Source organism: Rhizobium sp. CFBP 13644, assembly GCF_014842165.1.
GTDB classification, from domain to species: Bacteria; Pseudomonadota; Alphaproteobacteria; order Rhizobiales; family Rhizobiaceae; genus Agrobacterium; species Agrobacterium tumefaciens_C.
Genome location: NZ_JACYVF010000001.1, coordinates 571,925 through 687,267 on the forward strand (window position 1 = coordinate 571,925; position 115,343 = coordinate 687,267).

At 57.0% G+C, this 115,343-nt stretch carries 101 protein-coding genes and 2 tRNA genes (2 of these 103 running past the window's edge); 35 read left to right on the forward strand and 68 right to left on the reverse strand.

Annotated elements, in window-relative coordinates; all coding sequences use genetic code 11:
- The 8 genes from IFT53_RS02725 to IFT53_RS02760 form a co-directional block, all read right to left on the reverse strand.
- Positions 1 to 424: the 5' portion of a Maf-like protein gene (locus IFT53_RS02725; protein WP_042618034.1), read on the reverse strand. 200 nt of this gene lie to the left of the window's left edge; only the first 424 of its 624 coding nucleotides appear in the window; the start codon lies at positions 422 to 424; the stop codon falls past the left edge of the window.
- 30 nt (positions 425 to 454) lie between these two features.
- On the reverse strand, positions 455 to 673 hold the full coding sequence (infA, locus tag IFT53_RS02730) for a translation initiation factor IF-1 (protein ID WP_027673809.1): 219 nt from the start codon (positions 671 to 673) through the stop codon (positions 455 to 457).
- Between the two features lie 105 nt (positions 674 to 778).
- Positions 779 to 1,201, reverse strand: a complete 423-nt coding sequence (locus tag IFT53_RS02735) for an arsenate-mycothiol transferase ArsC (protein ID WP_192063843.1) — start codon at positions 1,199 to 1,201, stop codon at positions 779 to 781.
- 59 nt (positions 1,202 to 1,260) lie between these two features.
- A complete protein-coding gene (locus IFT53_RS02740) occupies positions 1,261 to 1,734 on the reverse strand; it encodes a UPF0262 family protein (protein ID WP_042618033.1) in 474 nt (157 codons plus the stop codon).
- Positions 1,735 to 1,737: 3 nt separating this feature from the next.
- Complete coding sequence (hisD, locus tag IFT53_RS02745) at positions 1,738 to 3,036, reverse strand: histidinol dehydrogenase (RefSeq protein ID WP_192063422.1); 1,299 nt, start codon at positions 3,034 to 3,036, stop codon at positions 1,738 to 1,740.
- 186 nt (positions 3,037 to 3,222) lie between these two features.
- The gene (locus IFT53_RS02750) at positions 3,223 to 3,660 is read right to left on the reverse strand and encodes a DUF2948 family protein (RefSeq protein ID WP_042618086.1); all 438 of its coding nucleotides are present in this window, start codon (positions 3,658 to 3,660) and stop codon (positions 3,223 to 3,225) included.
- A gap of 110 nt (positions 3,661 to 3,770) precedes the next feature.
- Positions 3,771 to 5,063 carry a UDP-N-acetylglucosamine 1-carboxyvinyltransferase gene (gene murA, locus IFT53_RS02755; RefSeq protein ID WP_192063421.1) on the reverse strand — a complete coding sequence of 431 codons (1,293 nt, stop codon included), beginning with the start codon at positions 5,061 to 5,063 and terminating at the stop codon, positions 3,771 to 3,773.
- 180 nt (positions 5,064 to 5,243) lie between these two features.
- Positions 5,244 to 5,468 carry a hypothetical protein gene (locus IFT53_RS02760; RefSeq protein WP_244656197.1) on the reverse strand — a complete coding sequence of 75 codons (225 nt, stop codon included), beginning with the start codon at positions 5,466 to 5,468 and terminating at the stop codon, positions 5,244 to 5,246.
- Positions 5,469 to 5,621: 153 nt separating this feature from the next.
- On the opposite strand from IFT53_RS02760, the gene IFT53_RS02765 reads away from it, so the two are divergent.
- Positions 5,622 to 5,696 (forward strand) — tRNA-Thr (locus IFT53_RS02765).
- A 258-nt stretch (positions 5,697 to 5,954) separates the two neighbouring features.
- Here IFT53_RS02765 and fliQ read toward each other — a convergent pair.
- From fliQ to IFT53_RS02850, 17 genes are all read right to left on the reverse strand, one after another.
- The gene (fliQ, locus tag IFT53_RS02770) at positions 5,955 to 6,221 is read right to left on the reverse strand and encodes a flagellar biosynthesis protein FliQ (RefSeq protein ID WP_042618030.1); all 267 of its coding nucleotides are present in this window, start codon (positions 6,219 to 6,221) and stop codon (positions 5,955 to 5,957) included.
- A 104-nt stretch (positions 6,222 to 6,325) separates the two neighbouring features.
- A complete protein-coding gene (gene flgD / locus IFT53_RS02775) occupies positions 6,326 to 6,748 on the reverse strand; it encodes a flagellar hook assembly protein FlgD (protein ID WP_042618029.1) in 423 nt (140 codons plus the stop codon).
- Entirely contained in the window at positions 6,742 to 7,188 is a 447-nt protein-coding gene (flbT, locus tag IFT53_RS02780; protein ID WP_042618028.1) for a flagellar biosynthesis repressor FlbT, read from the reverse strand. Before flbT ends, flgD begins: the two co-directional genes overlap by 7 nt.
- Entirely contained in the window at positions 7,185 to 7,532 is a 348-nt protein-coding gene (gene flaF, locus IFT53_RS02785) for a flagellar biosynthesis regulator FlaF (RefSeq protein WP_042618027.1), read from the reverse strand. The genes flbT and flaF overlap by 4 nt, the downstream gene beginning before the upstream one ends.
- Before the next feature lie 55 nt (positions 7,533 to 7,587).
- The gene (locus tag IFT53_RS02790; protein WP_042618026.1) at positions 7,588 to 8,601 is read right to left on the reverse strand and encodes a flagellar hook-associated family protein; all 1,014 of its coding nucleotides are present in this window, start codon (positions 8,599 to 8,601) and stop codon (positions 7,588 to 7,590) included.
- 1 nt (position 8,602) lies between these two features.
- Positions 8,603 to 10,045 (reverse strand): flagellar hook-associated protein FlgK, encoded by a 1,443-nt coding sequence (gene flgK, locus IFT53_RS02795; RefSeq protein ID WP_192063420.1) that lies wholly within the window; start codon positions 10,043 to 10,045, stop codon positions 8,603 to 8,605.
- A gap of 19 nt (positions 10,046 to 10,064) precedes the next feature.
- Positions 10,065 to 11,333, reverse strand: a complete 1,269-nt coding sequence (locus IFT53_RS02800; protein WP_042618024.1) for a flagellar hook protein FlgE — start codon at positions 11,331 to 11,333, stop codon at positions 10,065 to 10,067.
- A 286-nt stretch (positions 11,334 to 11,619) separates the two neighbouring features.
- Complete coding sequence (gene rem / locus IFT53_RS02805; RefSeq protein ID WP_042618023.1) at positions 11,620 to 12,291, reverse strand: transcriptional activator Rem; 672 nt, start codon at positions 12,289 to 12,291, stop codon at positions 11,620 to 11,622.
- Between the two features lie 279 nt (positions 12,292 to 12,570).
- The gene (locus tag IFT53_RS02810) at positions 12,571 to 13,134 is read right to left on the reverse strand and encodes a transglycosylase SLT domain-containing protein (protein ID WP_446737652.1); all 564 of its coding nucleotides are present in this window, start codon (positions 13,132 to 13,134) and stop codon (positions 12,571 to 12,573) included.
- Positions 13,082 to 14,548: a flagellar hook-length control protein FliK gene (locus IFT53_RS02815; protein WP_192063418.1), complete on the reverse strand. Its 1,467-nt coding sequence runs from the start codon at positions 14,546 to 14,548 to the stop codon at positions 13,082 to 13,084. Before IFT53_RS02815 ends, IFT53_RS02810 begins: the two co-directional genes overlap by 53 nt.
- A gap of 1 nt (position 14,549) precedes the next feature.
- Positions 14,550 to 15,791, reverse strand: a complete 1,242-nt coding sequence (locus tag IFT53_RS02820) for a chemotaxis protein (protein ID WP_192063417.1) — start codon at positions 15,789 to 15,791, stop codon at positions 14,550 to 14,552.
- 8 nt (positions 15,792 to 15,799) lie between these two features.
- Positions 15,800 to 17,125 carry a MotB family protein gene (locus IFT53_RS02825; protein WP_192063416.1) on the reverse strand — a complete coding sequence of 442 codons (1,326 nt, stop codon included), beginning with the start codon at positions 17,123 to 17,125 and terminating at the stop codon, positions 15,800 to 15,802.
- On the reverse strand, positions 17,118 to 17,774 hold the full coding sequence (locus IFT53_RS02830) for a hypothetical protein (protein ID WP_192063415.1): 657 nt from the start codon (positions 17,772 to 17,774) through the stop codon (positions 17,118 to 17,120). Before IFT53_RS02830 ends, IFT53_RS02825 begins: the two co-directional genes overlap by 8 nt.
- Positions 17,775 to 17,961: 187 nt before the next feature.
- Entirely contained in the window at positions 17,962 to 18,927 is a 966-nt protein-coding gene (locus tag IFT53_RS02835; protein WP_192063414.1) for a flagellin N-terminal helical domain-containing protein, read from the reverse strand.
- A gap of 290 nt (positions 18,928 to 19,217) precedes the next feature.
- Positions 19,218 to 20,099, reverse strand: a complete 882-nt coding sequence (locus tag IFT53_RS02840) for a flagellin N-terminal helical domain-containing protein (RefSeq protein ID WP_042618019.1) — start codon at positions 20,097 to 20,099, stop codon at positions 19,218 to 19,220.
- Between the two features lie 320 nt (positions 20,100 to 20,419).
- Positions 20,420 to 21,295: a flagellin N-terminal helical domain-containing protein gene (locus IFT53_RS02845; RefSeq protein ID WP_192063413.1), complete on the reverse strand. Its 876-nt coding sequence runs from the start codon at positions 21,293 to 21,295 to the stop codon at positions 20,420 to 20,422.
- Positions 21,296 to 21,565: 270 nt separating this feature from the next.
- Entirely contained in the window at positions 21,566 to 22,444 is an 879-nt protein-coding gene (locus IFT53_RS02850) for a flagellin N-terminal helical domain-containing protein (protein ID WP_042618081.1), read from the reverse strand.
- 373 nt (positions 22,445 to 22,817) lie between these two features.
- Between IFT53_RS02850 and IFT53_RS02855 the strand changes: the two genes are divergently transcribed.
- Positions 22,818 to 24,740 carry an O-linked N-acetylglucosamine transferase, SPINDLY family protein gene (locus IFT53_RS02855; protein WP_192063412.1) on the forward strand — a complete coding sequence of 641 codons (1,923 nt, stop codon included), beginning with the start codon at positions 22,818 to 22,820 and terminating at the stop codon, positions 24,738 to 24,740.
- 123 nt (positions 24,741 to 24,863) lie between these two features.
- Here IFT53_RS02855 and visR read toward each other — a convergent pair whose 3' ends face one another.
- The 15 genes from visR to IFT53_RS02930 form a co-directional block, all read right to left on the reverse strand.
- A complete protein-coding gene (gene visR / locus IFT53_RS02860; protein WP_042618016.1) occupies positions 24,864 to 25,607 on the reverse strand; it encodes a transcriptional regulator VisR in 744 nt (247 codons plus the stop codon).
- A gap of 11 nt (positions 25,608 to 25,618) precedes the next feature.
- A complete protein-coding gene (gene visN, locus IFT53_RS02865; RefSeq protein ID WP_042618015.1) occupies positions 25,619 to 26,350 on the reverse strand; it encodes a transcriptional regulator VisN in 732 nt (243 codons plus the stop codon).
- Positions 26,351 to 26,707: 357 nt separating this feature from the next.
- Positions 26,708 to 28,393: a flagellar basal-body MS-ring/collar protein FliF gene (fliF, locus tag IFT53_RS02870; protein WP_042618014.1), complete on the reverse strand. Its 1,686-nt coding sequence runs from the start codon at positions 28,391 to 28,393 to the stop codon at positions 26,708 to 26,710.
- A 120-nt stretch (positions 28,394 to 28,513) separates the two neighbouring features.
- Positions 28,514 to 35,683 (reverse strand): hypothetical protein, encoded by a 7,170-nt coding sequence (locus IFT53_RS02875; protein WP_192063411.1) that lies wholly within the window; start codon positions 35,681 to 35,683, stop codon positions 28,514 to 28,516.
- Between the two features lie 241 nt (positions 35,684 to 35,924).
- A complete protein-coding gene (gene glf / locus IFT53_RS02880) occupies positions 35,925 to 37,082 on the reverse strand; it encodes a UDP-galactopyranose mutase (RefSeq protein ID WP_342365785.1) in 1,158 nt (385 codons plus the stop codon).
- 118 nt (positions 37,083 to 37,200) lie between these two features.
- Positions 37,201 to 39,252: an O-linked N-acetylglucosamine transferase, SPINDLY family protein gene (locus tag IFT53_RS02885; RefSeq protein WP_192063409.1), complete on the reverse strand. Its 2,052-nt coding sequence runs from the start codon at positions 39,250 to 39,252 to the stop codon at positions 37,201 to 37,203.
- 257 nt (positions 39,253 to 39,509) lie between these two features.
- Positions 39,510 to 39,893 (reverse strand): hypothetical protein, encoded by a 384-nt coding sequence (locus tag IFT53_RS02890; protein ID WP_042618011.1) that lies wholly within the window; start codon positions 39,891 to 39,893, stop codon positions 39,510 to 39,512.
- Between the two features lie 102 nt (positions 39,894 to 39,995).
- A complete protein-coding gene (cheD, locus tag IFT53_RS02895; RefSeq protein ID WP_042618010.1) occupies positions 39,996 to 40,541 on the reverse strand; it encodes a chemoreceptor glutamine deamidase CheD in 546 nt (181 codons plus the stop codon).
- Entirely contained in the window at positions 40,538 to 40,927 is a 390-nt protein-coding gene (gene cheY2, locus IFT53_RS02900) for a chemotaxis response regulator CheY2 (RefSeq protein WP_042618009.1), read from the reverse strand. Before cheY2 ends, cheD begins: the two co-directional genes overlap by 4 nt.
- Positions 40,927 to 41,982 (reverse strand): protein-glutamate O-methylesterase CheB, encoded by a 1,056-nt coding sequence (cheB, locus tag IFT53_RS02905; RefSeq protein ID WP_042618008.1) that lies wholly within the window; start codon positions 41,980 to 41,982, stop codon positions 40,927 to 40,929. The genes cheY2 and cheB overlap by 1 nt, the downstream gene beginning before the upstream one ends.
- Positions 41,979 to 42,887, reverse strand: a complete 909-nt coding sequence (gene cheR, locus IFT53_RS02910; RefSeq protein WP_042618007.1) for a protein-glutamate O-methyltransferase CheR — start codon at positions 42,885 to 42,887, stop codon at positions 41,979 to 41,981. The genes cheB and cheR overlap by 4 nt, the downstream gene beginning before the upstream one ends.
- 12 nt (positions 42,888 to 42,899) lie before the next feature.
- The gene (locus IFT53_RS02915; protein ID WP_042618006.1) at positions 42,900 to 45,176 is read right to left on the reverse strand and encodes a chemotaxis protein CheA; all 2,277 of its coding nucleotides are present in this window, start codon (positions 45,174 to 45,176) and stop codon (positions 42,900 to 42,902) included.
- A gap of 16 nt (positions 45,177 to 45,192) precedes the next feature.
- Positions 45,193 to 45,558, reverse strand: coding sequence for a chemotaxis response regulator CheY1 (gene cheY1 / locus IFT53_RS02920; RefSeq protein WP_042618005.1), 366 nt, complete (start codon positions 45,556 to 45,558; stop codon positions 45,193 to 45,195).
- Positions 45,555 to 45,854 carry an STAS domain-containing protein gene (locus tag IFT53_RS02925; RefSeq protein WP_042618004.1) on the reverse strand — a complete coding sequence of 100 codons (300 nt, stop codon included), beginning with the start codon at positions 45,852 to 45,854 and terminating at the stop codon, positions 45,555 to 45,557. The genes cheY1 and IFT53_RS02925 overlap by 4 nt, the downstream gene beginning before the upstream one ends.
- The gene (locus tag IFT53_RS02930) at positions 45,854 to 47,449 is read right to left on the reverse strand and encodes a methyl-accepting chemotaxis protein (RefSeq protein WP_244656196.1); all 1,596 of its coding nucleotides are present in this window, start codon (positions 47,447 to 47,449) and stop codon (positions 45,854 to 45,856) included. Before IFT53_RS02930 ends, IFT53_RS02925 begins: the two co-directional genes overlap by 1 nt.
- Positions 47,450 to 47,964: 515 nt before the next feature.
- Between IFT53_RS02930 and IFT53_RS02935 the strand changes: the two genes are divergently transcribed.
- From IFT53_RS02935 to IFT53_RS02970, 8 genes are all read left to right on the forward strand, one after another.
- Positions 47,965 to 48,354, forward strand: coding sequence for a hypothetical protein (locus IFT53_RS02935; protein WP_192063407.1), 390 nt, complete (start codon positions 47,965 to 47,967; stop codon positions 48,352 to 48,354).
- A 93-nt stretch (positions 48,355 to 48,447) separates the two neighbouring features.
- On the forward strand, positions 48,448 to 51,366 hold the full coding sequence (locus IFT53_RS02940; RefSeq protein ID WP_192063406.1) for a monovalent cation/H+ antiporter subunit A: 2,919 nt from the start codon (positions 48,448 to 48,450) through the stop codon (positions 51,364 to 51,366).
- A complete protein-coding gene (locus IFT53_RS02945; RefSeq protein WP_042618000.1) occupies positions 51,367 to 51,702 on the forward strand; it encodes a Na+/H+ antiporter subunit C in 336 nt (111 codons plus the stop codon).
- A complete protein-coding gene (locus IFT53_RS02950) occupies positions 51,699 to 53,345 on the forward strand; it encodes a monovalent cation/H+ antiporter subunit D (protein WP_192063405.1) in 1,647 nt (548 codons plus the stop codon). The genes IFT53_RS02945 and IFT53_RS02950 overlap by 4 nt, the downstream gene beginning before the upstream one ends.
- Complete coding sequence (locus IFT53_RS02955; protein WP_042617998.1) at positions 53,342 to 53,830, forward strand: Na+/H+ antiporter subunit E; 489 nt, start codon at positions 53,342 to 53,344, stop codon at positions 53,828 to 53,830. The genes IFT53_RS02950 and IFT53_RS02955 overlap by 4 nt, the downstream gene beginning before the upstream one ends.
- Entirely contained in the window at positions 53,827 to 54,108 is a 282-nt protein-coding gene (locus IFT53_RS02960) for a K+/H+ antiporter subunit F (protein ID WP_042617997.1), read from the forward strand. The genes IFT53_RS02955 and IFT53_RS02960 overlap by 4 nt, the downstream gene beginning before the upstream one ends.
- The gene (mnhG, locus tag IFT53_RS02965; RefSeq protein ID WP_042617996.1) at positions 54,105 to 54,449 is read left to right on the forward strand and encodes a monovalent cation/H(+) antiporter subunit G; all 345 of its coding nucleotides are present in this window, start codon (positions 54,105 to 54,107) and stop codon (positions 54,447 to 54,449) included. Before IFT53_RS02960 ends, mnhG begins: the two co-directional genes overlap by 4 nt.
- A 234-nt stretch (positions 54,450 to 54,683) precedes the next feature.
- Entirely contained in the window at positions 54,684 to 56,528 is a 1,845-nt protein-coding gene (locus IFT53_RS02970; RefSeq protein WP_192063404.1) for a methyl-accepting chemotaxis protein, read from the forward strand.
- A 68-nt stretch (positions 56,529 to 56,596) separates the two neighbouring features.
- Here the strand turns inward: IFT53_RS02970 and IFT53_RS02975 are convergent, their stop codons facing one another.
- On the reverse strand, positions 56,597 to 60,106 hold the full coding sequence (locus IFT53_RS02975; protein ID WP_192063403.1) for a PAS-domain containing protein: 3,510 nt from the start codon (positions 60,104 to 60,106) through the stop codon (positions 56,597 to 56,599).
- Between the two features lie 206 nt (positions 60,107 to 60,312).
- On the opposite strand from IFT53_RS02975, the gene mscL reads away from it, so the two are divergent.
- Both mscL and IFT53_RS02985 read left to right on the forward strand, forming a co-directional pair.
- Positions 60,313 to 60,741: a large conductance mechanosensitive channel protein MscL gene (mscL, locus tag IFT53_RS02980; protein WP_192063402.1), complete on the forward strand. Its 429-nt coding sequence runs from the start codon at positions 60,313 to 60,315 to the stop codon at positions 60,739 to 60,741.
- 129 nt (positions 60,742 to 60,870) lie between these two features.
- Positions 60,871 to 62,043, forward strand: a complete 1,173-nt coding sequence (locus IFT53_RS02985; protein WP_192063401.1) for a pyridoxal phosphate-dependent aminotransferase — start codon at positions 60,871 to 60,873, stop codon at positions 62,041 to 62,043.
- Between the two features lie 79 nt (positions 62,044 to 62,122).
- Here the strand turns inward: IFT53_RS02985 and IFT53_RS02990 are convergent, their stop codons facing one another.
- The 6 genes from IFT53_RS02990 to motA form a co-directional block, all read right to left on the reverse strand.
- Complete coding sequence (locus tag IFT53_RS02990) at positions 62,123 to 62,572, reverse strand: hypothetical protein (protein ID WP_042617991.1); 450 nt, start codon at positions 62,570 to 62,572, stop codon at positions 62,123 to 62,125.
- A gap of 5 nt (positions 62,573 to 62,577) precedes the next feature.
- Positions 62,578 to 63,660, reverse strand: coding sequence for a flagellar biosynthesis protein FlhB (gene flhB, locus IFT53_RS02995; protein ID WP_192063400.1), 1,083 nt, complete (start codon positions 63,658 to 63,660; stop codon positions 62,578 to 62,580).
- 125 nt (positions 63,661 to 63,785) lie between these two features.
- Positions 63,786 to 64,829 carry a flagellar motor switch protein FliG gene (fliG, locus tag IFT53_RS03000; RefSeq protein ID WP_192063399.1) on the reverse strand — a complete coding sequence of 348 codons (1,044 nt, stop codon included), beginning with the start codon at positions 64,827 to 64,829 and terminating at the stop codon, positions 63,786 to 63,788.
- Between the two features lie 27 nt (positions 64,830 to 64,856).
- Positions 64,857 to 65,399: a flagellar motor switch protein FliN gene (fliN, locus tag IFT53_RS03005; RefSeq protein ID WP_192063398.1), complete on the reverse strand. Its 543-nt coding sequence runs from the start codon at positions 65,397 to 65,399 to the stop codon at positions 64,857 to 64,859.
- Between the two features lie 68 nt (positions 65,400 to 65,467).
- On the reverse strand, positions 65,468 to 66,424 hold the full coding sequence (locus IFT53_RS03010; RefSeq protein WP_082249883.1) for a FliM/FliN family flagellar motor switch protein: 957 nt from the start codon (positions 66,422 to 66,424) through the stop codon (positions 65,468 to 65,470).
- Positions 66,424 to 67,296, reverse strand: coding sequence for a flagellar motor stator protein MotA (gene motA, locus IFT53_RS03015; protein WP_042617987.1), 873 nt, complete (start codon positions 67,294 to 67,296; stop codon positions 66,424 to 66,426). Before motA ends, IFT53_RS03010 begins: the two co-directional genes overlap by 1 nt.
- Before the next feature lie 252 nt (positions 67,297 to 67,548).
- Here motA and flgF point away from each other — a divergent pair, with 252 nt between their 5' ends.
- The 3 genes from flgF to IFT53_RS03030 are packed head-to-tail and all read left to right on the forward strand — an operon-like array spanning position 67,549 to position 70,320.
- Positions 67,549 to 68,283: a flagellar basal-body rod protein FlgF gene (gene flgF, locus IFT53_RS03020; protein WP_042617986.1), complete on the forward strand. Its 735-nt coding sequence runs from the start codon at positions 67,549 to 67,551 to the stop codon at positions 68,281 to 68,283.
- 16 nt (positions 68,284 to 68,299) lie between these two features.
- Entirely contained in the window at positions 68,300 to 69,760 is a 1,461-nt protein-coding gene (gene fliI, locus IFT53_RS03025) for a flagellar protein export ATPase FliI (RefSeq protein ID WP_192063397.1), read from the forward strand.
- A gap of 11 nt (positions 69,761 to 69,771) precedes the next feature.
- On the forward strand, positions 69,772 to 70,320 hold the full coding sequence (locus tag IFT53_RS03030; protein WP_192063396.1) for a flagellar protein: 549 nt from the start codon (positions 69,772 to 69,774) through the stop codon (positions 70,318 to 70,320).
- A gap of 357 nt (positions 70,321 to 70,677) precedes the next feature.
- Here IFT53_RS03030 and IFT53_RS03035 read toward each other — a convergent pair whose 3' ends face one another.
- The 8 genes from IFT53_RS03035 to IFT53_RS03070 all read right to left on the reverse strand — a co-directional run bounded on the left by IFT53_RS03035 (position 70,678) and on the right by IFT53_RS03070 (position 80,156).
- Positions 70,678 to 71,817, reverse strand: a complete 1,140-nt coding sequence (locus IFT53_RS03035) for a porin (protein ID WP_192063395.1) — start codon at positions 71,815 to 71,817, stop codon at positions 70,678 to 70,680.
- Between the two features lie 508 nt (positions 71,818 to 72,325).
- Positions 72,326 to 72,401, reverse strand: a tRNA-Phe gene (locus tag IFT53_RS03040).
- Positions 72,402 to 73,171: 770 nt separating this feature from the next.
- Complete coding sequence (locus IFT53_RS03045) at positions 73,172 to 73,570, reverse strand: hypothetical protein (protein WP_192063394.1); 399 nt, start codon at positions 73,568 to 73,570, stop codon at positions 73,172 to 73,174.
- Between the two features lie 166 nt (positions 73,571 to 73,736).
- Positions 73,737 to 74,228: a histidine kinase gene (locus tag IFT53_RS03050; RefSeq protein ID WP_192063393.1), complete on the reverse strand. Its 492-nt coding sequence runs from the start codon at positions 74,226 to 74,228 to the stop codon at positions 73,737 to 73,739.
- A gap of 272 nt (positions 74,229 to 74,500) precedes the next feature.
- Complete coding sequence (locus tag IFT53_RS03055; RefSeq protein ID WP_192063392.1) at positions 74,501 to 76,717, reverse strand: FAD-dependent oxidoreductase; 2,217 nt, start codon at positions 76,715 to 76,717, stop codon at positions 74,501 to 74,503.
- A 150-nt stretch (positions 76,718 to 76,867) separates the two neighbouring features.
- Positions 76,868 to 78,076, reverse strand: a complete 1,209-nt coding sequence (locus IFT53_RS03060) for an acetyl-CoA C-acetyltransferase (RefSeq protein WP_042617978.1) — start codon at positions 78,074 to 78,076, stop codon at positions 76,868 to 76,870.
- Between the two features lie 37 nt (positions 78,077 to 78,113).
- Positions 78,114 to 78,359, reverse strand: coding sequence for a hypothetical protein (locus tag IFT53_RS03065; protein ID WP_192063391.1), 246 nt, complete (start codon positions 78,357 to 78,359; stop codon positions 78,114 to 78,116).
- A complete protein-coding gene (locus IFT53_RS03070; RefSeq protein ID WP_192063390.1) occupies positions 78,360 to 80,156 on the reverse strand; it encodes an acyl-CoA dehydrogenase C-terminal domain-containing protein in 1,797 nt (598 codons plus the stop codon). It lies immediately after the preceding gene.
- A 355-nt stretch (positions 80,157 to 80,511) separates the two neighbouring features.
- On the opposite strand from IFT53_RS03070, the gene IFT53_RS03075 reads away from it, so the two are divergent.
- The 3 genes from IFT53_RS03075 (at position 80,512) to IFT53_RS03085 (ending at position 86,229) form a co-directional block, all read left to right on the forward strand.
- A complete protein-coding gene (locus IFT53_RS03075) occupies positions 80,512 to 84,282 on the forward strand; it encodes a peptidoglycan-binding protein (protein WP_192063389.1) in 3,771 nt (1,256 codons plus the stop codon).
- Between the two features lie 202 nt (positions 84,283 to 84,484).
- Entirely contained in the window at positions 84,485 to 85,411 is a 927-nt protein-coding gene (locus tag IFT53_RS03080; RefSeq protein WP_192063388.1) for a TSUP family transporter, read from the forward strand.
- Positions 85,405 to 86,229, forward strand: a complete 825-nt coding sequence (locus IFT53_RS03085; protein WP_192063841.1) for a TIGR02186 family protein — start codon at positions 85,405 to 85,407, stop codon at positions 86,227 to 86,229. Before IFT53_RS03080 ends, IFT53_RS03085 begins: the two co-directional genes overlap by 7 nt.
- A 2-nt stretch (positions 86,230 to 86,231) precedes the next feature.
- Here IFT53_RS03085 and pdeM read toward each other — a convergent pair whose 3' ends face one another.
- The 5 genes from pdeM to IFT53_RS03110 form a co-directional block, all read right to left on the reverse strand.
- A complete protein-coding gene (gene pdeM, locus IFT53_RS03090) occupies positions 86,232 to 86,960 on the reverse strand; it encodes a ligase-associated DNA damage response endonuclease PdeM (protein WP_192063387.1) in 729 nt (242 codons plus the stop codon).
- Positions 86,961 to 86,979: 19 nt separating this feature from the next.
- Positions 86,980 to 89,478 carry a ligase-associated DNA damage response DEXH box helicase gene (locus IFT53_RS03095; protein ID WP_192063386.1) on the reverse strand — a complete coding sequence of 833 codons (2,499 nt, stop codon included), beginning with the start codon at positions 89,476 to 89,478 and terminating at the stop codon, positions 86,980 to 86,982.
- Positions 89,479 to 89,538: 60 nt separating this feature from the next.
- Positions 89,539 to 90,153, reverse strand: a complete 615-nt coding sequence (locus IFT53_RS03100) for a YitT family protein (protein WP_446737646.1) — start codon at positions 90,151 to 90,153, stop codon at positions 89,539 to 89,541.
- An 85-nt stretch (positions 90,154 to 90,238) separates the two neighbouring features.
- Complete coding sequence (locus IFT53_RS03105; protein ID WP_082249887.1) at positions 90,239 to 90,850, reverse strand: YitT family protein; 612 nt, start codon at positions 90,848 to 90,850, stop codon at positions 90,239 to 90,241.
- Positions 90,851 to 91,033: 183 nt separating this feature from the next.
- Positions 91,034 to 91,975 (reverse strand): class I SAM-dependent DNA methyltransferase, encoded by a 942-nt coding sequence (locus IFT53_RS03110; protein ID WP_192063840.1) that lies wholly within the window; start codon positions 91,973 to 91,975, stop codon positions 91,034 to 91,036.
- Positions 91,976 to 92,134: 159 nt separating this feature from the next.
- Here IFT53_RS03110 and IFT53_RS03115 point away from each other — a divergent pair, with 159 nt between their 5' ends.
- Both IFT53_RS03115 and IFT53_RS03120 read left to right on the forward strand, forming a co-directional pair.
- A complete protein-coding gene (locus IFT53_RS03115) occupies positions 92,135 to 92,401 on the forward strand; it encodes a DUF6460 domain-containing protein (RefSeq protein ID WP_192063384.1) in 267 nt (88 codons plus the stop codon).
- A 1-nt stretch (position 92,402) separates the two neighbouring features.
- On the forward strand, positions 92,403 to 92,900 hold the full coding sequence (locus tag IFT53_RS03120) for a CAP domain-containing protein (RefSeq protein WP_192063383.1): 498 nt from the start codon (positions 92,403 to 92,405) through the stop codon (positions 92,898 to 92,900).
- A 22-nt stretch (positions 92,901 to 92,922) separates the two neighbouring features.
- Here the strand turns inward: IFT53_RS03120 and IFT53_RS03125 are convergent, their stop codons facing one another.
- Together IFT53_RS03125 and IFT53_RS03130 are read right to left on the reverse strand one after the other, a co-directional pair.
- Positions 92,923 to 94,011, reverse strand: coding sequence for a quinone-dependent dihydroorotate dehydrogenase (locus IFT53_RS03125; protein WP_192063839.1), 1,089 nt, complete (start codon positions 94,009 to 94,011; stop codon positions 92,923 to 92,925).
- Positions 94,011 to 94,379 (reverse strand): DUF952 domain-containing protein, encoded by a 369-nt coding sequence (locus tag IFT53_RS03130; RefSeq protein ID WP_042617967.1) that lies wholly within the window; start codon positions 94,377 to 94,379, stop codon positions 94,011 to 94,013. The genes IFT53_RS03125 and IFT53_RS03130 overlap by 1 nt, the downstream gene beginning before the upstream one ends.
- Before the next feature lie 222 nt (positions 94,380 to 94,601).
- Here IFT53_RS03130 and IFT53_RS03135 point away from each other — a divergent pair, with 222 nt between their 5' ends.
- Positions 94,602 to 95,252, forward strand: coding sequence for a response regulator transcription factor (locus IFT53_RS03135; RefSeq protein ID WP_192063382.1), 651 nt, complete (start codon positions 94,602 to 94,604; stop codon positions 95,250 to 95,252).
- A gap of 113 nt (positions 95,253 to 95,365) precedes the next feature.
- Positions 95,366 to 96,031 (forward strand): S24 family peptidase, encoded by a 666-nt coding sequence (locus IFT53_RS03140; protein WP_192063381.1) that lies wholly within the window; start codon positions 95,366 to 95,368, stop codon positions 96,029 to 96,031.
- A gap of 9 nt (positions 96,032 to 96,040) precedes the next feature.
- Here IFT53_RS03140 and IFT53_RS03145 read toward each other — a convergent pair whose 3' ends face one another.
- Positions 96,041 to 96,802: a transporter substrate-binding domain-containing protein gene (locus IFT53_RS03145; RefSeq protein ID WP_042618073.1), complete on the reverse strand. Its 762-nt coding sequence runs from the start codon at positions 96,800 to 96,802 to the stop codon at positions 96,041 to 96,043.
- Between the two features lie 215 nt (positions 96,803 to 97,017).
- On the opposite strand from IFT53_RS03145, the gene IFT53_RS03150 reads away from it, so the two are divergent.
- Complete coding sequence (locus IFT53_RS03150; protein WP_192063380.1) at positions 97,018 to 98,913, forward strand: glycosyltransferase family 2 protein; 1,896 nt, start codon at positions 97,018 to 97,020, stop codon at positions 98,911 to 98,913.
- 28 nt (positions 98,914 to 98,941) lie between these two features.
- On the opposite strand, the gene IFT53_RS03155 is transcribed toward IFT53_RS03150, so the two are convergent.
- Positions 98,942 to 99,265 (reverse strand): BA14K family protein, encoded by a 324-nt coding sequence (locus tag IFT53_RS03155; RefSeq protein WP_192063379.1) that lies wholly within the window; start codon positions 99,263 to 99,265, stop codon positions 98,942 to 98,944.
- Between the two features lie 192 nt (positions 99,266 to 99,457).
- Positions 99,458 to 101,728: an autotransporter domain-containing protein gene (locus IFT53_RS03160; RefSeq protein WP_192063378.1), complete on the reverse strand. Its 2,271-nt coding sequence runs from the start codon at positions 101,726 to 101,728 to the stop codon at positions 99,458 to 99,460.
- Between the two features lie 256 nt (positions 101,729 to 101,984).
- On the opposite strand from IFT53_RS03160, the gene IFT53_RS03165 reads away from it, so the two are divergent.
- Positions 101,985 to 102,974 carry a helix-turn-helix domain-containing protein gene (locus tag IFT53_RS03165; protein ID WP_192063377.1) on the forward strand — a complete coding sequence of 330 codons (990 nt, stop codon included), beginning with the start codon at positions 101,985 to 101,987 and terminating at the stop codon, positions 102,972 to 102,974.
- On the opposite strand, the gene IFT53_RS03170 is transcribed toward IFT53_RS03165, so the two are convergent.
- On the reverse strand, positions 102,971 to 104,140 hold the full coding sequence (locus IFT53_RS03170) for an MFS transporter (RefSeq protein WP_192063376.1): 1,170 nt from the start codon (positions 104,138 to 104,140) through the stop codon (positions 102,971 to 102,973). The two genes, IFT53_RS03165 and IFT53_RS03170, sit on opposite strands and share 4 nt — an antisense overlap.
- A gap of 381 nt (positions 104,141 to 104,521) precedes the next feature.
- Between IFT53_RS03170 and IFT53_RS03175 the strand changes: the two genes are divergently transcribed.
- From IFT53_RS03175 to IFT53_RS03205, 7 genes are all read left to right on the forward strand, one after another.
- A complete protein-coding gene (locus IFT53_RS03175; RefSeq protein ID WP_192063375.1) occupies positions 104,522 to 105,454 on the forward strand; it encodes a hypothetical protein in 933 nt (310 codons plus the stop codon).
- Positions 105,455 to 105,530: 76 nt separating this feature from the next.
- A complete protein-coding gene (locus IFT53_RS03180; RefSeq protein WP_192063374.1) occupies positions 105,531 to 105,743 on the forward strand; it encodes a helix-turn-helix transcriptional regulator in 213 nt (70 codons plus the stop codon).
- A 303-nt stretch (positions 105,744 to 106,046) separates the two neighbouring features.
- Positions 106,047 to 106,886: a hypothetical protein gene (locus IFT53_RS03185; protein ID WP_192063373.1), complete on the forward strand. Its 840-nt coding sequence runs from the start codon at positions 106,047 to 106,049 to the stop codon at positions 106,884 to 106,886.
- The gene (locus IFT53_RS03190; RefSeq protein ID WP_192063372.1) at positions 106,883 to 108,718 is read left to right on the forward strand and encodes a DUF927 domain-containing protein; all 1,836 of its coding nucleotides are present in this window, start codon (positions 106,883 to 106,885) and stop codon (positions 108,716 to 108,718) included. The genes IFT53_RS03185 and IFT53_RS03190 overlap by 4 nt, the downstream gene beginning before the upstream one ends.
- 163 nt (positions 108,719 to 108,881) lie before the next feature.
- Positions 108,882 to 109,700, forward strand: a complete 819-nt coding sequence (locus IFT53_RS03195) for an alpha/beta fold hydrolase (protein ID WP_192063371.1) — start codon at positions 108,882 to 108,884, stop codon at positions 109,698 to 109,700.
- 184 nt (positions 109,701 to 109,884) lie between these two features.
- Positions 109,885 to 110,469: a hypothetical protein gene (locus tag IFT53_RS03200; protein ID WP_192063370.1), complete on the forward strand. Its 585-nt coding sequence runs from the start codon at positions 109,885 to 109,887 to the stop codon at positions 110,467 to 110,469.
- Positions 110,470 to 110,475: 6 nt separating this feature from the next.
- A complete protein-coding gene (locus IFT53_RS03205) occupies positions 110,476 to 110,841 on the forward strand; it encodes a DUF3768 domain-containing protein (protein WP_192063369.1) in 366 nt (121 codons plus the stop codon).
- Positions 110,842 to 110,896: 55 nt separating this feature from the next.
- Here the strand turns inward: IFT53_RS03205 and IFT53_RS03210 are convergent, their stop codons facing one another.
- Positions 110,897 to 111,157, reverse strand: coding sequence for a helix-turn-helix transcriptional regulator (locus IFT53_RS03210; RefSeq protein WP_192063368.1), 261 nt, complete (start codon positions 111,155 to 111,157; stop codon positions 110,897 to 110,899).
- Positions 111,158 to 111,291: 134 nt separating this feature from the next.
- Between IFT53_RS03210 and IFT53_RS03215 the strand changes: the two genes are divergently transcribed.
- From IFT53_RS03215 to IFT53_RS03225, 3 genes are read left to right on the forward strand one after another with little or no spacing between them, the layout of a single operon-like run.
- A complete protein-coding gene (locus IFT53_RS03215) occupies positions 111,292 to 111,615 on the forward strand; it encodes a hypothetical protein (protein ID WP_244656194.1) in 324 nt (107 codons plus the stop codon).
- A gap of 49 nt (positions 111,616 to 111,664) precedes the next feature.
- The gene (locus tag IFT53_RS03220) at positions 111,665 to 112,186 is read left to right on the forward strand and encodes a DUF805 domain-containing protein (RefSeq protein ID WP_192063366.1); all 522 of its coding nucleotides are present in this window, start codon (positions 111,665 to 111,667) and stop codon (positions 112,184 to 112,186) included.
- 36 nt (positions 112,187 to 112,222) lie between these two features.
- The gene (locus tag IFT53_RS03225) at positions 112,223 to 113,650 is read left to right on the forward strand and encodes a hypothetical protein (RefSeq protein WP_192063365.1); all 1,428 of its coding nucleotides are present in this window, start codon (positions 112,223 to 112,225) and stop codon (positions 113,648 to 113,650) included.
- A 6-nt stretch (positions 113,651 to 113,656) separates the two neighbouring features.
- Here IFT53_RS03225 and IFT53_RS03230 read toward each other — a convergent pair whose 3' ends face one another.
- A complete protein-coding gene (locus tag IFT53_RS03230; protein ID WP_244656193.1) occupies positions 113,657 to 114,604 on the reverse strand; it encodes a hypothetical protein in 948 nt (315 codons plus the stop codon).
- A gap of 197 nt (positions 114,605 to 114,801) precedes the next feature.
- Between IFT53_RS03230 and tssI the strand changes: the two genes are divergently transcribed.
- On the forward strand, positions 114,802 to 115,343 hold the 5' portion of the coding sequence (tssI, locus tag IFT53_RS03235) for a type VI secretion system tip protein TssI/VgrG (protein WP_192063364.1). The gene runs 1,786 nt beyond the window's last position; 542 of the gene's 2,328 nt are visible here — the first part of the coding sequence; its start codon is at positions 114,802 to 114,804; the stop codon falls past the right edge of the window.

A 115,343-nucleotide genomic window follows, 5' to 3' on the forward strand; every position in this document is an offset into this window, starting at 1 on the left:
GCGACAGGCGCTTGAAACGAACCTTGGTTTCAACCACCTTCTGGCGCACCTTACCGCTGGGTGTCACCAGGCAGACGCCCGTATAGACCCAGTGGCTGCGGCCCGACAGAAGATGAAGTGCCGCCGAAGCCTCTTCGATATACTCAGCCTTGCCGACAATGCGGCGGCCCACGGCCACCACCGTATCGGAGCCCAGCACATAGGCGCCCTTCCAGGCAAGCTCGCCCTTCACCGCCTTGTAAGCAGCCTCAGCCTTCTGCAAGGACAAGCGGCGGCATAGAGTGCGGGGATGTTCGAGCCGGGCTGGCGTCTCGTCGATATCCATCGGCATCAGACGTGCGGGCTCAATGCCCACCTGATGCAACAGCTCAAGACGGCGTGGCGACCCGGAAGCCAGAATCAGCTTTTGTTTTGCGTCTGTCATGCTCTGCCAGTCGTCCGGTCTGCCGGGCGATTACTTGAAACGATAGGTGATGCGACCCTTGGTCAGGTCATATGGTGTCATTTCGACAAGCACCTTGTCGCCCGCCAGAACGCGGATACGGTTCTTGCGCATGCGGCCGGCTGTGTGGGCAATGATTTCGTGTTCGTTTTCCAGCTTCACGCGAAACGTGGCATTCGGCAAAAGTTCGGTTACGACGCCCGGGAATTCGAGGACTTCTTCTTTGGTCATATAGAGTTTTTCTTCCTGTTGATAATGCCGGACCAAGCAGTCCGGGAAAATTGCGCGGAAACTACACAATCGCCGCACATTTGTGAACCTAAATTGTCAATCGTTTTAAAGTGTCTCGGAAAAGAGCCTTGGCCGCTGCGGCAGGCGCTCCGAAATCAGCTTTTTGAGATGCTCGCGCACCTCGCGATAGGCTTCCAGAATCTGTTCCCGCGTGCCTGTCGCCACCGTTGGATCCATGGTTGGCCAGTAGACGACATCAAGGGCGTTCGATCTGGTCAGCTCAAGGGCGGCATGATGCGCTTCTGGCGTCAACGTAATGATAAGATCAAAGAAATCATCCTCGATTTCATCCAGCGTTCGCGGTTTATGTTTTCCAAGCGTCAGGCCCGCCTCATCCAGCACCGCATCCACGAAAGGGTCGCGCTCACCTGCGCGCACGCCTGCCGATTGAATGTAGATGCCGGGAGCAACGATCTGCTTGGCGATGACTTCGGCCATGGGGGAGCGAATGGAATTCATGCCGCACATGAACAATATGGCGCGCGGGGGCTTGTCTTTCAAGTCGATGCCGACAGGGTCCTGCACGCCTACCCCCGCCAATAGAGCACACAGACCAATGTAAACAGACGACGCGCCGTATCGAAATCGACCTTTATCTTGCCTGACAACCGGTCCATCAGCGTTTGCGAACCATCATTGTGGATGCCGCGCCGCCCCATATCGATGGCCTCGATCTGGCTTGGCGTAGAGGACCGTATCGCCTCGTAGTAGCTTTCGCAGATCATGAAATAGTCTTTGATGATCCGCCGAAATGGCGTCAACGAGAGGATGTGGGTGGCAACAGCCTGCTCGTCTTCGGTCCTGATGGTGAAAACCAGCTTGGTATCGACAAGCGAAATATTGAGCTTGTAAGGCCCACCCGCATGGCCATTCGGCTCGAAACTGTTTTCCTCGATCAGATCGAAGATTGCGACGGCGCGTTCATGCTCCACGTCGGGTGTGGACCGGCCGATGCTCTCGTCCAGTACCACATCGCAGAGCCTGAAAGCGCCTGGCTCCATCTTTTAACCCTCTAGATTGAGGCGGATGGCAACGGAGCGCGCATGAGCGTCCAGCCCTTCGGAATGGGCAAGTGTGATGGCTGCCGGTGCCAGTTGCCGCAACTGATCCGGCCCCAGCCGCAGGATGGACGTGCGCTTGACGAAATCCAGCACCGACAGACCCGACGAGAACCGCGCAGACCGCGCCGTCGGCAGCACGTGGTTAGAACCGCCGACATAATCGCCGATAACCTCGGGCGTGTGGCGCCCAACAAAGATCGCACCGGCATTGCGAATTCCAGCCATCAACGCATCAGGATCATCCACCGCAAGTTCCAGATGCTCTGCCGCGATGCGATTGGCCAGCGGAAGCGAGGCCGCGAGGTCGTCGACCAGAATGATCGCGCCGAAATCGCGCCAGCTCGCAGTCGCCGTCTTTTCCCGCGACAAAAGCTTCAACTGGCGCTCGACGGCCTGCTCCACCGCCTTGCCCAAGTCCCGATCATCGGTGATCAGAATGGATTGCGCGCCCTCATCATGTTCGGCCTGCGCCAAGAGATCGGCGGCCAGCCATTCGGGATTGTTGTTTTTGTCGGCAATCACAAGCACTTCGGAGGGTCCGGCGATCATGTCGATGCCGACAGTGCCGAATACATGGCGCTTGGCCGCGGCCACATAGGCATTGCCCGGTCCGACGATCTTGGCCACGGGCGCGATTGTCTGCGTTCCATAGGCGAGTGCCGCCACAGCCTGTGCGCCGCCAATGCGGTAGATTTCCTCAACACCTGCAATGCGCGCTGCCGCCAGCACCGCCGGGTTGATGACACCGCCATTGGCCGGAACGACCATCACGACGCGCTCAACGCCGGCAACCCGTGCCGGAACCGCGTTCATCAGCACCGAACTCGGATAGCTTGCGGTGCCGCCGGGCACATACAGACCCACAGCTTCGATGGCCGTCCAGCGAGAGCCGAGGCCCACACCGATATCGTCCTCGTAAATATCTTCCTTCGGCATTTGCCGGGCATGGTGCTTTTCAATTCGCGCGGCCGCAAGCTTCAGCGCGTCCAGCACGGCAGGATCGACCTGCGCAATTGCTGCATCGATTTCCTCAGCGGTCACGCGCATGGATGTCTTGGTAAAATCCAGGCCATCGAATTTCAGAGAATAATGGGCGAGCGCCTCATCGCCACGGGTGCGGACATCATGAATGATATCGCGCACGACAACATTGACGTCCTCGGAGACTTCTCTCTTCGTCGTCAGGAATGTCGCGAATGCCTGTTCGAAATCTTGAGACGATTGTTCCAGCCAGATTGCCACGTCACTTACCCTCTTGATGCCCCAAAGCTCAAACCCCGGGGCGAATGCTTTGCCTGCACATTTCACTCAACGCAGCGCGCCTTCCGAAAATCACACCGGACTTCCTGAAGGCGAATTGCTCTGGGGTATGTGGCATAAATTAAAACAGGCGAGCAAGGCAATTCACCCTGCCCCGGCTTTATAAGATCAGTCTAACGAATGTTGCGGTTGCGATGCCGTTTCCCAACCACCGCTGACATCGGCCAGTTGCGCCTCGATGCACTCGACATCCAGCGCAATGGCACCGCCACCGGACAGTGTCAGCTCCACCGTTCCATCGGGGCCTTCGCCATTCTGGGTGAACTGCACGGCCAGCAGCGACAGGACCTGATCCTTGTTGTCGCGGTTGAAACCGTAGGACCGCACATTGCCCACGCGCTTCAGCGCCAGGACGCTGCGGCAGCGCTCGGGCGACTGGCCTTTTTTGGTCGTGTGTTCCCAGACAAAGCGGTTGGCAGACAGAACGAACTGGCCGTGCTTTCGATCAAAGGACACATCTTTCAGCTTGAAGACGCTGTCCTGCATGTGTGTCGAGATGATGGAGAGGTCTTCTCCATCCAGCGCCATCAATTTAAGGCCGCTCATCGTATCTATGCCCTCCGTGTGCGGCCAGAGCCGCTCAAATTCCATTGTGACTCGGAGATAGGCAGTCGAGGCCCGATCTGCAACCAGCGGGCCTCGATGACGGGGCGATATTAGTCGCTGACGCGCTCAACCTGCGCGCCGCAGCGGTTGAGCTTTTCTTCCAGACGCTCGAAACCACGGTCGAGATGATAGACGCGGGAAACCATTGTTTCGCCTTCAGCAACCAGACCGGCAATGACGAGCGAGACGGATGCGCGAAGGTCGGTTGCCATGACAGGCGCGCCCTTGAGGCGGGAAACGCCTTCGATACGCGCCATCTGGCCGGAGAGCGAGATCTTCGCGCCCAGACGCGCCAGTTCCTGCACGTGCATGAAGCGGTTTTCGAAGATCGTTTCGGTAATGTGCGAGACGCCCTGCGCACGCGTCATCAGCGCCATGAACTGCGCCTGAAGATCTGTGGGAAAGCCGGGGAAAGGCTCGGTCACGACATCGACGGGGTGAATACCGTTGCCGTTGCGCACAACGCGCAGGCCGGTTTCCGTTTCGGTGATGGTCGCACCGGCAAGCTTCAATGTTTCCAGTGCGTTATCGAGCAACGAAGCCCTGGTGCCTTCCAGCAGAACATCGCCACCCGCCATGGCAACGGCCATAGCATAGGTGCCAGTTTCAATGCGGTCTGGAAGCACGCGGTGGCGCGCGCCGTGCAGCGATGTCACGCCTTCGATTGTGATGGTGGAGGTGCCTGCGCCCTCGATCTTCGCACCCATCGCCTTCAGGCAATCGGCAAGATCGACAACTTCCGGCTCACGCGCTGCATTGTGAATGACTGTCGTGCCACGCGCCAGCGAAGCCGCCATGAGCATGACATGGGTTGCGCCCACAGAAACCTTGGGGAATGTGTATGTCGCGCCGATAAGGCCACCCGCCGGTGCTGTCGCATTGATGTAACCGCTGTCGATTTCCATCTTCGCGCCCAGCGCCTCCAGCCCCTCAATGAACAGGTCAACCGGGCGCGTGCCGATGGCGCAGCCGCCAGGCAAGGACACGCGGGCCTTGCCATCACGCGCAAGAAGCGGGCCGATGACCCAGAAGCTTGCGCGCATCTTGGACACCAATTCGTAGGGTGCCGTCGTATCGACAATCGTGCGGCAGGTGAAATGCACCGTGCGAGAATATCCCTCGCCCTGGCTTTCACGCCGTCCGTTGACGGATACGTCCACACCGTGGTTGCCGAGAATACGGACGAGCTGCTCGACATCGGCCAGATGAGGCACGTTTTCCAGCGTCAGAGTGTCACTCGTCAGCAAGGAAGCGATCATCAAGGGCAAAGCTGCATTCTTTGCGCCGGAAATCGGGATGATGCCGTTAAGTTCGTTGCCGCCGATGATTCTGATGCGATCCATACGTGCCTACGAGCGATGCGCTCGCCTTTCCTGAGTGCTTGCAACGGAAAGGCGCCGCGCCATCCGTTGTGTGATATCCGGTCTGAGATCGGTTTTGAGAGCGGGCCTGCCGCGTAATTCGTCAGGCTACGCAGTAAAGGAAACTCAGCGCCAATTCAATTTTCTGATGAATATTTTATGTCAGCACGATTCGTCCGTTTTTGCGGCGGGCAGACCATTAGTTTCGTCTGCCTCTCCGGCGCGTCGTGCGCGCGCCTGCTGTTTGCGCCGCGCCAGGTTTTCCCGCAGCTTTTTCGCCGCACGCGCCTTGCGCTCGGCCTCCTGCCGCTTGGCCCGGTCGCCGGGTCCATTTTGCCCCGAAGGAGGCTCAGGCTTATCCGCCAGATTTTCGTGATGATCGTCCATGGGCGCACCCATAGCCGAATTCACGGCTTTTCAACAGCCCCCACCGGTTTTTGCACTGTTGAACGACGAAGTCTGTATTTGCGGCTTGCGCTCGTCATAAACCTATGGCAATAGGCCCCAACTTGATGTGAAGCACCTGCTTCGGCGTCAGATGCTGCGGTAGCTCAGTGGTAGAGCACTCCCTTGGTAAGGGAGAGGTCGAGAGTTCAATCCTCTTTCGCAGCACCATTTCCCAAGTTTCCATTATTTTTGAAATAGATTGTCGGCATGGCTGTTTCAGCACGCGCTTAGTCGCGAGCGAACTTGCGCTGCCGCTTTGGGAATGATGTGCTTTTGAAAGTGGTGCAGGGCCGCGTTCGACGCATTGAAGAAACATGTCAGCCCGACAGCGCGCAAAGGCTGCCACCTGCTCGCCTCGCACGCGGGCGCGGCTTTTCAAGGCAGGCGCGGACATACCTGCTAACCATCGCATCGTTTTAGCTGTGCTTAAAACCCGGATTGAACGCGGGAGAAGACCATGTTTGTGAACATGCCGATCTGCGCACCGACAAAGGGTGCTGACACGCCAACCGCCACCATGACCGCAATGATCTTGGGAACGAAGGTCAGCGTTGTTTCCTGAATCTGGGTCAGGGCTTGAATCAACGCAATGACGATCCCGACGATCATCGCTGCACTGACAGCAGGGCCAGATGCAATCAGGACAGTCCAGATCGCATTCTGCATAATATCAAGAGCGTCGGCCTCGTTCATCTCGGCGGCTCGATTCACTCGGCGTCACGAAGCCGAATTGAGACATGAAAATTTGTGACGCCGTTACCGTCAGGCAAGAGCGATAGATGATTCGCGCCCCGCCGTTAAGCCGGGGTCTGCGCTATTTTGATGCCCTGGGTAATGGCAATGCTGGCACCAGAGGTGGTTGTTGCCGTCAGGCCCTCTGCTGTGACCTTGATGGAGGCCACGACACCGCTGGTCTTTTCATCCGCGCTGGTAATTGTCTTGCCGATATAGGAAGACGCATTCGCCAGCGTGGAATTCGACAGCAGGCTCTCAAGATTGGTGTTGGTCTTGATCTGCTGCTCCACCTGGGAGAAGGTCGCAAGCTGCGATACCTGCTCGGTGGCGTCCATCGGGTCCGTCGGATCCTGGTTCTTCATCTGCGTGATGAGGAGCTGCAGGAAGTTGTTGTAGTCGAGCGTAGCCTTAGCGGAGTCCTGTTTGGACGCCGCTGGGGTGCTGGTCTTGGATGTACCTGTGGACGAATTGATTGGGTCTACCACGGTGCAATTTCCCGTCTCAGTTCACTGACCACGGCAGGCGTGATCTCGTGGCTGTTGAGAATGGCCTCTTCCTTGGCGTAGAGGCCGCGGATTGTCTTGAGGGCGTCGAAAGGCCGACCAGACGAAACCGTCGCATCCACCCGCTTCAATTCAGAACGAATTTCTTCGTTCTTGAAGGTTGTCAGAAGCATGGTGATGGACTTGCGGAACAGTGAAAGCGACTGATCCTTGCCTTCGGGGTTGATCAGCATCATCTGAACGATGAAATACAGCTGCCGCAAAGGTGTCGTCGTGTCTTCAAGTTGCAACACGTGGTTTTCCAGAAGGAATGTCACGTCGTTGAGAAATTCCAGAGACACTTTCCGGTCAACGCGCAGAACAGCGCCGTTGATGAAAATCTTTTCCCCAGACTTCAGAGAGATCCGCAGTGTACTTTTCATTTTAATCCATCCTTGATGATGGTTGTAACGTCGATAATGCCCTGATAATTCTTCGAAGTACGCTTGCGTATCAGCTCACACTCTCTCAGAATCCAGATAGCGATGGATATCAGGTTGGCTTTCAGTTCAACGGGAAGCTCATTTTCCGATTGCTTAAGATCGTCGATGAGCCTTGTCCAAACGCGTCTTGTATAAAAAATTGCCTCGATGCCGTCCTTGCCGTAATTGTCCTGGCCTTTGGCCACGGTAAGAAGTTCGATCGATCTCTCTAGGACCTGTCTTTCCCTATCCCGGGCGATATTGGGGTCATCCTCCATTATCTCCGCATATGAAAACTGGAACATTCATCTTTCCTTCATGGTCTCAACCGGCACCCGTCATAGGCGTTTTCTGTTTTCGTCAGAGATAGTTCACCAGGCTCAGGCCCTGGATTTTCGAAGTGATCGAGTAGGAAGTCTCGACCTGGTTCAAAAGGGTTGTGAGGCGCGTGGAAGCTTCGTACGTGTCAACGCCAATGAGGTTGGTGAGCTGCGTATCGATGATGGTCTTCTGGGCGCTCATGTAGGTATTCGCCTTTTCCACACGTTCCTGGGAAAGTCCGATCTTTGAGCGCTGGGTATCGATGCCGGAAATTGCCGATCCGGCCAGGCTGGTTGTGGTGCTGTTGACAACAGCCAGCGCACTCGCGTTCAATCCGGTATTTACCAGTTGTGACGATATCACACTTGCAAGAACAAGGTTTTTAAAACCATCGGAGTTGGCCGTCGTGGATGTAGATACGGTTTCCGAAGTACTAATGCGGCTGCTCATTGTGGCTTCGGATGCGCCTGTCCAGGACGACCAGTCGAGATTGTCCTGATAATCGGTCAGGAAGGTCTTCATATCGTCAGCCGTCACCGCAGACGGGTCGGGAAACTGAAGATCGAAGGCATCCTTGAAGTCCTTAGTGAAATCCGCGACGAACGTATCGCTCAGCGTCTGGACGTCCGTGTTGATGCCGGAGAACAGGAACTCACCATTGACAGCCGTGTTGGAGTAGCTGACGAAATTCTCAAGCGTGGACATGGCCGTCGTCTGGGCAACGCTCAAGCTGCTGGCATCCGTGTTGCCGCTGAGTGCAATCGTCGAGTTCAGAAGGCTCTGTGCGGAAGCAGACATGTTTTCCATGGCGAGCTGAGAGGCGTCCATGCGCTGCTCGGCAATGGAATTGGCATCCATGATGGACTGAAGACGGCTGCTTTCGCGATTGTAATCCACACTCGTCGATGTGCGTGTTCCAAGTTCCAGGCCCACATCGGCATAGGTGCCGGTCACAGCTTCGGTCTGCAACTTCGTGATTTCCGTCTGCGCGGTCGCGACAGTCAGCTGCATGGCATTCGTGATGGAAAGGGATGAGATTGGGGTCGTTTTCATATTAGCCTGCGGCCTCCATCAGCGTCTTCAAAAGGTCATCAATGGTCGACATGAGTTTTGCCGCAGCTTTGTAGGACTGCTCGATATCCAACATCTGGATGAGTTCCTCATCCAGATTGACACCTGTCGAGTTGGAGTAGGCCTCTGTTGACTTGTTCAACATTGCCGATGTGCTTTCCGCAGCCGTCGTCGCATTGCTGCGATACTCTTCCACGAACCCGATCGAGTCCGAGGCGAAGCTGAGCAGCGTCACTTTGGTCGAGATGCCTGCATTCGGGTCGAACTCAACCTGTGTGTTCAACGCTGCTGCATATTTGTACAGCAGATCGGAATAACCGGAGGAGCCGTCCACATTTGGCGTATCCCCGGCAATGTTGCCGTCACGCAGCTTGATCGGCGACGCGGTCGCATCTGCTGACACGGTGATCAAACCAGCCAGGCCAGGCACGAGTTCAGCCGTCTCGAAATCGACGGTGGAGCCATCCTTGGTGGTGAACAGTCCGGCGATGGCATCGCCACCAGCGTCGACTTCAGCAAAGGCTCCGATGACCGTACGTGCGATTTCATCGAGCTGCGCCTGGTAGGTCGGGTAGACCTCATCGCGCAATTGCAAAAGTGCCGGAAGGCTGCCCTTGGCATTGGTGTTGCTGCCAGCGCTGGTCTTGATCGACACGCCATCGATATAGATGCCGGCGCCGGTCGAGCTGGCGTCATAGGCCGCTTGCGGGTCGAACGAGACTTTGCGCGCCGTCGTTTCAAACAGCGTCGTGCCGTCAGAGGTATAGATCACCATGTCGTTGTTGGAACGCGTGGTGGTGGAAATGCCGACAATGCCGGAAATCTGCTTGAGAAGACCTTCGCGCTGGTCGAGCGCATTGTTCGGGTCCCCGCCTGCCGCCGTTGCGGAACTAACCGCATTGTTGGCCTGCTCGAAATCAGCCAGAAGCTGGTTGAGCTTCTGGATCGTCGTGTCGATCTTACTATCGGCGTCCGCTCTCAACTGCTGAACAGCCTCGGTAGAGGTGTTCAGAGAGCTGGCTACGTCGCCTGCGGCACTAATGGCGGCCGATGCCAGCGTCACGTCACCGGGTGACGCGGCGTAGGTCTGCATGGCTTCCTGCAGTGCCGAGAGATAGGTGGAAGGTGCTGCCGTGTATTCTTCGCCACCCAAAAGGACGCTCAGCGAATTCATGCCATCGAGGAATGTCTGCTTGCCGGCATCGTCGGAGGTTGCCGTCAGCGTCTGCTTCAAAAGCGCGGTGTCTTCGGTACGCTCGATCTTGACCGTGATTGCGCCTGTGGAGGCGTTCGTCGTCGTGATCGCCGTACGGCGATTGTAATCCGCAGTGCTGGCGTTCGAAATGTTATTCGAAACGACACCCGTCTGAATAGCAGTGTTACTCAGAGTTGCCTTTGTCGTATTAAGCGCCGATCCCAGAGACATTCACTCGTCCTTTAAAGCGTTACCGTACCAGATTGATGAGAACGTCCATCAGATCGGAACCGGTCTGGAAGACTTTGGAATTGGCCGTGTAGCTGCGCTGTGCCTGGATCATTTCTGTCAGTTCAGTCGCGATGTCGACGTTGGACGATTCCAGCTGCTTGGAATTGATGGAGCCAAACCCGGTCTGACCCGCAAAGCCGAGCGTCACGACGCCGGATTCTGCACTCGGCTGGAATACGTTTCCAGACAGGACAGAGAGGTTGTCAGGGCTTGCTACGTCAGCAAGAGGAACGCGATAGAGCGGCCGAGCTGCTGATTTTGCGTAAGTTGCATAGACAGTACCGTCAGAGTTAACCGAGATGGACTGTACCTGCTCTGCAGTATTGCCGTTGATCCCGCCCTCTTCAATGGTCGAACCGGCTGCTGACAACTGCGTCATACCAGACAGATCAATCACAATATCTGTGCCATTGTTTGGGTCAGAAATATTCAAGCTGGTGACATCAAAGGTCTTGGTTGTAGGATCAAATACCATGGTATCAGACGCAACAGAGGGCTGCGAATAAGGGAACGAACCATCCGCGGAAGCATATGCAGCGTCATAAACGGCCACTTCCCACTGGTTGTCTGCCGACTTGGCGAAATAGAAATCGTATTTGATTGCCTTGCCGAGCGTGTCGTAGCCAGTCACGGACGTTTTAAGCGTACCCTTTTGATCCACGACCACCGTCGCGTTCTGATTGCCTGGGAGGTTGGCAGGATCCACAATTGGCGCGGACGAGCTGAGGTTACCCGTAATGGAACCCAGCGTGGATTCCGTCGCCGTCATGCCGTTGGCTGAAACGTTGACAGGCACAAGACCATCGTAGCTGTTGATCACGGTCGTTGGTGTTGTGCCGGTATACTCGTAACCGAGGAGCGTGAAGCCCGCATCATTGACAAGGTTGCCTTCGTCATTTGCCGTAAACGAGCCGGAGCGCGTCAGGAAGACGTTGCCTGCCGTGTCCTGCACGACGAAAAATCCGTCACCGTTGATGGCAAGGTCCGTCGAAGACTGCGTTCCAACAGCCGCGCCCTGCTGGGAAATCGAATATTTTACTTTGGTATCAACGCCACCGGAATTGTAGTTGCCCCCGGCTGAAGAAAGGACAAGCGAAGAAAAAGCTGTCGAGGCGCTTTTGTAACCGGTGGTGCTGGAATTAGCGATGTTGTCGCCGACTGTGCCGAGCTTGTTTGCCTGGGCACCCATGCCGGATACGGCGGTTTTCATCGTTCCAAAAAGGCTCATCTCGAATCCTCTGCTTTAACTGTCTCGACGTTAGGATGCGGGCCTTGCGTGAAGCTGTCTGTTTTTCCGCTGGTTGAAAAAGTTATTCAAAAAATAAGATATTAGGCGGAACCAATTGGCGCAGCGGCCGTTGTGATATCGATATGTGATGAAAATCGAATATAGCCTTTGAAAAGGCTTAAACGAAAAAACGCCGCGGGCTGGATAGACCCACGGCGTGTCAGGGATAGGCTTGCATGTGTTTTCTCCAAATACCTTTTTCAAGGATCTCCGGGGGTGAACCTGCTTAGCTCCAGTCGATGCAGTAACCGAGAAATCTCTTGGAATCGATCGGGTCGAAACCGAGCTTCTTGCGGAGCTTCTTACGCAACTTGCTGATGTGGCTCTCGACGACGTTCTCTTCGACTTCCTCGTCGAAAATGCCATAGATCGCGTTGAAGATCTGCGACTTGGAAACGCGGCGACCTCGATTTGCGATTAAGTATTCCAGAATACGACGCTCGCGGCGCGGCAATGCGAAGAGCTCGCCATTGACCTCGGGATCGCGTCCATCCGAAAACACTCTGATCGGACCAACATCCGTGAAATTCGTCAGCACCGACAAGCGGCGACGAATTGCAGCTGCACGCGCCAGGATCTCTCTTGGATGAACAGGCTTGCGAACGACATCGTCCACGCCACAGTCAAACAGAGCAAGCGTTGCATCCAGCGAATGATGATCGCTGACTGCGATCACAGGTGCCTGCGAGCGATCTCTGATCGCGCGTGGCAATTCATGCGTCATCTCCGCTTGCCCGATCAGGAAAGCTTCGATTGCAGCGACGTCAGAGTCCGCTGCTGTGGTCACCCACTCACCAAATTCAACCGGGTCAAACCCGGTCGAGGGAATACCCTCTCGCCCAAACAGGGCTGTATAGCCATCCTTAACAAGCTTCCGCTCATCAACTACCACGATCATTCGTCCGCCTCCGAATCAGTGTAGCCAATCTACAAGCTGAGGTGTACGAATCGTGGGAATCTCTCACAACTACAAAAAAGCACAGGCATTAATTAATAATTGATTAACCATATTGTCCCGATTTGATCTATATCTAGTAGGCCTCACGAAAAATTGGGATATTTTTTCGGGGGAAAAGTGCGAGTCAAGCCACTTAGTGCTTGCGTGCCTTTTTTTGGGTTAATCCTGCCACATTTGTTTTTTGGGCCCTTTGCGAGCCTGCTTGCAACTTTTGATTGCTCAACTCAGGCAGAAATTTCTCGCATTAGCGGTCCACTGACCATAGCCGGTAGCGATCAGATTGGAGATGACACGGCACACATATCGCTGTTGGGCGGGGTCATTATTGGGTCCAGCGTGGTACCGCGCGACCGCCATCGTCCATGTCTCGTGTCGGTCGTGAAGCCTTTTCAGGAACTGCGCGGCATAGGCGACGTTCTTCGCGGGGTCGAACATTTCGGCAACGGATGCAAATTCACCTCCGTGGAAATGGACGTTGATCTGCATGCAGCCGATGTCGATCAGCTTTGCACCGCCGCGTCTGGCATCCTCCACCAGCTTGTAAGCATCAGGCATGGTGGCAGGAAAATAGGCCTTGCCTTCAATGTTGATGGCGTAGGGGCTGAGCGACCCCTTGCGGCCTGTCTCCGTCAGACCGACCGAATAGAGGATGCCTTCGGGTATCCCATAATGGCCTGCGGCGGCCTGTATCTGGCGTTCGCAATCTGCTTTAGAGGCTGTCTGGGAGGCCTCACAGATAGACGTGGTCAGGACGAGTGCCGACGCCGCCAACAACGGTTTCAGGCTGCAAAATGCTCTCATTGATAGTGGTCTCCTCACGGCCGCGTTGCCCTGGCTGCCGGTAAAACTGTTCCTGCGATTTGTCGCCATCGCCGCGCTGACCCTGCTGCGCGCCATTCTGGCTTGCATCGTTTGGCTGGCGGTTGCCGGTGGCGCTATCCTGCCGGTCTGCATTGCTGGCCAGTGTCACCGTCACCTGGTCGACGCTGAAACCCTGTGCCTTCAGGGCATCCATGATCTCGGAGCTATCTTTCTGCAGTTCGCTATAGCCCTTGAGCGTATGAGCCGTGAGCTGCACACTGAGCTCGTCGCCCACCAGCTTCATCGCTGCGGTCACGTGCCCAAGCTCAACCGGGCTCATCTGGATCTTCAACACGTGGACAACCTGCCCCGTGCTGGAGATCATAGGAGTGTTGCCGGTCTGCCCAGCCATAGAGGCCGCCCAATCGGGATCAGCGGCCATAGCACTGCTGATGGCAGTCGCATTGGAGGCAGCCGCCATGCCGACAAAACGCCTGCTCTCCACGACCTGTACGATATTGGTGACATCACCTGATGCCTTCGCCACATCCAGGGTGGCGGTACCGTCTTCGCTGGTTTCAATGTGGAAATCGACACCCGGTGCGTCCTGCTTTTGCAGCCTGACCACCGTCGATGTAGTCGCAGCGCTGTCAGAAAGACCCGGATCAGCCGCGGCAGTGCCGGTTATGCCTCCCTGTTGTGCCTGTTGGGCCATGGCATTTTGTGCTTCCGGCGGGGTGTTCTGATTAACCGGCATGGTGGTCGAGGACAGCAGGGACAGGAGATCCATATTGTCGCCAGCGCCTTCAAGGGGCTCTGCCTCCACCTCACCCTCGCCTGCGTCCTCCCCGCCATCGCCCGCTTCATCTGCCTTTCCGGAGAGAGGCGATGTGACAAGATTGGTCAGGGCCGTCACAAGCGCTGCAAGGTCGTTATCTGGAAGAGCCGCGACATTGATATCGTTCAAAGGCTTAATGACATTGGCAACATCAGACTGCTTGCCCGCCTCTGTCGCGGCCAGCGCCGTCTCCAGGCTTAGGTCTTGCTGCACAGGCAACACGGGCTGCTCGATGACGATTGGAGCCGGCGCGACAGGATTGGCGTTGGAAACTTGGGCCTGCGTTCCCGAAACGGGCGCCGCGTCTGGCGCGCGTGCCGCTTCGGATACGACCGGTTGGACCGGGGCCTCGTTTACCGAGGCAGAGCTTGTATCCGCTGATGGAGTTCTTTGATGTGCGGGAGACGAGCTTTGCGGTGGCGATTTGCTTTTTTCAAACGATCCCAGTGTATCGGAAAAACCCGTCCCTCCCCTCTTGGACGCGCTTTCTTTATTCTGCCGGTTAGACTGGCTGACGGAGTCGGCCATACCCGGAATAACAGCCTGTGCAACGTTCATGCTATCTCTCCTCCTGCTCCAGCAACGAGTCGATCTCGGACAGCCGAGCTCTGCTCTTGTTGAAAAATTCGTTCAAAGGCGCTCCCGCTACGTCCTGCGGCGATGGCTCGGCAGGTGCGGTAGCGTCGCCAGCAGCCGGTTCAGCCGCTTTTTCCGGCGCATCCGGTGCGCCACTGGCGCTGGGTGGCGGTGTCGCGACGGCAGGCTGTCTCACAATCTGTTCGGCAATCGTCTTTGCAGCATCGCGCAATGCGATATCGCGAGGCGACAACTCCTCGTTTGGTATGCTGGCCAGCGCTTCACTGGCACTGCGAACATCTTGGCCCGGCACACCCGCCAGGCCAGAATAAAGCTTGGACAGGGGTGCGCGAGAGGTCTCGCCGGTCTGCGATGTCAGCCCCGCGACCTGCTCTGTGGCAAAGCTGGCCAGTTTTGTCTCGCCCCGCAACGAAGCCTGGCGCGCGATCCGAAGGTAGATTTCTTCCGCGCGGTCCGGGTCCATCAACTCCGCAATCTCGGCAATCTTCTCATGGGTAACGGCACCATTGCTCTCGACAATGAAATTGACGAAGAGATCGGCAAATTGTGATGCGTAGGGCGAATGCAGGAACCTAACGGCGTATTTACGGATATATTCGAATGTCTTGTCCGGCTGCTTGGCTTGCATCGTCGCGATGATGGACCGCCGAAGAGCCGCTTCTTCGATAATCGAACCGGGTGCGGTCAACCGCGCATCGTCAAAAAAGACGAGTGAGGCCACGGGGTCCCTGTTGACCGCTATGTTACCGGCAATCAGCATAAGGTACGGTCCGAGGACACCATTGCGATATTCGGGAAGAATATCGGCGATGACCTTTTCAGCCTGCTGGCCACGACCGTTGAAATACTTCTGAAGCACGTTGATGACACGCGAATCGAAGTTACCCTGCACATCTCGCGCCACCAGATATTCCAGCGTCTGCGGGTTGCCGCCGCTCATGATGTAGGCAAGCGCTGCGTCTGCATTGTGCTCATCTTCAAAGACCGACGCATCGGATGTGCGAAGCGTTGTGTCCATGGTCTCGAGAAGATATTTCTGCATCTCACGTGCGGCGTGATCACCCATCACCACCGAGTCCTGAACGAACTGTAGGGAACGCAGGATCTTGGCCGGTGGCAAGTCGCTCTGCGCATGTCCGTAACCGGCACTAGCCAGCCACGGAATGCCAACGAACAGAACAGCTAGGCGGGTCGCTTTCATCATCCGCTGCCTCAACTATCCTCTAGCAAAATTTCGATGCGACGGTTTGCACCATCCAGGGGATCTTGCGTGGTTTGCAAGCGACGGTCGGCAAAGCCGGAAAGCTGCTTGATGCGTGTTTCGTCCAGGCCACCGCGAGACAGCATGAAATAGGCGGCATGGGCGCGGTCCATCGAAAGGCTCCAGTTGTCTTTTCCGCCGCTGTTGTAGGGACGCGCATCCGTATGGCCGCGAATGACGACAGCGCCCTTCTGCTTGCTCAAGACCGAGCCGATCTTTTCCATGGCCAGAACGAGATCCTTTTGCGGAACCGCTGATCCAACGTTGAACATGGCCGTATCGGCTTTTTCGGAGATCGTGATGAGCGTGCCACCTTCGGCTGGCGTCACAACGATGCCTTCGGCAAGCTTGCCCGCAACGCCACCAAGCTGCTTTGCAATCTCATCGCGCAGCTTGTCGGCGGCTTTCGCCTCGGCTGCGGTCGCAGGTTTTGGCGGCGCGGGGGTGGCAGGCTTTGTCTGTGGCTTGGCGTTAGCCTTCGGCGGGCTTGGCTCTGTCGAGACTTCGCCGATTTCATCATCCGCAGCCGGATCAGCCTTTTTGGCGTTCGGATCGACTGGTTTCAAAGGATCGGCAAGACCGGTATCCTCGATGACACTTGCAAGGTCCTGCGAAGCGACAACGGGTTTCGGATCCGTCTTCTTCTGCGCCTTTTCAGGCAAAGCCGTGTCCTGAACCGTCATGCCGCCCTGGTCCGGGCGCACTTCGACCTGCTTGCTCCAGAAATCCGGATCGAAAGGATCGCGGTAAGCCTCACCGCCGGAAGCACCTGTGGATGGACCGGATTCGCCGGCACCGCCCTCACCCTTCACGCTCACATTGGCCTGCTGGCCAACTTCCTGCGCGATCTCGGCCAGAACGGCATAGGGATTTTCAAACAGCGCCGCTTCCGAATAGGCTGTCTTGTCGCCAGACGAGGAGGTCATGTCTTCACCGCTGGCTGCAGCTGCGGCATCCTGCGGCTTTTCCGATTTCGTGTCAGAGGTCTGCTGCGTCTGCTCGCCCTTGGCGGTTTTCGCAGGCTGCTTCATGCCTCTGTCGGCCGGTTTTTCATCCGTCAACTTGATGGGGTTAAAATAGCTGGCAACTGAAGCCTTCGTTTCCTCATTCGAGGCATTAACCAGCCACATAACGAGAAAGAAGGCCATCATGGCGGTCATGAAGTCGGCGAATGCGATTTTCCAGGCGCCACCATGCGCACCATCGTGACCGCCCTTGTGACGCTTGACGATGATGATCTCGTTCTTGCCGTGATGGTGATTTTCGCCTTCACTCATCGGCTAGACCTCTAGTATTCTGGAAAAACTCCGAAAGTCTTGTCATCAAGATTGAATTATCCATTTGAACTTTAATATCGATATCGTCAGACACATCGTAATCGACCTGATTGTCGACTTCGCCCAGCGTCTCGCGAACGCGTGACAGAAGGCGGTCGGGGCCCGTGATCTTGATCGTGCCGGCAAAACCACCCTCGATCTCGCGCGTAATTTCGGCGGAAATTCCCGTGGCTGCCGTCAGCGCGAGGTCTCGCTCCATCACCGCAGAGAACAGGCGCAAACACGCAGACTCGACATTTGCGGCAATGGCCTGCTTCATCGTTGTAACCGATGTGGCGAGATGCGTTGCGATTTCGTCTTCGTATTTGTTCCGCATCGCCTCGAGCTCATCGGCGTGGCTGGCACGCAATGCCTCGATTTCTTCCTCATGGATCTTGCGCTGTTCCTGCCCGGCTGCTTCCTGGCCGTCGGCAAATGCCTTGCGCTTTTCCTCGTCCAGATCAACGACATCTTCGGGTTCAGCCGCCCAATCGCTCTGAAAGTCAGAGACTGGAGCATCGAAGTCGAATGCACTCGTTGACGGGGCTGGAGTTGGGGCAGCCGCAGGCTCGCCGAAATCCTTCAGATATTTTGCCAGTGCTCCGCTCACAGCTTCACCTCGCCCAGTAACGTGCTTGTCGTTTCGATGGAGAAGAAAATCATGAAATCATCCGCAAGGTATTCAGAGAGGGCCAGCAGGATCGGGTCGTTTGCTCAACACCCAAGAAAATCCGGCAGCAATTCAGTTTTCTAAAATAGAGGTTCAAACTTGTGCGAGGATGAACCCCCAGGCGTCATCAGCCAAGAAGGCCTGCGAGGCTTTTTTCATGATTATTGGCCATGGATACGACTTCGACGGCCAGATCGCGTTGGGTCTTATAGGCCGTCAACCGTGTCGACTCCTCTTCCATGTTGGCATCCACCAGTCGGCTGACACTCTTGTCCATGGAATCCTTCAAGGCGCTGATGAAGACTGTCTGCTGATCCATCCGGTTCGACATGCTACCGATCGACCCGCCCAGAACATTGAGCTGCTTCTGGATATTGCCGACCACATAGACCATGTCGTCAAGCTCAGCCTGGGTGGTTGAATCCGAAACCATGATTTCGGTTCCCGCAGCGGCGGTAGCGGAGTTAGCGTTGAGCAGGTAGTATTCACGCGGCGCCGAAGGAACGTCGGGGTTGCGGGCGCTCGCATCCATAGATTTGGTCATCAAGCCGCGTTCCGCATCGTTTGTGTCCACCATTGTCGTCTGGGATGTGCGGACTTCGAGATATTGCAGCGAAATGGCGCCCGTTGTGCTTTTGTTGAACGCAAACGGTACAGATTTGACCGATGGAAGCAGCTCACTGGTGTTAAACAGCCAGTTGTCTCCAGAGAAGGAGGCTGCCTGTGCAACTGAGTAAAGATTGCTCTTGAGGGCATTGATGGCATTGTTGATCTGGCCGCGGTCGGCGCCTGTTTCATGGGCCGTTGTCAGCTGTATCATGATCTGATCGACAACATCGATCATCGACGACACCGCCTCATAGGCAGTGTCGGCCTTGGATGCGCCGAGATCCAGCGCGTCGCTGACACTGGACAGAACGCCGCTATCCGATCTCAAATTGGTGGCTGTGGACCAGTAACCCGAATTATCCGCGGCATTGGCAATCTTCAATCCCGAGGTCACGCGCTGCTGCGTTTGCTGCAGCGTATCATCGCTGAACAGAAGCGTCTGGAGAGCACTTTGCACGGTGTTGGAAGAGAGAATCTTGGTCATGGAACCTACTTCGGGCAGAGAGAAACGGAACATGCCAGAACACACTGGCGCTAAGCCGCACTCTCATCATGAAGAGGCTTGGGTTGGGCAAAACATGCACAACGCACGGCTGGAAGGTTAACGAAAGGATAAACCTGTGACAAGCCATGTATAGGCCCAAGCTATGGCGAAGCTTGCGCAATGTGCGGTGCGCGAGAAAAAATGACGTGTTTTGAAGTGCTTGCCGGCAAACACGAAAAAACCGCGCCTCCTTTTCAGAGGGCGCGGTTTTGATGTGAAAGAGCAGAAACTTACTGCTGGAAGAGCGACATGATGTTTTTCGCGCTGGAGTTCGCAATCGACAGAGACTGGATCGCGAGCTGCTGCTGCGTCTGCAATGCAGAGAGCTTGGCCGATTCTTCTTCCATGTCGGCATCGACCAGACGGCTCACACCGGCTTCCATCGCGTCAGACAATTTCGCGGAATAGGCATCCTGCAGGTCGATACGGGTCTGAAGGGCGCCGATAGCCGCAGCCGAGTCAGTCAGGCCGCTCATTGCAGCTTCGACGGTGGTCATGAAGGCGTCGATTTCACCCTGGGTGGAAACGCTGGTCAGCTGCACGCTCATGACGCTTCCGAGGATACCACCCTCGCCAACGCCGCTGGCATTGATGGTGGAGAACATGGCGTAGGATGCAATGTTGAATTTCGCGGTCGTAACGCTCACACCGCCGCTGGATGTACGGATGAAGCCATCGACGACGCTTGCTTCGGTGGAGTTGCCCAGAACCATCCAGTTTTCGCCGGAGAAGGACGCACCCTGAGCGATTGCCGAGAGCTGTTCCTGAAGCTTGCCGATTTCGAGCTGAATCTGCGCCTTGTCGGTTGACTGCTCGCTTGCTGTTACAAGCTTGGCCTTGATTTCGTCGACCGCGCTGATGGCGCTTTCCATGGCGGCATAGGCTGTATCAACCTTTGCAGCACCAACACCCAGAGCGTCAGACGCTGCGTTCAGCGCCTTGTTGTCGGAGTTCATGGTCGTGGAGATGGACCAGTAAGCGACGTTGTCCTTGGCCTGACCAACGCGGAAACCAGACGAGACGCGATCTTGGGTGTTGGAGAGGTCCATGTTGATCGAGCGCAGCGTCTGGAGAGCAGACATTGCAGAGGTGTTTGTCAGAATACTTGTCATCTTCAGGTCGCCCCTTTGGCAAATTCTTTAAGAAGGGACATTCCGGTCAAGCCGGGAAACGCAGCAGGCAGCTTCATGCTTACCGATTAAGAGTTCGGTGCGCTGTTTCGATGACCACAGAAAACAGGTTTTTGGTTAACAAAGATTTAATCGTAGGGATTCTTTTACCTTATTGAAGAAAGCATTAAGACCGAACGACCCGGTTAATCATCAATAACACATTGTTAATTATGCAGAATTTTAAATTCGAATGGTTAATATTTTTTTATAAAAAAAAGCCGCGCTGAGAGCGCGGCTTTCTGTTTTGAAGAGTGAAACGACTATCTGAAGAGAGTCATGATGTTTTCGGAGCTGGAGTTCGCAATCGAGAGCGACTGAACTGCCAGCTGCTGCTGTGTCTGCAGGGCCGAGAGGCGAGCTGATTCTTCTTCCATGTCAGCGTCGACCAGACGGCTCACGCCAGCTGTGATCGCATCGCTAAGCTTGGCAGAATAGTCGTCCTGCATGTCGATACGGGATGACAGAGCACCGAGTGCTGCGGCACCGTCTGTAAGCGTGTCGAGAGCAGTCTGAACTGTGGTCAGGAACGTGTCGATGTTGCCCTGAGTCGTTACGCTCGTCAGAGAGATCGTCATAACGGCAGCCAAGATGCCGTTGCTGCCGACGCCAGCAGCGATTGTGTCAAACAGGGCGTAGGAGCCAGCGTTGAACGTTGCTGTTGTTACCTTGACAGTGCCGTCGGCGCTGCGGATGAAGCCATCCACAACGGTTGTGGAGGAAGCGGCGCCGCGAACTGCCCAGTTTTCACCGTTGAAGGATGCTGCCTGGCCGATGGCTGTCAGCTGTTCCTGAAGCTTCTTGATTTCGAGCTGAACCTGGTCCTTGTTAACCGAAGTTTCGCTGGCGGTTGTCAGCTTTGCCTTGATTTCGTTGACGACCTCGATCGCGCTGTCCATGGCGGCGTAAGCTGTATCAACTTTCGCAGCACCAACACCCAGAGCGTCGGTCGCAGCGTTGAGCGCTTTGTTGTCCGAGTTCATGGTTGTGGAAATCGACCAGTAGGCAACGTTATCGGCAGCCTTGCCGACCCTTTCACCAGAAGAAACGCGGTCCTGCGTTGTGGAAAGGTCGCTGTTGATTGAGCGAAGGGTCTGCAGTGCAGACATAGCAGAAGTGTTGGTCAGGATGCTGGTCATAGTATTAATTGCCCCTTTGGCAAGTAAATTGAAGGGACATTCCGGCCTTTACCGGTAAACGACGATCAGCTTCATGCCTGCCGAGCAATATAGTTAACATTCGGCCGTCGTTTCGATAGACCGATCTAAACCCATTAAGGTTAAGGACTTCCAAATATTGTATAAATTTTTAGTTAATTTTGAAAATAATTTGGTAATACTTTGTTAACGAACAACGAAAAAGGCCGGACCTCGCGGTCCGACCTTCGAATTTCCGAGCTGAAACTCGTCTTAACGGAAGAGTGTGAGCAGGCTGTCGGAGCTGGAGTTGGCGATCGAGAGCGCCTGTACTGCCAGCTGCTGCTGTGTCTGCAGAGCAGAGAGGCGAGCAGATTCTTCTTCCATGTCGGCGTCGACCAGTTTGCTTACACCGGCTTCCATAGCGTCGCTAAGCTTGCTGGAATATGCGTCCTGAAGATCGATACGCTTGGACAGAGCACCGAGAGCCGCTGCACCATCGGTCAATTCGCTGAGCGCTGTCTCAACAGTCGTCAGGAAGTCGTCGATCTGACCCTGTGTCATGACGCTCGTAAGAGCGATCGTCATAACGCCGGCCAGAACACCGCCGCTGCCGACGCCGCCGTCAATCGTGCTGAACATGGCATAAGAGCCAGAGTCGAACGACGCGTTCGTCACCTTTACGGTGCCGTCGGTGTTACGAATGAAGCCGTCCACAACTGTTGTCTTCGAAGACGTGGAAGACTGAACTGCCCAGTTTTCGCCGTTGAAGGATGCTGCCTGGCCGATAGCTGTCAGCTGTTCCTGAAGCTTCTTAACTTCGAGCTGGACCTGGTCCTTGTTGACAGAGCTTTCGCTGGCGGTTGTCAGCTTTGCCTTGATTTCGTTGACGACGTCAATCGCGCTGTCCATAGCGGCATAAGCCGTGTCGACCTTGGCTGCACCGATGCCGAGTGCATCCGTTGCTGCGCCGAGTGCCTTGTTGTCAGACTTCATCGTCGTCGCGATGGACCAGTAAGCCGCACCGTCAGAAGCGTCGCCAATCTTGAGGCCGGTCGAAACGCGGTCCTGGGTCTTGCCGAGGTTGTTGTTGATGCCACGCAGTGTCTGGAGTGCGTTGCTGGCGGAAGAGTTGAAGTTGATGCTAGACATAAGTTGCCCCTTAAAAACGCGGTACAAGAGAGGGACATGCCGGATTTCGTACCGGCGCGAACGGTTCGGCATCATGCCACTCGGTTCCAATTCCATGGACACCAAACCCGTCACGCAGGATTGAAAATGCGCGGCAAGCATTTCCAAGTCCTTAATTTCGGAGATAGACCTATAGCTGTTGATTCTGATGGTTAATTATGGACAAACGGCCATGGTTAAGGCTGTTCCGTTTGGAATGGCCCACGCCTCGCAAAGTCCTGCTTCAAGCAAGCTTCAGCGCGTATCTTTCATTAGAAATTTTGAAACGGCTACATCTGTGTCCGTCTTGGGCTTATGCCTGCAGCGACGATGGCAAGAGGATCGAACAAGAAAAATGTTGAACGAAATCAGCTACTCCGCGGCATCCAAGCACTTCAAGACAGGGCAATATACGCAGGCACTGGCAACGCTGAACCGGCTGATCGATACCAAGCGCGACGCACGGACCTATGCTCTTCTGGCAAAGACCTGCCTGCAAATCGGCATGCCGGAACAAGCCGCAACGTCCTATGAGCTTGCGTTCGAGCAGGGCGGCATGGAAGCCGAAAGCTATCTCGTTGAGGCCATCAAACTCTATTTCGACGGCGGCCAGAAGGACAAGGCGCTGGCCCTTTCCAACAGGCTTATCCACCGCTTCCACAGGCACCCGGACATCACCTATATCGTTGGCACGATCCTGCTCGAGCGCGGTGAGCAGAAGATTGCCCGCGCGCTGAAAAGCATCCTGATGAAGAGCGACAAGATCGATCACATCAAGCTCGGCGCGCGCATCGCCATCACCACATGGGATCTGTTCGACCCGCGCGATATCGATACCGCCCGCCTGCTTCTTGCAAAGCTGCCGCGCCAGCAGGCCGTGCGTCTGATGTATCTCGTATTCTGCCGCGAACACAGCAAGTACGACGCAATCGAGCTTCATCAGCCCATCATCGATGCAGCCGTGGCAGCCGGAGAGACCGATTTCATTGCGCTTGATGGCACGTTCTTCAATCTCCACTGGAGTGCTGACGAACACATCAACCAGATAGCCCGCAGCAACACACCGGTCTTCAGCCCTGAGATGACCGTCAAGCGGCACCAGATGCCTCACACATGGGGCGAGAAGATCCGCGTCGGCTACCTTTCCTCCGACCTTTTCGACAAGCATGCGACCATGAAGCTCATCCGTCGCGTGCTGGAGCTGCACGATCGTGACCGCTTCGAGGTCACGCTGTTTTGCCACTCCGACCCGGATCTCCTGCAAACGAACGAGGCCGACCGCAGCCTGTGGGGCGACGTCGTGACCATCAGAGAGATGACCAATGAAGAGGCGCTGGCCACCATCAAGGCCCGCAACATCGATATTCTGGTCGACCTCAAGGGTCACACCGCGGGCAACCGCACAGCCATTCTCAATATGGGCGCGGCACCCGTTCATGTTGCGTGGATCGGCTTTCCGGGCTCCACCGTCAATGTCGACCTCGATTACGTCATCGGCGACCACTATGTTCTGCCCGATAGCTCCAAGCCGCATTACTACGAGAAATTCGTGCGGTTGCCGGATACCTATCAGCCAAACGACCCTGTCAACCGTCCGCTGGCAAAGCAGATGAGCCGTGCCGATGTGGGCCTTCCGGAAGACGCCTTCGTTTTCGCATCCTTCAACGCGAACCGCAAAATTACCCCGAAAACCATTCAGGCCTGGGGCAACATCCTGAAGCGCACGCCCAATAGCGTCATCTGGATTCTGCACAACAGCCAGGACAGCAAAAAGAACATTCTCGCCAAGTTCCTGGAGCTGAGCATTCCGGCAAAGCGTGTGTTCTTCATGAACAAGCTGGAGTTCGAGCTTCACCTTAACCGTATCACGGTTGCCGATCTCGGCCTCGACACCTTCCCGGTCAATGGCCACACGACAACGTCGGAGCAGCTCTGGTCAGGCCTGCCCGTGCTGACCATGAAGGGCACGAACTTCGCTTCCCGCGTCAGTGAAAGCCTGCTGCATGCCATCGGAGCGCCGGAACTGATCGCCGAGGATGAAGAGGCCTATGCAGACATGGCCGTTGCCTTCGCGCAGGACCCTGAGGCACTGAAGAACATCAGAGCCCGCATTGATGCGAACCGTTTTGTAAAACCGCTTTTCGATGCGGAACGCTATTGCCGCCATCTGGAAACGGCCTATCAGATGATGGCCGACAGGGCGAAATCAGGCGAAGCACCTGATCATTTCGACGTCCCTGCCCTGCCTCCACGGACTGCGCCGTTCGACGAGAGATGATAAAAAATCGGCCTGATGTCTGCGAGACGTCAGGCCGATGAAACAGAATTTAAGAAAGCGTTAACACAATCCGTGTGTTCGGGGTGATCCCGGCAAGCGGATTTCCGTGTTGAATGGGACGTTCTAGTGAATGTAGCCCATCCGGATCGCCTTCGCGATTGCCTGGATGCGGTTGACGGAATCCAGCTTGATGGTGGCTGATCCGAGGTAGGCGTTGACGGTGTGAACCGACAGGCCGAGCTTGACGGCGATTTCTTCACTGATGCGACCATCACCTGCAAGTTGCAGGCAGGCCACTTCGCGTTCGCTGAGCGATTCCGCCGGTGTCACACGCCGCTCATCGAGGGCGAGCAGATCCACCATGATCTCGGTGCATTTTATGTGTTGCTCGAGAACGATTTCGTTGTCCAGCAGCAGGTTCGTTCCGCAGAACACGACATAGCCGTTGCCAATCGTACCGAGCCGCGCTGGAAGCGCCAATCCGGCATAGGACAGTTCTTCGTTGAGAAGCCGAACCATGAGCGCCGGCACATCGGGAATATCGGCAAAGCCGCCGCCTCTGTCGCTTTTCCAGGTCACAGGCAGCAGGGATCGCTCCAGGTGATCGAGAAGACGATCTCCCATGGCATGAACGAGGCGTGCGCTTTGTTCGTTGGCGCTGATGCCCCAGTTTTCCATCTCGCAAAACAGCTTGCGCTTGTTGGGAAAGCCCGATGCGATCGCCCGAACCACAACGAAGTTCTTCGCGCCTAAAACGCGCTGTATGGCCACCAGCCTGGGAAACAGATCAGAACGGCTGGCAGACGAGCCTGTGCGTGGCGGCGAGACCAGCTCTGTGGCGCCGTCGGAACCCTTGTAATACCCCATCTGATGCGCCCCTATACCAGATTGTTGCGGACCGCATAGGCAATGGCCTCGGAGCGGGTCTTGGTTGCGGTCTTGCGCATGACACTGGTGATGTAGTTGTTGATTGTATTGCGGGAAATTCCCAGGATCGTCGCCATTTCATCGCTGGTCTTGCCCTCGGCAATCCAGAAAAGGCACTCAAGCTCGCGCTCGGTCAGATCGATGTCGCGCTCGACACGCGATTCGGCCACGACACCGGAGCTGGCGAAATATCCTGCCAGCATGCCTGCCTCCCGCAGCCGATCATCCACGGGCACGCTATCCTCAGCAAACAGCAGCAGAAGAGAGAACCTGACGCGACCAACACAGAAGGTGATTGCGCAATATTGCGGGTTCACACCATGGGGAATGACGGCATCTTCGGGAAGGAAAAGCATCCTTGGCTTCAAGAGCGCCAGGCATTTTTCCATTTCGCTGACGCGGTTCTGATTGTTGGTCAGCTCAAGGCTCAGCCTGCGCACCAGATCGAACGGCCAGTCGGACGTGATGATGAAGTTCAGCCCGGCTTCCTGCAACAGGTCTTCGCGGGCCAGCAGATAGTGAGCCGCGCCAGCAAAGGACGCAAGCATCTCGACCGCCGCTGTAACGTTGCTGTCAGCAGCCGCAAGCGCGAGGTTCCTCACTAACTGATCGCGCGGCAATGACTTCACCGACCTGTCAAACGGCACAGCAGAGAGCCTGCGAACATCAAAATCCACCTTCAATAGCCTACGCCCTCTTACTCTCCATTCGGAGATATTTTAACCGGGATGGAAATCATTTCCATTCAGGAACACAACCACAAACTGCGAATTGCGCACCTGGCGACCGAATCACTTTATTTTAGAAGACGCTACGGGAAAAACCATTGCCTGCCGGCGGCATCCCCCGTTTTTATCTCCTGAATCTCTTGCCGAAATCATATTCATGTTCTGCGCCTCGCACAGAGTTGATTTCACTATTCCAAGGTAAAGTATGGAGCTGGTTAACCATTTATAAACGACGTCCCAAAGGAGAACATGTGTGCCGATTTGATGCAAGTGATAAAACGGCAGAAGGCCGGTGTGATACCGGCCTTCCTGTTATGCTGCTTTTTCGATTGCCCACTTGCGCAAGATCTTGGCGGCGCGTTCCTCGCTGATTTCCACCATGCGCGAGAGGCGGCGCTCCGGTCCTTCGCGAACCCGGCGATTGAAGTCGCCATCGCCATTGTCGCCGGAGAGAAGGTCGTCGGCACTGTCGAAGCCGAAGTCCGAACCGAAGCCGTCCATGAGGCCACCGCCGCTGGATTCGCCAATGCCTGGAGAGAAGTCCGGCAGTTCCAGACCACCTGCTTCCTGGGCAAGCTCTGCGGTGGATGTGCTTCCACCGGAGATCGAGCGAACCATCGGGCGGACACCCAGCCAGACTACGAGGAAGGCGACGATGACGAAGGCAACCGAGTTGATGATGCCAGCCGAGTTGCGGCTGAGAACTTCCATGACGCCCGGTCCGGCAATTGCCTGGTCCAGAAGCTGTGTTTCGAGGAAGTCCATGGCGGTGATGGTGACAATGTCGCCACGATCGGTCGAGATACCGGCTGCAGACGCAACGATCTTCTGCATTTCGGCGAGATAGGCATCGACCTTGGCTTGATCGGAGGGTTCGCCAATCATCTTGGCAAGGCGGCCCTTGTTGACTACGACGGCGATGGAAACCTTGTTGACGGTGTAGCCATTGCGAACCGTGGCTGTCGTCTTGGAGTTGATCTCGTAGTTGGTCTGCTCTTCTTTCTTGGCCGATTCGTCGGAAGACTTGGGACCGCCGCCGCCGCCCTGTGGCGCAGCTTGCGGCACGTTCTGCTCAACCGTCGCAGCCGAATCAGGCGTTGTTTCCTGAGACTTCTGGTCTTCCTTGGTCGTGCGCACAGAGCGTTCGACACGTGATTCGGGATCGAAGACCGTTTCCTGGATCTGCTGGCTATCGGTGTTCAGCTCGGCGGTCACCGTAGAGCGGAAATTGTCCATGCCGAGGAATGGCGCAAGCGCCTTGTCGATTTTCGTTTCAAGTTCCTGCTGCACGTTCTGTGCCAGCGTAAGCGAGCGGTTCAGTGCGCCGTTGCCGACATCATCGCCGGAGGCCAGAAGCTGGCCGGTGGAGTCGAGCAGCGTCACATCATCGACTTCAAGGCCGGGAACAGCCGAGGCAACGAGGTGGCGAATGGAGGATGCGGCCTTGCGGCCTGCGGTGGCGCTGGCGCGGATCATGACAGATGCGGTGGGCTTCTGCTCTCCGCGGCGGAAATTGCCGACATCCGGCATGACGATGTGGACGCGTGCAGCGGCAACGCCGTCAATCTGCTGAATGGAGCGGCCGATTTCGCCTTCAAGCGCGCGAACCCGGGTCACTTCCTGCATGAAGGATGTGAGGCCGAGTGAGCCGACGCTATCGAAAAGCTCGTAGCCTGCATTGGCGCTATCAGGCAGACCGCGTTCGGCCAGCAGCAGGCGAGCCTTGCTGGTCATGCCCACGGGAACCTGAAGGCTCGTGCCATCGCTACCAACCTGGAAATCAACGTTCGATTCGGCAAGAGCGATGCTGATCTTGTTCAGATCCATCGTTTCCAGGCCGACATAGAGCGTCTCATAGGCAGGCTTGTTTACGTAGAGCGCAGCCGCAAGGACGATTGCCATGGACAAAACGCCCACACCACCCAGCATCAAAAGCCGCGTCTGCCCGAGGGCCGCGAAATTTTTTAAAACCTGTGGAAATTGATTTAACAGATTCATTCTGTCCGCACCGTCATTCGAAGAACCGAGACCTTCTGGCCTCGATAGCAAACTAGACGGCGAAGCTTGCGCGAGCATTTCCCGGATGGCTGTTAAAGATTGCGCGCAAGCGTTTCTTCATCAGTCAATATAGGAGCCGATGATCGCGGAAACCTGGGTCGGCGTCAGCGCACCCATGTGCGTGTTCAACAGCGTATCGATCTGCTGGCTGGACAGGCTGACCAACGTACCGGTGGAAAGACCTGCCACCCCTGCCGAGCTGAAGGCGGCGATATCTGCGGTTGAGAACTTCGCAATATTGTCCTTCGACAGACTTCCGACCTGGGACGCCGTCAATGCGCCCACCTGTGCCGGTGTCAGGGCCTCGCTCTGCGCCGTGGTCAGCGCTGCAATGACGCTCGTCGTCAGGCCAGCCACCCCGCTGGTGCCAAGAGCTGCGATGTCTTCGGTCGTGAACAGGGCGATATCGTCGGTTCCGAGCGCTGCGGTCTGGATGGCGTTCAGCGCGCCCAGCTGCATTGTGGAAAGAGCATCCACCTGCGCCGTGGTCAATGTCGCGATCTGGTTGTAACCCAGCCCGCCAACCTGCGCAGGCGTCAGCACCTTGATGTCGTCTGTTGTCAGGCCCGCTATGATCGCGGTTTTCAGACCCCGGATGGCAGATGGCCCAATGGCTGCAATATCTGCCGTCGAGAAGGTCGCCATGCCAGCGGTTGTCAATCCGGAAATACCATCGGCGCTCAGCGCCGCGATCTGCGCGGTCGACAGTCCTTCGAGCTGATAGGAACTGAGGGCTGCAACCTGCTGGGCCGTCAGGCCAGCAATGCCACGCGTTCCCATGGCCGAGATTTCTGCGGCGGAAAGTCCTGATATGAAGCCTGTTGCCAGCCCAGCGATGGCCGAGGAGCTGATGGCAGAAATCTGCGCAGCACTCATCGTTTCAAGTTCTTCCGCCGTCAGTCCGGCAATCGCCGTGGAGGTCAAGGCACCGACCTGCGCGGTGGTTAGAATATGAACCTGCTCCAGCGTCATCGCCGCCACCTGCGCGCTGGATAGACCAGCAACACCGGCGGTGCTGAGAGCCGCGATCTGGCCCGTGGAGAGGGCGATGATATCAGCCGTTTCGAGAGCTGCGACCTGCTGTGACGTGAAAGCAGCCACCTGCCCCGTAGACAGGACGCTGATCTGATCCACGTTCAGCGCCGCAATCTGCGAGACGGAGAGGCCGGGGATAGCAGCTGGGCTGAGCGCTTTGATCGTCTCGGTTGGCAGCGCTACCAGTATTGCCGTCGAAATGCCCGCGATCGCACCCGCGCTGATGGCGGCAAGGTCGGTCGGAGAGAAGGTGTTCAGATCATCCAGACCCAATGCGGCAAGTTGGCGGGAGGTGAGAGCTGCCACCTGACTGCTGGTGAATGCTTCCACCTGATCCGGGCTCAGCGCCGAAATCTGGCCGCTAGTCAGCCCTGAGACGCCAGCGGGGCTCAGAATGGCGATGCGGGCGGGTGACATGGCGGCAAGTGCCTCAGTGGACATTCCTTGAATGACATGGGCGGGCAGTGCCGCAAGATCATCTGTGGAAAGCACATCGATATCGTCACTACCGAAGGCCGAGAGTTGCGTGGAAGACAGCGCCGCCACCTGGGCAGGTTTCAGGGCTTCCACCTTGTCGGTTGGCAATACAACGATCTGGTCGGTGGAAAGCCCGGCAATTGCCGCCGTGCTCAGGGCCATGACCTGTGCGACAGACAGGGTCTGCACGCCTGCTGTTCCAAGCGCCGCGATCTGTCTGGAGCCGAGTGCGGCAACCTGTCCTGTGCTCAGGGCTTCAAGCTGCGCCATCGTCAGCGAAGCAATCTGCGCGGTGGAAAGACCGGAGATGCTGGCGGTTCCAAGAACCGCAATCCGCTCCTTGGGAAGACCGGCCAGCGTTTGGGTCGAGATTCCCTGAATGGCGCTCGATGTCAAAGATGCAAGGTCTGCGGTGGAGAGGGCGGCAAAGTCATCGGAACCCAGCGCGCCAATCTGTGCGGAGGTCAAGGCAGCCACCTGCGTCGAAGTCAGCGCCTCGATCTGGACGGTCGACATGGCAGCGATCTGGGCGCTTGAAAGCCCGGTAACACCGGCGGTGCTTAAGGCGGCAATCTGGCTCGTCGTCAGCAATCCGACCGAGGCTGAACTCAGCGCGGCAATCTGCCTTGAGCCGAGCGATGCGACCTGCGCCGTGGTCAGCCCGGGCAGCTGGTCAGACGTCAGCGATGCGATCTGCGCGGTTGAGAGGCCAGATACGCTAGCGGTGCCGAGAACGGAAAGGCGGTCAGCTGAAAGTCCAGCCAGTGTCTCGGAGGAAAGACCAAGAATAGCACTCGAGCTCAACACCGCGAGCTCCGCAGTGGTGAATACGCCCAGATCGGCCGCATCCAGACCCGCCACCTGCGTCGCGGTCAATACCGCCACCTGATCGGACTTGAGAGCTTCGATCTGGACGGCGGACAGCGCGGAGACCTGCGCGGCAGACAGGCCGGGTATTCCGATGGTGCTGAGAGCGGAAATCTGAGAGGTGGTGAGCGCCGAAGCGCCCACCGTACCCAATGCAGCGACCTGCTTGGAGCCCAGGGCTGCAATCTGTGATGTCGTCAATGCGGCAATCTGATTCGAGTTCAGAGCGGCAATCTGGGCCGTCGAAAGACCTGGAATAGCGGTCGGTGCCAGAGCCGCGATAATGCTTGGTTCAAGTGCCGCCAGCGTGGTGATGGATAGTCCCGAAACTGCGCTGCTGGACAAGGCCTGAATTTCCCTTGAGGAAAACACGGCAAAATCCTCACTACCCAGCGCAGCCACCTGCGCAGAGCTGAGCGCAGCCACCTGCGCCGACGTCAAGGCCTCGGTCTGCACCGTGGTCAAGGCAGCAAGCTGGGCGCTAGACAATCCTGCCACGCCATTCGTGCTCAGTGCCGCTATCTGATACGTGCTGAGGAAACCGGTACTGGCGCCAAGGGCCGCAACCTGGCCAGACGTCAATGCGGCAACCTGTCCGGTCAGGAGTGCCGTGAGCTGGGTCGACGTCAGGCTTGCCACCTGCGCAGTCGACAGACCTGCAATCGCGGCACTGCTGAATGATGTTACCGTCTCATTCGGAAGAACGGAAAGGTCTGCTGTCGACAACCCGACAATGGCTGCGGGGCTGATTGCGCCAAGACCGTTTGCCGTCATGGATTGAAGGTCAGAGATGCTGAAAGCACCCAGCTGTTTGGCTGTGAGGGCTGCGACCTGCTTGGTCGAAAGGGCGGCTATATGGCCGGTGCTCAGTGCATCGACCTGCGCGGTCGTCAGGCTTGCAACAGCTGTCGTGCTCAAGGATGCGATCTGGTCAGTCGTGAGACTGGCGATTGTGCTCGTCGGCAAGCTGTCGATAACGGCGGCATTGATCGCACCGATCTCGGCATTCGTGAATGTGGCGATACCCGCCGTTCCGAGCGCGCGAAGCTGAACAGAGTTCAATGCACCGACCTGCACCGCGGTCAGGGCCTCGACCTGATCGGAATCCAGGACTGTTATCTGCGCGGTTGTCAGCCCGGTAATCCCTCCTGCGCTGAACGCGGCCATCTGTGCGGTCGTCAGCGCGGCGATGTCCTGTGTCCGCAGCACTGCCACCTGCTCGCCGGTCAACGCGGCAACCTGTCCTGTCTTTAACGCAGGAATCTGCGTGGACGTCAGTGCTGCCACCTGCCTGGTGGTCAGGCCTGAAACGCCGGCTGCACTCAGTTCTGCAATGGTGTCGGGCCTGAGCGATGACAGAACGGCCGTGGATATGCCTGAGATAGCAGTCGAACGGATGACGGAAAGCTCATTTGCAGAGAATTTTTCGATGTCGTCGGCACCGAAACCTTCCATCTGCTCATTGGTCATTGCCGCGATCTGATTGCTGTTCAGCGCTTCGACCTGATTGGGGGAAAGGGCCCCGATATGCTTGCTCGAAAGCCCTCCGACGCCGGCTGTGCTCAACGCGGAAATCTGGTCGTTGGTCATCGCAGCAATCTGCGCCGTACTCATCGCAGAAACCTGCGTCGAGCTTAAACCGGAGATCTGCTTGGTGGAAAGCACGGATATCTGCGAAGGCGTCAGTGCTTTAAGCTGCGGGTCGGTCAGACTGGTCACCGAAGTGGGGCGCATCGCTGCGAGCTGGTCGGACGTCAGCGCCGCCATCATCGTCGGGCTGAGCATTGCGACCTGGGTCGATGTCAACGCGCCAATCTGTTCATTCGTCATCGCTTGTAGTTGCGCTGTAGCCAGAGCGCCGATCTGATCCGATGTCAGGTTGGCAATGGCCGCCGTTGACAGGGCTTTCGTCCTGTCTGGCGTCAACGCCGCGATGTTGGCGGTACTCAAGCCTGTGACGCCTTTTGCACTCAGTGCCGCCAGTTCCTCCGTCGAGAACGTGGCGAGGTCCTCGGTCGACAGCACAGCGACCTGCGTCGACTTCAGGCCAGCGATCTGGAGCGCCTTCAACGCATCGACCTGTAGGGTCGAAAGTGCCTCGATCTGGGCGGACGTCAACGCGCCGATAGCGCCGACGCTCAGCGCAGCGATCTTGTCGGTGGTAAGCCCGTTGATGACTTCGTTTGACAATCCTGCAACGCCACCGGCGGTCAGCGCTTGAATTCCGGCAACAGATATCGCCGCAATGTCTTCCGGCTTCAGTCCGCCAAGCTGTGAGGAGGTCAAGGCAGAAATTTGCGATGGGGTCAGGGACGCGATTTGCGCGCTGGTGAGATCGGTAATCTGACCGGCTGAAAAGCCAGCAAGCGCCTTGGTGGCAATTGCCGGTATCTGAACCGTTGAAAGTGCCGCAACGGCTCTTGGAGACAAAGCCGCAATTTGGGTGGATGTGAGGAGCTTCACCTGCGCCGTCGTTAATGCGCCGACCTGCTGAGACGTCATGGCCGAGACCTGGTCGCTGGTCAGCGTCGCCATTGCACTCGGGCGTAGGGCCGCGATCATCAAAGGCGTGAGAGCTGCAATGGCGGTGGTCGAAAGACCTGGAATTGCGGCGGTGCTCAAGCCAGCCACCGCTTCTACCTTCAGTGCGGCAACATCTGCAGATCCCAGCGTGCCCAACTGGGCCGAATTCAACATCACGGCCTGAGCGGCGGTGAGGCTGGCAAGTTGCGAGGTGGTCAGCGCATCGAACTGACCTGTTGTCAGCCCGGGAATGGCTGCTGGGCTGAGCGCAGCAATTTTGTCTGACGTCAGCGACGCCAATGTTCCCGACGTAATGCCCGCAATGGCTTTCGCGCTTATGGCGGCCATATCTTCCGACGAAAATGTGGCAAGGTCCTCGGAATTCAACACCGACAACTGCGTGGCAGTCAGCGCTTTCACCTGTGCTGGGGTCAAGGCTGTCAATTGCAGTGTCGTCAGGGAGTTAATCTGTGCCGTTGACATCCCGGCAATGGCCGCCGTTGCCAGAGAGGCGATCTGGGCAGGCAACAGCGAAGAGACATCATCCGTTGACAGCGATTTGATGTGAGCAGCTTTGATCGAGCTCAGTTGCTTGGTCGTCAGAGCCTTCAGCTGATCCCCTGTCAGCGCATTGAACTGTTCGGAGGAAAACACGGCAACTGTTGCGGTGGTGAGTGCCTTGATCTGATCCGATGTCAGTGCGGCAACAGCTTCCGTGCTCAGGCCCGAGATAGCCCTGGTGGAAATGGCGGCAATGTCAGCGGCCGAAAACGTCTTTATACCATCGGCACTCAGAGCGCCGATCTGCAATGAGCTAAAGGCTTTGACCTGCAACGCGGTCAGCGCGCCAACTCGATCTGTCGAGAGCGCCGACAGCTGTTGGGTGGTCAGCCTGGCGACCGCACCTGTTGCCAATGCGGCAATCTGGGTGGATGTCAAGTTTGCAACGACAGCCGCGCTGAAGCCGGAGACTGCTTTGCCCGAGAGTGAACCGAGTGCTGATGTCGAGAGCGCCACAACATCGTCCGACAGAATTGCGGCCGCCTGAACAGATGTCATTACTGAAAGTTGGCTGGCGGTCAGCGCCGCGAGCCGGGTCGTATCCAGCGCCCCGATCTGAGCCGGGGTCAGTCTGGAAAAGGCACTGGTGCTAAACGCTGCGACCTGTGCGGTGGAAAGCGATTGGATGATGGCGGAGCCCAAACCGCCAACAGCCGCTGCCGTGATCGCAGCAATATCGGCCGTCGAGAACCTGGCGATATCTTCCGCCTCCAGCTTCGCAATCTGGTCAGAACTCAACACCTTGATCTGCGCTGACGTCAGGGCTTCCGCCTGCGCGGAGGTCAGGGCCTCGATCTGGTCGCCGGTCAGTGCAGAAATCGTCCTCGTGCTCAAGGCTGCAATCTGTGCAGGAGTAAGAGCCGCAAAGCCGGTAGACGAGAGGGCAGTGATCTGCGTCGATCTAAGAGCGCCGACCTGTTTCGTGGTCAGCGCTGCTATCTGGTCATCCGAAAGGGCGGCAACCTGCGCTGTCGACATGCTGGCGATGGCTGTCGTGCTTAATCCTGCAATACCAGCTGCAGAAAGATTGGCGATATAGCCTGCTCCCAGCGCGCCGATCTGGACGGCCTTCAAGGCCGCCACCTGAGCTGAGGTGAATGCGCCAATCTGCCCGGAGCTTAGGCTGCCGAGCTGGTCTGATGTCAAATTCGAAATTGCCGCCGTGTTGAGGGCAGCTAGCTGTTCGTCGGTCAATGCGGTGAGCGTCCCGGTGCTCAAGCCAGGAATAGCTGCAGCACTGAAAGCCGCGATCTGCGCATTGGATAGGAAGCTCACAGACGTCGTGTTCAGTCCCGCAATGCCCTTGCTGGACATGGCAGCAATGTCAGCGATCGAAAATGTGGTCAAATCCTCATAGTCGAGCGCTGCAATCTGGAGGGAACTCATGGCCGCGATCTGCGACGGTGTCAGGGCCTCGGCCTGATTGGTCGTCAGCCGTGCAACCTGCGCGGTCGTCAGGGCAGCAACCTGGGCGGCGCCAAAGCTGGCAACGGAAATCTTGTCCAGAACTGCAATATGGTCCAGCGACAGCCCAACCACGGCGTTCGCGGAAATCGCGCTCAGCTGTTTGGGCGACATTGCCCCCAGATCTTGCGTTTCCATGGCCGCAATCTGGTCTGACCTTAGAACGTTGATCTGCCTGGAGGACAGCGCCTTGACCTGCTCGGTGGAGAGCGCCCCCATATCCTCGGATGACCAGGCCGCAATCTGGACTGTCGAAACTTTCGCAATCTGGCTTGGGGAAAGTGAGGGTATGATCGACGTCATGTGCAAGCCTTGATCGCGAGTTCAAATATCGAGGACGAAGTGCGCAGCGGGAAACCCCGCACGTGCCGCCATCCTGAAAGGACGCGAAACGGCATTCGACATCGACAACCCTAGCTTTCGTTGCTTGCGCGAGGCTTTCAGTCTTTTGAAAAGAAAATGACGCATTTTCATCGCCAGAAACGCAAAACGCCCCACTCCCGCGTGAGGGAGAGAGGGCGTTTGATGAGGCGAACCGGCTGGATCAGAGCGGCGGATTGAGGAAAGATGGCATCTCGTCTTGCGTCTGGGACAGCGAGAGGAAAAGGCGGGCGGTGTCGAGCGCCTCGCGGATCGTGACATCCATATCCAGATACCGGTAGGTGCCGAGCCTTCCCACGAAGGTCACGGCCTTCTCTTCCTTTGCCAGCGATACATATTGCGCAAGCTGCTCTTTTTCCTCGACAAGCCGGATGGGGTAGTAAGGAACATCATCCGGGCCGCATTCGCGGGAAAACTCGCGGTAGCAGACGGAGCTGTCGTGCTTTTCCCATGGGGAAAAATGCTTGTGCTCGGTAATGCGGGTAAAAGGCACGGAGACCTCTCCGTAATTCATTACCGCGCAGCCCTGATAGTCTCCCGCATAGGTAAAGCGTTCGAAGTCGAGCGTGCGGTAGCCAAGCCTGCCATTGGCGTAATCGAAATAGCCATCCAGCGAGCCGGAATAGAAGGTGTGATCATAACGGCTCGTGTCAGCACGGCCGAAATCGCTGCTCAGATGCATGCGAATGCCGGGCTGATCGAGAATGCGCTCCACCATCGGCGTGTAGCCCGTTTCCGGCATGCCCTGATACTTGTGGAAGAAATAATCGTCATCATAGTTGAACCGCACCGGCAGCCTTTTCAGGATGGAGGCAGGCAAGGCTTTGGGCGAGCAACCCCATTGCTTTTGGGTGTAGCCCTGAAAGAAGGCCTCGTAGAGGTCACGGCCAACGAAGCGCAGCGCCTGCTCTTCGAAGGTCTGCGGGTCCTCGATGGTCTTGTCGGCCTGATCTTCGATGAATGCCTTGGCTTCATCAGGGCGGAAGGTCTTGCCGAAGAACTGGTTGATCGTGTGCAGATTGACCGGCAGGGAAAACACCTGCCCCTTGCTCGTCGTTTTCACCCGGTTCTTGTAGGGCATGAAGGTCTGGAACGTGTTGACGTATTCCCACACCTCTGCATCGTCGGTGTGAAAGATATGCGGGCCGTAAACATGCACCATCACACCGGTTTCGGCGTCGCGTTCCGTGTGGCAGTTGCCAGCAATGTGGTCGCGCCTGTCGAAAATGTCGACCTCATGGCCTGCCTTCGCAAGCTCGCGGCCAATAACCGCACCGGAAAGACCGGCGCCAACAATTGCAATCTTCTTGGGCTGTGCCACTGGGTCTGCCTTTTGTGATGTGACGGAGCGCCGCGCCTGTTGCTTACGCGCCATGGTGCCCCGCATGATACCAATACGAACGGGAACCGGTCGGGAATCGCTCCCGACCGTTCAGGTCTCAAGCCGTAGCCGAGGCTTCAGCCGTCCACAACCGCTTGTCGGTCGGTATGGCGGAATAGTGGTGCCATTCGCGCAGTCTTTCCAGGTAGCGCGCGCGGTAAGCCTGTTCGTCGACATATTCCAGGTTTTCCGTCACCAGATCGGTGCCGATTTCGTAATAGACACCCATATTGGTGAAATCGGGAACCGGCGTTTCTCCGCGCTCGGCTTCCGCCTGCATCTGCCAGAACAACTCCTCCAGACGCCGCGCAAGAGCTGGAATATCGCGCAGTGCGCTCGTCTCGCGGTTGGCCTGAAGCTTGTCCCGGACAAATTTCAGCAATGCAGGTGTGTTGGCATAGGCGATGGCCTTGGCCACATAATCGTTAGGGCCATTGCAGATCAGTTCAGGCACACCGGTTGCAGCAACAACGCTTGCGCAGAAGCGCGCGGCAAAGCTCTTTCCAGGGAATGTCAGGACGGGAAGACCAACCGTCAGCGAGTCCGCTGCCGTTGAATGCGCGCCATAGGGGAACGTGTCGAGGAAGAGGTCAGCCACGGCAATGCGGGCGAGATGCTCGGCATTTCCAGCCTTGGGCGCAAAGATGATGCGCTCGGATTCGATACCGGCTTCCACGAACTTTTCGCGTAGCCGTTGGTCAGCCTTGTCGTTGCCGCTCAACAGCCAAAGGATGCTGCCGGGTGTTGCGGCCAGAATGACCTTCCATCGCTCGAACGTATCGGGTGTGATCTTCTGCATACCGTTGAAGCAGGCAAACACGAAGGCATCTTCCGGCAGACCGGCTGCTTGCCGGGTTGGCTTTTCGGCAATTGTCCGCTTGCGGTCGATCGGCTGGTTGCAGGCAACGCGCAGGACTTTTTCCGAATAGTAGATCTCGCTGGACGGCGGCACGATCTCGTTGTCGGCAATCATATATTGATGGAAGGGGCTGCCGATTGAGCCGGGATAGCCACAGAAGTTGACGATGACAGGCGCCGGACGATAGGCGAAAATCTTCATCCGGGCGTGTTTCGTGTAGCCGTTCACGTCGATCAGAATATCGATTTCGTCGCTGGCAATCTGGCGTGCCGCCTGCTCGTCGGATAGCGCACCGATATCATGCCAGGCATCGACAGCTGCCTTCATGCGCATCTGGGTCGGGTCATTCGAAACCGGATCGCCGCAGTAATAGGCGTGGATTTCCACATTGCTCTTGTCGTGCAGTTCAAGCACTTCACGAAGCGCGAAGCCGACCGCGTGGTCACGAAGATCGGAGGACACGTAACCGACGCGCAGGCGCTGGCCCGTGCCGGACTTGTGCTTGACGCTCGGGCGCGGAAAATTTTTCACGTCCAGACGTCCCACGAGCGACTTGTTGTAGGTATAGGCGCGCGCCAGTTGGAACATCGGGTCGTCGGAGAAGCAGCCCAGCGTCAGGGGCGACAGGGCATCGATCATCTGGCGACGGGTCACGTGGCTGGATGGGGTGATAATGGGCCATTTGCACTGCCTCTGGCGGATAGCGCTCAGGTGCTGGCCGGTCTCTGTCTTTTCAGGCCGCAGTTCCATAGCCTGCCACAACACGGCCTCGGCCTCTTCCAGCAAACCGGCATTTTCCATGACACGTCCGATGTTTTGCAGCGCCATCAGCCGGTAGGTTACGCGGTCAGGGGTTATTTCAGCTGTTGCGTCAACAAAGTTCTGCCATTGGCGGATCGCCAGGGGAACCGTGCCGGAGTCTTCGAAGGCGCGACCCAGGTTGATGTGCGCAGGGCCAAAAAGCGGATCGATCCGCAATGCAGCGTCCATCGCATTGATCGCTCCAGCTGTATCGTTCATGCTGCGCAGCAGAACGGAATAGTTGAAATAGACCATCTGCAGATTGGGCTGCGTCGCGTTAAAGGCTAGCCATGTCTTGTACAGCTCGACCGCTTCGGCTTTGTAGCCTTCGGCGATGAATTTTTCAGCAAAGGCGATCACATCCGGCAAGGCAAGACGTTGAGTTCTCGCCAACTCGAGCAATTGTGTCAAAAGCGAGTTGGAAGCTAAGGCGTCTACGGCACTGTTCATATATCAAAACCCCGGCGTTGGCATGGCGCAGGACGACATGCCACTCTTTGTTATAATCGGGGGTCAGGTTAATACTTATAAGCTTGCGCGACGCTTTACATGGAAAAGCGGTGCAGATGTGCGGATCGTGGAAGGTAATATTAGATAAATATAGAAATGATCCGCCAATTGTCAGGCGGACACACAGGTTTTGACCGGCACGCTGTGCCGGTAGGGTACTGCATCAGACCCTTTCCCGGTTGAATGAACGGGTGGTTCTAGAACAGGTCGCAGTCGCCGGATGCCTTGTCGAGCGGCTGGGAATGCCCATGACGCATGCCCGCACCCAGCGCCTTCTGCATTTCGGCAAGCTTCACCAGGCTGAGCGCGGTAGAAACATCAACCGCCCATTCGAGCGGAATGGAACCTGTGATTGTATCGATAAATTCGGCAAGGCCACGTGTCTTTTGAACCGCAAGGTCAATACCCTGCATAAGCCGCATGCCTTCAATCGTCATCGCGCCATCTGTCGCTTCGAGCAATTCTGGCTCGATGCGCTCGATCAGATAGGCAACATCGTGAAGCTCGGAAACCACCCGCATCAGGACTTCGGGAAGTGCCTCTTCGAACATGGGAAGCTGGGCATAGTCGGCGATCTGCATTAATAGCTCCGTGATCAGGGCGTCGGACCGCAAATATGTTGCCGGTCCAATGCTGAAACAAAATGAAGAAACGACGCGGCGATCTGCCTGTGCTTTGTCGCCTCAGAAAAATTCGATATCGTCTGCCACTGGCTTTGGAGCCACCACTGGTTTTCTTTCCAGAGCAACCGTCGACTGCGCTTCGGCACCGCTGAGCGGTATTTGACGCGCACGACCCGAGACCGGCCAAAACTCGATCTTTCGGCCTGAATCTCCTCCGGTCGACTGACCGAGAAGACGAATGCCTTCATCCCTTAAAAACTGAACCGCAAAGGCAGCGTTTTGCTCACCGACATTTGAGAACGTGGCAATGGTTTTTGCACCGCCAAAAATCTTTGCCTCAAGGCGATCACGGCGCGCTCCTTTTTTGAGCAAGCCGTTGATCAGCAACTCCATGAGATGCACCCCGTAACGGGTTGCATCTCCACCCCCAGCGCCCCCTGTCCCCGGCAACAGGAAATGGTTCATGCCGCCGACGCCCGCAACAGGGTCTCTTAGACATGCAGCCACGCACGAGCCGAGAATGGTCGTCAGGACCACATCGGGATCGCTAGCGATTTTGTATTCGCCCTGGATAATGTGTACGCGCTTGGCTGCAGTTTCAATCATTTTAAGGATCCAAATACGGCTTCGATAGCCGCTTTCATCTTGTCGATGGAAAATGGCTTGGCGAGAACGTTGTTGGCACCCAGCTGGGCAGCCTTCTGCACCAATGCACGGTCACCCTGCGCCGTCAGAATGATGAAGGCTGCTTTCTTGGTGGTTGGGTTCGTGCGAACCGCCTGCAAGAAACCAAGTCCATCCATCTTCGGCATGTTGAAGTCGGAAATGACGAGATGATGGGGCTGCTGCTCCATGATCTTCATTCCCTGCTCGCCATCGCCAGCGGAGGTGATCTGCTTGAAGCCGAGCTGCGTCAGTGCATCACTGAGCAACAGGCGGCTGGTAACCTGATCATCCACGATCAGAACTTTGATTTTTTCTGCAAGAGACATTAGTCGGAACCTTCTTTTCGGGCAGCAGTAAGTTTCAGAATTTCTTCGCCGATTGCGTTCAGCGGAAATTGTTGTTCGACAGCGCCGAGTTCGTAAGCGACCCTCGGCATGCCATAGACCACGCAGGTTTTTTCGTTCTGGCCAATGGTGCGAGCACCGGCATGGCGCATTTTCAAAAGTCCTGCGGCTCCGTCGCGTCCCATCCCTGTCAGGATGACACCAACGGCATTTCGTCCTGCCAGTTCTGCAACGGAATCGAAGAGAACATCCACGGACGGTCGGTGGCCATTAACAGGTTCCTTGTCCAAAAGCCTGCAAGTTGGCGCGGAATGATTAACGACCTGCAAATGTCGTTCACCGCCCGGCGCAAGATATATTTTACCGGTCTGGAGGCGTGCTCCATCCGTTGCTTCTTCCACCGCCGGCGCGCACAGCCGGTTCAGACGCTCTGCGAAACTCTTCGTAAAGGTCGATGGCATGTGTTGTGTAATCACCGTGGGCGGGCAGTTGGCCGGGAATTTCTGCAAGACAGTAATCAGGGCCTCCACACCACCGGTCGATGAACCGATAGCGACGATCTTGCGGCCACCGCGATAATCGCTGACAGCCATGGGTGTTGCAATCACCGGCTTTTCGACGGTCAGATTGCGATAGCTCTGGTGCTGCGAGCGTGCAGCTGCCTTGACCTTTTCGGCCAAATCGCTGAACGGCCTGCTTTCGCCAGGCGCTGGCTTGCTCACACAATCGAAAGCACCGATTTCAAGCGCCGCCAGCGATGCGCCCGCACCGCGCTGGGTCAGCGTCGAGACCATGATGACGGGCATGGGCCGAAGCCGCATGATCTTTTCCAGGAATTCGAGACCGTCCATTTCCGGCATCTCGATATCCAGCGTCAGGACGTCAGGATTGAGTTCCTTGATCGCGGCACGCGCTTCCATGGCGTTGCTGGCCTGGCCGACGACGTGGACGTCGGGGTCAGCTTTCAGCACAGCCGAAATCAGGCCGCGCATCGTCGCGGAATCGTCGACCACAAGAACTCTGGCGGGTACGCTCATGCTTTCCTCCCGCCGGATTTGCCGATGTAGCGGTAGGTCGTGATGCCGGTATTGTCGAACAGCGCCTTCGGATCGCCCGAGACACGCTCGGAGTGGCCGATATACAGATGTCCACCTTCCGGCAGAAGACCGGCAAAGCGCGCCCAGATTTTCACCTGTGTCGGCTCGTCGAAATAGATCACCACGTTGCGGCAGAAGATCACGTCGAAACCGCCCTTGAAGGGCCATTGCGTCATGAGGTTCAGCTCGTTGAAGGTGATCAACTTCTTGACCTTGTCGCTGATCTGGTGCTTGCGACGGCCACCGACGTCGACGTCCTGGAACCATTGCTTGCGCATGGCAGGCGTCACGGTTTCCAGTGCGTTGTCATCATAGATGCCAGCTCTGGCCTGCGCCAGGATCTTCGGGTCAATATCCGTTGCGAGAATACGGAAATCATAGTCTGCGGCGTTGGGAAACAGGCCCAGAACCGTCAGAGCAATCGAGTACGGCTCCTGCCCATCGGAGCAGGCGGCAGACCAGATGCGCACACGGCCGCCCGCTTTTGCCCTGTTGATGAGCCCCGGCAAAACCTCATCCCGAAGATTTTCGAAATGGTGGTTTTCACGGAAGAACCGCGTGAAGTTCGTCGTTAGATGCGACAGCATCTCGCGACGGGCATGGGCGCCCTGTTCGGACGATACGAGCGCGCAGTATTCCGGGAACCCGGAAATACCCAGGTTTCGGATGTGCTTGGACAATCGCGAGTAAACGAGCGACGCCTTGGTGTCGTTCAGATAAATGCCGGCATCGGCATAGATCATCGCGGCTATTTCGGAGAGGTCGCGGCGCGTCAGCGGATATTCTCCGCTGGCGAGCACTTCATCCGGGGATAGGCGTGTATCGTTAAACTTGAGCGCTGTCATTCATCACTACTTTCAACCGGCTACCGCAAGAGACATCTCTTGCTTGAGCGACTGGCCACGAGACGCACCGACGACCGCATCCACATCCAGAATGAGAGCGACGCGGCCATCACCGAGGATGGTTGCGGCAGCAATGCCAGGAACATGGGTGTAGTTGGCTTCGAGCGACTTGATAACGACCTGGCGCTGACCCTGGATGGCGTCGACCATCAAGGCACGCTGGCCGCCACCTTCCGATTCCACCAGAAGGGCTACGCCGTCGACCGGGTTTGCCTGGGTGTTGCGGAAGTTGAGAATGCGACCGACGTCCACCAGCGGGCAGAACGAGTTGCGGATCGAAATCAGGCGCTGGTTGGAGCCGAAGGAGTGAATGTTTACGGCTTCCGGCTGCAGGGTTTCGACAATCGCCGTCAAAGGCACGACGAGCGTCTGACCGGCCACCGTCACCACCATGCCGTCGAGGACGGCCAGCGTAAGCGGCAAGCTCATGGTGAATGTAGAGCCAAGGCCCGGACGCGACGTGATGCTGATACGACCGCCGAGTGCCTGGATCGAACGCTTGACCACGTCCATGCCCACGCCACGACCCGAAATGTCGGAAATCTTGTCGGCGGTGGAGAAGCCCGGTGCGAAGATCAGGTTGTCGATCTCCTCATCCGTCAGGTTGCTGTCGGCAGCGATCAGATCGTTGTCGATGGCCTTCTGCCGAACGCGCTCGCGGTTGATACCCGCGCCATCATCGGACAATTCGATGAGAATGCGGCCCGAACGGTGCTTCGCCGTCAGCTTGACGGTGCCTTCCGGGTTCTTGCCAGCAGCTTCGCGCTTTTCAGGTGTCTCGATGCCGTGGTCGACGGCATTACGGATCATGTGCGTCAAAGGCTCGGCCAGCTTGTCGATGACCGTCTTGTCCACTTCGGTGTTTTCACCCTCGGTGATCAGGCGGATCTGCTTGCCGATCATATCAGCGACTTCACGCACGATACGCGACATGCGCTGGAAGACCGGCTTCACCGGCTGCGCGCGGATAGCCATAACGCTGTCCTGGATTTCGCGTGTCAGCTGCTGAAGTTCGTCCAGGCCCATATTGACGGCAGATGTCCCGGTCGTGTCGTTTTCGATGACGCTCTGCGACAACATTGCCTGGTTGATGACGAGCTCGCCCACCAGGTTGATGAGGCGGTCGACGCGGTCCAAGTCGACGCGGATCGTCTGGCCAGCGCTTGCGTTGGCGGCATTGGCTGCAGCGGCTGCGGCAGCTGGTGCTTCCTTCTTTTCGGCAGCAGCGGAAACGGTGCGTGTCACCTCGGTTGCGGCAACGGCTGTTGAGACCGTTTTTGCAGCCACTGTTTCCTCGGCGTCAGCCGACTGCACGGCAGGCTCGTCCACCGTATCGTCGAGAACCGACAGATCGAAGGGAACCGGGATCATCGGAAGTTCTTCTTCGGGCGGTGTTTCCGAGACGATTTCCGTGATTTCGAGATCGCAATCCCACTCGGCGAATTCAAACACGGTGCGAATGCCAGCGGCACCCTTGTCCGTCTTGATGGTGATCTTCCACTGGAAGTAGGCGGTCTCAGGCTCGATGTTTTCGAGCGCAGGCAGGGCGCCCATGTCGCAGTTGATGCTCATCTCGCCGATGCGGGAGAGGTCGCGCAGCAACAGGGCGGCTTCGTTGCCCTTGGTGTAAAGCGATGTCTGCGGCTTGAACACGACGTTGAACGATGGTGTTTCCATCATCGGCGTCACGTCATCCTCGAACTCGCCGAAGGAGAAGGCCACGGGCTGGAAACCGCTGTCATCGGTTGGCGCAGGCGCTGCGGCGGCTGCCGGTGCCGGTGCTGCTGCCTTGGGTGCTGCCGCTTTTGGCGCTGCCGGTTCCGAGGAGGACCCGCCGGATGGCATTTCGCCATTGGCCAGTGCTTCCAGTTCCTTGACGAGACCGCGCGTTCGGCTGTCTTCCACGCCGCTGCCATCACGGGCGGCGTTGGTCAGATCGGCCAGAACGTCAGCCGATTTCAGCATGACTTTCAGGACGTCCTGGTTCGGTTCGAGCTTGTTCGAGCGAACGCAGTCCAGTGTCGTTTCGAAAACGTGGGCAAATGCCACGAGATCTTCCAGACCGAACGCGCCCGCACCACCCTTGATGGAATGAACGGCACGAAACACAGCATTCACGGTTTCCGGGTCGCGGTCGCCGTCATTTAATTTCAGAAGACCTGATTCCAGCTCTGCGAGTTGCTCCTCGCACTCCTGGAAGAAGATTTCTTTGATTTCGTTCATATCCATCGTATGTGGTCCCGTATCAAGCAGTTACGCGTTCAATGGCATCGATCAGCTTTGCAGGGTCGAACGGCTTGACGATCCAGCCGGTAGCGCCTGCCTGGCGGGCGCGGTTCTTCTTCTCGGCATCACTTTCAGTGGTGAGCACGAGGATGGGAATTGCGCGGTATTTTTCGTTGCGACGAACGCCTTCGATAAAGCCGAAGCCATCGAGACGGGGCATGTTGATATCGGTGACGATAACGTCAGGATGACAACCTTCGAGAACTTCAAGTCCTTCGATACCGTCTTCTGCCTGGATCGTTTCAAAACCGGCATTGTTCAGTGTCAACAGGAGCATATTCCGGATCGTTCTGGAATCGTCGACCGTCAGAACTTTCTTCTTCATTTCTGCTTCTCCTTCGGGAGGATGTGATCGATGTCCACGCCGATCAGTTTAAGGGTTTTCTCAAATGCGTCCGATGCTTTTGAAAATGTGAATGCCTTGCCGTCAGTCTCCCAGGCCTTGACACCGGCCATTAAGACCTGGGCGCATTGTACGCCCACGCGCTCGACCTCGGAGGCATCCACCGCAAGCGGGGCACCCCTCATCTCCATCAGTTTTCCGTGCAAGACGGATGCCTGATTGAGGTCCAGCACCGGTGACAATTTCAATGTCGACTGCGCTGCTTTCCTGCCTGCCATCAAATCACTCCTTGGCGTCTGAATTGTTGATGCTCGTAGCCATAGTCCACGAGCTCTTCGCGCATGGTCGCCACGGTCTGCTGATAGCGTCTCGAAACCGGCTCTGCTGCCGCATCGGCCTGTCGGGCAATGCGGAATTCCCGCACAGTCCGGCCCAGTTCGAGAATAACGGTGTGCAGGTCGTCGGCGTCCTGCGCTGCCCCTGTCAGGCGGTTGGCGGAACGGTCCGTTTCTGCGCCGATGGAACCGAGTTCCACAGCAACGCCCTGCAAGCTGCTGACATTTTCGCCGGTGCGGCGTGCCACATCGCCGATCATATCGCTGACACCGGAAACCTGACGAACGACGCCGCCAATGGCTTCCTGTGTGCGGTTGACCATGCGAACACCCTCGACCACCTGGGTCTTGGTGCCGTTGACGAGGTTCTTGATTTCCCGCGCCGCATCGGCAGAACGCTGTGCAAGCGCACGCACTTCCTGCGCTACCACGGCAAAACCGCGTCCGCTGTCGCCAGCGCGGGCCGCTTCGATACCTGCGTTGAGGGCTAGAAGGTTGGTCTGGAAGGCGATTTCATCGATGGAGCCGATGATTTTACCGATCTGTTCGGCAGAATGCTCGATACCGGCCATGGCGCTGATGGCCTCGCCAACAGCCGTGCCGCTTTCGGTGGCGGCAGTGCGAGCCTGCTTCATCGCAGCTTCTGCGGCCTGAATGCGCTCGCTGCTGGTGCGAACGTCGTCGATGACGGTCCCAAGCGTGTCGGATGCACCGTTAAATCTCTGCGCCTGCTCGGAGGACTGCGAAGCCATTGTCCGGCCCTCGCCTGCCATGCGCTCGGTCGCGGTCTGCGCATCACGCACACCTGCCTGAGCGGCAGCCAGAGAAGCCTCGATCTTTTCCAGAGCGCCGTTAAAGGCGTCTGCCAGTTCGCGATAGGCGTCTGGAATATCGCCGGTAATGCGTGCCGTTAGATCGCCAGCGGCGAATGCGTTCAAGGCATCACCCAGAAGGCGCTTGGCATCGGCCTGATCGGTTTCGCGCTGCTTGGCAAGTTCCTGGGTGTGGCGCAGGCGCAATTCGTTGAAGCGCAGGGAAACCGCGATCTCCGTATCCACCATCACAAGGCGCACAACAGCCTTTACGGCCTCGGCCAATTCACGGTGGCGCTTGCTGTTGCCCGGCAGGATCGAGCGCGGCGCGTGCTGCGAAATCAATCCGCCCAAAAGGTTTTCGAGAACAACGGCATGTCCGGCCACATGCCAGCGCGGGTCAAGACCCATGCGGCTTTCGGTGTCGGACAGAACCTTGACGCGCTCGGCATAGACAGCATCGAACCTTGCATCTGTCAGCACGCTCCAATGCGCCGTCTGAAGATCATGCAGCCTGTCGAGCTGGTTTTCGCTTTCAAAGGATGGGGAACAGTCGGGCATGGACTGGAAGCGAACCATCAGGTCGCGCAGGCCTGCCTTGACATGGGGTTCGAGCATGACGCGGTAGCGGCGCAGCAGATCGCACTGGTCCTGGTCCAGACCGGCAAAACGCAGACGGCCGCCCAGGCTACTGCCCGTGGCCTTTCTCGTTTGATCTGTTGGCAATTCCTGCCCCAAGCGACGTCCCCAAAAAGCTACGCCGGATCACACCGGCCAATGACCGATTGAGAATCCCAGTATCCGGGGGGATAATTATCCAGGACGGATAATTTACGAGTGTGCGCACCATGAATGGGTCGCACCGACGCGCTGAGCCTTCTGCAATCAACTGAATACCGGATCGACCCGGTACGGCAGGGCGGCGTCATGCCTGGAAGAAGATCTGTGTCGATCCTCGTTCCGCCGTAAAATACGTCCAATCTTTATGGTTAATTCGTTGATTGAACGTTAAGAAAACCCAATATGACTCAAAGTTGCTAAAATTAGCTGAATCATTTACCTGTCGTTACGTTAGCACAGCAGTAGTTTGTGCTGGAATCGTTAATATCGGAAAAGATTTCTTATTTTTCCCGTAGCGCGCTGGACAACGGCAACACCGTTCCCCTAAAACGAAAACACACGATATTCGCTTCCATGGTGATGTTTTAACGAAACGCTGACGACGACGGAGGAGATACGATTTGCCATCGATGGGGAACCGCCTTTGCGCCTCTCGTCCCTCAAATCGGCTGATCGATCTTTTTGTTGCGGGCATGCTCGTCTTCATGGGGCTTCAGGCTGCTGCCAACGGTGCGCCTGTTCTCAAACCGAACCGTCTCGAGCGTTCGCAACTTCCCCCGCAGGACATCGCATCGGCCACGGCTGCGGAAACCAAGGGTTGCACGGAGATTGTCGATCATTGCCTGAAATTGGCAGATCACGGCTTTGTCCATCATCATCTGCCGGTGCAGAGAGCGGTCGAGGCGCAAGTCAATATCCCGATCGGCTTTGATAACCCGTACGCGAAAATACCGGGCTTTCATCTTCTAGGAGCGGCTTCGCCTCGCGGGCCACCGGAAACGGTCTCCTAGCCGTCGCTGCCGATTTCCCCCTTCGTTCGGGATTGGCGAAGCTGACGGGCATATGCACCGCCAACCGCAACGCCAGAGAAATTGCCAGCCTGTATGAGCATTGAAATCCTCCTTCCCATTCTGATTGCCCTGCCCTTCATCGGCAGCATCATCACCACGATGATGCCGCGATACGGGGCGGTGCGCGCGCCTGCCGCCGTTGCTGGCAGCATCGCGCTGTTTGGCCTCGTCTCCGCGATTTTTCTATATGCCAGCGTCAAAGGCGGAGCCGTCATCAAATATGATGTGGAATGGCTTCCCCAGCTTGGCCTCAACTTCACGTTGAGGCTGGATGCGTTTGCCTGGATGTTCATCATCCTCATTACCGGCATCGGCTTTCTGGTGGTGCTTTACGCCCGCTATTACATGTCGGCGGAAGACCCTATTCCGCGCTTCTTTGCGTTCTTTCTGTCCTTCATGGGCTCCATGCTGGGCATTGTACTGTCTGGCAATGTCATTCTTCTCTCCATCTTCTGGGAATTGACCAGTATCTTCTCCTTCCTGCTGATCGGCTATTGGCACCAGAACGCCACGGCCCGCGATGGTGCGCGCATGGCGCTGACCGTGACCGGCATTGGCGGCTTCTGCCTTCTCGCGGGCTTTCTGATCCTCGGCCATATGGCGGGCAGCTATGATCTGGATGATATTCTGGCAAAAGGTTCGGAAATCCGCGCCCATGCGCTCTATGTTCCAGCACTCGTTCTCATTCTCATCGGCGCCCTGACCAAGAGCGCCCAGTTCCCGTTCCACTTCTGGCTTCCCAATGCGATGGCCGCGCCCACGCCGGTCTCGGCCTATCTGCATTCCGCCACCATGGTGAAGGCAGGCGTTTTCCTTCTGGTGCGCCTATGGCCAGTTCTCGCCGGCACGCAGGAATGGTTCTGGCTGCTCGGTTTTGCCGGTATTACCACATTGCTGCTCGGCGCTTATTTCGCCATGTTCCAGCAGGATCTGAAAGGGCTGCTGGCCTATTCCACCATCAGCCATCTCGGCCTCATCACCACACTTTTGAGCCTTGGAAGCCCGCTCGCAGCCGTTGCTGCAATTTTCCACATGATGAACCACGCCACCTTCAAGGCGTCGCTGTTCATGGCGGCTGGCATCATCGACCACGAGACCGGCACCCGCGATATGCGGCGCCTCAGCGGCCTTTATCGCTTCATGCCAGCAACCGCCACGCTTGCCATGGCGGCCAGCGCGGCCATGGCCGGTGTTCCCTTGTTCAACGGCTTCCTGTCCAAGGAAATGTTCTTCGCGGAATCGGTTGAAACCCACGCGGATTCCTTGCTGGACAAGGCCCTTCCCTATGTCGCGACGCTGTCGGGTGCCTTTGCGGTGGCCTATTCGCTGCGCTTCATCCACACCGTGTTTTTCGGCCCGGCACCGCACGATATCCCAAATCCCAAGCCGCATGAGCCGCCGCGCTGGATGCGCTTCCCCATCGAGTTGCTGGTCGTTGCCTGCCTGATCGTCGGTATCGTACCAAGCCTGTCCATCGGCCCCTTCCTGCATTCCGCCGTTCTGTCGGTGCTTGGCCCGCAAACGCCTGCCTACAGCCTTTCGATCTGGCACGGCTTCAACCTGCCTTTGATGATGAGCCTTGTCGCGCTCATCGGCGGTGTGGCGATCTATGCAGCGCTCGGCGGCTATTTCGCCCGGTGTGAAGACGGCCCTCCGGTGTTTCGTCACCTGCGCGGGCAGCGCATATTCGAGCGCATCATCGTCACCGTATCCTGGAAATGGGCCCGCTGGCTGGAAAGCACGCTTGGCACCCGGCGTTTGCAGCCGCAATTGCGCATGCTGATACTGGTCGCATTGATTGCGGGCTTCTCGCCCGTGGCCTCGTCGCAGTTTACGCTGACGCTCCCCAGCGTCACGACATTCGACCCTATCTTCGCCATTTTATGGGGCATCGGCATGATTGCGGCCATGGGTGCCGCGTGGCAGGCCAAGTATCACCGGCTTGCCGCACTGGTCATGCTCGGCGTCTCGGGTCTCGTCACCTGCCTCACCTTCGTGTGGCTGTCGGCACCGGATCTGGCCATCACGCAGTTGCTGGTCGAGATCGTCACCATGGTTCTCATTCTCCTTGGCCTGCGCTGGCTTCCCAAGCGCGAAGTCAAGGTGGACAATAACAGCGAACTTCCCGCACAGCTTCGTCGCGGACGGGATTTCATGCTGGCCGTGTTCTGCGGCATCGGCATGAGCGTCATTGCCTTTGCGGTCATGACCTTGCCCGTGCCCAACACCATTGCGAACTACTTCCTCGAAAATGCCTATACACAGGGCGGCGGCACCAATGTCGTCAACGTCATCCTGGTGGATTTCCGCGGCTTCGACACGATGGGAGAAATTGCGGTTCTGGCCATTGTCGGCCTCACCGTGTTTGCGCTTCTTCGCCGTTTCCGCCCTGCCCATGAAAGCATTGGCCTGCCGGAACAGCAGCGCATTCAGAACGCGTTTGATGCGGACAATCCTGACCGCAGCAAGGGCGATACGGTCCGCGATTATCTTCTGGTGCCCTCCATCATCATGCAGTGGATGTTCCCGGTCATCGTCACCTTCTCGTTCTTCCTCTTCATTCGCGGCCATGATCTGCCCGGCGGCGGGTTCTCTGCTGGCATCACCATGGCTATTGCCTTCCTGCTGCAATATCTGGCGGGTGGCACGCGCTGGGCGGAAGACCGCATCCGCATTCTGCCGCTGCGCTGGATGGGCTTTGGCCTGTTGCTGGCAGCCTCAACCGGCATGGGATCGTGGTTCTTCGGGCACCCGTTCCTCACCTCCTATTTCCAGTATACGGACCTGCCCTATATCGGAAAAATGCCAACGGCGACGGCGCTTCTCTTCGACCTTGGCGTCTTTGCCCTCGTTGTCGGCGCCACCGTTCTCATACTCATAGCATTGGCGCACCAATCGCTGCGTAATTACAAGGTACGTATGCCCGACGCCGCAAAAGCGGAGGACGCGTAAATGGAACTCATTCTCGCCATCGGTATCGGTGTCATGACGGGGTCGGGCGTGTGGCTCATCCTGCGCCCGCGCACCTATCAGGTCATTGTCGGCCTGTCGCTTCTGTCCTACGCCGTCAATCTGTTCATCTTCGGCGTCGGCGGCATCAAGACCAACGCACCACCCCTGCTGCTGGACGGCGTCATCACCTCCACGCTGACGGACCCCGTGCCGCAGGCTCTGGTGCTGACGGCCATTGTCATCGGCTTTGCGACGACCGCCCTCTTCCTCGTCGTGCTTCTGGCCGCACGCGGCCTCACCGGCACTGACCATGTCGACGGGAGGGAAACGAAATGAACGCCTTCCCCGTCCATATCGTCATCGCACCCATTCTGGTGCCGTTGATTATTGGTGCCCTGCTGCTGTTCATCGATGAGCGCAAGCGCACCACCAAGGCTATTTTGAGCGTCATCGGCACCCTTGTTTCGCTGGGCGTTGCCGTCGCACTGTTCCTTGAGGTCAACTCCACCATCAACACAGAAGTTGCCGCCGTCATCTCGACCGGCGTTTACCTGCTCGGCAACTGGCCAGCCCCCTTCGGCATCGTTCTGGTGGCAGATCGCCTGTCAGGCCTCATGGTGTTGCTGGTCGCGCTTCTGGCCATACCCTCGCTCGTCTATTCGCTGGCGAAATGGCACCGGGCCGGATCGCATTTCCACTCCCTGTTCCATCTGATGCTGATGGGCGTCAATGGCGCGTTTCTAACCGGCGACCTCTTCAACCTCTTCGTCTTCTTCGAAGTCATGCTGGCCGCGTCCTATGGTCTGCTCTTGCACGGTTCAGGCCAATTGCGCGTCAAGGCCGGGCTGCATTACATCGCCATCAACCTTGTCGCTGCCCTGTTCTTCCTCATCGGCGTCAGCCTGATCTATGGGGTCACGGGCACGCTCAACATGGGTGATCTCGCGCAGCGCATTGCCGGTCTCAACCCAGATCAGCGCATGCTGCTGGAAACTGGCGCGGCCGTGCTTGGCATCGCCTTTCTGGTAAAGGCAGGCATGTGGCCGCTCAACTTCTGGCTTCCCTCCGCCTATACCGCGGCATCGGCACCCGTGGCGGCGCTCTTTGCCATCATGAGCAAGGTCGGCATTTACGTCATCGCCCGCCTGTCCTTTCTGCTCTTCGGAGAAACCGCAGGCGCGTCGGCAGGCTTTGGCCATGATGCGCTTCTCGTCGGCGGCATCGCCACTATTGTCTTCGGCACGATCGGCGTGCTGGCCTCGCAGGCGCTGGGGCGGCTTGCCGGTTTTTCGGTGCTTGTCTCATCCGGCACCCTTCTGGCCGCCATGGGCACCGGCAACCCAACAGTTGCTGCCGGTGCGCTTTTCTACCTTGTCTCCTCGACACTTACCATCAGTGCCTTCTTCCTGTTGATTGAGCTTGTGGAGCGCGGGCAGGATGCCGGAGCGAACGTTCTGGCCGTGACCATGGAAGCCTATGGCGATGGCGAGGACGACGAGCCGGAAGACGAGGTTGGCGTCACCATGCCCGGCACAATGGCCGTGCTCGGCACCTGCTTTGCGGCCTGCGGCATTCTTCTTGCCGGTCTGCCGCCGCTCTCGGGCTTCATCGCCAAGTTCTCGATGCTGTCGGCCATTCTCAACCCGTCGGGGCTTGGCGCGAATGATACGGTCTCGACCCTGTCCTGGTGGCTGGTCTTCCTCATCGTTTTCTCGGGCCTTGCCTCACTGATTTCAATGACGCGTGCGGGCATCCGTACCTTCTGGGGTTCGCTGGAAGGAACGGTGCCACGTGTTCTCGTCATCGAAATCGCGCCGATCCTGCTGCTTTTGGGCATGACCCTTGCCATGACGGTCGCCGCCGGTCCGATCATGCGTTACATGCAGGAGACCGCACGCATCAGCGGGCTTCCGCAAAGCTACATTCAGGGCGTGATGACCGCACCCAGAGCCGCTCCAAGCACGGAGGTCGCACCATGATCTCGCGCTTTTTGCCCTATCCATTGCTCACACTATCGCTGATCGTTTTCTGGATGACGATCAACGCCTTTTCACCCGGCCATCTGCTTTTGGGAACCGGGGTGGCGCTGGTGGCCTCGTGGGCCATGGCGTCGCTGCGCCCACCAAAGCCGCGCATCCGCAACTGGCATCTTCTGGTCAAGCTCGTCGGCATCGTGCTCTATGACATCATCCGCTCCAACATATCCGTCGCGGTCATCATCATCTTGAACCGCAGACGCCGCGCCAATGCAGGCTTCATCACCATACCGCTGGAACTGCGCGATCCCATGGGCCTTGCGGTGCTGGCCGTCGTGCTAACGGCGACGCCGGGAAGTGCATGGCTGGAGTATAATTCATCGCAGGGAACATTGCTCATCCACGTTCTGGATGAGGTCAGCGAGGCCCATTGGCAGAACCTCATCAAAAGCCGATATGAGAAATTACTGATGGAGATATTCGAATGAGTTCGGTTATCCTTTTCTGGTCGTTTTTTATCGCCCAGCTGTTTCTAGCCATCGCCATGGCGATTTCCGTGTATCGCATCGCCATTGGCCCTCGCGCGCAGGACCGGGTTCTGGGTGTGGATACGCTTTACGTCAACGCCATGCTGCTGGTCCTCGTCTTTGGGCTTCGCACCGGCAACGATGTCTATTTCGCAGCCTCTTTGCTGATTGCCATCCTCGGCTTCGTGTCCACGGTGGCGCTTTCCAAATTCATGATGCGCGGAGAGGTGATCGAATGAGCAACGCCGCCGAATTCCCATTATGGGCTGCCATCCTCGTCGCTTTCTTCGTTCTCCTGGGCTCGTCGCTTGCGCTCATCGGCACCATCGGCTTTGCACGGCTGCAAAGCTTCTATGAGCGCCTGCATGCGCCCACGCTCGGCACGAGTTGGGGCACGGGCGGCATCGTCATGGCTTCGATCATCTATTTCTCGGTCTCGGGCCAGCGGCCTGTGTTCCACGAAATCTTCATCGGCCTGTTCATGACCATCACAACGCCGGTCTCGCTGATGCTGCTGGGCCGCGCCGCCCTTTACCGTGACCGTGCCGAACAGAACCCGGTGACCCGGCAAAGCCTCTGATAAATTAAAATCGAGAAACGCGAAGTTTTTTCAAAATTTGAAAAGCTGCCAGACGCATTTTTTCCATCGGCAATTGCTTTATTTCTGAAATAAGGCAATGAATTCCAATATTTGATGTTCATCAACTTTCGGATGATTGTCGAATGTTATCGTGATGTTACACGCGCGGATATTCCCTGAATTTTAACGGTTTTCCCGCATCATGGCGGAATTCAGTTTGTTTCGGGGTATTTTATGGCGCGCTTTCTTCCAAAATCCATAGTGGTGCAGATCGTCTGTATGACGATTGCACTTATCTTCATGGGCATCCTCGCCGTTGGAACCACAACCTATATCAGGTTGAAGGACGACGTGATGCAGAGTGCCCGGATCGATACGCAGCGCGCCATCAGAAACATGGCCATGCTCTATGAGTTGAAGATCGGCGGTGTGCAGCTTGCCATGGAAAATGGCGATTTGAAATCGATCAGCAGACCGAGCATCGGCACAATGCGGGATTTCGATCTCGTGGACCGCACGGGCATGGCAAATGGTGGCGTCGCCACCGTGTTTCAGGCTGAGGGGTCCGATTTCGTGCGCATCTCGACCAACCTGAAAAACGAGAAGGGCGAGCGGGCGATGGGCACAAAGCTGGCACTCACTCACCCCGCCTACGCAAGCATCACGAAGGGCCAGGCCTATTTCGGTGAAGCCACTCTGTTCGGCACGGATTATATGACGGGTTACGTACCGGTTTTGTCGAAGACAGGTGCCGCCGTCGGCATTCTCTTCGTTGGCGTACCGATGACGGTTTATCAGGCCCATATGGATGGTGTTCGCGATATTGTTCTGCTGTGCGGCGGCGGCGTCATGCTGGTCTTCGGCTTTCTGGGATATTTCCTTATCAATCGCACCCTTCGCCCGCTCGGCATCCTCACCAACGCGGTCAAGTCCCTGTCGCAGGGCAAGCTGGATACGACCATTCCCTATGCGCAAAGCGGCAACGAGTTCGGCAATATTGCCCGTGCGCTGGAAGTCTTCCGTGACAACGCCCATGAGAAACTTCTGATCGAAGGACGCAGCGCCGAAGAACGTGCCGAGGCCGAGGCTGAGCGCAGCCGCAACGATGCTGAAAAGCGCGAGACGGACCGCCAGATCGACTACGCCGTCAACCAGCTGGCTGGTGGCCTTGCCCGCCTGTCGCAGGGCGATCTGACCCGGACCATCGATACGCCGTTCTCTGGCCGTCTGGAGCAGCTGCGCACAGACTTCAACAGCTCGCTTGCCAATCTGAAGGATGTTCTGGCACAGATCCGCGATAGAACGCTGGTCATTCAGAACAATGGCATTGAAATGCGCGAGTCCTCCAACGATTTGTCACGCCGCACGGAATCCCAGGCTGCGTCTCTGGAAGAAACCGCCGCCGCCGTTGAAGAGATCACCGTCACCGTGAAGTCTTCGGCAGAACGCGCGCGTGAAGCCAACCAGGCCGTTCGCATCACCCAGAAAAGCGCCGATAGTTCCGGCACGGTGGTCAAGAACGCCATCGACGCGATGGGCCGTATCGAAGATGCTTCCAAGAAGATCGAACAGATCATCGAAGTCATCGATGAAATCGCTTTCCAGACCAACCTTCTGGCCTTGAATGCCGGTATTGAAGCGGCACGTGCCGGTGACGCGGGCAAGGGCTTTGCGGTCGTGGCGCAGGAAGTGCGTGAGCTTGCACAGCGTTCGGCAGATGCTGCACGCGAAATCAAGACACTGATCAACCAGTCCACCAACGAGGTCGGCACCGGCGCGCTTCTGGTGCAGGAAGCCGGACAGGTTCTGTCCGATATCAGCCAGCAGATCGTGGTCGTCAGCAAGCACGTCGAAACCATCGCAACAGCCACCGCCGACCAGTCATCGGCGCTGCATGAGGTCAACGGCTCCGTCAACCAGATGGACCAGATGACCCAGCAGAACGCGGCCATGGCGGAAGAATCGAGCGCCGCAACGCAGATGCTGTCTGAAGAAGTCGAGGCTCTGCTCGGCCTTGTCGAACGCTTCCAGATCGGCGAGCCAGCCCAGCAGCAGGGTCGCTACAACCGCGCTGCCTAAAGCAGGCGCACCCTTTTAGCCAAACCATATGCGGGCCGCCTGACTATCGGGCGGCCCGTTTGCATTTGTCACTCTGCGGCTGCCCGGGTGACGCTGAAAACCTGATTGATATAGGCCCGCAGCGCGGCTGGCCGCACCGGTTTGTGCTGCACGGCAATGCCTTCCTTTTCGGCCTGGGCACGCACCTCCAAGGTTCTGTCGGCGGTAATAAGAAGCGCCGGAATGTCCTTGGCATAGACCTGCCTTAAACGAAGAACCGCATCGATGCCGTTTCCATCATCCAGATGATAATCGGCAATGACGAGATCAGGAGCGCGGGATTCTGTATCGGGCCATTGACCAATCTCGGCAAAGGAGCCCGCCTGGCTGACCTCGCAACCCCAGCCAGACATTAGCAAGCGCATGCCTTCCAGTATCTTCGGCTCATTGTCGATGCACAGCACGCGAAAGCCGTGCAGCTGTTGCCCAATGGACGTTGGTGCATCACGCTCCACCAATCGGGCGGTCCGCCCCTGCGTCATCTCACGCGGCAGATGCACCCGAAAAGACGTGCCCCTGCCCTGGACCGAAGACAGATGGACCGGGTGATGCAGAATGCGCGAGAGCCGGTCAACGATCGAAAGGCCAAGCCCCAGACCAGCCGCTGTCTTCGCGCCCTCGTCCAGCCGTGCAAACTCCTTGAAAATGGTGCGAAACTTGGATGAGGGAATGCCGATGCCGGAATCGACCACCTGAATGACCGCCTCCTTGCCCCGGCGGCGCACACCGACAATGACCTTGCCGGACAGGGTGTATTTGATGGCGTTGGAAACGAGGTTCTGCACCAGACGCCGCAGCAGGTTGATGTCGGATTTCACGGTCAGCGATGTGGGCATGACGATGAGTTCAAGGTTCCTCTCGCGGGCCATGGGCGCGAAATCCGTCTCGATGCGCTTGAACAGATCATTGAGCGGCACAGATGCCATGCGCGGCTTCATGGAGCCTGTGTCGAGGCGGGAAATATCCAGCACGGCACCCAGAATGGTCTCGACCGATTCCAGTGCCGAATCGATGTTGAGCGCGAGCGCACCATTTTCGGTTTCGCCGACACGCTCCACCAGCGCCGAAGAATAGAGCCGTGCCGCATTCAGCGGCTGGAGAATGTCGTGGCCGGCGGCGGCGAAAAAGCGGGTCTTGCCCACATTGGCCTCATCGGCTGCGGCCCGCGCTTCGGCCAATTCGTGGTTCACGCGGGTCAGTTCCCCGGTGCGCTGTTCCACCCGCTGCTCCAGCGTTTCATTGGCCTGCTTCAAGGCCTGGTCGCTTGCCACGCGCTGGGTAATATCCGTGAAGGTTGCGACGATGCCCTTGTCCGGCATGGCGTTGGAGCGAACTTCGATGATGCGCGCCCCACCCGCCAGCACCAGCGAAAACGGCATATCCATTCTCAAAAACAGCTCGATGGTCTGGCTCTGCTGGCCGGGCGCAATATCGCCGCGCTCTTCCAGCATGCCGACAATGTCGGAGAGAGGCAGGCCGACCCGTCCGAACTGCTCCGGCAGATCCAGCAGGGTGCGGAAGCGTCGGTTCCAGATGGTCAGTTGCTGAGAGCTGTCGAAAACCGCAATGCCCTGATCCATCTGCGCAAGCGCTGTCTGCAGCATGTCCTGATTGTATTGCAGCGCCTCGCTGGCCTGATCCAGCAGCCAGACGGTGTCGGCACTGGTATCCTCCGTCTTTTGCAGGATAAGCGACAGCACCAGCCTTGCCGAAGAGGAGCCGATGGCGCTGCCCAGCAATTGCTCGGAAAAATGCACGAGTGCCATATCGGCGGGTTGGTCGTCCTCCAGCTTGCGGCCAGCGGTTTTCTCATAGGCTGCCAGCGAGCGCAGCATCCGTTCCTCGCCGAGATACCGCCCTACGGCCGCCTTCAGATCACCGACACTCACCCGTGTTTTCCAGCCGCGTGTCGCGAATTGCGATTTGGAGTGGCGCTTCACGAAAATGCCGGACTGGATGCGCTCGGCCGGTCTCGGGTTGCGCAACAGCGAACCCAGCACAAAGGCCACGCAATTGACCAGCAGGCTCAAGGTCACGGCATTGACGAGCGGGTCCGCCCCCGGCCCGCTGAAGACAACAGCGCCGGGAAAGAGGAAGCTCAGAACCGTTGCGGCCACTTGGGAATTATCCGGCCCGCCAAGGCTTGGAAGAAACAGCAGATAGGCCCAGACAATAAAGCCGGAACTCAACCCCGCAATGGCGCCACGCGCATTCGCCCGCCGCCAGACAAGCCCGCCCAGAAGTGATGGTGCCATTTGTGCGATGGCCGCAAAGGCCAGCAGGCCGATGGAGGCAAGGCCCGATGCGCTGTCTGCCGCTCGGTAATAGGCATAGCCCAGAAACAGAACCGCGAAGATGGCGGTGCGGCGGATATTGAGAAGCGTCCGGGCAAAATCATCGCGGTGCGCTGTGCGGTTCAGCAGTTTCTGCCGCAGGAAAATCGGCATGACGATATCGTTCGACACCATGATGGACAGCGCCACAGAGGCGACGATGACCATGGCCGTGGCTGCCGAAAACCCGCCGATGAAGGTAATGAGTGACACTACTGGCATCTGGTTGACGAGCGGTAATTGCAGCACATAGAGGTCGGCATTGCCATTGCTGCCAAGCGTCAGAAGCCCGGCAATGGCAATGGGCAACACGAAGATATTGATGGCGATGAGGTAGAGCGGAAAAAGGAACTTCGCCGTGCGCAACTCGTTCGGCGTGCGGTTTTCAACCACGGTGACGTGAAACTGGCGCGGCAGAAGAATGATGGCGAAGGCAGACAGCAGCGTCAGCACGATCCAGCGACTGATCGGCGTCTGGTAGGACATGGCCTGCATGACCTGCGTATTCTCAGATGCCAGACGCCATAGCTGCGCCGGACCATCGAACAGAAAAAAAACGACATAGACGCCCGCCGTGCAGATGGCCACCAGCTTGACCACCGATTCCATGGAGATGGCGAGAATGAGCCCATCCTGATGCTCGGTCGCATCCGTGTGGCGGGTGCCGAACATGACGGCGAAACCGGCCATGATGACCGTGACCAGAAGCGGAAGATCGAGAAAATAGAGGTTGCCGCTTCCAATGCCGTAAGCGGTCGGGTCCACCATGGCGGCAACCGAATTGGAAACGGATTTGAGCTGAAGGGCGATGTAGGGAATGGCGCCCACCAGCGCGATGACCGACACCAGCGTGGCGACTGCCGGGTTCTTACCGTATCGGGCGGCAATGAAATCGGCGACCGAGGTCAGTTTTTCGGCTTTGGCCAGTTCCACGATGCGCCGCAAAATGGGCATGCCCAGCGTGAAGGCGAGGATTGGGCCGGTATAGATGCCGAGGAACTCCAGCCCTCGCTCCGATGCCAGACCGACACCGCCGAAATAGGTCCAGGATGTGCAATAGATGGCAAGGCTTAGCGCATAGACAACCGGCCTGCCCTTGTTGGAGACGGGTTTCTGACGGCTCTTGCGGTCACCATAGCTTGCCACTGCAAAGAGCAGCAGAATATAGGCGAACGCCGATACGAATATGATCCACCCCGGAAGCACTGGCTGTTCTCCCCACCATCCTCAGCGCCAAGCATAAGCCAGTTCCGGGACAATGAGAATTGGCTCGCGCCTTGGCATAAAGTTTAACATGGTGAAACTGCTGGTTTTTCGCAGCACATATCTGCACATTCGAAATTTGAGATGTTATCAATGAACACCCATTCCGAAGATTTGGGTCGAGAGGGCTTGAGAGAGGGATATGTGGAATGCTGAACGAGTTTAAAACTTTCATCGCACGCGGCAATGTCATGGACCTTGCCGTGGGTGTCATCATCGGCGCGGCGTTCAGCAAGATCGTCGAATCCGTGGTCAATGACCTCATAATGCCCATCGTGGGCGCGGTGTTCGGCGGCTTTGATTTCGCCAATTACTTCCTGCCGCTCAGTTCAAAGGTCACGGCAGATTCGCTGACTGCCGCCCGCGAACAGGGCGCGGTTTTTGCCTATGGCAACTTTCTGACCGTCGTGATCAACTTCGTCATCCTCGCCTGGATCATCTTCCTGATGGTCAAGGGCGTGAACAAGCTGCGCGCCTCTGTCGAGCGCCAGAAGGTCGAGGAAAAGAAGGCACCGGCCCCGCCACCGGAAGACGTGCGGCTGCTCACGGAAATCCGCGATCTGTTGAAGACCCGCTGATAGCCAAGCCAGTCCGGTGTGCCAGTTCGGCGTGCATGATCCATCAGAAAAATCCGTGATGTCTTCACACAATATCATGCACGCTGCACGCCTGATGCGCTAAGAAGGCACATACACTGGAGTGCCTTCATGTCTGTTCTGAAAAGTCTAAGCGCCCGCTCTCTCTCGACGCCCGAAAGCGGCATTGTCGAGGTCAAGAAATACGCCCATGCCCGCGAAAATCTCCTGCCGCTCTGGGTGGGTGAAGGCGATCTCCCAACGCCTGCCTTCATTGCGCAGGCCGCAGCCGATGCGCTGACGGGCGGCGAGACCTTCTACACATGGCAGCGCGGTATTCCGGAGTTGCGCGAGGCTCTGGGTCGCTATTACCAGCGCCATTTTGCCGCTACGCTTTCATCCGACCATTTCTATGTCACGGGTTCCGGCATGCAGGCCATCGTGCTTGCCGTGCAGGCCCTGACGTCGCCCGGCGACGAGATGATCTACCTCACGCCCACCTGGCCCAATATCGTCGCGGCCATCGGTGTTGCCGGTGCCAAGGCCGTTCCCGTCGGCATCGATTTCACCCATGGCAAATGGGATATCGACATTGCCAAGCTGGAGCAGGCCATCACGCCGAAGACGAAGGCGCTCTTCATCAACACCCCATCCAACCCGACCGGATGGACGGCAACGCTGGATAATCTGCGCGATATTCTGGCGCTTGCCCGCAAGCACGGCCTCTGGATCATCGCTGACGAGATTTACGCGCTCTACCATTATACCGGGCAGCGTGCGCCCTCCTTCCTCGATATTATGGAAGATGATGATCGCATCGTCTTCGCCAATTCCTTCTCCAAGAACTGGTCGATGACGGGCTGGCGCGTGGGCTGGCTGGTGGCGCCGCCGGAAATCGGTCAGGTCATCGAAAACCTTATCCAGTATTCGACATCAGGCGTGGCCCAGTTCATGCAGCGCGGTGCCATCGCCGCACTCGATCATGGCGACGATTTCATCAAACAGAATTTTGCCCGCGCTGCCAGATCGCGTGACATTCTCTGCGACGCGCTGATTGCCACCAACAGGGTGGAGACATTGAAGCCCGATGGCGCACTCTATGCCTTCCTCAAGATCGACGGCGTGACGGACAGCCGTGCGGCAGCCTTCGACATCGTTGACAAGGTCGGCGTCGGCCTTGCACCCGGCAAAGCCTTTGGCGCGGGCGGAGAGCTGTTTCTGCGGGCCTGCTTCCTGCGCAATCCGGCGCAGATCGAGGACGCGGCAGACCGGCTATCGAGCTATATTCTGGATAAAACGCGCTGACCGACGACAAGCGGCAAGGACAATCAGAGGATTGCCCTTGCCGTTCCATATTTCCATGTCGTGGAGGTCGGTGCCGCGCTTAATGCGCAGTGCTGGTGGGAGCAGCTTCGGGGGTCCGGTAAAAGGTCGCGTGTCGCAAACTATCGGCCAGGAACGCGGTGTTTTCGTTCGGATCGCTCGATGGATTCTGGAAATTGATGTGGTTGATGTTGATGCCGGCGTGGTCCTTGCCCAGCTGTAGCTGCGCATAGATGGTCACACCTTTCGGCTTGATTTCCAGGTCCAGAGTAATGGACGGATAGGTATCCCAGTCCAGCTTGTAGTCTCCACCAATGCCGAAATAGACTGTGCCTGGATGGAAATAGAGTTCAGCCGCCGAATCCACGAGATCCGAAAGGCTACTATAATATTCAAACTTCAGAAGGGAGATCAGATCTCCCGCATCGATTAAACGAAGCTCGGCTGCCACAGGACCAATCGCACGAGCCAAGATTTCTTCCCGTTCAGCCGAATATGCGCATTTTTTCATATTGATCAGTTTACCCGTCTTTTGTTTTGGCGCGCTGCGTAGACCTTGTGAATCAGTTCCGCAACCGCCTTATAAAATACTGACGGGATGACACTATCGACCGAGACTTGCGCAAACATGGAGCGGGCAAGCGGCGGGTCTTCAAAAATGGGGATTCCGTTCTCCGTGGCGATCTCTCTGATCCTCAATGCGATCAAATCCTGCCCCTTTGCAACCACGACTGGCGCGTCGCTCTCATCTTTCACGTAGCGCAATGCAATCGCATAGTGAGTCGGGTTTGTGATGACGAGTGTCGCTCTGGGAACACCGTCCATCATTCTGCGGCGGGCGCGATCGCGGGCGATGGAGCGCTGACGGGCCTTGACCACCGGGTCACCCTGCGACTGCTTGTACTCGTCCTTCACTTCCTGCTTGGACATGCGCTGCTGGCTGTGCCAGCGGTAATTGGTCCAGAAGTAGTCGGCCACCGCCAGAATGCCCGTCGAAAACAGGACAATGACGACCATCTTTTTCAGGATGTTATAGCCGGTCTGCATGATGCTGTGGGGATCGGTAACCAGCGCGTTGAGCAGATTGTAATAGTCGTTCCTCAGCATCGTCACCACGATGATGCCGACGATGACCACCTTGAACAGGGATTTACCGAAGTTGACGAGGCCATCGACGCTGTAAATGCGGGTAAAGCCTTTGACGGGCGATATTCGCGATATTTGCGGTGAGATCCGGTCCAGCACGAATTGCGGCAGGTTTTGCGCGAAGGACTGTCCAAGGCCCAGCACGATGAACAGCACGGCTGCCGGCAGAAGCAGTGCCGCGATTTCCTTGGACAGATGCAGACCCAGCGACACCATGTCGGTCGCCGTGTTCAGCCGCCACTGCTCCGGCCGCTCGATAATATCTCCGAGCGTTTCGCCCAGTCGCTTGATGCCATCGGGCATGAAAAAGACGAGGTAGAGATAGAAGGCGAGCATCGAAGCAAACAGAGCCGCTTCCTGGGATGAAGGCACATTTCCCTTCTCCTCCGCGTCGCGTAGTTTTTTCTCTGTTGGTTCTTCTGTTTTACTGTCTTTGTCTTCGCCGTCTGACAAGACACGTCCCCTGACTGAAAAAGGCCCGCCGGTACAGGCAGGCCGTTCTTCTCAGGGTATAGAGGGCAGCGGCACCCCGCAAGTCGCGCGAGGCCACCCCACAGCTTTTATCGGCGCGTCTCGCCTTATGCGGCGGCTACTCCGTCGGCAGGGGGCGCTTCTTTCAGCACGATCTGGCCAGAGCTAGCCAGACGAATGGCTTCCTGCGCAACCGCGCGGCGGGCAATGGCCACTTCGCGGGTGTTGAGCGATGCGGTCGGCACTGCCAGATCCGATTCGATCATGCGGCGCTGGCGCGGGCTGATGCAGGACAGCACACATTCCTTGATCTCGTTCGTGGCACCGCGAAGCGCCATGGTGAGAATGTCGGCCGAGACGTCGTTGAGCAGCGAAACACGGCTGCGCTGCGGCATGTAGAGAAGGTCTTCGAACAGGAAGATCTTCGGCTTGACCTTGTTGGCAGATTCCTTGCTGAGCGTTTCCAGAGAGCTGAGCAGGGTATCGACTTGCGGCTTTTCGAGTTCGTTCATCAGGTCGGCAACCTTCGCCGAACCTGCAGCATTGCGCTCGGCATCCAGTTCCGCGATCAGCGCAATCACGCGCTTTTCGATGATCTGGGCGGCGGCAGGGCTGACTTCCTTCATGTTGACCGTACGGTTCATGATGTCGGCGCGCTGCTCGTCGGGAATGGTCAGAAGAACCTTTGCACCGAAGGAGGATGGCAGCATGGTGAGGATATAGGCGATGGTCTGAGGATGTTCGCGCAGCAGGAACTTACCGATGAACTGGGGGTCTGCGTCCTGCAGCTGATCCCAGATCGAGGTTTCGAAAGCCTGGAAGGCGGTCCGCCGGCCCAAAAGACCATCCACCTCTTCAGGTGTCAGGCCTTCTTCGAGAATGCTCTCGATGGCCTTGGCGTTGTCCATCAGGCCTGTGCCTTCGGTGAACAGGTCTTCGAATTCCGCCACGATGATGGCGAGCTCGTCTGGCGGAATCACGCGAAGTGTCTGTGCCGAATTGATAATGGTCTGCAACTCGGCCTGGGTAAAAAACTTGAGGAGTTTTCCGGCCACGCCTTTTCCCATCGCCAAGAGTACGGCGGCGGCCTTGTCTGCCTGAGACAACGGCTTCCCAGCAATTGGGTTACCGAAATCCTCAAAGTCCATCATGGTCTTTCCTCTCCGTCCCCACAGGGATTAGGCTTTCTTGGTACTCAACACTTCAATCAGCTTTACACCAAAGCGTGTATCGTCGTCTTCCAGTACGGTGATTTCGCCCCGTGCGATGCAACGGCCGTTCACCATGATTTCGACAGGTTCACCGATTCGCCGCTCAAGCGCAATGGTTGCACCCTCTTCCAGTCCCATCAACCCGGATACCAGCATGCGGCTGGTGCCAAGCACGATCTGAACATCAATGGGAATATCCATGATCAGATCGAAATTATCAGTCAGACCGCTGCCCAGTGGCGAGGGCGATGCGGCAAGCGGGGCGGAGCTGGAGCCGAAATCAGACGTGCCGAAGCTGTCCATTCCGCCACCAAATGCCGAGAGATCGTCGGATGCCGGTTCAGCGTCAACTGAGCCAAAATCGCCGAAATCGCCGAAATCCGATAGCCCTCCATCCGAATCGCTTTTCAGTACACCGCGCAGATCACCGATTGCCTGGTCCAGCTCGCCCGTGTCATCGAGCGAAGGCAGGAAATCGTCTTCGGTTTTGGGTGTCTTTTTCGTAGCCATGCGCTAATTATTCCCTTTGAAACTTGCGTCAAGCTGCCCACACCTCTCAAAGAGGCATGTCGGGCGTTTTAACCCATCAAATGTCTAAGAATTTCGTCGTCCGTGCTCACATTGTTCTTCACGCGAACCGTGTATTTGTCTCCCGCACGACCAAACTCACAATTGTACATATTCGCCCCATTGGCGCTGACTTCGACGCAAATGTCATCCTGCGTGATATCACGGAAGGGAATGACATCGCCTGGCACCAGACGAGAGATCGTCTTCAGCGTCAGGCTCTGCAATCGTATCTTGGCTTCCAGCGTCACTTGTGAACGCTTCACCTGTTCGGAGATCATCTCCATCCATTCTTCCTGCTTCTTCATCGCCTGTGCCGATGCCTTCGGCGCCAGAATGGTCGTCTTCAGCAGCGCGCGCTGCGGAATGACCAATGCGAATTCGGAAGCAACCTTGCCGATCTGCACCTTGAGGCGGATCAGAATACCGTATTGGGCCGCAATAGCCTCTTCGAAAATGGTCTTGCCATTTCCGTTGAAGGGTGGATCGATCGTAGGCTCAAACCCACCCGGCGCATTGATCGACGAGCGCAGCACCTCGCCCAGACGTCCCAGCACGAGTGCCGCCAGATCAAGCTCGATATGCGACAGCGCCCGCACTTCGGGCTCCATGATCGTATCGGGGGCAGCACCCAGCATGCGCTCCATCAAGGCCATGATAAAGGCCGTGCCGGTTGCCATCATAAAATTGGGGCACCAGTTGCGAAGGGAACAATCGGCAACGGCAAAGTCCTTGCCAAGCTTGCCCACCAGATCGGTCATGAGCCCGGATTCGCAACCGACATAATCCACCTCGATGGCGATGCCTGTCTCACTGTGGAACGTATCCGGCAGGAAGTTGCCGTAGATCTGCCCGATGTCGGCACCGATCTTGGCGACCTTCTTGCTGTCTCCCAGGCCACCCGTCAGCTTTGCCAGCAGCGCGGGTTCCATGGGTGTGACATTCGATTGTACAGCATTCGCCATCATCAAGCCGCCTTCTGGTCGCCGCCCGGGTTCATCATTTCCTGCTCCACGGCATCGATGGACGGACGCTCATGGTTGGAAATCGTCTTGCGTCCATATTCGAGCGCAACCTGCGGAACCGAGCCATTCATGTAGGCCAGCAATGTCTGCTTGACGATGATGTAGAGGCGGTGCTGCTTGGAGCGGACGATTTTTACCTGTGATGCCAGTGGGTTACAGATGGAGTAGGACAGGATGATACCCAACATGGTGCCCACGAGCGCCGCACCAATGAGGCCACCGAGGATCGCAGGCGGTTCGTTGATCTTACCCATGGCCTTGATAACACCGAGAACCGCGGCCACGATACCGATGGCGGGGAAGGAGTCACCCATCGCGGTAATGGCGTGGTAGGGCTTCATCTTGTCGTAAAGAATGGTCTCGATTTCTTCGTCCATCAGCGCTTCAATCTCATGGCTGCGAGCATTGCCGATGATGATGAGGCGAACATAGTCACAGATGAAGGATGTGAGTTCCTTGTTTTTCAGAACAGACGGCGCGATCTGGAAAATCGAGGATTCTTCGGGATTGTCGATGTGAGCTTCAATCTCGTTGCGTGATTTGGTGCGAAGGTCGCGCATCAGCGAATAGAGCACGCCCAGAACATCCAGATAGTGACGTTCTTTCGGCACGGCATATTTGAATGCTTCGCCAAGCGCCTTGCCGCTGTCTTTGACCACCTTCATCGGGTTGGCCATGATGAAGCCGCCGAGACCAGCGCCGCCGATGATGACGAGCTCGAATGGCTGGAACAACACGTCCAGATGTCCGCCCATGGCCATGTATCCGCCAAGAATACAGCCAAAAGTAATCACTAATCCGATAAGAATATTCATCTGAAGCTCGCGTCTGATGCCAATTTCGCATCTCAGGGATAGGGGACATGCCTTGTGCGAGGCTGGCTTGCTCTCGCAGTTTGTTGCGGCCGTTCACCCAAATGATGATCGCCTTGTCGCGTCTGTGCCGCCGCTCTCCTTTATAAGCAGTCATTCAAAAGCTTCGCGCAAGCCAGTGTCCGTATCTGAGTAAACAGAAGGTTGCGATATAGAAGACGCGCCTTTTCTTGAAGTAATGGACAGGAGACCGGCATGCAGTCTGGTATTTACGTAGGCATATCCTCCCAGATCGCCCTGGAACGTCGTCTCACGACCATTGCGGACAATATTGCCAACATGAACACGGTCGGGTTTCGCGGCACGGAGGTCAAGTTCGACCAGGTGATGAGCCAGACCCGCAACGACCTCAAGGCCGACATTGCATTCGTGACGCAGGGCAGCGACTATCTGTCCACCCGCAACGGCGAAATGATCCAGACCGGCAACCCCTTCGACTTCGCGGTCAAGGGTGATGGCTGGTTTGCCATCAACACGCCCGCCGGTCAGGTCATGACCCGCGACGGCCGCTTCTCCATGGGCACAACAGGCGAACTCGTCTCCACGCAGGGCTATCCGGTTCTCGACGCAGGCGGCGCACCAATCCAGCTCAACCCGGCAGCTGGCGAACCGACCGTCGGCTCGGATGGCCGCATTCTGCAAAACGGCACAACCGTTGCACAGCTGGGAATTTTTACCGCCGACGCCAAGAAGGGCTTCGTGCGCTATGAAAACAGCGGCGTCATCTTTTCCGAAGCGCCGCAGCCAGCTGTCGACACCGGCTCTATCGGCGTGATCCAGGGCTATGTCGAACAGTCCAACATCAACGCCATCAGCCAGATGACACAGCTTGTGCAGGTCAACCGCGCCTTCGAGGGTATTTCTTCGCTGATGAAATCGACGGAGGATTCCTTCTCACAGGCTATCCGCACCCTCGGAGGCGGCCAGTAAGCGGCGCGTGGCATAAATGGAAACCGAGATCGACACAGAGATCGAGACTGAAGCCGGCACCGGGATCGAAGTTCCCGCGCAGCCGCCGGTCCAGCCGCCTCCCAACATTTTCACCCGGCTCGATACGCTTGCGCAACTCCTGGAAACGCAGATTGCGTCCGGCGCGTCCCTGTCTCGCGGCGGGCGGGTCAGAACCATCGCGGCCGGGCATTATACGGTCAGCGGTCTTTCCGAACATGTGCGCCTTGGCGAGTTCGTCGTCCACAAAAGCGAATCAAGCCTGCATCTGGGTGAAGTTGTGCGGGTGGAGCCGGATCTGATCTATGTCTGCCCCATCGAACCGGGCGACCCCATTGGCGTCAACGACGTTGTTTTGCGCGAAGGCGAGTTCCGCGTCGAGCCTGATGACACATGGTGCGGGCGCACCATCAACTCGCTCTGCAAGCCCATTGACAACAAGGGGCCGCTGGTCAGGGGCGCCCGGAAGCGGTCCGTTCTGGCCCTGCCGCCGCCATCCATGACCCGAAGCCGTGTTGTTACGGGCTTTCGCACAGGCGTCAAAGCCATCGATATCTTCACGCCGCTATGCCTTGGCCAGCGTCTTGGCATTTTCGCAGGCTCCGGTGTGGGCAAATCCACGCTTTTGTCCATGCTGGCGAGGGCCGATGCCTTTGACAAGGTTGTCATCGCTTTGGTCGGTGAACGCGGCCGCGAAGTGCGTGAATTCATCGAGGACACGCTCGGCGACAACATGAAGAAATCCATCGCCATCGTTGCCACCAGCGATGAAAGCCCGATGCTGCGCAAGATGGCGCCGCTCGTGGCTATGACGGTTGCGGAACACTTCCGCGACAAGGGCGAAAACGTCCTCTTCATTGCCGATAGTATCACCCGCTTTGCCCATGCCATTCGCGAGGTTGCGATTGCCGCTGGCGAGCCGCCGATTGCGCGCGGCTATCCCGCATCGGTCTTTACCGAACTGCCGCGCCTTCTCGAGCGCGCCGGACCTGGGCCGGAGGGCACCGGTACGATCACGGCCATCATCTCCATTCTGGTGGATGGCGACAACCACAATGACCCGATTGCCGATGCGACGCGCGGCATTCTGGATGGTCACATCGTGCTGGACCGTTCGCTTGCGGATGAGGGCAGATACCCCCCGATCAATCCCCTCGCCTCGATTTCGCGCCTGTCGCACAAGGCATGGACGCCCGATCAGCAGAAGCTGGTATCGCGGCTGAAGTCATTGATCCACAATTTCGAAGAAACCAAGGACCTGCGCCTGATCGGCGGATACCGCCCGGGCGTGGACGCCGAACTCGACATGGCGGTCAAGCAGGTGCCGTTCATTTACGACGTGCTCAAGCAATCACCGGGAGATCGCACGGTCATCGACGCCTATGCCGAACTGGCAAATGCCTTGCGAAATGCGCCCGTTAACAACCAGCCAGCACCGATCCAGCGACGGGCCCCATGATGTTGAAACTGATGAGACAAGAACGACAGGATAATCCGAACCGCGATGCGCGTCAGCGCCGCTCGATCCGCGACTTCGACCGCATGCTGACCGGCGGCCTCATTGTTGTGGCGGCAACGGCTGCAGCCTTGCCGTGGTATGTGTTCTTCAACCCGGAAAAATTCGGGATAAGCGGCGCTGGCTGGGAAGCTTTGACAGACGTGCCGCAACGCGAAGGCGGCGGCTCAATCGCTGTCATGCCGCACGTGGAAGAAGACCCGACCACGCAGGCGCAGACCGACCCGATGCCCGATCTGGACGCTTTGACCACCGCAACCGTGCCGACGGACGCTGGCGGTCGGGCCGCCAATGGCGACGGCAAAGCCCAGCCCTTCCCCGGTGGCACCCGCTTCAAACTGCTCCACGTCTCGAACGGCCGCGCCCTTATCGAAGACAAGTCCGGCATGTTCCTCGTCCAGATCGGCTCCATCCTTCCAGATGAAAGCCGCCTGATCTCGATGACCAACATCGACGGAAAATGGCAGATCATCACCTCTGCCGGCGAGCTCTATACGGAATAAGGCGTTCGGGTAGTGCTCGTCACGCCTGCGAAAGACGCATCAGCAGCGTCTTAAAAGTGGTACAGGAGTACCCACCAGGCCGCATAGCTAAGGCATGTGCAAAGAGAAATTTCAGGGAAATTTGGCGGTCGGACAGTTGCCGACCATTTGCCTATGGAGTCCGCCCCATCAACCAAAGATGGCTGATGGGGATTTGACTGGAGTCAACAGACGAAGCTTAGCGCTGTGGATCACGCCTTTTGACCAATGATATCATGCACCTAACGAATAAACATGTCCAGTTATTTTTTGACATTCTAAATTAGAAAAACCCGGCATTGCTGCCGGGTTTTCTTTTACTAACCGAAGTTAGAGGTATTAGAACGAACGCTGAAGGCGAACGAAACCGTTAACCTGATCGTCGCCACCATCTACGTCGAAGTAGTTAACTGCAACCTTGGTGGAGAGGCCCTGGGTGATCTGGTAATCAACCATTACGCCAGCCTGCCAAGCATCGTTGTTCGTGAAGTCGTTCGTGAGGATCGCACGACCTGTAGTCGCACCTGTCGTTGTGTTGAACAGGTCTGCACGAGCAGAAACGTTACCGAAGTACTGAGCGCCTGGAGTGATCGTCAGCTTGTCAGTCGCCTTGATTGCGTATTCAGCAGCAACAGCCCATTCAGATTCTGCATAGTAAGCGTTTGCGCCGGAAGCCCAAACACCAGCCAGGCCGAGTGTGCCAGGACCGATTTCAGCAGTACCAATCAGACGAACAGCGCCTTCTTCCTGGTCAACATCATAGCCACCGATCAGAGCGAGCGTTGCGCCGCCGAGCTTCGTGCCCATGCCTGCAGAAACGCCAACGTTGTTGTCTGGCTCAGATGTTACGTTAGCGAACGTTACGCCGCCGATCGTTGTCGTTGTGCCGTCGAGTGTAGCAAACTGCGAACCAGTGCCTTCAAGTTCGTCAACCGAAACGCCAGCCCAGAAAGAGCCTGCATCGTAGGTGTAACGAATGGAGTTGAAGAGTGCGTTCGTGGAGAGAACGTCAGCTTCGCCAGAGAGACCATCGTCCCACCAGTTGTAGAACTTACCAACCTTCAGGCCGCCGAGTTCGATGAACGCCTGGTCAACGAATACGGAAGAAGAAGAGGCAGAACCGCCGTCAGCATTGCCACGGAAGCCGATGAAGCCGCGCAGTGCGCCGAGTTCGGTGTCTGTGCGTGTGTCAACTTCGAACTGAGCGCGCGTGAACGAATCCCAATCAGATGTACGGCCGTTGGTGTTTACGCCGAAGCCTGTACCGCGGTTAACGTCTGTCTGGAAGCGAACGTAGCCGCCGAACTTCAGGCAGGTTTCTGTGCCTGGAATGTAGAAGAAGCCTGTGCCGAAAGCGTCGCAAACGCGAACGTATTCGAGGGCTTCTGGCTCAGCTGCGACGATTGCGTCTGCAGCCTGTGCGCCGGATACTGCTGCGAGAGCGGCAGCGGAGCCGATCAAAAGGCTCTTGATGTTCATAATGACCTCCAGTCATGTTTCGTTGCAAAAGCGGAACAGTCTTGGAGACGCCCCCCGCTTCTGGATTTGAATAGACAGAAAGTGGCGGGCCATCGCAACCCGGAACCATTGATTTTCCTAACACAACAGACGCTTCTACTATAAGCCTGTGGTATTTTAGCGACAACTCACGTTACTGTAGGCAGCTTTTGGTGCACTTTTGTTAAGGTATCGGTAACGTTTGAACGCCCGCCGAGCCGAGGATTTCGTTGCGAGAGGAAAGGCCCCACGCAGTTCGCGACGACTCAAGTGCTACGCGATTCTACGACATCAGGCGCGGCTTGCCGCTCCTCGACGAGGAAGCACGCTCCTTGGTAAAAAACCGCAAACGCGGATATGCAAATCCGCCAACGAGGCAGACGATTGCGAAAGGGGCTATCGGAAGAACAACGAGCAAGTGGAAAACAAAATGGACGCGGAACGTCGTTGGCACCAGACTCGCAACTTACTGATTTCGCTGAGGGAGGAATGGTGCCCGAAGGCGGATTTGAACCACCGACACGCGGATTTTCAATCCGCTGCTCTACCAACTGAGCTATTCGGGCACTAGAGGCTCAAGGTGAACCTTCGCTTTGGTCTGCGCCGGAGAAGCTTGCTGCCCCGGAAGTGAGCGGGTTTTAACATATTGTTCGGCCATGGCAAGCGCCTCTTTGAACTTTTTTGACAGTTTTTTGGCGCTCCCTGTGGATGACGCGGGAAAGGCTTGGAGTCGTGGGCTTTGGGTGTTCTTCCTGCGGTGAAAACGATTTGCTTCTGAAAAAAAATGCGCAAGCTTCGCCAACCACGCGGCGCGGGTGCGCGTGGTTGGCGGTTATGCTGAGCCCTGAGACGACACGCGGATGCGGGATCTCTGGTATGGTTTTGAAGGCGTGCGCATCCGCGTGGCCTCATATATCCGGGAAAATCGCTTTTCCCTTCTTTCTGGTCATTCGCTACCACCAAAGAAGCGCACCCTGCCCCGATCGTTTGAACCACTGGGATTGCGCGCCACTTCACTGGCCCATGAGAACGGACCATCCGGTTTCCTTCAGGGATAACCGTTGCTCCGCCTTGAAACCCTGTTGCCTGTCCGCACGTTACAGGCAGACAACCCGGTCCCAGCCCCGTCGGCCCGCCATGTCTCGCGAACACATTTTGGCGACGATGCGAGGCAGATTGTGCGCTCTGCTTCAGCGACATTGAGAAAGTTGCGGAGATTTTTTTGAGATTTTTTGCGTTTTTTGGACAGATCATTGATTTTCAATGATTTTTTTCGGTCAGGTCCTGATGACCGTGGAGATGGCGGCCCGCATTGAGCGGGCCGCACTCAAAAAACCTACTTCGAGCCAGCCGACAGGCCAAGCGCAAAGGGGACTGCAGCAACCAACAGCGCCATGATGGGCGAGGATGCGAAGATACGGCCTGCCAGTGATGTGATGGCAACGGAACGGACGATAGGGAGCCAAGTGGAAACATCAGAGCCGTGACCGGACGCACCGCTGTTGCGGGACGCAGCAGCCTGCAACTGTTCGACATCGCTTCGGATGGCCGCCATCTCGCGCCTGATATCGTTGATCTGCTCATGCAGAGAAACATCCGAGGAGGACAGTCCAGATGCTCTTGCACCTGTGTTTGCGCTCTCTCTTGTCGCGCCTGCGTTATCATCCAGTTGGGAAAGTTCATCTTCAAGGTCTGACGGCTTGTCAAAGCCATGCGAACGGATCGGCGCCCTCATGTCGTATTCCTCTCATATGCGCGTCTGGCTGCGATGGGTGCAGGCAGATCTGGGATATCTCGCAAACGCGGGAAGACGCAAAAGGATGCACGCCGGTGGTGGTAACAGGGCGCAAGACAGGCATTGCAGCGCCCGATATGATCTCAGGGCGCTGCAATGGTGATTGCTATTTGACCGGCTTGAGCGACTGCAGAATGCTGACCAGTGTCTTGCTGTGAGCGTCCTGCGTGGCTTTCGTGCCCCAATAGGTCACGACAAGCATCTTGCCTTCCTTGGGCGAGGCGAAGCCGAGGGAGACTTCCACCGGGCCATCTGCATCAACGCCGTCAAATTCGATGCTTCCAAACGTCATGCCGTTGATTTCAACATCGCCGGAATCACTCTGGCTTTTCGCATCAATCTCCACGCCATTGTCGACGAGGAATTTGATGGCGTCTTCGATGACCTTATCCATGCTTTTATCGCTGGCGACATCGATGGAGAAGTAGATGGCGGTATCAGGCGATGTGGCGTCGATGCCGGTTTCGGTTTCTTTCGGACCCCAATCATCGGGAATTTTCACCGATGCGATGGGCGCATCACTCGGAAATTTCAGTGTTTCAGCCTGGGCAAAGAAGGGGGCGAGGGCGATGGCAGCAGCAAACAGTATTCGTTTCATGGATAAGTCCTCCGGGATCAGGGCGCGACTTCTGGCGCAGCAATGGCTGCGTTATTCGCCTTTAAATTCGATATAAGTGCAATTTTATTGTCTGGAAATTGAATAATACGAAGTAATCAATAATAATATTAGCGCGGTTAATGAGATTAAAGAGAATATCGATCACGCATTTCTGTTGATAGCCATCAATGGCGGGCCTCGATACAGCATCCTGCATCTGAAAACAAAAACAGGCCCCGGAGGGCCTGTCGATTTGCAGTATCAGTTCGGCATTATGCGGCTCGCGCAGCCTGTCCATAGGGGTCGAAGCGGCCATAGAAGGTTTCGCCCTTGGCAGCCATGTCCTGAAGCAGCGGGGTTGGCTTGAAGTGCGCGCCATAGGTCTGCGACAGTTTCTCTGCCAGCGCCACGAAGGTCTTTACGCCCATGCCATCTATATAGGAGAGAGCACCGCCCGTGTAAGGCGCAAAGCCGAAGCCCAGGATGGAGCCAACATCGGCTTCGCGGGGATCGGTGACGATACCCTCTTCAACGGTGCGGGCAGCTTCCAGCGCGATGGTGACGAGGAAACGCTGTTTTAGCACCTCCATATCAACATCTTCAGGCTTTTTCTGCGCATAGAGGTCTTTCAGGCCGGACCAGAGAGACTTCTTGGCAGGCTTTGCCGGATAGTCATAGAAGCCCTTGGCATTCTTGCGGCCAAAGCGGCCCTCGCCTTCGACCATCTTCTTGACCAGCTCCATATGTCTGACATCGACCGCCTTGTCGCCCAGATCGGCAACGGTGGCTTTGAGGATCTTGTAGGACAGATCGATGGCGACTTCATCGTTGAGCGCGAGAGGACCGACCGGCATGCCGGCAAATTTCGCGGCATTTTCGATCATGGCGGCGGGCACGCCTTCGATGAGCATTTCATAGCTTTCGGCCATGTAACGCAGCACGCAGCGATTGACAAAGAAGCCGCGCGTGTCATTGACGACAATCGGTGTCTTCTTGATCTTTGCGACATAATCCAGCGCGACGGCCAGAGCCTTGTCGCCCGTCTCCTTGCCGAGAATGACTTCCGTCAGCATCATCTTCTCGACCGGCGAGAAGAAGTGGATGCCGATGAAATCGTTCGGGCGCTTGGAGTTCTCCGCAAGTCCGGTGATGGGCAGGGTTGACGTGTTGGAGGCGAAGATCGCGCCTTCTGGAAGCACGGCCTCAACCGCTTCGATCACGGCCTTCTTCACGTCGCGGTCTTCAAAGACAGCTTCGATGACAAGGTTTGCGGTTTTGAGCGAGGCATAGTCAGAGCTTGGCGTGATGCGGGCGAGGATGGCGGCACCCTCTTCCTGCGTCATGCGGCCCTTGTTGACGCTATCCTTCACCAGACCTTCGCAGGTTGTCTTGCCCTTTGCGGCGGCTTCGTCATCGCGGTCGATGAGGGTGACATCCAGACCGGCAACGGCTGTGACATAGGCAATGGACGCGCCCATGAAACCGGCACCGACAACGCCCACGTGGCTGAGATCACTCTTTGGCTGACCGGCGGGGCGGCGTGCGCCCTTGCCCAGCTCCTGCATGGAGATGAACAGCGAGCGGATCATCGCAAAGGCTTCCTTCGAGCGAAGGATTTCCGTGAAATAACGCTGCTCGACCTTCAGCGCCGTATCGAAGGGCAATTGCAGGCCTTCATAGACGCATTTGAGAATGGCGAGTGCTGCCGGGTAGTTGCCAGCGCTTTCGCGGCGCAGAATGGCAGGGGCTGCGGGCCAGAGCTGGGCGGCGGCGGGTGTCCAGATGCCGCCACCGGGGGCCTTGAAGCCCTTTTCATCCCATGGGGCAACGGGCTTTAGGCCATCCTTGATCATTTGCTTGGCAGCGGGGATCAACTGATCCGGCTCCACCACCTGATGAACAAGGTTCATGGCCTTGGCGCGGCTTGGCGTGAGCGACTGGCCTGTCGTCATCATCTGAAGGGCAGACTGAGCATCGGTGAGGCGCGAGACGCGCTGCGTGCCGCCGGCACCGGGGAAAATGCCGACCTTGATTTCCGGCAGCGCCAGCTTGACGCTCTTGGCGTTGGAAACCACACGGCCATGGCAGGCCAGCGACAATTCGAGCGCGCCACCCATGCAGGTGCCGTTGATGGCCGAAACCCATGGCTTACCGTTGGTTTCCAGCTTGCGATACAGCCAGTTCATCTTGCCGACAAGGTCAAACAGCTTCTTGGCGGCTTCATCCGGGTTCTTTTCCTTCTCCTCATGGTAAAAGGAGAACATGGACTTGATCATCGACAGATCAGCCCCGCCGGAGAATGTGGCTTTGCCTGATGTGAAGACCACGCCCTTGACGCCAGCATCCGCCACCGTGGCGTCGATGACGGCATCCAGCTCTTCCAGCACCTGGGCTGTGAAGACGTTCATGGATTTTTCCGGCATATCCCAGGTGACGAGCGCAATGCCATCTGCATCTGTCTCAAGGGTGAAATTGGTATAGGTGCTCATATGGGGATTCCTCTTCCCTGAATTTCTGTGGCCGCTCCATTCTCTCTCGTCATCCTCGGGCTTGACCCGAGGATCTAAGCACCGTGGATAGATCCTCGGGTCAAGCCCGAGGATGACGAAGGAACCGTTGCGGTCTTAACCGCTCAGCTTTCAAACCCGCTCGATAACCGTTGCCGTGCCCATGCCCGCGCCAATGCAGAGCGTGACCAGTGCGGTGTTAAGATCGCGGCGTTCCAGCTCATCCAGAACCGTGCCGAGGATCATTGCGCCGGTGGCACCCAGCGGGTGACCCATGGCGATGGCGCCGCCGTTCACGTTCATCTTGTCGTGGCTGATATCGAAGGCCTGGAGATAGCGCAGCACCACGGCGGCGAAGGCTTCGTTGAGTTCGAAGAGGTCGATATCGGCAATCGACATGCCGGTCTTGGCCAAAAGCTTTTCGGTGACATCGACGGGGCCGGTCAGCATCAGTGCCGGATCGGAGCCGATATTGGCGAAGGACCGGATGCGCGCGCGGGGTTTCAGGCCCATGCTTTCGCCGCCCGCCTTGGAGCCGACCAGAACAGCCGCTGCACCATCCACGATGCCGGAGGAATTGCCCGCATGATGGACATAGGTGATGCGCTCCACTTCCGGGTGCGCCATGATGCCGACAGCCTCGAAGCCACCCATCTCGCCCGGCATCTGGAAGGATGCGTTGAGCGAGGCAAGCGTCTGCATATCCGTTCCGGGACGCATGTGCTCATCGCGGTCGAGAATGGTGATGCCGTTCTGGTCCTTCACCGGGATGACAGAGTTCTTGAAGTAGCCATTTTCCCAGGCGTGCGCTGCGCGCTTCTGGCTCTCGACGGCAAAGGCATCCACGTCATCGCGGGTAAAGCCGTATTTGGTGGCAATCAGATCAGCCGACACGCCCTGCGGCATGAAGTAAGCCGGGAAGCTGACTGATGGGTCCATGTACCAGGCACCGCCCGACATGCCCATGCCAACACGCGACATGCTTTCCACGCCGCCTGCGATGACGATTTCGTCGGCACCAGCAGCAATCTTTCCGGCTGCAAAATTGATGGCATCGAGACCAGATGCACAGAAGCGCGAAATCTGCATGCCCGGTGCCTTGGTGGAATAACCGGCCTCGAAAGCCGCACCCTTGGCAATAACAGCGCCGGCATCCATGACCGGATCGACGCAGCCCATGATGATGTCATCGACGGTGGAAGTGTCTAGCCCGTTGCGATCGCGGATCGCTTCGAGCGTTTTGGCAGCAAGGCGAACGGACGGCACTTCGTGCAGCGAACCATCCTTCTTGCCGCGTCCGCGCGGGGTGCGGACGTGATCGTAGATATAAACGTCAGTCATTTTCTCATCTCCCAGCACAGTCACCTGTGCGCCAGCTCTATTTAAGTGTCCATTTGCCCCGGCGATCGTCTTCCGCCGCAACAATGAGGCCCGTCTTTCTCAGTTCTGTCGCAGCCCAGCGCATGTCGTATTGCCACGAATAAAAAAGGTCTTGGCCCTTAAGATCATTCTGGTGGTGCTCCCATATATATTTTGCAACATACAGGATTGAGGCTTCGCCACCGTTGGACTTAAGCGCATCAACCACCCATTTCTTCAGATCAGACTTTACAACCCCAGCCACTTAAAACGCTTCCGCAGCCAGTTCCATCATCGTATCGGCACCGGCTTCGATGCGCGTCTTGCGCAGGGCCGTTTCGGGCATGAGGCGCTCCATGAAGAACTTAGCGGTGACGAGCTTGGTCTTGAGGAACACGTCATCTGATGCGGAGCCAGAGGCCAGGGCCACTTGCGCTGCCTTTGCCATGCGGGCCTGCATGTAGCCCAGCACGACGAGGCCGAAGAGGTGCATGTAATCGGTGGAACCGGCACCGGCATTGTCAGGCTTTGCCATGGCGTGCTGCATGAACCACATGGTGGAGGCCTGCAGGTCGTTCAGGCCTTTCTTGAGGCCCTTGGTGTAAAGCGTGAGGGCTTCATCAGCGCGGTTTTCCTCGCAGAAATCGCCGATTTCCTTGAACAGCGCCATGACGGCACGGCCACCATTGAGGCCCAGCTTGCGACCGACGAGATCCAGAGCCTGAATGCCGTTGGCACCCTCATAGATCATGGTGATGCGGGCATCGCGCACATACTGGCTCATGCCGTGTTCTTCGATATAGCCGTGGCCGCCATAGACCTGCTGCGCCATGACCGCGTGGTCAAAGCCCTTGTCGGTCAGCACGCCCTTGAGGATCGGTGTCACGAGGCCGATCAGATCATCCGCCGCCTGACGTTCCTTCTCATCGCTCGAGCGGTGGGCGATATCCGATTGCAGAGCAGACCACAAAAGGAAGGCACGGCCAGCTTCGTTGAAGGCACGGATGGTCATGAGGGTGCGACGAATGTCGGGGTGAACGATAATCGGATCCGCTTTCTTTTCCGGTGCCTTGACGCCGGAGAGAGAACGGCCCTGAATACGCTCGCGGGCATATTCCACGGCATTCTGATAGGCGATTTCGCTGACGGAGAGGCCCTGAAGGCCAACGCCGAGACGTGCCTCGTTCATCATCACGAACATGGCCGAAAGGCCCTTGTTTTCCGCGCCGATGAGGTAGCCGGTCGCGTCATCATAGTTCATGACGCAGGTGGCGTTGCCGTGAATGCCCATCTTGTGCTCAAGCGCACCGCAGACCACGCCGTTGCGGCTGCCGACAGAACCATCCTCATTGACGAGGAATTTCGGCACGATGAAGAGCGAAATGCCCTTGGTGCCCTCTGGTGCGCCTTCGATGCGGGCGAGCACCAGATGGATGATATTGTCCGTCATGGAATGTTCGCCAGCCGAGATGAAGATCTTCTGGCCGGACAGCTTGTAGGAGCCATCGCCCTGCGGCACGGCCTTGGTGCGAAGCAGGCCCAGATCGGTGCCGCAATGGGGCTCGGTCAGGTTCATGGTGCCGGACCATGTGCCTTCGACCATCTTCGGAAGATAGGTCTGCTTCTGCGCATCCGAACCATGCACGAGAATGGCGGCAATCGCGCCCTGCGTCAGGCCAGGATACATCATCAGCGACAGGTTGGCAGACGACATATATTCGCCGATGGCGGCATGCAGCGTATAGGGAAGGCCTTGCCCGCCATATTCCGGTGGCACGGCAAGGCCAGTCCAGCCGCCTTCGCAATAGGCATCATAGGCCTGCTTGAAACCATCCGGCACCGAGACGGAACCATCTTCGGCGCGCTTGCAGCCCTGCTGGTCGCCAGACCAGTTCAGAGGGAAAAGCTGCTCCTCGGCAAGCTTTGCCGCTTCGCCGGTGATTGCCTCGATCATGTCGGGCGTTGCGTCTTCAAAGCCGGGGAGATTGTTGTAGCGCTCCAAACCGAGCACGTCGTTGAGTATGAAAAGCGTGTCTTTGACAGGGGCCTTGTATACAGGCATTCCGATGATCCTCCGCACCGCGCCGGAATATTCCGGCCAATTATGAGGCCACAATATTTGACGTGCGCGTAAACGTCAAATGACATTTTCATACGTTTCGGAACGCGGATATCTCTACCTAGAGTATACAAAGCGCGCTTTGCGGCAAGCCCCGCGCAAGGCCAATACTAAAGAAACGGTTAAAACAGAAAAAACTAATTAACAAATTGTTAACCACAATTCGGCAATTGTTCATCCTCAGGGGCTGCTTCGAGAATCGCGCGGTTCCTGTAGCCAATACAATGACCACTGCACGCCCCCGCCAACTGGCCAAGGGACATGCAGATAACCGGGCAACGATGAAGCGGGCAGCAAGATGAACCGAGTGCGATCAAATTCCCAGGATCATAGTGACAGATCGTCTCTGGATGCGCTCAACCGCACAATCGAAGGCCTTGAAGCCCGGATCGAGGATCTTCTGGGTGCCAAGCCTGCGCGCCCATCTCATGAAAATCCTGCCTATGAGGTCACGAACCGTCGCGCTGACATGACCGGAAGCGGCGCAAGGCCCGAAAATCCGCGTTTCGACCCCGTCAATGAAATTCGCCAGCGCCAGAAGGCGCTTGATGCCCGTTGGGAACGCCAGCAGGCAGAGGCGCCGCGTGGCGCGGATCTGCACGCAGAGCGCGACACGGACTATCGTGACATGCCTGCTCGCGACATCGACCGCCGCTACAGCGAGCGCGACTACCGTGCCTCGACAGCCATTCCACCGCAGCGCCCGCGCCCGACCGCCCGTTACGAGCGCGCAACGCCGCAAGCCAATCAGGGCGATGCGGCCCTGCGGGAAGTGGCCGAGGCGTTGGTCAGCATGCGCCAGGAGTTGAAGCACGAGATTTCCGAGGGCGTTGCCCGCGAAATGCAGGGTGTTCGTTCCGAGCTGCGCAATATCAGAACCTTTGCCGAGACACAGGATTTTGCCGAGGATATTCGTGAGGATGTCGCACGGCTGGCGGCCAGCATCGAGCGCATGGGCGAAACGACATCGCCAGACGGCGAGGCACTGCGCAGCGAGTTTGAGGAATTGCGCAGCCTGATGGATCAGGTTGCCCGCGAAACCAGCATGCAGCGCATGGAACAGCGTTTCAACAGCGTGGATGACAGGCTGCGCGACTTCGATACCGCGCCGCTTCAGGATGAAATCGTATCGCTCGCCTACCGTCTGGATGACATCAAGGCCCAGTTGGGCTCAACCGGTGGCCAGGGCAATATCCGTGCGCTGGAAGAAAAGCTCATCACCATCGCCGGTGCTGTCGAGCAGATGGGCAAGCACATGCTGCCGCCCAACCAGGCCTTGGGCGAACATTTCTCCGGCCTTGACCAGCGTCTGGATGAGATGAGCCGGGCTATTTCCGTTGCCGGAAGCCGCTCTTCCGCCGCAATCGATGCGACGCTGACCGAGCGGCTGGAAAACCGCCTGAGCGCGCTATCGGCCCAGATCGACACATTGAAAGACGATGCCGCAGAGCGGGCCAAGCCTTCCGACGCGCTGGGTGCGCGGCTGGACAAGCTGACAAGCCGCATCGAGGAACTGTCTACCGAGCGTAGCGTCTCGCAGCTGAGCGAACGGCTGGACCAGCTTTCGCTGTTGATGGAACGCTCGCAGAGACCATCCAGCCAGCCGGAACTGACGGCGTTTCTTACCGATATTTCCCGCAAGATCGATGAGCTGGGAAGCGGTGCCGTCAATGACAAGCTGGCTGAACGACTGGAGAAGATTGCCCGCCGCATCGAGCAGATCGAAACGCGGCCGTCTTCTGACAGGAACCCGTCCTACGACACGGCCTTCACACGGCTTGAAGAGCGTTTGGGCGAGATCGCCGCAAGGCTTGACGAGACCAAGGCTCCGGTAGCGTCCGACGCGACCGCCATGTCGCCGGAACTCGACCAGCGCATGTCGGCCATCGAAGACTATATGGCGTCGAGCGACGAATACATCATCGAAGCTGCGCGTCAGGCGGCGGAAGCTGTGCTGGAAGCGCATTCGCGCAACAATCTGGCGCAGACTGCCAGCAGCTCCGACATTGCCATTCTGACGGAGCTGGCCAACGACCTGCGCAAGCTGGAAGGTCTGAGCCGCAACACAGAAGAGCGCACGCACCGCACCTTTGAAGCGCTGCATGAAACGCTGGTGCAGATTGCCGGTCGTCTCGACAATCTCGACAATCGCAGTGCACCGCGTTCGCCAGCCGCCCCTGCAACAGCGGATTCGGATCGCGACTGGGCAAACTATGACAGCATTGCGCAGATGCCAGCCGCCACCTTTCCGGAAGATGGCCTGATCAAGACTGAGCGCGACGCTTTCGAAACCCAGTCCGGCCTTATGGCCGAGATGGGCCATGACACAGAGACGCTGACGCCGCCGCAAGCTGCAAAGCCCGCCGATGAAGAGCCGCGCGGCCTTTTGGCCGGTTTGACGCGCCGTTTCCGCTCCAGTGCCGCCAAGACCGAGAAAGAACCGCAGGCGCAGGCTTCCGCCCGCACGCAGGTTGATCCGGCACCTGCCCTCGACCCGATCGACACGCTTCAGTCCGACATGGATACCGAGTTGCTTGAGCCCGGCTCCGGTGCGCCCGATATCAAGAAAATTCTGGAGCGCGTGCGCGCCAGCCAGACTGCTGCTGCCCGTGCAGGAACTGGAGACACCGACAGCCGCGCCGATTTCATCGCCGCCGCCCGCCGTGCAGCCCAGGCCGCCGCGCAGGAATCTGCGCCTGAGCGCGGTTCCGCCTCGCGCACCCTGCGCGCCAAGCCATCAAGCGACAAGGCAGGTTCGGCTCTTTCGCGCTACCGCCGCCCACTGCTTCTGGGCATCGGCGCTATTTTGCTGGCGATGATGGCCATGCCCGTCATAAAGTCTCTGGTCAGTGGCGACACCAAGCCCGCCACGGTTGCAACCGAAGCCGCGACCGGTGGCGAAGTCTCGGCCCTTACCGCCGCTCAGGAACAGCCAAAGCCCGTCAGTGAAACACCAGCCGTGACCGTGCCATCCGACAGCGCGATGGATGAAAGCGCCCGTGCCGCTGGCGAACGGATGCAGGCCGATGCCGATAGGAACCCGCCTCTGATCGACACGCGCCCGATTGGCGGCGCGCCCCTGCCCGATGAAGCACCAGCGGTGGAAGCACCCGCCCCCGCTGCGCAAAACGACATTGCCGCTTTGCCCGCGCCTGAACAGGCACCCGCCGCACCACAGGCCGAGCAGCCGCAGACCCTTGGCGAAGCCGCCATTGCCGTGCCTGCAGGCATTGCACCGCAATCTCTTGTCGACGCCGCCGCAAAGGGCGACAGGCAGGCCTTGTTCGAGATCGGTGCCCGCTACACCGAAGGTCGCGGCGTCGCCACTGACCGTGCGGAAGCTGCAAAGTGGTACAAGCTTTCTGCCGACCGTGGCTTTGCGCTTGCACAGTACCGCCTTGGCAACATGTATGAGAAGGCAAACGGCGTAGATCGCAATCTGGGCGAGGCCAAGCGCTATTACGAAATGGCTGCCAATCAGGGCAATGCGGGCGCCATGCACAATCTGGCAGTTCTGCTCGCATCCGATGCGGCAGGTGCGCCCGACATTCTGGCTTCTGCCCGCTGGTTCATCGAAGCGGCCAATCTTGGCGTTCGTGACAGCCAGTTCAACCTTGCCATTCTCTACGCACGCGGCAGCGGCGTTTTGCAGAGTCTGCCAGAATCCTACAAGTGGTTTGCCATTGCCGCCCGCGATGGCGATGCCGATGCTGGCCAGAAGCGCGACGACGTGGCCAAGGCCATGCGTCCGGAGCAACTGGCTGAAGCAAAGGCAAACGTGGCCGCATGGCAGGTGACGCCCCTGAAAGACGATGCCAACAGCGTGAACCTGCCAGCCGAATGGACCGGCGGGCAAGAGGTGAAGACAGCGTCTGTGGACATGCAAAAGGCGATCCGCAACATTCAGGCCATTCTCAACAATAATGGCTTCAAGGCCGGTGAACCTGACGGCAAGCTGGGCCCGGCCACAGTAACCGCCATCAAGTCCTTCCAGAAGTCCGTGGGCCAGACGCCGGACGGACGCATCACCGACGAACTGGTGACCGCGTTGCTGGCTCGCAACAAGTAAATCGGCTCTTTACCGATCTTTCCTAAATATCAACGTATTTGCCATTGAATGTTTGACAGTCATGCCCACCACGGGCATGACCGATGAAGGTCGCAGGGCTTGTAGCCTTCGCCATTTTTTGACAGATACCACCCCATTCGTGGTGAAGCCCGCCTTATGGCGGCTTTGCTGTTTTGCACGGAACCATGCCCGAGGTCCTGATGTGACTGTCTATCTGCCCATTGCAGAACTATCGGTGAATATTTTCATCATTCTCGGCATGGGCGCGGCCGTGGGCTTCTTGTCCGGCATGTTCGGCGTGGGTGGCGGTTTTCTCATCACGCCTCTTCTGATCTTTTACAACATTCCCCCCGTTGTTGCCGTGGCAACCGGTGCAAACCAGGTGGTTGCGTCCTCCGTTTCCGGCTCCATCAGCCATTTCAGGCGCGGCACGCTGGATATGAAGCTGGGCGGCATGCTGCTGATTGGTGGCCTGTGCGGGGCAACCGTTGGCGTGTGGCTTTTCACGCTGTTGCGCAGCATCGGCCAGCTCGATCTGATCATCTCGCTGCTTTACGTCATTCTGCTCAGTACCGTGGGTGTGCTGATGCTGAAGGAAAGCATTTCGGCCATCCGCCGCTCTGCCCGCAATGAAACCGTGACGCTGCGCCGCCCCGGCCATCACAACTGGGTGCACCGCCTGCCCTGGAAGATGCGCTTCAAGAAATCGAAGCTCTATCTCAGCGTCATCCCCATCATCGTGCTGGGTTTCGGCGTCGGTGTGCTGACCTCGGTCATGGGTGTGGGCGGTGGCTTCATCATGGTTCCGGCCATGATCTATCTGCTGCGGGTTCCCACCAACGTGGTTGTCGGCACCTCACTGTTCCAGATCATTTTCGTGACGGCCTATACGACCGTCGTTCAGGCGGCGACGAACTATTCGGTCGATATCGTGCTGGCCTTCATTCTGATGCTGGCAGGCGTGGTGGGTGCGCAATATGGCGTGCGCGTGGGCCAGAAACTGCGCGGCGAACAATTGCGTGCGCTGCTGGCGCTGCTGGTTCTGGCGGTGGGTGTGCGTCTTGCCATTTCGCTGGTGCTGAAGCCGGATGATCTGTTTTCGGTGGCTGTCGGGGGGCTGGGATATTGATCCGCGCTGCCCTTCTTGCTGCCGTTTTCGGCGTCTTCTGCACACAGGCCTCAGCGCAGACGCCGCCGCTCGCCATTCTGCCAGATGCCAATGGCCAGGCGCGGACCTTGCAGGAAAACATCGAGATCGGCGCATCGACCTCGGAAATTTCCATCGCCTCGGATTTTCGCGGCGCTGACTTCACCATGTTCGGCGCGCTGAACAATGCCGACCAGCTGCTTTTGGCCATCGGCCAATACGACATTGTGGTGACGCTGGAAGGCCCTAACGAATATTCCACCGTGCGCAAGAAAAGCCGTGTGGCCGGCATCTGGATCAACACCAGCGCCATCACCTTCGCGCCGCTGCCGGAATCCTATTCCATGGCCAGCACCCGCAGCATCGACACAATTGCAACGGCGGGAACGCTGAAAGCCATGGGTCTGGGCGTAGACCATCTGCCGCTGCGCAGCGCTGTTTTTTCCGGCGTGCCTGACAATGTCTTTGATTTTCAGGATGCCTATCGCCGTCTGAAACTCTCGAGCGGCATCTATCGCAACGACACGACCGGGGTGCGGCTCGAACGCACCGGCCTGTTCTGGGCTACGCTGCGCCTGCCAGCCAACGTGCCGAACGGCGTCCACACCGCCCGCGCCTACCTCTTCAAAAGCGGCATGCCGATAGCGCAAAAGGAATTGCGGCTGCGCGTGGTCAAGACCGGCATGGAGCAGGCCATAACGGATGCCGCGCACCAGACGCCCGTCGTTTATGGTATTTTATGCGTGCTTCTGGCCGTGATTACCGGTTGGGGTGCGAGCATTCTGTTCCGCAGGGACTGATATCAGCCAAGCAGGTTTGCGAAGCGGACCGAATATATCCTGTCACGACCGAGCATATGCGCGACGAGCGCAGAATGATCGAACAGGCCGTGCATGGCCTTGTGGCGCAGGTCCAGACCGCCGCTCAAGACGCCGAATGCCGGCATCAGCATGCGCGCACCATCGGTTGCGAAGCAGGGTCGGCGCACTGATTTTTCGCGGCGGCGCACGGTGGCTGCGGGGTGGAGGTGACCGGCAATTTCACCGGGTGAAGCGCCCGGCTTCGGCTCGTGCCGGAAGATGAGGTTGCCATAGACCATTTCATCGCTGGAAGAGCCCGGCAGATCGACGGTGCCATCGGGATCATGGTTGCCGTTGATCCAGACCCACTCGCGGCCCTTGGCCATGTCCTTGATGACCTCACGCAAAGGCAAGGGCAGATGCTGCGAGCCAATGCGATCGTGGAAATTATCGCCAAGGCTGACGACGATCTTCGGATCATAACGGGTAATCAGCGAAGACAGGATTTTAAGCGTGGCGATGGTGTCATAGGGCGGCAGCATACGGCCACGCCGTGCGAAAGCGGCACCCTTTTCCAGATGCAGATCCGACACGACCAGTACCGACAAATCCGGCAGGTAAAGGCCGCCCAGCGGATCGCACCAGCCAGCAACACCGTTGATGACGGTTTCCGAGCCAAGGCATTCGAAGCCGCTCGAAAATTTGTCGCTCAGGGCAAGTCGGCTCAGCACTAACGGTTACTTTCTATATTTATGACATCGCATCCGCGATCAGTTCATCGGCGGCTTCGGCCAGCACATCATCCATGGCCTGACCGGCCACCGTCTCGCGCCCGATTTCCATCATGACCGGCACCGCCAGCGGCGACACATGCTCCAGAGCGCAGTGGGTGGTGTGGCCCTTGATTCGCCTGAGCATATCGCCAAGTCGGCCAATGTCCAAAAGTCCGGCTGCGGCATCGCGCCGCGTGGCTTCCAGAAGAATGTGATCCGGCTCATGGCTGCGGAGAACGTCATAAATAAGATCGGCAGACACCGTGACCTGCCGCCCGGTCTTTTCCTTGCCGGGATGGCGGCGTTCGATGAGGCCTGAGATGATCGCGCAATTGCGGAAGGTGCGTTTCAGCATGAAGGATTCGTCGAGCCATGCCTCAAGGTCATCGCCCAGCATGTCCTCATCCAGAAGATCGGTCAGCGACAGGCGGCCCGATTGCAGACGCAGGCCTAAATCTTCCAGCGCCCAGATGGCCAGCGAATAATCCGTGGCGACGAAGCCCATGGGCTTTGCCCCTGCCCGCTCCAGCCTGCGGGTCAACAACATGCCCAGCGTCTGGTGTGCCAGCCGCCCCTCGAAGGGATACATGACCATGAAGAAGCGCTTGCGGAACGGAAATGTCTCGACCAGCAGTTCATCGCGCTTCGGGATGACGGACTTTTCCTTCTGGATGGCCAGCCAGTCGCGGACCTGACCCGGCAAGGCTTGCCAGCGGGCGGGATCTGCCAGCATGGAGCGCACCTGATCTGCAAGATAGGTGGACAAGGGGAACCTGCCCCCGGCATAGGACGGTATTTTCGGGTCCATCGAAAAGGCCTGACTGACCAGACATTCGCTCTCGCGGATCCCTTCGAAACGCAGCACCTTGCCTGCAAACAGAAACGTATCGCCCTGCACCAGCTGCTCAAGGAAATATTCCTCGACCTTGCCCAGCGTCATGCCGCCGCGCCCGATGGTGCCCTTGGCGTTGCGCTTGACCATGCGGACATTCAGCTCTGCTGCCTCAACGATGGTGCCGAGATTGAGCCGGTACTGCATGGCGACCTGCGGGTTGGACACGCGCCACAGGCCATCCTTCGTCTGGCGGATGCGGGCATATCGCTCATAGGTGCGCAGCGCATAGCCGCCGGTTGCGGTGAAATCGACGATCCGGTCGAAGGTATCGCGTGGCAGCGATGCGTAGGGCGAAGCGGTGATGACTTCGCGGTAGAGATCGTCGGCATCGAAAGGTTCGGCGCAGGCCATGCCGAGCACATGCTGGGCCAGCACATCCAGCGCACCCTCTGCAATGGGTGGCGTATCCTGCGCGCCGACATAATTGGCGTCCAGCGCTGCACGGCACTCCATAACCTCGAAGCGATTGGCCGGAACGAGGATGGCCTTGGAAGGCTCATCCATGCGGTGGTTGGCGCGACCGATGCGCTGGGCAAGGCGGCTTGCGCCCTTGGGTGCACCGATATGCACAACGAGATCCACATCGCCCCAGTCGATACCGAGATCAAGCGTGGAAGTGGCAACGACGGCGCGCAGCTTGTTGTCCGCCATGGCCGCTTCCACCTTGCGCCGCTGGCCAGCATCCAGCGAGCCGTGATGCAGGGCAATGGGCAGGTTGTCGTCGTTGATCGTCCAGAGTTCCTGAAAGATGCGTTCGGCCTGCGAGCGGGTGTTGACGAAGATCAGCGTCGTCTTGTGGGCTTTCAGTGCCGGATAGAGATCCTGCATGGCATAGCGCGCCGAGTGGCCGGACCATGGAATGCGCTCTTCGGTCGTTAAAATGGCGATATCGGGCTTGGCCCCGCCATCCACGGTGATGAGGCCGGCGACGGGCTGGCCATCCGCTTGCGGGCTGAGATAGCGCTGCAAATCCATGGGATCGGCAACGGTGGCGGACAGGCCGATGGTGCGCATTGATGGCGCGTGTTTGCGCACCCGCGCCAAGGCCAACGCCAGCAAATGCCCGCGCTTGGAAGTGACGAGCGAGTGCAGCTCATCCAACACCACGAATTTTAAATCCTTGAAGAAACGCTCCGCTTCCTTGCTGGCGAGCAGCAGCGAGACCTGTTCGGGTGTCGTCAACAGAATATCCGGTGGCTTCAGCTTCTGACGCTGGCGCTTGGACTGAGGCGTGTCGCCGGTGCGGGTTTCGACCGATATGGGCAGGCCCATTTCCGACACCGGCTTCATCAGATTGCGCTCGATATCGACAGCCAGCGCCTTCAAAGGTGAGATGTAGAGCGTGTGCACGCCGACAAAGGCGGAGCCGGGCGGCACCTTGCCGCGCTCAGCCAAATCCGTCAGCGATGCCATGAAGCCGCCGAGCGTCTTGCCTGCACCTGTGGGCGCAATCAGCAGCATGTTTTCGCCGGCTCTGGCGCGGGCGGCCAGTTCCAGCTGGTGGGCGCGGGGGCTCCAGCCCTTTTGCCCAAACCATGTCTGGAAAGCTAAAGGCAGGCTGCCGACATCTTGGCCGGACATGGGAGGGTCTATGTGTTTCACACCCCTAAAGTAGTGAAAGCCAGCCGAAAAAGAAGGGCCTTACACCGCGATATAACGGTCTTTCCGGTGGTTGATGGCGATAACCAAGTTCATGACCAGCGCACCGAGAATGGAGCAGACGATGATGAGCGGCGTCGCCACGAAGAACGAACAGAACAGGACGGTGCAATCAAAGGCAAGCTGAACGAGACCGGCACGGACCCCGAAGCGATCCTGAATGTAGAGAGCCACGATACCAAAGCCGCCTAAGCTGGCGCGGTGACGAAACAGCGCCATCATGCCCGCCGCAACCGTCAGCCCGCCAAAGAGGGCAGCCACGATGGGATTGACGCTTTGCAAGGGGATGAAATGCGGCAGATATTCCGATAGCAGAGCCGTCAGCGCCACGGCGCAGAAGGTTTTGAGCGTGAAGGCAAGGCCGAGGCGTCTCAGCGCGATGTAATAAAATGGCAGATTGGCGAGGAAGAAGAGAAGCCCGAAGCTGATATCGGTTGCGTAATGCAGAAGAAACGCGACGCCCACGACGCCACCTGTCAGAAGCCCGCCGCCCGACAAGAGGATGACGCCGAGCGATATCAGCATGCTGCCTGAAATCACGCCCTGCGCGTCTTCCAGCGCGGAATGGCGCTCAGGTGTCGACGCCCAAAACCTCATGCGTTTTTGTTCTGCACTGTCGCTCATCATGGTCCCCGCTTGGCGTTGCCACTCTTTGCGCAGAGTTCACGGAAAACTCAAGGGATCAGCGCACGACGATATAGCGATCCGAGCGGTGGTTGATGGCGAGGAAGAGGTTGAGAACGAAGGCACCGACGATGGAATAACCAACCGTTGCAGGATCGATGACGAAGAAGGCGGCGATCATGACGCAGCTATCGAAGGCAAGCTGGATGAGACCGGCGCGAATGCCGAAACGGTCCTGAATATAAATCGCCAGAATGCCGATGCCGCCAAGGCTTGCGCGGTGCCGATACAGCGCCAGAAGCCCATAGCCCAGAAGCAGCCCACCCAGAAGGGCGGCCCAGAGCGGATTGATGCTTTCGATGACCATCCAGCGGCTTTCGAGCTCCGTCAGCACCGAGACAAGACCGATGGCGATGAAGGTTTTGAGCGAGAAGGCCAGCCCGAGCCGCCGGAAGGACAGGTAATAGAAGGGCAGATTGACGAGGAAGAACATGAGGCCGAAGCTGATGCCAAAGGCATAATGCACGAGAAAGGCCACACCCGCCGTGCCGCCGGTGAGCAGGCCAACCTTGGCCAGCATATAAAAGCCGAGCGCCGAGACGATGCTGCCGGTGACGATGCCCTGAATATCTTCCACCGGCGCATGCTTGGCCGGATCGGCACTCCACATGCCATAAACGCTTCTCGTGAATGCCATGTGCGCTACCCCAAAATGGAACTGCATCGACGCGCTACGGATCCGCCGGATGGGTCGCTCGATAACGCCTATTTTGCACCGCAACGGGCAGCGTTTCAACATCGATATGTAAGCAGGGCTGACCTATCGGTCAAAAGGCAAGAAACGAAAAGATCATCAGGGTTTTCTGGCAAGAAACAGAATGCCGCCGAGGGGTTTTCCGGCATCCTTGCGAATGGTGGTTTTCTTAATCGCCAGGATTTCCAGCCCTGATGCAGCCAGCAAGCCACAGACATAGGGTTGCGAGTGGGCATAGCGCAGGGATGGCCGCAGGACAAAACCATCCGCATCTTCAGCATCTTCCACCGAAAAGGCAAAGGAACCGCCGGGCGCAAGCAGATCCATGACCAGCGGCATGACCGTTTCCAGACTACCCAGATACATCAGCACATCGGCAGCGGCGACGAGGTCTGCGCGGTGGCGGGGAAGATCAGGGGCAAAGAGGCCGGATGTTTCTGAGGCTAACGAAAGATCAGCCTGCGCCAGATGGTGATAGATCGCTTTTTCCTGCGCCTTGGCCAGCATGTTTGCGGAAATATCGAAACCTTCCAGCCGCGCTGCCCATTCCCGGATTTCCACACCCAGAAGACCGGTGCCGCAGCCGATATCGACCACACAGGCAAACTGTCCGCTTTGAGGCCTCGCCGTATCGATCAATGCTGCCAGTTTTTGCGGCACGCTATAGTCCAGTTTTTTCACCAGCGATGTTTCGAAACGCTCGGCATAATCATCGAACAGGCCCTCGACATAGGCGCTCGGCGGCTGTTCCGGTGTTTCGACGGCGCCCAGCACCGCCAGTTTTAAAGGGGCCGCGAAAATGCCATCCGCATCGAGCCTGTCCACGGTCTGATAGGCTGCAATGGCCTTGTCGGTCTGGCCGGCCTTGTCGCAATAATCTCCCAGTTGCACCCAGCCTGCCGCCCATGAGGGCACCAGTTCCAGCGCCTGTTCCATCAACTCTGCCGCAGCAGCGTGATCTCCGCTTTCGCCGAGCATCCGGGCATAATCGGCGCGCCGGTCTGCGATGGCATCGCCGGACGAAAACTGGTTTGGGGCCATCATTGCTTTCCTGAAAGAGGTGGGCTGTCTTTCATCAGGCCACAAAAAAACTCAAGTCCTATTTCATGGCAAAGGCAATTATGGCGCACAGACTGCGTCATCGCTTGCATAGTGGTGCCTGGCTTCATATGTCTTGGCTTAAGTTTAGGAGATTTGCTGATGGCTGGTGAGGTCGATAAGGTGCTGGGTGACAGTGTGGCGCGGACGATCATCAAATTGCTCGTCGTGTCGCTGATCGTGGGTTTCGTCATGGCGGTTTTCGGCCTGACGCCCTGGAACATCATCTATGGCGTTCGCGATTTCATTCTCGACATCTGGCACAGCGGCTTTCGCGCTTTGGGCAGCATAGGCGACTACCTTCTGGCAGGTGCCGTGATCGTCATTCCCGTCTTCATCATCCTTCGCCTTTTGAGCTTCCGCCGCTAACATGACCCAACAATCTGTCTTTTCGCTTTCCCGGCGCGGCTTTGTGCTGGTTGGCGCCAGTGCCGCCCTTTCCGCCTGCGTTTCCCGCCCCACCAACAAGGGCATCGCCTCAGGTGCGCGGGATGAAACCGCAGCCGCGCTGCCCATGGTCAACGAGCTTCGCCGCTCCAAAGGTCTGGGAACGCTGAGTGCCAATAGCGCCGCGCAACAGGCCGCGCTCTATCAGGCCAGTCGCATGGTGAAGGCGCAGAAAATGGCGCATCTCATCGGCCTGACGGATAGTTTTCTCATTCGCATGAGAGACGGCGGTGTTCCCCTGCCTGCAGCTGAAAACGTGGCCGCCGGTCAGGATACGGTCGAGCGTGTCGTCAAAGCTTGGATCGGCTCTCCGCACCATCTGGAAAACATGCTGGGCAATTATGGCGGACTTGGCGTCGCGGTTGCCTATGATGCAGCCGCCAACAACCGCCCCTATTGGGCGATGGTGCTTTGCAGGTAATTGATGAGGGTAACGATCGGGCTTAAAGCGCCCGATCCGCCCATTTTTCCACAGTCGTGTCGCGCAGATCGCGGATGTTGCCGACCTGCTCTTTCGCCACGAGCGTTGACAGACCGCGCACGATCTTGCCCGGAAGCCCCGGCCCTCCATAGACCATGCTCGAATAAAGTTGGACCAGATCAGCACCCGCCTTGATCTTTTCCAGTGCAGTTTCAGCCGATGACACACCGCCAACGCCGATGATGGGCAGCGCGGGGCCGACGCGCTTGCGCATCTTGGCCAGAACCGTGGTCGACAGGTCAAACAACGGCTTGCCGGAAAGGCCGCCGGTTTCATGGTTGTTCTGGCCCGGCATGAGGCCCGTGCGCGACAGCGTGGTGTTAGACACGATCAGGCCATCGAGATTATGGGCGAGAACCTCCGCCGCGATATCATCCAGCCCTTCTTCGGTCAGATCAGGCGCGATCTTGAGGAAGACGGGAATGGCGCGGTTCAGCTTTTGCGCTTCCGCGTCCCGCTTTTGCAGCACAGCCGCCAGAAGGGCCGACAGGCTTTCACGTGCCTGCAAATCGCGCAGGCCCGGCGTGTTGGGCGAGGAAATGTTGGCGGTGAAATAGGACGCCACGGACGAGAAGGCCTCGATGCCCTTTACGTAATCTGAAATCCGGTCCTCGCTATCCTTGTTGGCACCGATATTGACGCCGACAATGCCGCGCAGGTTGGCTGCAAACAGGCGCGCCAGAGCTGCCGCATGGCCCTCATTGTTGAAACCAAGACGGTTGATGACGGCCTCGTTTTCCACCAGCCGGAAAATACGTGGCTTCGGATTTCCCGATTGCGGGTATGGCGTCACGGTTCCGATTTCGGTGAAACCAAAGCCGAGCTTCAAAAGAGGGCCGGGCACTTCCGCGTTTTTGTCATAACCCGCCGCCATGCCGAGCGGATTGGGGAAGACCAGCCCGGCCACCGTTTGTTGCAGGCGCGGATCATGCGGCACATGGCAGGTGGGAATAAAGCCGCTGCGCAACGCCGTGATCGACATGCCATGGGCCACTTCCGGGTCCATCAGAAACAGGCCGCGACGGCCCAGCTGGGAAAAAAATCCACTCATCATGCAATCTCCGGAAACTGGTGTGCGCCATCATCATCCAGCGTGAGCGGCGTTTCCCACAGGACGGCGCTGAAAGGCAGGGGTGCGTAGAGGTGCGGGAAGAGGTCGCCGCCGCGCGAGGCTTCAAACACGAGCTTATCGCCCAGCGCGCCACCATCAACCGCGACCAGAAGAAGATCGTCCTGACCGGCGAAATGGAGCTGCGCCGTTGTCTTGACCTGGGCTGCGGTGGAAAAATGGATATAGCCATCCGTGAGATCTATGGCAGCACCCGTGAAAACACCCGCCTCCTTGGCCTCGCGCCAAAGGGCTGAGGGCACGATCTTGTAAACGACGGGGCTATCGATATCAGGGGGCGTTTCAGACATGCAGCGTCTCCTTCATATGCGGGCGGTTTGCCGCAAATGCCCTTGCTTGTCCACAGTGCGGCACTGTTTTTTGCGGATTGGCAGAACCGGCTGGCATCACAGCCCATAAGACCGTGCGTTGCGCCGAAATTTTACACAATCCTTGGTTTGTGGAGCTTGACGTTTTGCGAAACTCCACCAACAATAAGGTTTACATGAAATGCTCTTGGGAGGGGGTACGGCATGTCACAGCTCACCATCATCATTGCAGACGACCATCCTTTGTTTCGCGGCGCGTTGCGTCAGGCGGTCACAGGGCTTGAGGGCGACAATACAATCATCGAAGCTGGCGATTTCGAGGCGGCCAAGCGCGCTGTGGAGCGCCAGCCCGATGCCGATCTTCTGCTGCTCGATCTTGCCATGCCGGGCGTTAGCGGGTTTTCCGGCCTGATGGCGCTGCGGGCGGAATTTTCCAGCCTGCCCATCATCATCGTTTCTGCTACTGACGACCCTTCAACCATGCGCCACGCCATTGAACTTGGCGCATCCGGCTTCATTTCCAAGTCCTGCGGCATTGAAGACATGCGCGCAGGGATACGCGCTGTGCTGGAAGGCGATGTCTGGATACCCGCATCCTGTCAGTCCGGGCAGGATCAGGACCGCGATATGGCCGATCTCATCCACCGCTTAAGAACGCTGACGCCACAGCAGAGCCGTGTGCTGGGCATGTTGGGAGAAGGCTTGCTGAACAAGCAGATTGCCTATGAGCTTGGCGTTTCCGAAGCGACGATCAAAGCCCATGTCTCCGCAATATTGCTGAAATTGAAGGTAGACAGCCGCACGCAGGCGGTGATCCAGCTTTCGAAGATCAACACATCGACGATGGTGGCTTAGTTTACAAGGATTTTATTCCTTTTTCTACTTTACTCTTTGATCGTGTTTGGCTAAATTTCATTTGATAGTGAAGCGGGCAGCGTGACGCCGCCGCCCTATCCGGACCGTTCAAAATGCTGTCACACGATAATATCTGGACTGCGATCGATACGCTTGCGGACCGTAACCAGTTGACGCCTTCAGGCCTGGCGCGGAAGGCGGGCCTGGACCCGACATCGTTCAACAAGTCCAAACGTGTGGGGCCGGACGGGCGCCAGCGCTGGCCATCCACAGAATCCATTGCAAAGGTTTTGGAAGCCACGGGCGCGAGCGTCGACCAGTTTTTTGGTTATGCCATGAACCATATGGGCAAGAATACGCTGCCCGATGGCAATTTTCCGCCCCAGACCGGTGCCATTCCGCTGCTGGGTTTTGCGCAGGCCGGTTCCGGCGGCTTCTTCGATGATGGCGGCTTTCCCGCAGGTCAGGGCTGGGATGTGGTCGATTTTCCCGCCTCCCCTGCAAGCCGTCCGGGCGTTTATGCGCTCGAAGTGCAGGGCGACAGCATGATGCCGCTTTACCGCGATGGGGACATGCTGATCGTGGAGCCGGGCGCACAGGTGCGCCGGGGAGACCGCGTGGTGGTGAAAAGCAAGGACGGCGAGGTCATGGCCAAGGTGCTGGCGCGCCAAACTGCCAAGACCATCGAATTGTTCTCGCTGAACCCCGAACACCCCAATCGCAGCTTCGATCTGGTCGATGTGGAATGGATGGCCCGCATCATCTGGGCCAGCCAGTAATCTGCAGGATTAAAACAACCCGTACGGGAAATAGCGGCGGTAAATCTCTTCCAGCCGGCCGTTGCGCGACAGGGCGGCAAGGGCCTGATCGAAGGCGGGAACCAGCTTGTTTTCAGGGTCTACGGTCATGATCGACAAGCCCTCGCCCAGGAAGCGGTCAGACATATATGGGCCATCAAACAGGGCGCAGCAACCGGCTGAGGCCGTGCCGGAAACCCAGAAGGGCAGACGCAACCCATCGGCAAAGACCGCATCGACCTTGCCGGATTTCAAGGCCTCATACATCGGCTCATAGCCATCGAACCCGTTGACGACAACCGCAGGGAAGAAGGCTTTCAGCATGGCCTCGTGCCGCGAATTGGTGACGACGCCTACCTTTTTACCGGACAGCGCATTGGCCGACTGGCCCTCGAGCTTTGTCGTCTTGTTGATGGCGAAGCGGGCGGGCAGCAAGATATAAGGTCTTGTAAAGCTGAAGCTTTTTCGCAGATCCGCACTGGATGCGATGCCGGACATGACGGCCTCGCCCTCGCCCATTTCCACGGCTGCTTCCAGCTCATCAAACGGCAGCGCCTGCACCTGGCATTTGCTTTCGACTTTCAGCTGCGCGCAGATTTCCCGGGCCAGATCAACGTGGAAACCCGCGAGGCGTCCATCCTGATCGGTAAAATTGAAGGGCGGGAAATCAACCGACATCAGGAACCGCACACGGGGAACGGTGGAAAGATCCGCACCCGGCAAACGCTCCTGGCTATCAAACAAAAGAGGCAGGCGACCCGCCTCCCCTAGAGTTTCAGCGCGGGCGCGATGGGGGTTCCCCAAGCCGATTGCGCAAACGAAAGCGGTGAAAATACCCATCAATTTTACGGGTGCAACTGGTAGGCGCATAGATATGATCCGCTTGGGGAATTTAGGGGCAACCACCTTACCGGTGGTTGATAGTGGCGTTGCGTTTTGATGAGTATACACAAGAATCGCGAAAAGCGATGCTTGTCAGGAGTGATATTGTTGTCAGTGACCGGTCCGACGACGGTCTTTTATCCGGCATCGACAGCCATCAACCAGACAGTGCCGAAACCGAGTTTCTGAAGACGCTGGGGCTTGGCAAGCCCTATATCGAGACATTTTCCGCCCGCGCCCGGCGCAACGGCTCCACCTTCGAGGCGGAGGTGATTTCCAGTGGAATGGTAACGGAAGATTCCTATTTCGGCGCTTTCGCCCGGTATCTGCGCCTGCCGTTTGAACCACAGCTGAATGGGGCGCTGGTGGTAGACACGCCGTCTTTGGATGTGCAGCTTATGGAAGCGCGCATGGTGCGCCTTCGGCCTCACGATGCCGCCCCCTATATGGCAATCGTGCCTGATGTCAGCAGCATTGAGCGATTGAAACATGCGTTGGAAACGACGCCGGGCTTGCGTGAAGATCTGGTTGTGACCACACCATCGGCACTTCGCGACGCGGTGTGGCATGCCGGGGCTGAACGGCGGACGCGCCAGACCGTGAATGCTCTGTTCGATGCGACGCCGCATTTTTCGGCGCGCATCACCTTGCATGGCAAGCAGGGCTTTCTGCTCGGCGTCGGCGTTACACTTCTCATCGGCGCGCTGCTGCTCTCTCCCACCACAACGTTTCATCTTCTGCACATCGTGACGGCGGCACTCTATATGGCTGCGATCCTGTTTCGGCTTCTGCCGCTTCGATCTCAGCCGGACCGGCGCACCTTGGCGCTGGTTGAGACATCCCGCGAGGAGGAGCTGCCCGTCTACACGATCCTTGTGGCGCTTTACCGCGAAGAGGCGGTTGTTGAACAGCTCGTGGCTGCTCTGAACCGGATGGACTGGCCTCGATCCCGTCTGGATATCAAGCTTGTTTGTGAGGCAGATGATGAGGGCACGATTGCTGCAATCCGGCGCACCTGCCCCGGCACGCATTTCGAGATCGTCACCGTGCCGCCCTCGCTGCCGCGCACGAAGCCGAAAGCCTTGACCTACGCGCTTTCAGGCGCGCGCGGCGAGTTTACCGCGATCTACGATGCCGAAGACAGACCGCACCCCAAGCAATTGCGGGAGGCCTATACGCGGTTTCGCGATGGTTCCGAGACCCTGGCGTGTCTTCAGGCACCACTCATTATCAGCAATGCCGATGCGTCCTGGATCACATCATCTTTTTCACTGGAATATTCAGCGCTGTTCCGGCGCATGTTACCGACGCTTGCCCGCATGAAAATGCCCCTTCCGCTAGGCGGCACATCCAACCATTTCCGAACATCGATCTTGCGCAAGGTGGGCGCCTGGGACCCTTATAATGTGACCGAGGATGCCGATCTGGGCATGCGCCTTTACAGGCTTGGCTATTATTCCGACGTGATCAGCTATCAGACGCTGGAGGATGCACCGACCGACCTTTCTGTGTGGCTGGCCCAGCGCAGCCGCTGGTTCAAGGGCTGGCTGCAGACCTGGCTGGTGATGATGCGTTCACCGCTGACCATTGCGCGGGAAATGGGTTGGAAAGCCTATCTCGTCTTTCAGCTTCTCATCGGCGGCATGCTTCTATCTGCCCTCACCCACCCGCTTTTCATCATCTATCTGATGTCGGTTGGCCGCGCTCTCTGGCTTGATGGTTTTGCTGCCTTCTCGCCAAGCCAACTCGCCCTTGTGACCGTGGACACGCTGAACATGTCCGCCAGCTACACCGTCTTCCTGTTGATGGGGACGCGGGCGATGATAGATCATGAAAGGGGTTTGATCGGAAGGCGATGGCTGGCGACGCCTATTTACTGGCTGATGCTCTCAGCCGCGGCGTGGCGGGCTGTTTTCGAGCTTCGCTATAAGCCATTTGTGTGGAACAAGACGCCCCACAAGCCTGTGTCGAAATCCGTGTAAATATACTGCCCAACCGAGCATCGATTGATCAATAGGGTGACTGGCACTCGGCACGCGCGCCCTGCTTGGTCTGATAGGTGTTGTCGGTTGCGTGATAGGACTGGTAGCGGGTAGCGCACCAGGTCACGTGCTGAATTTCCTCGGTAGACAAGGACATGCCGGCAGCACTTGCACTTGCTGCGGCCCCGCTGCTAAAGGCAATAGGCGTGCTATCATAGGTTCCACCCTGTGGCTGAGCCTGCTCCGCATAGGCGGGCGCGATGACGCTGAGCGCATGGGCCGGTATCGTCGTGACGGCCGAGAAGCCCAGGGTTATTGCAGCGAGAGTAACCAGTTTTACCATTTTGGACATTGGTAATTCCTTTATTCTATTTGCAAAACCAACGTGCCCCAGCAAGCTTTTGTTCCAAAAAAGTGGAAATGTTAATTTTTTGTATTGACAGATACCAAAAACCGATCACGCATCGGTGATTTGGTGTACCGAAACAGAAAAACCACCGAATTGCTTCGGTGGCTTTAAAGGGATCATCAGGCCTTGGCTGCGTCAGAAGTTGACCTTCCAGCCGGAACGCAGCCAAACGCTTGGGTCGCCGCCTTCGGTGGATGCGTTGACCATCAGCGATGCTGTGCCGCCGCCAACAGCGAATTCTGCGCCGAGGCCGCCGCGAACCCACCACTGCTTCAAATCCTGACCGGGCAGGTCAACCGATGACAGGCCGAGAATGTTTGCGCTTGTGGCGGAAGACTTGTCCTCGAAGCGATGGGCAACTTCCGTACGGGCCAGAAGCGTGATGCTGTCGCTCAGCGGGTGAACGTAGTCCGCACCCAGACGCGCAATCGTTGCGTGATCGCTCATCTCGTCATAGGCGACCGGGAAGGAGCCGCCGCTTTCCGTGTAGGCATCCACCTTGCTGTTGGCACGCGACAGGCCGATGTAAGGCGAGATGGCGGTATCGGCAATCGTGACCGCATCCAGCCAGTCAAAGCGCAGCTTGCCGCCGAAGGTCTGCGTATCCGTGTTGCCGTTGGAGAAGTCCTGCGCGCCGCCATTCATATAGCCACGGTGAATGTCCATTTTACCGCCAGCATAATAACCGCCCAGCGTCACATAGAGATTGCTGACGACATTGGCCGTGACTTCAGGCGAGAGGTAGAAACCCTTGAAGTTGAAATCGCCGCCGCCTTCCAGATCCTGGTTGGTATAGGTGCCACCGATGGCAAAGCGCCCTGTGACACCATCGGCAATGCCATAACCCATGCCGATTTCGCCCAGGCCGAAGCCACCATCGGAAGCATCGCTCTTGTCATAACCGCTATCCACCGTGCCCCAGGCGGAACGCTGACCGGCATTGAGCAAGTTGCGCATCGGGCTGCCCTGAGCACCGAACATGGCGGTGTTGGCAGAACCAAGCTGCGTGGTGGTGGGCGTGGCCGCAGCACTCTGAATGGTCGGCACGAACTGCTCAAGCGTGATGATGCCAGTGCCTGGGGTTGGGGTCGGGGTTGGGGTTGGGGTGGGCGGAGTGACGCGCGCGTAATAGAACTGGTCGTTCTGGGTCATGCCCGCAACGACATTGCCATTGTTAGAGACTGATTCTGCTGTTGCCGTCGTGTCCACCGCAATGGTAGCACCATTGGCGCGCAACCAGTCTTCAACGGTGGTCAAGCCGGTCGCTTCCGTCCAACGGAAACCGTGGTACAAGCCGTTGGTGTCATTTGCGGAGCCGACGACGACGCTGCCATCTGCGTTCACGGCGCTGGCCTTGGCATAGTCCCCACCAAAGCCGCCCAGATTCTGCATGGTTCCGGTGATGCCGTCGCTGCCCACATGCCAACGGTAGGCAGCGGTGTAGCTCGGATCTTTGTTGTCAGGAGAAACATTCACCGAGCCAACGATCGTGCTGCCGTCTGCGCTCATTCGGCCGAAATTGATGCCCTGGCCAGCATCCTCATCCGCGAGAGTCAGATTCCCGATGTCTCGCATTCCACCCGCATCCGTCCAGCGGAAGACCCTGTCGACTCCGGCAGTTGACGTACCCGCGACAACGCTGCCATCGGCTGAAACGGCCAAGGCTTGGGAAGATCCGTCACCCACAAGCACTCCCAAGCCCGTAATCGTCCCCCCTACCTGCCAACGAAATGCCTCATCCCCAGAATAGCCGACAACGGTGGTTCCGTCACCGCTGATGGCGTAGACGTCTGAACTCGGATCTCCATTGAGCGTGCCGATGTCCACCATGACACCATCCGCTGTGGCACCCGATGTAGTCGACCAGTATAAAGCGTGAAAGTCTGAATTTGCCGTATAACCTTGACCCGCAACGGCGTTGCCATCATCGCTCACATAACTCGCATAAGTATAAGCTCCCCCTAATGTTCCCAGATCCTCGATGACACCATTCTTGACGCGGTAGGCTTTGCTCAGTCCCGACCCAACATAGACGGAACCGTCTTCATTGATATCAGATGCATTAAATTGGCTAGTTATGACTGGCGATGATCCTGCAGAACCATTCCACAAATAGGGCACGGCGCCGATACTGCCAGTATAGCCTGTCACGAGCAATGCGGAGCCATCACCACTGAGACCGATAATTTTAGGATTATAAACCACATTAGGCTGCGTGAACTGGTTGAAGGTCATGTTTGCGCTGGTATTGGAGGTGTCAGGAGCTGGCGTACCGCCAATGGCCTGCACGCTGAGGGGAAACGCCGCCGATGCGGCCAGCGCCAGCGCAATCAATGATGTTGTGCTGAAAAGCCTGCGCGTGTTTCTGGACATGCCATGATCTGGCTTACCTGATGTCATCGTCATTTCGCTTCATTCCCCTGCATATTGCTGCAACCGCATAGTTTAGATTCAGCGCGGATATAAAAATCTGCGACAAATCTATCAGTATGGCTGGTTTTCGAATATGTCTGAGCGTCCGCATTCATTGTCTGGACGTCCCGGCAGGCGATTTGTTGCGGGACAACAAAGTATAAAAAGATTATTGGATCATTTTTCTTATTTTATACTCACCTCATGAGAAAATAGTATTTTTGAATATTATAATATTTCAAGGCTTATTATGACATCCTTCGTGTTCGACAGTGCATCCCTGCCACATCAAGACAGTTTTGATGCCTATCGCGATCTTTATGCCGGGGGCTCTGACGTCAGCACCAATGGCCTTGGGTTCCGTGGCTGGGTGAAGGCATCGCGCCTGGGGAAGCTCGTGATGTTCGAGCGCAAGCTGAACGATGTTGCGCATGAACGCTCCTTGCGCCGGGCCAGCGCTGACGGGTTCGAACATTTTACCTTGCAGCTCAATCTTTCAGGCCAGTTACAGGTGGAAACGCCGAACGCGACGCGCTCTGTTGCGGCAGGAGACATTGTTCTCTTCGACACTACACAAGCGCAACGCACGATGATGACGGACTGTCACTATGTCACGTTTTCTGTTGCGGCAGATCTGGTCAGCACCGTGGATACGGACGCCCGCAACCTGCACGGTACGGTTCTCAAGGGTGGCAACGCCTTCATTCTGGCCGACCTCATGGCATCGCTGGTGCGGCGCCCCTTGCAGGATGACATGGCCGCTGCCGGGCGCGTGACGCAGATGTTCAGGCAGGCGCTGGCCATGGCGCTGGACACGAGCCACACTGCGCAACCCAAAGACCCTAACGATGCCGTGGAACGTGTGCGGCTTCTGATCGATGCGCACATTGCCGACCGCAACCTCTCTCCCGAATGGCTGAGCAAGAAGGCCAATCTTTCCCGCACACGTCTCTATGATCTTTTCAAGTCTTCGGGCGGCATTTCCCGCCACATACAAAAGGCCAGAGCAACGAAGCTGCGCCAGTTGCTTGCACGACCGGATATGTGCCGCTTCAGCGTGGGCACTCTGTGTCACCAGGTTGGCTTTGCCAGCGAAAGCCACGCCATACGAACATTTTCAGACCTTTTCGCCATGTCTCCCGGCCAGTACCGGCGTCAGCTCAGCGAAACGCAGGCGGCAAAGGACAGCAAATCCGCCGCTGATTTTGATGGCTGGATCAGGGCGCTGACGAACGCCTAGGGCTTTGCCCCGCTTTTGTTCAAACCGCCTGTCGTCAAAGCATAGACGGCATAGGCACCCATGAATCCGTGAACAGACATCATGTAAAGGAAGAAGGCCGCATGCCCCGCATGCTGCATGAGCGCAGAGACGAGCAAGGGGCCGAGCGCGCCGCCCACAGACACGAAGAACAACAGAGATGCCGCCAAGGCGACGTTTTCATGGCCGTGGCCTGCGCGATCATGTCCATGCGCGGAACACAGGGCATAGACCGGAAAACTGAATGCCCCGAAAATGGCGATGCCGATCATGTTGAGCATCGTGTTGGTATCAGCAAAGGCTGACAGAAACCCCGCCACGGCCACCGCCCCAATGAGCGTGACGACAATGACCGCGATGCGGTTCATTCGATCTGAAAAGAAGGCGAGAGGATATTGCAGGATCAGCCCGCCCATCAGACCCGCGCTCATGAAGGTTGCGATACCGGCTGGTGTCATCCCGACCAGGTTCGAGTAGACCGGCCCGGTGGAGCGAAAGGTGGTTGCCGTCATGCCCGCCGCAATAGAGCCCAGCACGGCCAACGGGCTGATGCGCCAGGCGCTGGAAAGATCAAAACGACGAGTTATCGCAGCGGCAGAGCCAGCGGTTTTAACGCGAGAAAATGGAAGCAGCGTTGCGACCAGCACAGCCGAAATCAGCAGAAAAAGCGCGGAACTGTTCACGCCAACAAGCGGAATGGCATATTGTGCCGCAGCCACCGCACCCAAAGTGACAAAGCGGTAGATCGACAATATCTGCGCCCGATGGGAATTGGAGGCGTTCGCGTTGATATAACCTTCAATCAACGCCAGCAGACCAGCATAGGCGAAACCTGATACCAACCGCAGGCCGATCCAGATGGCAGGCTCAGCCGTCGATGCCATCATTGCCGCGACGGATGCCGCAACCGTCACCAATATCGTGAAGATCTGGCTGTGGGAGAACCGGCCCAAAAGCCGCGTGGCCCACAGGCACCCCATGGCAAAACCCAGGCTGTAAACCGCACTCATGACCCCGATGAGGGTGACAGAAAACCCATGAGACGCACCCCGCACAGCAACCAACGTCAGTTGCAGCCCATGCACCCCAATAACCATGCCTGCCGTCACCAGAACGGGAAGCAGATGTCTGATCTGTTTGAAAACCATGCGAGCCTGAAAATACGAACCGGCAGACATAAGCTGCCTAACGTGCGTGGTATGCCGTTTTGAAATGCAATAAAAACAGAAATGAAGATCGAAAGAACTGCTCAAGTATTTCAACGACGGTGCAGAAGCAACAGCGCATGTTTGACGGCCCACCACACGCGCTGGCGGTGACCAAGCGTCCCTGGCAGGAGGCACGCCGACGGCGCGCCTGATTGAGCTTGCTCAAAAAACGACTGGAGCGGGTGAAGGGAATCGATATCTAGCGCTTAACTATTGAATATTTTGTATATTTTTTCTCATAGAAAAAATTATACCGTAAACAATACCGTGAAAATGCTCGTCCTCTATTGCAACTGTGTGAGCTTCAGCAATACTCGCCTCATGACAATCACTACAGACATTATTTCTCCGCAGAACGTCTCACCTGTTTATGAAGAAGGCGATTTTCGTCGTCAATTTTATAACGCGTTCCTCCCAAAACTCGCAACTGAGTATATTTTAAGTCCCGCACCCCTATTTCACGGCTTTAAAGACGCGTTACTTGCTAGCCTCCTCGCGTGGATGCTCCATCCTTATGATAGCAAACTTCGAAAAAGTGTGGCCAAGGCATCAATAATGCGTACCGTTATGAACGCAGAAAAATGGGCCAAAAAACACTCCCCTACGGCGCAAGCTACCGATACCCTGGCAAGACTTCGATTAACTCCACAATTTACAGCTGAGCTGTATTTCGGTGTAGGTGGCATGTCCGCAGCATTCTGGTTAAGCAGCTCAGAATCTGTTCAACAGGATTTAGTTTCAAGAACAAAAAGTGTAATGAATGCCGTTGAAATAATGCAGATAATGCACTTCGTTCAGGCGAACCAGCCATCAAGAAAAAAAGCAACAATAGCTGGTGCAATTTCCGCAATTCACAAGATATGGACCTACCACCCTGAAATTTACATAAGTAGATCCTTCACTCCATATGAAGAGCGTACTCTCAAGGAAGCGTGGAGTGATCATGATATTTCCATCACGTACTTATACGGAGCGGCCAACACAAAAATTTATGACGGTAGATCCTTACTAGAAGCCCTTCTCTCTGGATGGGTCAGTACAGATAGCAAAGCAGATTGGGTCGAGAAATGGCTTGCTCACTCCACATATGCACTTTCAATACTTTCTCAATATCACAATCAAAAACTTTACAAAAAAGCAGCCTCAAGAGCACCATCCTGCCCATCGGAGGCGTTTCCTGTGAAGGAAATATCGGAAAAGGAAAAACACATCATAATGCAAACTTTTCAAATGAATCAATTACATACGGGGTGAATTTGTGGCCCGCACTATCTTTGCAAACAGGGCCTAGTAAAAAACCCATGGTCTCACACAACAGAGGAAAGTGATCATGGAAAAGAAAGACGAATTTATACAAGAGAAACGTTTCGGGCGTGTGAGCGATTTCGTCGGTAAAGGCAAAATGATCCCTGTCAGTCGCTCGACGTGGTATTCCTGGGTGAAGTCAGGAAGAGCCCCCAAGCCGCATCATCTGAGTCCTCGTGTAGCGGTTTATGACATGGCCGCGATATCTCAGTTCCTTCGTACCCTTACGTCGACCTGACCCACCGGTAACATGATTTGCCTAAACTCTATATCGAAGCTGTTGTAGAGTTGTGCGGATAAATTCCCCTAGACTTTGCAACAAGGCTGGCACTCGTTAATCAGTCAGCCCGGAAAATGTCTGATCTCCTGCGAAAACCTCGGGCGTGTGTCGCCAAGGTACAAACGCTGTCGCAAATGAATTCACCGTATCAAGCTGTGAACTTCTTACTCCCGTAGAAATCTAAAATCCAACCCTTTGCCGCCCACTTTGCCAGAGCGCTATCGCCTCTGATCGCAGACGCGCGCCTATGGAGACCCTTCAGTGAAACCTATCGATAAATGGAAAACAAAGCGACATCAGCGACTTACGAAGCGTGTCGCCGAGAGAAACCCGAAAACTACGTTCAATTCCAGCGCAATTAAAGCTCAGCAGGCAGGTCGCCTCCAGACTTTGAACCAAAACTCTCCACTTCACACCACGTGGAAGAGTTTGGATGTGTCTCGCCGAAGCGCAGCATGTCGCTTTGAGTGGGCTCGCCTTCAACTATTTTTACTCGGAATAGTCCTGCCGCTTTTGTTGCGAACGGCACTAACCTTCTATCACATAACAGTCGCGGATAAACGGTGGCACGTCGTACCCACTTCGGCCAGCCGTAAGAGTTTAGATCCTCCACGTCGGAAGGTCCGAGCAGCCATCCAGACGCTTCGGGCTGACGGATACAAACCAGTGTTTGTGGCTGCGTATGAAGTCTCCGGTGATCGAAAGCTAGATGGAAATTACACCTTTGAACCGCATGTGCACCTGATCATCGGAGGAGCTCCCATTGAGAAGTTGAAAGTTGCGTTTCAGGTCCGATTAGCTCGCGAAGCCCGAGGTCGTGACAAGCCTCTACGAATTGAAGCTATTCCAGAATGGGAACTGGGAAATCTCTTGGGCTATCTCGCGAAAATGAAGGCTCAAGATCGGGTTCAATACATCGAGTCCAACGGAAGGCGCAACCGAACTCCAAACCGTATGTCGACCGCAGAGGCAAACTTGTGGCTACGCTGTATGGCGAGCATTCCAATCACACATGCTGTCCAGTTTGGCGGCTTCGAAATCCCCCTCACCTCACGCTTTATCAAAGCCCAAATGGCAACCATCATCGGGACACTCAAATGAAAGATCTCAAGCAGCGTACCATTACGGCTACTGACACGCTCAAAGCAGCCCACCCCCACCTTATGGGCGGCAAAGGGTTGACAACTGTACCTGACATAGTCGCTCAAGCAGCAGGGCCTGATAAAAAACCGGGCCTAGGCCCCGATTATGAGAATTTACCGACTTTAGCGACCCCTTCTGAATTAAACGTCACGATCCTGAAGGGCGACGACAGCCAACTGTACTATTTATTTGAAGCCCGCGGACGGCGGTTTGTGAGGTCCAGTAAGCTGGTTATCGAACAGCGGCAAAAAGTTTGGGGGGACCTTGGGCAGCTTAGTATTTTGGCGGCATCCGCAGATGATAAGAAAAAGGTGAATGAGCAGATTGAGAACCCTAAGAAAAGCGAGAACGCCCTTGTAGCTACCCGCGTCGGCTATGAACGTACCAAAATCCCTCGCTACTTCGTGTACGGTGATGGCACTGTGATTACCCCTCATAATGATCTTCAGGTGATTTCGGTCGTCGGAAATTCCAATCGTGTTTCAAGTTCCGGAAATCTGGATTTGTACGAAACTGAAATCGCAAAAATCATTCGCGATCAGTCAGTACCTATCACTCTATTTTTCTTCGGTCTGTCCTCAGTTGTTAAACCTTTTGTTTCCGGTAACGGCCATAAAGCTGAGAATTTTATGTTCGAGCTTGTGGGGAGGTCCAGTACGTACAAATCTGCCCTGACCTGTACGCTTGCAGCTTCCGCTTGGGGCAAGGGTCACACTAGCGATGGTTACGCGCGTGACTGGAATATGTCGGAACAGAAAATCGAAGAACTGCTTTTAGATTTCAACGAACATCTCCTTATTCTGGATGAGGCCACGTTGGCACATCCACGTGAAAAGGAGCGAGCAGAAAAAATTCTGAATACCGTTCACCGGTTGTCTTCTGGGCAAGGGCGTGCCCGAACAGGGACAGATTCGCTAAGCCACTCGGTATCTATGATGTCAACATCCAATCAACCGATGCATCTCATTCTTCCAGCTAGCGATGAAGTGAGACGCGCTTTAGAAGTGAGGCTAATCTCGTTTCAACTTCCAACCACCAAGTCGAGTTTTTTTGACGTAGCGCCTGAAGGATTTTCAACCATTGATGATGCAATGCAGCATCTTTTCAGGATCACTGCTGACAATTACGGATTACTTGCGAAAGCATACATAAATACCGTTCTAGAAGCGTTGAATAAAGATCCAAATGAAATCAGTGCAGTGCTAAATAGCGCTATTTCTAAATTCCTGAAAAAAGCGGATTTGAAACAAAGTAACAGTGACAAAGATATCTCTTTCAGGAGAGTTCAACCCTTCGCCCTATCTTATGCTATAGCAGTACTTGGCATCCATCTTGGCTTGTTGAAAAAGAAAAAATGGGGGCATGTAAAACGCACCATACTCCGAGCTTGGAACAACTATGGCGCACCGCAACCTGCAATTTTAGATCATCCGCGTATCGTAGCTTACATGAACGATGCCGAAAATAGTTTCGTCGATGCACGTGTGGGAAGCAAGCCGACGATAAGCGACAAGGAATTCCTGAAAGTTGCTGGCTTCATATTTCTTGGAAAAGATAAGAAACTTCATTTAGCCATACCGGCAGGTCGCAGCAAAAATCTAGGCATTTCATCCGCAGTCATGAAAAATCTGAAGGCAGAAGGGGTTCTTCGTGCAGGCGAAAAGGACCTGCAGACGAAACGGGTATTGAGGATTTCAGGGCAAGATGAAAAACGCGATGCATTCTATATCTTCAGAATCCATCAAATTCCTGAGGAAGTAGCGTTCTATAAACGTAACAAGACCAATTAATATCTGGCTCTCACCTTTTGGAGGCTGCTGGTTGTACGCCAGCGGCCTCTTTTTACAAGTAATCAGGTTGTACACGGCCCACGTGGCAGAATGAAGTTAGCGTCCAATGGAACCGGTTGGACAATGTAAGCCTTCTTGATGATATCATCAAAGGAGGCGTTACATGGCATTCATCAAAGCAAAAGATGGCACGAAACTGCACGTCAAGGACATGGGTGAGGGCCGCCCCGTTATTCTGATTCACGGCTGGCCACTGACGGGCGATATGTTCGAATACCAGACGGTCGCTCTGCTGGAAGCAGGCTTCAGGGTCATCACTTATGACCGTCGTGGTTTTGGCCAGTCTGGACATCCCGCCAACGGCTACAACTATGATACCTTTGCAGACGATCTGGGTGACATCATCAACGGGCTCAAACTTGAATCTGTATCGCTTGTCGGCTTCTCAATGGGTGGCGGTGAGATCGCGCGTTATTTGACCAGACACGGCGCTTCGAAAATTTCCAAAGCTGTGCTCGTCGCATCTGTCGCTGGTTATCTCCTGAAGGATGAGACAAATCCTGACGGCGTCGATGCAAGTGTCTTCGAAGGCATGAAGAACGATATTCGCAAAGATCGTTTCGATTTCCTGCAAAGCTTTGCCAAGACGTTTTACGGTGTCGGCTTCGTGACCAGCCCGGTTAGCCAAGGTGTGCTTGACTGGTCATTTGTTCTTGGTGTCATGGCCAGCCCGAAGGCGACCATCGACTGCGTGGATGCATTCGGCAAAACGGACTTTCGGCCAGATTTCGTTGCCTTCACGATTCCCACGCTCGTCATTCATGGCACGGGCGATAAAACTGTCCCGATCGACCCAACAGGCCGCGCCGCCGCAAGCGGGATTTCTGGTGCGCGCCTGATCGAGTACGACGGAGAGCCGCATGGATTGTTCGCGACAGTCCCAGATCGCCTTAATCAGGATTTGATCGGGTTTTTGGCGTAGTCGCCGCTGGCTTGCGGTTGTTTGATAGCCGCAAGCCAGACTTTACCCAGCAATATGCACACCCTTAAGGAAGAAAATCGCCGAATTTGACAATCTATGATTGTAATGATATACCATTACATATTGGCGCTTTTGCCATCATCGAGGGGCCGGTTCGGCCCCTCTTCCATTTGGAGAACTCATTATGACCGCTGTGAACACCGCTGGCCCCTCACCCATCACCCTGCCTTGCCCGATTATCATTTTGGGCCGCGACGACAAGCGAAAGCCTCATGCGTCGTTCTTCCCCGCAACCGACACCCGCCCAGCCGAAAAGGCCGCCGAATTGATGGGTATGTTTGCGTTGAAGGTAGAGACCGACGAGGTACGGTCATTCCTGACGCGATTGCCTCAAGGCAAGCTATTCGAGAGTGGTAAGGCGTTTGTGCCCTTCGTGAAGCAAGAACTCTATAACGAAATTGCGACACACCTTTCCGACGAAGAACGGGAGCGGCTTGAGCAACCACGCGCCGCGCCTGAAACGCCGCCAGCATTCATCACCCATCCAGTGCGCCCGAAAAACCTGCCCGATAGTTTCGACAAAATTGTCGTCGGCAGCGTGGTGCTGGCAACGGAAGCCCCCCTCGAAGGCTGGTACGAGGCGAAGGTCTTGGAGGTGAAAGCCGAAGGCAGCCTGCGGCTTCAATGGCGCGATTATCTTGACGACCCAGCGTTCACGCGCCGTATTGATCAGGTCGCCATCATTCACCCCTCCTATGTCGAGGCTTGATCAGGGATGGCCTGCGCACTCAAGCGAGAATTGAATAAGGATGCGGTTCAACGAACCGCATTCATTCGTCACAAAAACGATGCCTTCCGAACCAGTTTGGTCGGCGGGCGAGTGGTGCTCACGCAAGGCGTGAACGCCCTTGCCGAACACGACCGCCGAACTGTCCTGAAGTCGGTGCAGGCCTTTGCTGATTTCTCACCCAGCAACGATCCCTTTGGCGAGCATGACTTCGGCGCTGTCACGGTCAACGATACGGTGTTCTTCTGGAAAATCGATTACTATGACCGCGACCTGCAAAACGGTTCGCCTGATCCAGCAGATGATGCCGTGACCTGCCGCGTGCTCACCGTTATGCGGGCGGAGGAATACTGACGGCGCAAGATCGCCGCTCACCCAAGCGTCTGATCAGAATGCCAGTCGGAGCTTTTCAGCGCCCCGGTTTACGGCCAGCTTTCATAGGCTCGGGGCGCTGGTCATTTTCGGGAACGGCAAAAAACACGGCAATGTCGGTTGCCAGTGCAGTCGCAAGCCGCGCCAAAAGGTCAACGGACGCATTAAAGTCGCCGCGCTCAATTCCGCTTATTGTTGTTCGATCAACGCCCGCATCAACGGCAAGGTTCTCCTGTGTCACGCTCTTAGCGGTCCTGATTTTTCTAAGATTCCAGCCGATGCGGTCACGATGCTCCATGGAGTCATGGCGACCATCTTGCCGAGCGTTAATCCATCGAATATATACCACATATTCGCGTCAACGTAGAGTGATGCCTGCGAGGCATCGTGTTTTTTGGGGGTAGTATGAAAATCGCAGTTGGAATTATCGGCATGCTTCTCGGCATTTTGGTGCTGATGCAATCATGTGCAGTAACCGCAGGTAGCGGATTGATGAACGACAGCGCCACTGGGGCAGCGGCATCGATTGGAATGCTTGTGGGCCTCGTGTTCGCCATCGCTGGCGCATTTTCGTTCGCACTGCCGTTGGTGGGGGCCATAATGTTTTTTGTCGCCGGGCTGCTAGCGTTCATGGCCTCAACCCAAGGCAACTTCGGCGACATCACGATCTGGGGCTATATCGCCATGGTGCTGGCGATCATGGGCTTTTTCACGTGGCGCTCTGCAAAGCGGAAGAAAAACCAGCCCACGGTATAAAGCTGGCTCACCCGGCTTGACGGAAATTCATACAGGCATTGGACATCTTATGAGCGCTTACATTGACGCCATGCGTCGCTACGCGACGTTTTCAGGGCGATCCACCCGGACGGAATTCTGGTACTACCACCTTGTATTTCTCGCCCTTGCGTTTGGCGGCTTGATTATCGACGTCGTCATTGCTGGGTCTCGTGAACCCCAGCCCCTCGTTTCGGCGTTGATCGTGATTGGCCATTACCTCCCTTCGCTCGCGATCATCGTCAGGCGTTTGCACGACCTGGACAAAAGTGGATGGCTGGTGCTGACCTGCCTCATACCGCTGGTTGGCATTGTCGCATTCATCGTGATCGGAAGCAGCCCGTCAAAGTCACACGTTCAGGACATTGCAGCGCGCATAGGTGGTGGTGATCACCTGACGCGTCAGCCTGACGCTTCCAGTTCGGCTGATCAGATTGGACGCATCGAAAAACTGGCCGCTTTACGCTCGTCCGGCGCAATTACGGATGCCGAGTTCGAAGCGATGAAAGCAAGCATCCTCCAAAACCTTCAGCCGTCACAGAAACCCGCCTGAAGCGCATGTGTTGCAAACAGCAGAGCGAAAGAAAGCATGATGATCAGGAAAGCCAGTACGATTTTTACAGCGCTGGGTATCAGCGTCACAGTTGCTGTCGCTACGCAAGCACGCGCCGAGGAGCAGTCTTATTACAAGGGAAATAGCTTGGAGATTTTCCTGCATACCCCTACGGACGGAAAACAGGCATTTTGTGCCTTTCGCAGTACGGCATGGTCGGGGAAGTCGGTTGCGATTGAGTACACATTGATTGGCACAGATAAAATTGTTCCGCGGCTACGGGTGACGAAGCAAAACTGGAACCTGCCGGTTGGCCAAACGACGAACGTCGCCATCGGCACCGCTTGGGCAGGTGGTATTCAGTTCACTTCCAAGGTCGTCAGCACTGATGAAATGTACGGAGAAATTCCTGGCGCTATCGCAGAAGACGGCGGCGGCTTCATGGTCACCACCATTTTAGGCACAGCAATCTCGACCAACAAGCCAGCTACGCTGGCCGTGACCTTTCAAGGCAACGAACCAGTATGGCACGTGCCGGTGGTGAGCTACGCAGACGCTGTTGGGTTGGGTACGGGTTTTGACAACTGTATCACGGCCTTGACCCAACTCGCTCCGTCACTATTCAAGTCGCCTGAGGTTTCGAGCACATCGCCCTTTGCCGAACCACCGAGCCAGAATAGCGCCACTTTTCAACCACCAGCACCAAATCGAAGCGTCATGTTTGGAGACACCCCTCCTGCGCCAGCTGTGAGCCCGGCTGCCTTGGCCTCAACGTGGACCTTTGAAAAACGCGAAGAGGATTGGGGTGACACCTGTTTCGTTGAAACGAAACAAGGTGACATGACGGTTGGCTTCATGGGGGCACCCGGTAAAGACTTTGTCGGTTTTGTCGAGGGAGCACCATTCAAAGATTCCGTTCGTGCCACTTGGAAAATCGATGACGAAGGCGGTTACATCTCCAATGGCCACTTAGATGATTATTTCGGCTGGTACGGCTTTTACGAGATTTCGAGCGAAATTCTCAATGATGGCAAGAATGGCAAAAAATTGGAGATCGAAGATTTTGATGGGGGGTCGATCACACTCAGCTTGGCAACCGCCGCCGTACCGTTCTCTCAGTTTCAACTTTGCTTCAGCAAGCCTGCAATGAAAGCCGAAGTTTCAGACAAGTATCCGGGTGCACCGCAAACGCCGCCCAATCGGAAAAACTGCTTGCTTGTGGTCGATGGAAAGAAAGCCATTGACGGTGCCTGCTACTGGAAACAGGACGACACGGATAAGGGCAGCTTCTACATGGAGGGAAATCGATATTTCGCTTACATCGGAATAGATGGTTCGACCGCGTCAGGAGCGTGGAACGAAACGCCCGGCAGCACTCATGCGCACACAAACCTTGGAGACATGAGACGCGACGGGAAATGCTGGAAGAGTAAAACTGTTCGCCTTTGCCCCGGCACCGAATGATAAGGGTCAGTGTCGAGCCAGTTGGGTTGGCAGAAACACCAGTACGTTGAATCCCTCCCTGACGTGGAAATGCTTATCGGTCAGCAGATTGTCGCCATGCGCGTCCATGAACCACCGTGCTACGCCAGCATCGTAGAACTCAGTAATCGTCGCCCCGACCACCGACCTTGCCGCAGCTAGCATTTCGGCCTTATCCAGCTTTCGCGTGTTGATCTGCGCAAGCCTGCGTTTGGCTGGCTTGCCTGCATCGGATACGAACACTGAGAGCCTGCTACCGTGATAATATTTTACTCGGACCCGTAACCGCTTCGGACGGGCTTTATCGAAGTCATCGTTGATCGACTGGATGCGGGCTTCGATCTCCTCACCCTTGAGATGGGTTTCTGGCATCACGTCGCTGACGGGTATGAGATCATCGGCAAAATGCTCCTGCGCCACTTCGGCTGCGTGATGAGCATAGGCAAGATGCGTCACGGGCAGAGCGGCAAGCCACTTGCGCCGCTGGGCGATGGCCATAGATTTGGCTGCAAGCTCACCAAACTTCGCAACAGCAAAGCTCTCGCGCTTCTGGCCGTCATTGGTCATCAGTGTGGTTTCCCAGACGTCGCCGTCTCGCGTCTCGACCCGACGCACGCCCGATATACCGCTTTTGTTGGTCTTGCGAAGCAGAACCGCCTGCTCGTGATTGGTCGCGGGCGGTATGGCTTCGATGATTGCATCGCGATAGGCCCGCGCCGCCTTGTAAGTAGCTTCATCACAGCCGTAAACACTGTCCTTGAACAGGCGCACGATCCTGTGGCCGCGTCGTCTCAGGCTCACCCACCAGCCAGCACCACGACGCTCATTGGCGTCCTCGCGTTTCAGTCCATAGTTATCTGCGTCGTGCTTTGTCTGCGGGCTGTGTGCCTTCCTCCGGCTCTTCCCTACCCCACTGTCCATATCCACTAACGCCATCACCGTGTCCTCTGGCTCAGCCTCTCCTCCAATTAGACGACAGATTACGGCGAGTTTGGGATGCCACGTGAAGAATATGGGCTTTCGGTTGCAAATATGACCAGCACTCCATCCTTTCGCCACAATGATTGATTGCATTCGGCCCAGAATTTGACAGCTGATTGATAATTTATCCAATCCGATCACCGGGGTTCCCCATGACCGACCAGCCTTCGCCGTCCGAGTTCATCCAGGCCAGCCGTGTTTTGAAGGTCAAGTCGCCGCTTGGCGAAGACCAGTTGCTACCGGAACGGATGATCATCAACGAAGGCGTCTCGCAACTCTTCGAGATACAGCTGAATGTCCGTGCCAAGAAGGAATCGGTGAAGCCAGAAGAACTGATTGGTCGATTGGTGGATGTCTCGATCGAGGTGCAACAGGGTGACGGCGAAGAGGGCAGCGGCATCCGCCGCCCCTTCAATGGTCTGGTGACCGACCTGCATGAGGGGCCACCGATCACCCGTGGTCTGCGATCTTACGCCATGACCATTCGCCCACAGATGTGGCTGCTGTCTCGCCGTTCCGACTGCCGTATCTGGATGGACAAGACATCAATCGATATCGTCGAGACGCTGTTTTCCGAGCACGGCATTCCAGCACCGGATACGTCAGGTGTGATCAAAACTCCGCCGGTGCAGCATTACAGCACCCAGTTCAACGAGACCGACCTCGACTATCTTTTGCGCCGTTTCGAAGAAGA

What these genes read in the sequence shown, in the direction of transcription:
- infA (WP_027673809.1), bottom strand. Translation starts at nt 673, where the DNA reads ATGACCAAAGAAGAAGTCCTCGAATTCCCGGGCGTCGTAACCGAACTT.
- IFT53_RS02735 (WP_192063843.1), bottom strand. Translation starts at nt 1,201, where the DNA reads ATGTGCGGCATGAATTCCATTCGCTCCCCCATGGCCGAAGTCATCGCC.
- IFT53_RS02740 (WP_042618033.1), bottom strand. Translation starts at nt 1,734, where the DNA reads ATGGAGCCAGGCGCTTTCAGGCTCTGCGATGTGGTACTGGACGAGAGC.
- IFT53_RS02750 (WP_042618086.1), bottom strand. Translation starts at nt 3,660, where the DNA reads ATGAGCGGCCTTAAATTGATGGCGCTGGATGGAGAAGACCTCTCCATC.
- murA (WP_192063421.1), bottom strand. Translation starts at nt 5,063, where the DNA reads ATGGATCGCATCAGAATCATCGGCGGCAACGAACTTAACGGCATCATC.
- IFT53_RS02760 (WP_244656197.1), bottom strand. Translation starts at nt 5,468, where the DNA reads ATGGACGATCATCACGAAAATCTGGCGGATAAGCCTGAGCCTCCTTCG.
- fliQ (WP_042618030.1), bottom strand. Translation starts at nt 6,221, where the DNA reads ATGAACGAGGCCGACGCTCTTGATATTATGCAGAATGCGATCTGGACT.
- flbT (WP_042618028.1), bottom strand. Translation starts at nt 7,188, where the DNA reads ATGAAAAGTACACTGCGGATCTCTCTGAAGTCTGGGGAAAAGATTTTC.
- flaF (WP_042618027.1), bottom strand. Translation starts at nt 7,532, where the DNA reads ATGTTCCAGTTTTCATATGCGGAGATAATGGAGGATGACCCCAATATC.
- IFT53_RS02790 (WP_042618026.1), bottom strand. Translation starts at nt 8,601, where the DNA reads ATGAAAACGACCCCAATCTCATCCCTTTCCATCACGAATGCCATGCAG.
- flgK (WP_192063420.1), bottom strand. Translation starts at nt 10,045, where the DNA reads ATGTCTCTGGGATCGGCGCTTAATACGACAAAGGCAACTCTGAGTAAC.
- IFT53_RS02800 (WP_042618024.1), bottom strand. Translation starts at nt 11,333, where the DNA reads ATGAGCCTTTTTGGAACGATGAAAACCGCCGTATCCGGCATGGGTGCC.
- rem (WP_042618023.1), bottom strand. Translation starts at nt 12,291, where the DNA reads ATGATCGTGGTAGTTGATGAGCGGAAGCTTGTTAAGGATGGCTATACA.
- IFT53_RS02815 (WP_192063418.1), bottom strand. Translation starts at nt 14,548, where the DNA reads ATGAACGTTGCACAGGCTGTTATTCCGGGTATGGCCGACTCCGTCAGC.
- IFT53_RS02820 (WP_192063417.1), bottom strand. Translation starts at nt 15,791, where the DNA reads ATGATGAAAGCGACCCGCCTAGCTGTTCTGTTCGTTGGCATTCCGTGG.
- IFT53_RS02825 (WP_192063416.1), bottom strand. Translation starts at nt 17,125, where the DNA reads ATGAGTGAAGGCGAAAATCACCATCACGGCAAGAACGAGATCATCATC.
- IFT53_RS02835 (WP_192063414.1), bottom strand. Translation starts at nt 18,927, where the DNA reads ATGACCAAGATTCTCTCTTCCAACACCGTGCAAAGTGCTCTCCAGACG.
- IFT53_RS02840 (WP_042618019.1), bottom strand. Translation starts at nt 20,099, where the DNA reads ATGACAAGTATTCTGACAAACACCTCTGCAATGTCTGCTCTCCAGACG.
- IFT53_RS02845 (WP_192063413.1), bottom strand. Translation starts at nt 21,295, where the DNA reads ATGACCAGCATCCTGACCAACACTTCTGCTATGTCTGCACTGCAGACC.
- IFT53_RS02850 (WP_042618081.1), bottom strand. Translation starts at nt 22,444, where the DNA reads ATGTCTAGCATCAACTTCAACTCTTCCGCCAGCAACGCACTCCAGACA.
- IFT53_RS02855 (WP_192063412.1), top strand. Translation starts at nt 22,818, where the DNA reads ATGTTGAACGAAATCAGCTACTCCGCGGCATCCAAGCACTTCAAGACA.
- visR (WP_042618016.1), bottom strand. Translation starts at nt 25,607, where the DNA reads ATGGGGTATTACAAGGGTTCCGACGGCGCCACAGAGCTGGTCTCGCCG.
- fliF (WP_042618014.1), bottom strand. Translation starts at nt 28,393, where the DNA reads ATGAATCTGTTAAATCAATTTCCACAGGTTTTAAAAAATTTCGCGGCC.
- IFT53_RS02875 (WP_192063411.1), bottom strand. Translation starts at nt 35,683, where the DNA reads ATGACGTCGATCATACCCTCACTTTCCCCAAGCCAGATTGCGAAAGTT.
- IFT53_RS02885 (WP_192063409.1), bottom strand. Translation starts at nt 39,252, where the DNA reads ATGAACAGTGCCGTAGACGCCTTAGCTTCCAACTCGCTTTTGACACAA.
- IFT53_RS02890 (WP_042618011.1), bottom strand. Translation starts at nt 39,893, where the DNA reads ATGCAGATCGCCGACTATGCCCAGCTTCCCATGTTCGAAGAGGCACTT.
- cheD (WP_042618010.1), bottom strand. Translation starts at nt 40,541, where the DNA reads ATGATTGAAACTGCAGCCAAGCGCGTACACATTATCCAGGGCGAATAC.
- cheY2 (WP_042618009.1), bottom strand. Translation starts at nt 40,927, where the DNA reads ATGTCTCTTGCAGAAAAAATCAAAGTTCTGATCGTGGATGATCAGGTT.
- cheB (WP_042618008.1), bottom strand. Translation starts at nt 41,982, where the DNA reads ATGAGCGTACCCGCCAGAGTTCTTGTGGTCGACGATTCCGCGACGATG.
- cheR (WP_042618007.1), bottom strand. Translation starts at nt 42,887, where the DNA reads ATGACAGCGCTCAAGTTTAACGATACACGCCTATCCCCGGATGAAGTG.
- IFT53_RS02915 (WP_042618006.1), bottom strand. Translation starts at nt 45,176, where the DNA reads ATGGATATGAACGAAATCAAAGAAATCTTCTTCCAGGAGTGCGAGGAG.
- cheY1 (WP_042618005.1), bottom strand. Translation starts at nt 45,558, where the DNA reads ATGAAGAAGAAAGTTCTGACGGTCGACGATTCCAGAACGATCCGGAAT.
- IFT53_RS02925 (WP_042618004.1), bottom strand. Translation starts at nt 45,854, where the DNA reads ATGGCAGGCAGGAAAGCAGCGCAGTCGACATTGAAATTGTCACCGGTG.
- IFT53_RS02940 (WP_192063406.1), top strand. Translation starts at nt 48,448, where the DNA reads ATGAGCATTGAAATCCTCCTTCCCATTCTGATTGCCCTGCCCTTCATC.
- IFT53_RS02945 (WP_042618000.1), top strand. Translation starts at nt 51,367, where the DNA reads ATGGAACTCATTCTCGCCATCGGTATCGGTGTCATGACGGGGTCGGGC.
- IFT53_RS02950 (WP_192063405.1), top strand. Translation starts at nt 51,699, where the DNA reads ATGAACGCCTTCCCCGTCCATATCGTCATCGCACCCATTCTGGTGCCG.
- IFT53_RS02955 (WP_042617998.1), top strand. Translation starts at nt 53,342, where the DNA reads ATGATCTCGCGCTTTTTGCCCTATCCATTGCTCACACTATCGCTGATC.
- IFT53_RS02960 (WP_042617997.1), top strand. Translation starts at nt 53,827, where the DNA reads ATGAGTTCGGTTATCCTTTTCTGGTCGTTTTTTATCGCCCAGCTGTTT.
- mnhG (WP_042617996.1), top strand. Translation starts at nt 54,105, where the DNA reads ATGAGCAACGCCGCCGAATTCCCATTATGGGCTGCCATCCTCGTCGCT.
- IFT53_RS02970 (WP_192063404.1), top strand. Translation starts at nt 54,684, where the DNA reads ATGGCGCGCTTTCTTCCAAAATCCATAGTGGTGCAGATCGTCTGTATG.
- mscL (WP_192063402.1), top strand. Translation starts at nt 60,313, where the DNA reads ATGCTGAACGAGTTTAAAACTTTCATCGCACGCGGCAATGTCATGGAC.
- IFT53_RS02985 (WP_192063401.1), top strand. Translation starts at nt 60,871, where the DNA reads ATGTCTGTTCTGAAAAGTCTAAGCGCCCGCTCTCTCTCGACGCCCGAA.
- IFT53_RS02990 (WP_042617991.1), bottom strand. Translation starts at nt 62,572, where the DNA reads ATGAAAAAATGCGCATATTCGGCTGAACGGGAAGAAATCTTGGCTCGT.
- fliG (WP_192063399.1), bottom strand. Translation starts at nt 64,829, where the DNA reads ATGATGGACTTTGAGGATTTCGGTAACCCAATTGCTGGGAAGCCGTTG.
- fliN (WP_192063398.1), bottom strand. Translation starts at nt 65,399, where the DNA reads ATGGCTACGAAAAAGACACCCAAAACCGAAGACGATTTCCTGCCTTCG.
- IFT53_RS03010 (WP_082249883.1), bottom strand. Translation starts at nt 66,424, where the DNA reads ATGATGGCGAATGCTGTACAATCGAATGTCACACCCATGGAACCCGCG.
- motA (WP_042617987.1), bottom strand. Translation starts at nt 67,296, where the DNA reads ATGAATATTCTTATCGGATTAGTGATTACTTTTGGCTGTATTCTTGGC.
- flgF (WP_042617986.1), top strand. Translation starts at nt 67,549, where the DNA reads ATGCAGTCTGGTATTTACGTAGGCATATCCTCCCAGATCGCCCTGGAA.
- fliI (WP_192063397.1), top strand. Translation starts at nt 68,300, where the DNA reads ATGGAAACCGAGATCGACACAGAGATCGAGACTGAAGCCGGCACCGGG.
- IFT53_RS03030 (WP_192063396.1), top strand. Translation starts at nt 69,772, where the DNA reads ATGAGACAAGAACGACAGGATAATCCGAACCGCGATGCGCGTCAGCGC.
- IFT53_RS03035 (WP_192063395.1), bottom strand. Translation starts at nt 71,817, where the DNA reads ATGAACATCAAGAGCCTTTTGATCGGCTCCGCTGCCGCTCTCGCAGCA.
- IFT53_RS03045 (WP_192063394.1), bottom strand. Translation starts at nt 73,570, where the DNA reads ATGAGGGCGCCGATCCGTTCGCATGGCTTTGACAAGCCGTCAGACCTT.
- IFT53_RS03050 (WP_192063393.1), bottom strand. Translation starts at nt 74,228, where the DNA reads ATGAAACGAATACTGTTTGCTGCTGCCATCGCCCTCGCCCCCTTCTTT.
- IFT53_RS03055 (WP_192063392.1), bottom strand. Translation starts at nt 76,717, where the DNA reads ATGAGCACCTATACCAATTTCACCCTTGAGACAGATGCAGATGGCATT.
- IFT53_RS03060 (WP_042617978.1), bottom strand. Translation starts at nt 78,076, where the DNA reads ATGACTGACGTTTATATCTACGATCACGTCCGCACCCCGCGCGGACGC.
- IFT53_RS03070 (WP_192063390.1), bottom strand. Translation starts at nt 80,156, where the DNA reads ATGCCTGTATACAAGGCCCCTGTCAAAGACACGCTTTTCATACTCAAC.
- IFT53_RS03075 (WP_192063389.1), top strand. Translation starts at nt 80,512, where the DNA reads ATGAACCGAGTGCGATCAAATTCCCAGGATCATAGTGACAGATCGTCT.
- IFT53_RS03095 (WP_192063386.1), bottom strand. Translation starts at nt 89,478, where the DNA reads ATGTCCGGCCAAGATGTCGGCAGCCTGCCTTTAGCTTTCCAGACATGG.
- IFT53_RS03100 (WP_446737646.1), bottom strand. Translation starts at nt 90,153, where the DNA reads ATGAGGTTTTGGGCGTCGACACCTGAGCGCCATTCCGCGCTGGAAGAC.
- IFT53_RS03105 (WP_082249887.1), bottom strand. Translation starts at nt 90,850, where the DNA reads ATGTGGAGTGCCGATCCGGCCAAGCATGCGCCGGTGGAAGATATTCAG.
- IFT53_RS03110 (WP_192063840.1), bottom strand. Translation starts at nt 91,975, where the DNA reads ATGGCCCCAAACCAGTTTTCGTCCGGCGATGCCATCGCAGACCGGCGC.
- IFT53_RS03115 (WP_192063384.1), top strand. Translation starts at nt 92,135, where the DNA reads ATGGCTGGTGAGGTCGATAAGGTGCTGGGTGACAGTGTGGCGCGGACG.
- IFT53_RS03120 (WP_192063383.1), top strand. Translation starts at nt 92,403, where the DNA reads ATGACCCAACAATCTGTCTTTTCGCTTTCCCGGCGCGGCTTTGTGCTG.
- IFT53_RS03125 (WP_192063839.1), bottom strand. Translation starts at nt 94,011, where the DNA reads ATGAGTGGATTTTTTTCCCAGCTGGGCCGTCGCGGCCTGTTTCTGATG.
- IFT53_RS03130 (WP_042617967.1), bottom strand. Translation starts at nt 94,379, where the DNA reads ATGTCTGAAACGCCCCCTGATATCGATAGCCCCGTCGTTTACAAGATC.
- IFT53_RS03135 (WP_192063382.1), top strand. Translation starts at nt 94,602, where the DNA reads ATGTCACAGCTCACCATCATCATTGCAGACGACCATCCTTTGTTTCGC.
- IFT53_RS03140 (WP_192063381.1), top strand. Translation starts at nt 95,366, where the DNA reads ATGCTGTCACACGATAATATCTGGACTGCGATCGATACGCTTGCGGAC.
- IFT53_RS03150 (WP_192063380.1), top strand. Translation starts at nt 97,018, where the DNA reads ATGCTTGTCAGGAGTGATATTGTTGTCAGTGACCGGTCCGACGACGGT.
- IFT53_RS03155 (WP_192063379.1), bottom strand. Translation starts at nt 99,265, where the DNA reads ATGTCCAAAATGGTAAAACTGGTTACTCTCGCTGCAATAACCCTGGGC.
- IFT53_RS03160 (WP_192063378.1), bottom strand. Translation starts at nt 101,728, where the DNA reads ATGACGATGACATCAGGTAAGCCAGATCATGGCATGTCCAGAAACACG.
- IFT53_RS03165 (WP_192063377.1), top strand. Translation starts at nt 101,985, where the DNA reads ATGACATCCTTCGTGTTCGACAGTGCATCCCTGCCACATCAAGACAGT.
- IFT53_RS03170 (WP_192063376.1), bottom strand. Translation starts at nt 104,140, where the DNA reads ATGGTTTTCAAACAGATCAGACATCTGCTTCCCGTTCTGGTGACGGCA.
- IFT53_RS03175 (WP_192063375.1), top strand. Translation starts at nt 104,522, where the DNA reads ATGACAATCACTACAGACATTATTTCTCCGCAGAACGTCTCACCTGTT.
- IFT53_RS03180 (WP_192063374.1), top strand. Translation starts at nt 105,531, where the DNA reads ATGGAAAAGAAAGACGAATTTATACAAGAGAAACGTTTCGGGCGTGTG.
- IFT53_RS03190 (WP_192063372.1), top strand. Translation starts at nt 106,883, where the DNA reads ATGAAAGATCTCAAGCAGCGTACCATTACGGCTACTGACACGCTCAAA.
- IFT53_RS03195 (WP_192063371.1), top strand. Translation starts at nt 108,882, where the DNA reads ATGGCATTCATCAAAGCAAAAGATGGCACGAAACTGCACGTCAAGGAC.
- IFT53_RS03200 (WP_192063370.1), top strand. Translation starts at nt 109,885, where the DNA reads ATGACCGCTGTGAACACCGCTGGCCCCTCACCCATCACCCTGCCTTGC.
- IFT53_RS03205 (WP_192063369.1), top strand. Translation starts at nt 110,476, where the DNA reads ATGGCCTGCGCACTCAAGCGAGAATTGAATAAGGATGCGGTTCAACGA.
- IFT53_RS03210 (WP_192063368.1), bottom strand. Translation starts at nt 111,157, where the DNA reads ATGGAGCATCGTGACCGCATCGGCTGGAATCTTAGAAAAATCAGGACC.
- IFT53_RS03215 (WP_244656194.1), top strand. Translation starts at nt 111,292, where the DNA reads ATGCTTCTCGGCATTTTGGTGCTGATGCAATCATGTGCAGTAACCGCA.
- IFT53_RS03220 (WP_192063366.1), top strand. Translation starts at nt 111,665, where the DNA reads ATGAGCGCTTACATTGACGCCATGCGTCGCTACGCGACGTTTTCAGGG.
- IFT53_RS03225 (WP_192063365.1), top strand. Translation starts at nt 112,223, where the DNA reads ATGATGATCAGGAAAGCCAGTACGATTTTTACAGCGCTGGGTATCAGC.
- IFT53_RS03230 (WP_244656193.1), bottom strand. Translation starts at nt 114,604, where the DNA reads ATGGCGTTAGTGGATATGGACAGTGGGGTAGGGAAGAGCCGGAGGAAG.